At 33.9% G+C, this 84,886-nt stretch carries 77 protein-coding genes and 3 tRNA genes; 46 read left to right on the forward strand and 34 right to left on the reverse strand.

The annotated features are described in order from the left end of the window. Nucleotides 1-47 precede the first annotated feature (47 nt). Complete coding sequence (gene pcaF, locus ACSSV5_RS07535) at nucleotides 48-1,250, reverse strand: 3-oxoadipyl-CoA thiolase (protein WP_454245403.1); 1,203 nt, start codon at nucleotides 1,248-1,250, stop codon at nucleotides 48-50. 320 nt (nucleotides 1,251-1,570) lie between these two features. Between pcaF and ACSSV5_RS07540 the strand changes: the two genes are divergently transcribed. After that, a complete protein-coding gene (locus ACSSV5_RS07540; RefSeq protein ID WP_454245459.1) occupies nucleotides 1,571-3,445 on the forward strand; it encodes a DNA topoisomerase IV subunit B in 1,875 nt (624 codons plus the stop codon). Between the two features lie 69 nt (nucleotides 3,446-3,514). Here the strand turns inward: ACSSV5_RS07540 and ACSSV5_RS07545 are convergent, their stop codons facing one another. Beyond that, nucleotides 3,515-3,904, reverse strand: coding sequence for an acyl-CoA thioesterase (locus ACSSV5_RS07545; protein WP_211065290.1), 390 nt, complete (start codon nucleotides 3,902-3,904; stop codon nucleotides 3,515-3,517). Between the two features lie 174 nt (nucleotides 3,905-4,078). Here ACSSV5_RS07545 and dnaA point away from each other — a divergent pair, with 174 nt between their 5' ends. The 4 genes from dnaA (at nucleotide 4,079) to feoB (ending at nucleotide 8,548) form a co-directional block, all read left to right on the forward strand. Further along, nucleotides 4,079-5,506 carry a chromosomal replication initiator protein DnaA gene (dnaA, locus tag ACSSV5_RS07550; RefSeq protein WP_454245404.1) on the forward strand — a complete coding sequence of 476 codons (1,428 nt, stop codon included), beginning with the start codon at nucleotides 4,079-4,081 and terminating at the stop codon, nucleotides 5,504-5,506. 4 nt (nucleotides 5,507-5,510) lie between these two features. Continuing rightward, nucleotides 5,511-5,966 (forward strand): low molecular weight protein-tyrosine-phosphatase, encoded by a 456-nt coding sequence (locus ACSSV5_RS07555; RefSeq protein WP_454245405.1) that lies wholly within the window; start codon nucleotides 5,511-5,513, stop codon nucleotides 5,964-5,966. A gap of 243 nt (nucleotides 5,967-6,209) precedes the next feature. Further along, the gene (locus tag ACSSV5_RS07560; RefSeq protein ID WP_247653519.1) at nucleotides 6,210-6,440 is read left to right on the forward strand and encodes a FeoA family protein; all 231 of its coding nucleotides are present in this window, start codon (nucleotides 6,210-6,212) and stop codon (nucleotides 6,438-6,440) included. After that, on the forward strand, nucleotides 6,440-8,548 hold the full coding sequence (gene feoB / locus ACSSV5_RS07565) for a ferrous iron transport protein B (protein WP_454245460.1): 2,109 nt from the start codon (nucleotides 6,440-6,442) through the stop codon (nucleotides 8,546-8,548). Before ACSSV5_RS07560 ends, feoB begins: the two co-directional genes overlap by 1 nt. 129 nt (nucleotides 8,549-8,677) lie before the next feature. Here the strand turns inward: feoB and ACSSV5_RS07570 are convergent, their stop codons facing one another. The 18 genes from ACSSV5_RS07570 to ACSSV5_RS07655 all read right to left on the reverse strand — a co-directional run bounded on the left by ACSSV5_RS07570 (nucleotide 8,678) and on the right by ACSSV5_RS07655 (nucleotide 26,688). Further along, nucleotides 8,678-9,457, reverse strand: a complete 780-nt coding sequence (locus ACSSV5_RS07570; RefSeq protein WP_454245406.1) for a 2-keto-4-pentenoate hydratase — start codon at nucleotides 9,455-9,457, stop codon at nucleotides 8,678-8,680. Between the two features lie 72 nt (nucleotides 9,458-9,529). Continuing rightward, nucleotides 9,530-9,769 (reverse strand): hypothetical protein, encoded by a 240-nt coding sequence (locus ACSSV5_RS07575; RefSeq protein WP_454245407.1) that lies wholly within the window; start codon nucleotides 9,767-9,769, stop codon nucleotides 9,530-9,532. Between the two features lie 32 nt (nucleotides 9,770-9,801). After that, on the reverse strand, nucleotides 9,802-11,580 hold the full coding sequence (locus ACSSV5_RS07580) for a chloride channel protein (protein WP_454245408.1): 1,779 nt from the start codon (nucleotides 11,578-11,580) through the stop codon (nucleotides 9,802-9,804). 304 nt (nucleotides 11,581-11,884) lie between these two features. Beyond that, complete coding sequence (gene yihA / locus ACSSV5_RS07585) at nucleotides 11,885-12,484, reverse strand: ribosome biogenesis GTP-binding protein YihA/YsxC (protein WP_454245409.1); 600 nt, start codon at nucleotides 12,482-12,484, stop codon at nucleotides 11,885-11,887. A 3-nt stretch (nucleotides 12,485-12,487) separates the two neighbouring features. Beyond that, nucleotides 12,488-13,252 (reverse strand): alpha/beta fold hydrolase, encoded by a 765-nt coding sequence (locus tag ACSSV5_RS07590; RefSeq protein ID WP_454245410.1) that lies wholly within the window; start codon nucleotides 13,250-13,252, stop codon nucleotides 12,488-12,490. 211 nt (nucleotides 13,253-13,463) lie between these two features. Continuing rightward, on the reverse strand, nucleotides 13,464-14,036 hold the full coding sequence (locus tag ACSSV5_RS07595) for an adenylate kinase (RefSeq protein WP_211065282.1): 573 nt from the start codon (nucleotides 14,034-14,036) through the stop codon (nucleotides 13,464-13,466). Between the two features lie 3 nt (nucleotides 14,037-14,039). Further along, complete coding sequence (gene hpt, locus ACSSV5_RS07600) at nucleotides 14,040-14,567, reverse strand: hypoxanthine phosphoribosyltransferase (protein ID WP_454245411.1); 528 nt, start codon at nucleotides 14,565-14,567, stop codon at nucleotides 14,040-14,042. 379 nt (nucleotides 14,568-14,946) lie between these two features. After that, on the reverse strand, nucleotides 14,947-15,567 hold the full coding sequence (locus ACSSV5_RS07605; protein WP_371815910.1) for a carbonic anhydrase family protein: 621 nt from the start codon (nucleotides 15,565-15,567) through the stop codon (nucleotides 14,947-14,949). A 10-nt stretch (nucleotides 15,568-15,577) separates the two neighbouring features. After that, nucleotides 15,578-17,158 (reverse strand): SulP family inorganic anion transporter, encoded by a 1,581-nt coding sequence (locus ACSSV5_RS07610; protein WP_211065280.1) that lies wholly within the window; start codon nucleotides 17,156-17,158, stop codon nucleotides 15,578-15,580. Between the two features lie 71 nt (nucleotides 17,159-17,229). Next, nucleotides 17,230-17,526, reverse strand: coding sequence for a hypothetical protein (locus ACSSV5_RS07615; protein ID WP_211065279.1), 297 nt, complete (start codon nucleotides 17,524-17,526; stop codon nucleotides 17,230-17,232). Between the two features lie 67 nt (nucleotides 17,527-17,593). Continuing rightward, complete coding sequence (locus ACSSV5_RS07620; RefSeq protein WP_211065278.1) at nucleotides 17,594-18,343, reverse strand: SH3 domain-containing protein; 750 nt, start codon at nucleotides 18,341-18,343, stop codon at nucleotides 17,594-17,596. Then, nucleotides 18,340-20,106, reverse strand: a complete 1,767-nt coding sequence (locus ACSSV5_RS07625; protein ID WP_454245412.1) for a BatD family protein — start codon at nucleotides 20,104-20,106, stop codon at nucleotides 18,340-18,342. The genes ACSSV5_RS07620 and ACSSV5_RS07625 overlap by 4 nt, the downstream gene beginning before the upstream one ends. Continuing rightward, nucleotides 20,107-20,922, reverse strand: a complete 816-nt coding sequence (locus ACSSV5_RS07630) for a tetratricopeptide repeat protein (protein ID WP_247653517.1) — start codon at nucleotides 20,920-20,922, stop codon at nucleotides 20,107-20,109. It abuts the gene before it with no gap. Next, nucleotides 20,912-21,961 (reverse strand): vWA domain-containing protein, encoded by a 1,050-nt coding sequence (locus ACSSV5_RS07635; RefSeq protein WP_454245413.1) that lies wholly within the window; start codon nucleotides 21,959-21,961, stop codon nucleotides 20,912-20,914. Before ACSSV5_RS07635 ends, ACSSV5_RS07630 begins: the two co-directional genes overlap by 11 nt. Next, nucleotides 21,962-22,963: a vWA domain-containing protein gene (locus ACSSV5_RS07640; protein WP_454245414.1), complete on the reverse strand. Its 1,002-nt coding sequence runs from the start codon at nucleotides 22,961-22,963 to the stop codon at nucleotides 21,962-21,964. Between the two features lie 2 nt (nucleotides 22,964-22,965). Next, a complete protein-coding gene (locus ACSSV5_RS07645; RefSeq protein ID WP_454245415.1) occupies nucleotides 22,966-24,594 on the reverse strand; it encodes a hypothetical protein in 1,629 nt (542 codons plus the stop codon). Nucleotides 24,595-24,601: 7 nt separating this feature from the next. Further along, nucleotides 24,602-25,465 carry a DUF58 domain-containing protein gene (locus tag ACSSV5_RS07650; protein WP_454245416.1) on the reverse strand — a complete coding sequence of 288 codons (864 nt, stop codon included), beginning with the start codon at nucleotides 25,463-25,465 and terminating at the stop codon, nucleotides 24,602-24,604. Nucleotides 25,466-25,683: 218 nt separating this feature from the next. Continuing rightward, complete coding sequence (locus ACSSV5_RS07655; protein ID WP_211065272.1) at nucleotides 25,684-26,688, reverse strand: AAA family ATPase; 1,005 nt, start codon at nucleotides 26,686-26,688, stop codon at nucleotides 25,684-25,686. A 240-nt stretch (nucleotides 26,689-26,928) separates the two neighbouring features. On the opposite strand from ACSSV5_RS07655, the gene ACSSV5_RS07660 reads away from it, so the two are divergent. After that, nucleotides 26,929-27,837: a TIGR01777 family oxidoreductase gene (locus ACSSV5_RS07660; protein ID WP_454245417.1), complete on the forward strand. Its 909-nt coding sequence runs from the start codon at nucleotides 26,929-26,931 to the stop codon at nucleotides 27,835-27,837. 175 nt (nucleotides 27,838-28,012) lie between these two features. On the opposite strand, the gene ACSSV5_RS07665 is transcribed toward ACSSV5_RS07660, so the two are convergent. From ACSSV5_RS07665 to ACSSV5_RS07675, 3 genes are all read right to left on the reverse strand, one after another. Continuing rightward, nucleotides 28,013-28,087 (reverse strand) — tRNA-Val (locus tag ACSSV5_RS07665). Between the two features lie 33 nt (nucleotides 28,088-28,120). Continuing rightward, a tRNA-Val gene (locus ACSSV5_RS07670) sits at nucleotides 28,121-28,195 on the reverse strand. 62 nt (nucleotides 28,196-28,257) lie between these two features. Then, nucleotides 28,258-30,522, reverse strand: coding sequence for an anion permease (locus ACSSV5_RS07675; RefSeq protein WP_454245418.1), 2,265 nt, complete (start codon nucleotides 30,520-30,522; stop codon nucleotides 28,258-28,260). A 145-nt stretch (nucleotides 30,523-30,667) separates the two neighbouring features. On the opposite strand from ACSSV5_RS07675, the gene ACSSV5_RS07680 reads away from it, so the two are divergent. Then, nucleotides 30,668-31,057, forward strand: a complete 390-nt coding sequence (locus tag ACSSV5_RS07680; RefSeq protein WP_211065270.1) for a DUF2721 domain-containing protein — start codon at nucleotides 30,668-30,670, stop codon at nucleotides 31,055-31,057. 6 nt (nucleotides 31,058-31,063) lie between these two features. Next, nucleotides 31,064-31,966: an SMP-30/gluconolactonase/LRE family protein gene (locus tag ACSSV5_RS07685; protein WP_454245419.1), complete on the forward strand. Its 903-nt coding sequence runs from the start codon at nucleotides 31,064-31,066 to the stop codon at nucleotides 31,964-31,966. Between the two features lie 39 nt (nucleotides 31,967-32,005). Here ACSSV5_RS07685 and fbp read toward each other — a convergent pair whose 3' ends face one another. After that, nucleotides 32,006-33,013 carry a class 1 fructose-bisphosphatase gene (gene fbp, locus ACSSV5_RS07690; protein WP_454245420.1) on the reverse strand — a complete coding sequence of 336 codons (1,008 nt, stop codon included), beginning with the start codon at nucleotides 33,011-33,013 and terminating at the stop codon, nucleotides 32,006-32,008. 106 nt (nucleotides 33,014-33,119) lie between these two features. Between fbp and ACSSV5_RS07695 the strand changes: the two genes are divergently transcribed. The 4 genes from ACSSV5_RS07695 to ACSSV5_RS07710 are packed head-to-tail and all read left to right on the forward strand — an operon-like array spanning nucleotide 33,120 to nucleotide 37,111. Next, the gene (locus ACSSV5_RS07695) at nucleotides 33,120-33,590 is read left to right on the forward strand and encodes a GNAT family N-acetyltransferase (protein WP_211065268.1); all 471 of its coding nucleotides are present in this window, start codon (nucleotides 33,120-33,122) and stop codon (nucleotides 33,588-33,590) included. 9 nt (nucleotides 33,591-33,599) lie between these two features. Continuing rightward, nucleotides 33,600-34,859, forward strand: a complete 1,260-nt coding sequence (locus tag ACSSV5_RS07700) for an aspartate kinase (RefSeq protein WP_454245461.1) — start codon at nucleotides 33,600-33,602, stop codon at nucleotides 34,857-34,859. Between the two features lie 40 nt (nucleotides 34,860-34,899). Continuing rightward, nucleotides 34,900-36,708 carry a GNAT family N-acyltransferase gene (locus tag ACSSV5_RS07705; RefSeq protein ID WP_211065267.1) on the forward strand — a complete coding sequence of 603 codons (1,809 nt, stop codon included), beginning with the start codon at nucleotides 34,900-34,902 and terminating at the stop codon, nucleotides 36,706-36,708. Between the two features lie 4 nt (nucleotides 36,709-36,712). Then, nucleotides 36,713-37,111 carry an HIT family protein gene (locus tag ACSSV5_RS07710; protein ID WP_454245421.1) on the forward strand — a complete coding sequence of 133 codons (399 nt, stop codon included), beginning with the start codon at nucleotides 36,713-36,715 and terminating at the stop codon, nucleotides 37,109-37,111. A gap of 745 nt (nucleotides 37,112-37,856) precedes the next feature. Here the strand turns inward: ACSSV5_RS07710 and ACSSV5_RS07715 are convergent. Next, on the reverse strand, nucleotides 37,857-39,302 hold the full coding sequence (locus ACSSV5_RS07715; RefSeq protein WP_454245422.1) for a glyceraldehyde-3-phosphate dehydrogenase: 1,446 nt from the start codon (nucleotides 39,300-39,302) through the stop codon (nucleotides 37,857-37,859). Between the two features lie 377 nt (nucleotides 39,303-39,679). Here ACSSV5_RS07715 and rfbD point away from each other — a divergent pair, with 377 nt between their 5' ends. From rfbD to ACSSV5_RS07805, 18 genes are all read left to right on the forward strand, one after another. After that, nucleotides 39,680-40,522: a dTDP-4-dehydrorhamnose reductase gene (gene rfbD, locus ACSSV5_RS07720; RefSeq protein WP_454245423.1), complete on the forward strand. Its 843-nt coding sequence runs from the start codon at nucleotides 39,680-39,682 to the stop codon at nucleotides 40,520-40,522. Nucleotides 40,523-40,629: 107 nt separating this feature from the next. Continuing rightward, nucleotides 40,630-41,145, forward strand: a complete 516-nt coding sequence (locus ACSSV5_RS07725) for a transcription termination/antitermination NusG family protein (RefSeq protein WP_211065264.1) — start codon at nucleotides 40,630-40,632, stop codon at nucleotides 41,143-41,145. Between the two features lie 246 nt (nucleotides 41,146-41,391). After that, the gene (rfbC, locus tag ACSSV5_RS07730) at nucleotides 41,392-41,931 is read left to right on the forward strand and encodes a dTDP-4-dehydrorhamnose 3,5-epimerase (RefSeq protein WP_454245424.1); all 540 of its coding nucleotides are present in this window, start codon (nucleotides 41,392-41,394) and stop codon (nucleotides 41,929-41,931) included. Nucleotides 41,932-41,956: 25 nt separating this feature from the next. Next, nucleotides 41,957-43,045 carry a non-hydrolyzing UDP-N-acetylglucosamine 2-epimerase gene (wecB, locus tag ACSSV5_RS07735; protein ID WP_454245425.1) on the forward strand — a complete coding sequence of 363 codons (1,089 nt, stop codon included), beginning with the start codon at nucleotides 41,957-41,959 and terminating at the stop codon, nucleotides 43,043-43,045. A 15-nt stretch (nucleotides 43,046-43,060) separates the two neighbouring features. Next, nucleotides 43,061-44,518, forward strand: coding sequence for a lipopolysaccharide biosynthesis protein (locus ACSSV5_RS07740; protein WP_454245426.1), 1,458 nt, complete (start codon nucleotides 43,061-43,063; stop codon nucleotides 44,516-44,518). 427 nt (nucleotides 44,519-44,945) lie between these two features. After that, the gene (locus tag ACSSV5_RS07745; protein WP_454245427.1) at nucleotides 44,946-45,806 is read left to right on the forward strand and encodes a formyltransferase family protein; all 861 of its coding nucleotides are present in this window, start codon (nucleotides 44,946-44,948) and stop codon (nucleotides 45,804-45,806) included. Continuing rightward, nucleotides 45,803-46,954, forward strand: a complete 1,152-nt coding sequence (gene rffA / locus ACSSV5_RS07750; protein WP_454245428.1) for a dTDP-4-amino-4,6-dideoxygalactose transaminase — start codon at nucleotides 45,803-45,805, stop codon at nucleotides 46,952-46,954. Before ACSSV5_RS07745 ends, rffA begins: the two co-directional genes overlap by 4 nt. 122 nt (nucleotides 46,955-47,076) lie before the next feature. Next, nucleotides 47,077-48,225: a TDP-N-acetylfucosamine:lipid II N-acetylfucosaminyltransferase gene (locus tag ACSSV5_RS07755; protein WP_454245429.1), complete on the forward strand. Its 1,149-nt coding sequence runs from the start codon at nucleotides 47,077-47,079 to the stop codon at nucleotides 48,223-48,225. A gap of 83 nt (nucleotides 48,226-48,308) precedes the next feature. Continuing rightward, the gene (locus ACSSV5_RS07760) at nucleotides 48,309-49,544 is read left to right on the forward strand and encodes an EpsG family protein (RefSeq protein ID WP_454245430.1); all 1,236 of its coding nucleotides are present in this window, start codon (nucleotides 48,309-48,311) and stop codon (nucleotides 49,542-49,544) included. Continuing rightward, entirely contained in the window at nucleotides 49,541-50,638 is a 1,098-nt protein-coding gene (locus tag ACSSV5_RS07765) for a hypothetical protein (RefSeq protein ID WP_454245431.1), read from the forward strand. The genes ACSSV5_RS07760 and ACSSV5_RS07765 overlap by 4 nt, the downstream gene beginning before the upstream one ends. A 161-nt stretch (nucleotides 50,639-50,799) precedes the next feature. Then, nucleotides 50,800-51,168, forward strand: a complete 369-nt coding sequence (locus tag ACSSV5_RS07770; RefSeq protein ID WP_454245432.1) for an acyltransferase — start codon at nucleotides 50,800-50,802, stop codon at nucleotides 51,166-51,168. Continuing rightward, nucleotides 51,165-52,334, forward strand: a complete 1,170-nt coding sequence (locus tag ACSSV5_RS07775) for a glycosyltransferase (protein ID WP_454245433.1) — start codon at nucleotides 51,165-51,167, stop codon at nucleotides 52,332-52,334. Before ACSSV5_RS07770 ends, ACSSV5_RS07775 begins: the two co-directional genes overlap by 4 nt. A gap of 33 nt (nucleotides 52,335-52,367) precedes the next feature. Beyond that, nucleotides 52,368-53,447 (forward strand): hypothetical protein, encoded by a 1,080-nt coding sequence (locus ACSSV5_RS07780; protein ID WP_454245434.1) that lies wholly within the window; start codon nucleotides 52,368-52,370, stop codon nucleotides 53,445-53,447. Continuing rightward, entirely contained in the window at nucleotides 53,432-54,199 is a 768-nt protein-coding gene (locus ACSSV5_RS07785) for a hypothetical protein (protein ID WP_454245435.1), read from the forward strand. Before ACSSV5_RS07780 ends, ACSSV5_RS07785 begins: the two co-directional genes overlap by 16 nt. Before the next feature lie 22 nt (nucleotides 54,200-54,221). Further along, on the forward strand, nucleotides 54,222-55,394 hold the full coding sequence (locus tag ACSSV5_RS07790; protein WP_454245436.1) for a glycosyltransferase family 4 protein: 1,173 nt from the start codon (nucleotides 54,222-54,224) through the stop codon (nucleotides 55,392-55,394). Further along, entirely contained in the window at nucleotides 55,387-55,995 is a 609-nt protein-coding gene (locus tag ACSSV5_RS07795; RefSeq protein ID WP_454245437.1) for a sugar transferase, read from the forward strand. Before ACSSV5_RS07790 ends, ACSSV5_RS07795 begins: the two co-directional genes overlap by 8 nt. Nucleotides 55,996-55,997: 2 nt before the next feature. After that, the gene (locus ACSSV5_RS07800) at nucleotides 55,998-56,600 is read left to right on the forward strand and encodes an acetyltransferase (RefSeq protein WP_454245438.1); all 603 of its coding nucleotides are present in this window, start codon (nucleotides 55,998-56,000) and stop codon (nucleotides 56,598-56,600) included. 6 nt (nucleotides 56,601-56,606) lie between these two features. Then, nucleotides 56,607-57,209: a sugar transferase gene (locus ACSSV5_RS07805; protein WP_454245439.1), complete on the forward strand. Its 603-nt coding sequence runs from the start codon at nucleotides 56,607-56,609 to the stop codon at nucleotides 57,207-57,209. Nucleotides 57,210-58,171: 962 nt separating this feature from the next. On the opposite strand, the gene ACSSV5_RS07810 is transcribed toward ACSSV5_RS07805, so the two are convergent. Further along, a tRNA-Ala gene (locus ACSSV5_RS07810) sits at nucleotides 58,172-58,245 on the reverse strand. Nucleotides 58,246-58,330: 85 nt separating this feature from the next. Here ACSSV5_RS07810 and ACSSV5_RS07815 point away from each other — a divergent pair. From ACSSV5_RS07815 to ACSSV5_RS07825, 3 genes are all read left to right on the forward strand, one after another. Continuing rightward, nucleotides 58,331-58,918 carry a HupE/UreJ family protein gene (locus ACSSV5_RS07815; protein WP_454245440.1) on the forward strand — a complete coding sequence of 196 codons (588 nt, stop codon included), beginning with the start codon at nucleotides 58,331-58,333 and terminating at the stop codon, nucleotides 58,916-58,918. A 91-nt stretch (nucleotides 58,919-59,009) separates the two neighbouring features. Next, nucleotides 59,010-59,441: a deoxycytidylate deaminase gene (locus ACSSV5_RS07820; RefSeq protein ID WP_211065251.1), complete on the forward strand. Its 432-nt coding sequence runs from the start codon at nucleotides 59,010-59,012 to the stop codon at nucleotides 59,439-59,441. 2 nt (nucleotides 59,442-59,443) lie between these two features. Further along, nucleotides 59,444-61,048 (forward strand): S41 family peptidase, encoded by a 1,605-nt coding sequence (locus tag ACSSV5_RS07825; RefSeq protein ID WP_454245441.1) that lies wholly within the window; start codon nucleotides 59,444-59,446, stop codon nucleotides 61,046-61,048. On the opposite strand, the gene rsmI is transcribed toward ACSSV5_RS07825, so the two are convergent. Together rsmI and ACSSV5_RS07835 are read right to left on the reverse strand one after the other, a co-directional pair. Continuing rightward, nucleotides 61,032-61,697 carry a 16S rRNA (cytidine(1402)-2'-O)-methyltransferase gene (gene rsmI, locus ACSSV5_RS07830; RefSeq protein ID WP_454245442.1) on the reverse strand — a complete coding sequence of 222 codons (666 nt, stop codon included), beginning with the start codon at nucleotides 61,695-61,697 and terminating at the stop codon, nucleotides 61,032-61,034. The two genes, ACSSV5_RS07825 and rsmI, sit on opposite strands and share 17 nt — an antisense overlap. 2 nt (nucleotides 61,698-61,699) lie before the next feature. Beyond that, entirely contained in the window at nucleotides 61,700-62,551 is an 852-nt protein-coding gene (locus ACSSV5_RS07835; RefSeq protein ID WP_211065248.1) for a hypothetical protein, read from the reverse strand. A gap of 99 nt (nucleotides 62,552-62,650) precedes the next feature. Here ACSSV5_RS07835 and ACSSV5_RS07840 point away from each other — a divergent pair, with 99 nt between their 5' ends. From ACSSV5_RS07840 to ACSSV5_RS07855, 4 genes are all read left to right on the forward strand, one after another. Beyond that, entirely contained in the window at nucleotides 62,651-63,286 is a 636-nt protein-coding gene (locus ACSSV5_RS07840; protein ID WP_454245443.1) for a thymidine kinase, read from the forward strand. Then, nucleotides 63,283-64,398, forward strand: coding sequence for an alanine racemase (alr, locus tag ACSSV5_RS07845; RefSeq protein WP_454245444.1), 1,116 nt, complete (start codon nucleotides 63,283-63,285; stop codon nucleotides 64,396-64,398). Before ACSSV5_RS07840 ends, alr begins: the two co-directional genes overlap by 4 nt. Before the next feature lie 471 nt (nucleotides 64,399-64,869). Next, complete coding sequence (locus ACSSV5_RS07850; RefSeq protein ID WP_454245445.1) at nucleotides 64,870-66,657, forward strand: tetratricopeptide repeat protein; 1,788 nt, start codon at nucleotides 64,870-64,872, stop codon at nucleotides 66,655-66,657. Further along, on the forward strand, nucleotides 66,658-66,972 hold the full coding sequence (locus tag ACSSV5_RS07855; RefSeq protein ID WP_211065244.1) for a DUF4286 family protein: 315 nt from the start codon (nucleotides 66,658-66,660) through the stop codon (nucleotides 66,970-66,972). Between the two features lie 157 nt (nucleotides 66,973-67,129). On the opposite strand, the gene ACSSV5_RS07860 is transcribed toward ACSSV5_RS07855, so the two are convergent. Beyond that, nucleotides 67,130-68,395 (reverse strand): T9SS type A sorting domain-containing protein, encoded by a 1,266-nt coding sequence (locus tag ACSSV5_RS07860; RefSeq protein WP_454245446.1) that lies wholly within the window; start codon nucleotides 68,393-68,395, stop codon nucleotides 67,130-67,132. 479 nt (nucleotides 68,396-68,874) lie between these two features. Here ACSSV5_RS07860 and ACSSV5_RS07865 point away from each other — a divergent pair, with 479 nt between their 5' ends. The 8 genes from ACSSV5_RS07865 (at nucleotide 68,875) to ACSSV5_RS07900 (ending at nucleotide 77,921) form a co-directional block, all read left to right on the forward strand. Continuing rightward, entirely contained in the window at nucleotides 68,875-69,357 is a 483-nt protein-coding gene (locus ACSSV5_RS07865) for a TspO/MBR family protein (protein WP_454245447.1), read from the forward strand. 108 nt (nucleotides 69,358-69,465) lie between these two features. Next, nucleotides 69,466-71,640 carry a S9 family peptidase gene (locus tag ACSSV5_RS07870; protein WP_454245448.1) on the forward strand — a complete coding sequence of 725 codons (2,175 nt, stop codon included), beginning with the start codon at nucleotides 69,466-69,468 and terminating at the stop codon, nucleotides 71,638-71,640. An 8-nt stretch (nucleotides 71,641-71,648) separates the two neighbouring features. Continuing rightward, a complete protein-coding gene (locus tag ACSSV5_RS07875) occupies nucleotides 71,649-71,864 on the forward strand; it encodes a hypothetical protein (protein ID WP_454245449.1) in 216 nt (71 codons plus the stop codon). A 64-nt stretch (nucleotides 71,865-71,928) separates the two neighbouring features. Then, nucleotides 71,929-72,825 carry an IS1595 family transposase gene (locus tag ACSSV5_RS07880; protein WP_454245450.1) on the forward strand — a complete coding sequence of 299 codons (897 nt, stop codon included), beginning with the start codon at nucleotides 71,929-71,931 and terminating at the stop codon, nucleotides 72,823-72,825. A 20-nt stretch (nucleotides 72,826-72,845) separates the two neighbouring features. Beyond that, entirely contained in the window at nucleotides 72,846-73,295 is a 450-nt protein-coding gene (locus ACSSV5_RS07885) for a nucleotidyl transferase AbiEii/AbiGii toxin family protein (protein ID WP_454245462.1), read from the forward strand. A gap of 2 nt (nucleotides 73,296-73,297) precedes the next feature. After that, nucleotides 73,298-75,178: a peptide MFS transporter gene (locus tag ACSSV5_RS07890; protein WP_454245451.1), complete on the forward strand. Its 1,881-nt coding sequence runs from the start codon at nucleotides 73,298-73,300 to the stop codon at nucleotides 75,176-75,178. 14 nt (nucleotides 75,179-75,192) lie between these two features. Continuing rightward, entirely contained in the window at nucleotides 75,193-77,301 is a 2,109-nt protein-coding gene (locus ACSSV5_RS07895; RefSeq protein WP_454245452.1) for a peptide MFS transporter, read from the forward strand. 74 nt (nucleotides 77,302-77,375) lie between these two features. Next, nucleotides 77,376-77,921 (forward strand): thioredoxin family protein, encoded by a 546-nt coding sequence (locus ACSSV5_RS07900; protein ID WP_211065238.1) that lies wholly within the window; start codon nucleotides 77,376-77,378, stop codon nucleotides 77,919-77,921. Nucleotides 77,922-78,307: 386 nt separating this feature from the next. Here the strand turns inward: ACSSV5_RS07900 and ACSSV5_RS07905 are convergent, their stop codons facing one another. The 5 genes from ACSSV5_RS07905 to ACSSV5_RS07925 all read right to left on the reverse strand — a co-directional run bounded on the left by ACSSV5_RS07905 (nucleotide 78,308) and on the right by ACSSV5_RS07925 (nucleotide 84,349). Then, a complete protein-coding gene (locus tag ACSSV5_RS07905) occupies nucleotides 78,308-79,354 on the reverse strand; it encodes a glycosyltransferase family 9 protein (protein ID WP_454245453.1) in 1,047 nt (348 codons plus the stop codon). Then, nucleotides 79,355-79,963 (reverse strand): DUF4254 domain-containing protein, encoded by a 609-nt coding sequence (locus ACSSV5_RS07910; protein ID WP_454245454.1) that lies wholly within the window; start codon nucleotides 79,961-79,963, stop codon nucleotides 79,355-79,357. It abuts the gene before it with no gap. Between the two features lie 189 nt (nucleotides 79,964-80,152). Beyond that, nucleotides 80,153-82,396, reverse strand: a complete 2,244-nt coding sequence (locus ACSSV5_RS07915; protein ID WP_454245455.1) for a sodium-translocating pyrophosphatase — start codon at nucleotides 82,394-82,396, stop codon at nucleotides 80,153-80,155. 84 nt (nucleotides 82,397-82,480) lie between these two features. Further along, nucleotides 82,481-82,987, reverse strand: coding sequence for an inorganic diphosphatase (locus ACSSV5_RS07920; protein ID WP_454245456.1), 507 nt, complete (start codon nucleotides 82,985-82,987; stop codon nucleotides 82,481-82,483). Nucleotides 82,988-83,665: 678 nt separating this feature from the next. Then, entirely contained in the window at nucleotides 83,666-84,349 is a 684-nt protein-coding gene (locus ACSSV5_RS07925; RefSeq protein WP_454245457.1) for a hypothetical protein, read from the reverse strand. Between the two features lie 92 nt (nucleotides 84,350-84,441). Between ACSSV5_RS07925 and ACSSV5_RS07930 the strand changes: the two genes are divergently transcribed. Continuing rightward, nucleotides 84,442-84,831: a hypothetical protein gene (locus tag ACSSV5_RS07930; protein ID WP_454245458.1), complete on the forward strand. Its 390-nt coding sequence runs from the start codon at nucleotides 84,442-84,444 to the stop codon at nucleotides 84,829-84,831. The last annotated feature ends 55 nt before the right edge of the window (nucleotides 84,832-84,886 follow it).

Raw genomic sequence — 84,886 nt, forward strand, 5'->3', positions numbered from 1 at the left:
GACACCGACACATCCCGAATCGCTTCGCTCTCGGGACTTCGCTACGCTCAGCATCTCTCAATTACACAGGCGTAGCCTTGTCCGACACCGACACACATAGTGATTAGGGCGTATTTTTTTTGGGTTTGTTCTAATTCTAAGGCGGCGGTATAGGCGAGTCTTGCCCCTGTGACGCCAAGTGGGTGACCGATGGCTATGGCACCACCATTGGGATTGATACGTGAGTCGTTGTCTTTTAGACCCCAAGCACGTATGCAAGCCAAAGATTGTGCTGCAAAGGCTTCGTTAAGCTCAATAATGTCCATATCTGTTAGACTCAAACCTGCTTTTTTTAAAGCTTTGTTTGAAGCTTCAACGGGTCCAATGCCCATAATTCTGGGTTCAACACCGACTACGGCTGAACTTAATATTTTGGCTTTGGGTTTTAAACCGTATTGTTTTACGGCTTTGTCTGAAGCTATAATTGTTGCCGCTGCTCCATCATTTAAACCTGAGGAATTGCCAGCGGTAACACTTCCGTTTTTACGAAAAGCTGGTCTTAACTTGGCTAAAATTTCAGGTTTGGTCTGTGGTTTTATAAACTCGTCGTCTTTAAAAATGATTGGGTCTTTTTTACGCTGAGGGATTTTGACTTCAATAATTTCTTTTGCTAATCGACCATTTTGTTGAGCTTTTGTAGCTTTCATTTGACTGTTATAAGCAAACTCGTCTTGGTCTTCACGAGATATTTTATGAATATCAACAAGGTTTTCAGCGGTCATGCCCATACCGTCGGTGCCATACATTTCTTGCATTTTTGGGTTGACAAATCGCCAGCCAAAACTGGTATCGTAGAGTTTAGCGTCATTTCCGTAAGCCGAAGAGGTTTTGGATATAGCAAATGGACCACGCGTCATGTGTTCTACGCCACCTGAAATAAACAAATCTCCATCGCCTGTTTTTATGGCACGATGGGCATGAATAATTGCTGATAAACCACTACTACACAAGCGGTTAACCGTTTCACCTGGGACTGAATACGGCAAGCCTGCTAACAATAAACACATTCGTGCTACATTTCGATTGTCTTCGCCAGCTTGATTGGCACAACCTAAAATGACATCATCAAAAGCATGTTTTGGTATGTTATTATTTCGATTGACTATTTCGTTGATAACTAAAGCCCCTAAATCGTCGGTACGAACGGGTGAAAGTGTGCCTTTGTAATTTCCAATAGGTGTTCTGATACCGTCAATAATATATGAATTCATAGAATGTAATATCTTTAAATTGAAGTCTAAAAATAAGGGTTTTTATAGAATTCTGTAAAGTTATTGGCAAATTATTGATATTTCTTTAAAATATAATTTTTTGTGTTAGTTAACAAAGTGACAATAACAACCGTCCATTCTATGTTGGTCTGGCTTAGGGATTGAGGCATTGTTGGAGCTCTTGCCACGCCATAAGCGTGGCAAAGCGACTGCCGAAAGCCCGCCGATGCGACTTTGGAGCAGCGGAAGCCCCAAATTATATATTTTGAAATTTCGTGATTTTAAAAACATGTCTTATCTTGGCATTAAAATTTGATTTGATGGTTAAAGAAACGGCTTACACGGAAGATAATATTAAATCGCTGGACTGGAAAGAGCACATCCGCATGCGTCCTGGAATGTATATCGGCAAACTTGGCGACGGCTCGAGTGCGGATGATGGCATTTATATTTTGCTGAAAGAAGTTTTGGACAACTCGATTGATGAATATGTGATGGGCGTGGGCAAAACCATTGAGGTGTCTATTCAAAATAATCGTGTGATTGTGCGAGATTACGGTCGTGGCATTCCGTTGGGCAAAGTGGTTGATGTGGTGTCTAAAATGAATACGGGCGGAAAATATGACACCAAGGCTTTTAAAAAATCGGTGGGGCTGAATGGTGTTGGAACAAAGGCGGTGAATGCGTTGTCTGAATATTTTAGAGTAGAGTCTAATCGGGATAATAAATCGGTAGCAGCCGAGTTTGAATTGGGCGAGCTTAAAAACAAAGAAGACTTAGACGAAACCTCTCGCCGACGCGGTACGAAAGTAACTTTTGTGCCTGATACTGAAATTTTTAAGAAATACAATTACCGCAGTGAATATGTGGAAAAAATGCTTAAAAATTATGTGTATCTGAATCCTGGATTGACCATAGTTTTTAATGGACAGAAGTTTTATTCTGAAGATGGTTTAAAGGATTTGTTGAGTGACAATATTAGAACTGAAGATCGACTATTTCCAATCATACATTTGCGAGGTGAAGATATTGAGGTGGCGATGACCTTTAGCAAAGCCCAATATAGCGAGGAATATCATTCGTTTGTGAATGGTCAACACACCACTCAAGGTGGCACGCACTTGACCGCTTTTAAAGAAGCTATCGTAAAAACCATTCGAGATTTTTACGGCAAACAATACGACCCTGGCGACATTAGAAAATCTATTGCAGCAGCGGTAAGCATTAAAGTGATGGAACCCGTTTTTGAAAGTCAAACAAAAACCAAACTTGGCTCAACCGATATGGGTGGCGAATTGCCAACGGTAAGAACTTATATTTTGGATTTTGTCAAGCGAAAATTAGACAATCACTTGCACAAAAATCCAGAAACAGCAGAAAAACTTCAACGCAAAATTCTTCAAGCCGAAAAAGAACGAAAAGACTTATCTGGCATCAGAAAATTGGCAAAAGAACGAGCTAAAAAAGCGAGTTTGCACAATAAGAAATTAAGAGATTGTCGCATTCATTTGGGCGATACTTCAAAAGCAGGAAACTTAGAAACCACATTGTTTATCACTGAGGGCGATTCGGCGAGTGGGAGCATTACCAAATCTCGTGATGTGAATACTCAAGCGGTGTTTAGCTTGAAAGGAAAGCCTTTGAATAGTTATGGTTTAAGCAAAAAAATTGTTTACGAAAATGAAGAATTCAACTTGCTTCAAGCCGCTTTAAACATTGAAGATTCGCTTGAAGATTTGCGCTACAACAATATTGTGATTGCCACCGATGCCGATGTAGATGGCATGCATATTCGCTTGTTGATCATCACGTTCTTTTTGCAGTTTTTTCCAGAAGTGATTCGCGAAGGGCATTTGTATATTTTGCAGACACCTTTATTTAGAGTTAGAAATAAAAAGGAAACCATTTATTGCTACTCTGAAGATGAGCGAAGAGAAGCGATAAAAAAACTCGGCAAAAACCCAGAAATCACACGTTTCAAAGGTCTGGGTGAAATTTCGCCTGATGAGTTTAAAAACTTTATCGGTGACGATATCCGTCTTGATCCAATTATGCTTGACAAAAACAAAAGCATCGAAGAGATTTTAAAATTTTATATGGGCAAAAACACACCTGACCGTCAAGAGTTTATCATTGACAATCTTAGGTTAGAAATTGATTTGGTGGAAGATCTTGAAGAGGAAATTGAAGCTTAAACATTCTCCACTACAATGTTTAGGCTATAAAATTATAATAGCATTTAATCGACTCGTCCTAAAATTGGCTTAAGTTGTCAAAATTTCAAATAAGTATTTTGGACATCTTATAGGTCTGCGAGTTTGTGCGGATATAAAAACTAAAATCACTTTTGCCGTCGCAACAATTTCATCAGCGTCATTTAATAATTTATAGTCAAATCCAATCTTGACATCGGGAGTTTTTGAGCATTCAACTTGAACCTTAACGCTACCGCCAAACACCAAAGGTTTTTTATAATCTATTTCAATTTTATAAACAGGTAGCATTATGCCATCTTGTTCTAAATTGGAGTATTTTACACCCTTTTTTTCGAGCCATTCAATCCTTGCTTGTTCTAAGTATAGCAAGTAATTGGCATGATGAACCACACCCATTTGGTCGGTTTCTGCATAGCGGATTTTATATAAATATTCCATGTTTTATAACGTTAATAACTTTTATTTTTCTATTTTTATAAAAGTTTTGTATAGGCAAAAAAAACTTAAAATTCAACAGCAATTTTATTTTTTTATGAAATGATTTGTTCACATATTTGCCATATCAAAACGGGGTAATTTTCACCTCCAAAAATTGTAAATTTAAGATTAATTATGAATAAAACTGCGGAATCAGTTTGGGAAAATTGTTTGTCTTTTATAGAAGATAACATCACACCACAAGCATACAAAACATGGTTTGAGCCCATAAAAGCTGTTAAGCTATCTGATAACGCATTAAGTATTCAAGTGCCTTCTAAATTTTTTTATGAATGGCTTGAAGAACACTACGTCAAATTGCTTCGCGTAGCACTTAATAAAACTTTAGGCGATCATGCTAAGCTTATTTATGTGATAAGAATGGAAAATGCAAGGGGCAAAAAGCCAGCTTTTACAGAAAAAATACCAAGTTCACAGCGAAGCAAAGTCAATTCTCAAGACGTTAATATGGCACTTAACACAAAAAATCCCGAGTTAAAAAATCCTTTTGTCATACCAGGTATTAGAAATTTAAAAATTGATTCACAACTCAATTCTAATTATAATTTTGATAATTTTCTTGAAGGCGATTCTAACCGTTTAGCTCGTTCTGCAGCAAAAGCAGTTTCGGCAAAACCTGGTGGCACGTCTTTTAATCCACTACTTGTTTTTGGTGGTGTAGGTTTGGGCAAAACACATTTGGCTCACGCTATTGGTGTTGATGTTAAAGACAAACACCCCAACAAAACTGTGCTTTACATTTCGGCTGAAAAATTTACTCAACAATATATAGAATCGGTAAGGAAAAACACCAGAAACGACTTTATCCATTTCTATCAAGTCATTGATGTACTTATTGTGGATGACATTCAATTGCTGTCGGGCAAAAAAGGCACACAAGATGTTTTTTTCCATATTTTTAATCATTTACATCAAAATGGCAAGCAAGTCATTTTAACCAGTGATAAAGCACCAGTTGATATGCAAGAAATAGAAAAACGCTTGCTATCACGTTTTAAATGGGGCTTATCAGCAGAATTGCTCAAACCTGATTACGAAACCCGTAAGAAAATCATTAGCAACAAACTCTATCGCGATGGTGTAGAAATAGGTGAAGACATTATAGATTTTGTTGCCCAAAACATCAAGAGTAATATCAGAGAACTTGAAGGTGCTATTATCTCCTTAATCGCTCATTCTTCATTTAATAAAGAAGAGGTGGATTTGATTTTGGCAAAAAAAATCGTAGATAATTATGTCCACAATTCTAAAAAAGAAATTTCTATAGACCACATTCAAAAAGTGGTAAGCAGTTATTTTCAAATGGATACGTACACATTACAATCTAAAACCCGTAAGCGACACATCGTTCAAGCCAGACAAATAGCAATGTATTTTGCCAAAAAAATGACCAAAGCTTCGCTGGCTAGCATTGGTAAACAAATTGGCGATAGAGATCACGCTACCGTTCTGCACGCTTGTAAAACCGTTAGCAATTTAACTTCAACGGACAAGCAATTCAAAAAATTTGTTGAAGACCTTGACAAACGCTTAGTAGAGTAAATTTATGAACACTAAAATTCTTATGGTGTGCCTTGGAAATATTTGTCGCTCGCCACTCGCCGAAGGCATTTTAAAAACCAAAGTCAACACCAACAAAGTTTTTATAGACTCCGCAGGTACTGATGACTATCACGTAGGTCAAAAACCTGACGAACGCTCTATAAAAATTGCTAAAGAACACCATATAGATATCACTGACCAACGATGCAGACAATTTAAAGTTTCAGATTTTGACCGATTTGATCTCATTTATGTGATGGATAATTCAAATTACGAAGACGTCTTGAGTTTGGCAAGAAACGATGACGACCGCAACAAAGTTCATCTGATATTAAATGAAGTTTTGCCTGGTGAAAACTGCGACGTTCCAGATCCTTACACTGGTGGCATTGATGGTTTTAAACGGGTTTATGAAATGCTTGATCGGGCTTGTGATAAGATTGCTGAGAAGTTGGGGTGATCTACTTTAACCTTTAGCTTAAACTTGATAGTCCTTCCAATACGCATTATAAAAATCTAACCTAAAAAATCAACTGGAAACGATCTGATGAAATCAAGACATTATACTTATTTGCAGATTAAAAACACCAAAAACTGACCAAAATCAAGTTCGGGCGTTAACTTTAAATTAAAATCACAACTTTAAAGTCCACTTCAATTAGATTTTTTAAATTTGCACTGTTTCAACTTAATCTAAATAAAAATGATGAGCATTGCCGATTTAAAAAGCGGACAAAAGGCAACCATTACTGATATTTCTTCTGAGACTATTCCTTTAAAACTTCTCGAAATGGGCTGTTTGCCAGGTAATGCAGTTGAAGTAATCAAAATTGCTAAAATAAAAGATCCTTTATATCTTAATATCAACGATACTTTTTTAGCCATCAGACTTGAAACGGCAAGAGATATTTTAGTAAAACTCATAGAAGAATAATCATGAGGCAAATCAATGTAGCACTTGTCGGCAATCCTAACACAGGGAAAACCTCTGTCTTTAACAACTTAACAGGATTAAATCAAAAAGTTGGTAACTATCCTGGCATAACGGTTGAAAAAAAAGAAGGCGTCGCTAAGCTCAATCGGGTTCTAAAAGCCCATATCATTGATTTACCTGGTACTTACAGTCTAAACGCTTCTTCTTTAGACGAAAATATAGTCATTGAGCTTTTGCTTAACAAAAATGATAAAGACTATCCCGACGTTGTTGTAGTTGTCAGTGATGTTGAAAACTTGAAACGTAATCTATTACTTTTCACTCAGATTAAAGACCTTGGAATTCCTACAATTTTAGCCATCAATATGGCTGATAGAATGGAACGAAAAGGTATTAGCCTTGATGTTCCAAAGCTTGAAAAACAACTCAAAACCAAAATTGCACTGATTAGTGCAAGAAAAAAAACGGGTTTTGACAAACTTAAAACTCTCATTACAAATTATAAACAACTTTCTACAGAAGCCTGTTGCAACGCATCGAGAGTGGATACCGAATATTTTGGTAATCTCAAAAAAACATTCCCGAATCAAAACACTTATAAGCTTTGGTTAGTCATTACTCAAGATGTCAATTTTGGCAATTTAGATCGCAATCAGATCAAAAACAAAGCCAAAAGTTTTGAACCCAAAAGCGATTCTGAACTCAAGCGTTTACAGCAAAAAGAAATTATTGCCCGATATACTTTCATCAACGACACTTTAAAATCAACGATGACCAAAGACATCAATATGGCAAAAGGTTTAAGGGCGAGTTTAGACCGATTGTTGATGCATCGCATCTGGGGTTATCTTATTTTTGCAGTGATTTTGCTTTTAATTTTTCAAGTGATTTATGATTGGGCTGCCTATCCGATGGATTTTATCGATGAAAGTTTTGCACATTTCAGTGAATGGACAAGAAACACACTACCTGAAGGGCAGTTCACAAAACTTATTGCCGAAGGTATTATACCAGGAATTGGTGGTATTGTGATTTTTATCCCACAAATCGCATTTTTGTTTTTCTTTATTAGCATTCTTGAAGAAAGTGGCTATATGAGTCGTGTCGTATTTCTCACTGATAAAATTATGAAGAAATTTGGGTTGAGTGGAAAAAGCATTGTGCCTTTAGTTTCAGGAACGGCTTGTGCTATTCCCGCCGTGATGGCGTCTAGAAACATCGAAAATTGGAAAGAACGACTCATCACCATTTTAGTCATCCCGTTCACGACTTGTTCTGCCAGATTGCCTGTTTATTTAATCATTATCGCCTTAGTTATTCCAGATAAAAGCTTTCTTGGGGTAAATTACCAAGGTTTAGTTTTGCTGTTGCTGTATTTTATAGGATTTGGCATGGCAGTGTTTTCAGCATGGCTTTTGCACAAAGTGATGAAAACTTCACATAAAACTTATTTTGTAGTTGAAATGCCAAACTACAAAATGCCTATTGCTAAAAATGTATTGATTACGGTTCTTGACAAAACCAAATCATTTGTATTTGGTGCTGGAAAAATTATTTTGGCTATTTCTATTATTTTATGGGTTTTAGCAAGTTATGGGCCTAATGAAAAATTTAAAAACGCAGAAAACATCGTCAAAACCGAAGTTAAAACTGAAAATTTAGTTTTAACACCTGAAGAATTAGATACCAAAATTTCATCCTATAAATTAAGACATTCCTATATTGGTTATATGGGCAAAGGCATTGAACCTGTAGTTCAACCCTTGGGTTATGACTGGAAAATCGGGATAGCTGTTATCAGCTCTTTTGCAGCACGAGAAGTTTTTGTAGGAACACTCGCCACCATCTATAGTGTTGGTAATGAAAATGAAGAAACCATCAAAAAACGAATGTCTAAAGAAGTAAATCCTGTGTTTGGTGGTAAACTATTTAACTTGGCAAGCGGTATTAGTTTATTACTGTTTTACGCTTTTGCAATGCAATGCATGAGCACACTTGCCGTAGTCAGACGCGAAACCAATACTTGGAAATGGCCTATCTTACAACTTGTTTTTATGACAAGTTTTGCTTATATTGTGTCTTTAATTGCTTATCAAATCTTAAAATAAATTATGTCAGTACAAGAAATACTCGTTTGGATAACATTTATAACTGCCGTTGGCTTTTTAATTAAAAAATTTTTCTTCAAGAAAAAAACAAAAAAAGCTTGTGGTCAAAGTGATTGTGGGTGCTAAAAACTAAACGACTTGAAATTCAACCGAATCAAAATCATCAATACTTGCACTAAGTCTATCACCTTTTTCAATTACAGTCATCGGACCTAAAGCACCCGACAAAATAATTTCACCTGCTTGTAATGGTTGATGGTGTTTTTGCATAGTTTGAGCCAACCATAAAACAGCCTTGAGCGGATTGCCCATACAAGCTTGACCATTTCCTTCAGAAACGATGTTGCTATTTTTAAACATTTTCATTTCACAATTGACCATATCAATTTTAGACCATTCAATTTTTTTTGAACCTAAAACAAAATGACTTGCCGAAGCATTATCAGCTATGGTATCAGTGATTTTGATGTTCCAATTTTTAATACGGCTACCTACAATTTCAATAGCTACAACAGCATAATCAATGGCATTTTTGACATCGATTAGTGTTATATTTTCAACATCTAAATTGTGTTTTAAAACAAACGCCCATTCGGCTTCGGCTTTGGGTTGCATTAAGTTTTCAGAAGATAGTTTAGCGTGATTTTTAATTTGCATTTCATCGGTTAAAACGCCAAAGTCGGGTTCGTCAACACCGAGTTGTTTTTGCACGGCAAAGGAAGTTAAACCAATTTTTTTACCTACTGATTTAGCTCCTTCGGCTAATTTTTTTTGAGTAACAAGTTGCTGAATTTGATAAGCAGCATCAATATCTCTTTCGTTAGGGAATGCTGTTCTAATGGGTTGTATTGGTTTGTTTTGAATTTCAGCTGTATAAAGTTGTTCAGCTATTTTCTCCAATGGATTCATATTTTAAGTTTAAGCATTTCAGTGTGAGTATAAAATCTTTGTGCCTTGGTGTCTTTTCGTGATTTATAAAAATTACAAATCTTTCTCCCGCATTTCGTCTAGCTTTTTTTTATCAAGCACATAATCTTTGATATCTTTGCCTTTCCAACGGTGATATAGAAATAAAGGCATAAAAATAAAAGAGGTAAATAGCACAGAAAGACCAATAATTTTATCGCCTATTTCAGGATTGGTTTCCACAATTTTAATATAAAATCCCGTGCCGAAACCACCGATCATAATGACAAAACAAATCCATATTATTATTTTCATGATTGTTTATTTTTTTGAATTCACTTCATATTTTAAACTGTCAGCTCAATAAGTTTTTCTCTGTAAGCTGTTAAAAGTTTTGATTTTGATATAAATCCAATATAACGATTGTTTTGGATAACTGGCAAATTCCAAGCCTGAGTTTTTTGAAATTTTTGAATTGCTTTTCTTACATTATCAGTATCTATATCAATAAAATCAGGAGGTTGATGCATAAAATATTTAACCTTTAGGTTGTTTTGAGAATCTTCATCAAACATAAATTCTCTGATATCATCTAAGGTAATTACACCCACAAGTTTGTTTTCTTGATCTAAAACAGGAAAAAGATTTCTATGAGATTTTGAAACCGCTTTAAGCAACATTTCTTTAAAGGTCATTTCGGGGTTGACCGCTATAAAATGAGTTTCAATTAGTGATTTTAGATTTAATAACATCAAAACTGTTTGATCTTTGTTGTGGGTAATCAACTGATTATTTTTTTTGAGTTGACGAGTATAAATATTGTGATCGACATATTTTTTTGAAATCCAAAAAGAAATTGATACCGTCAGCATTAACGGAATGATGATTCCATAGCCACCTGTAATTTCAGCAATTAAAAAAATAGCTGTAAGTGGTGCTTGAAGTATGCCAGCCAACAAGCCTGCCATACCTAACATTGCAAAATTACTAACGGGTAAATAAACATCAAATAAATTTAGAAATTTGGTGTAAAAATTACCTGCTAAAACGCCTAAAAACAATGTTGGTGCAAAAATACCACCAACTCCGCCACCGTTTAAAGTTAGAGATGTTGCAATAGGTTTAACAAGAATTAAGAAAAGGATAAAGACTAAAAAAATCCAAGAGTTATCAAAATATTGAAATAAAATAAAATCATCTTTAAATTCTATCGTATTGTTTTGAATGAGTTGGTTCATAAATTCAAAGCCTTCTCCGTAAATAGGATATGCTATAAAAACCAAAACACCAACACCAACACCAGCTATCACTGCTTTTTTATATTCATTTTTAATTATTTTTAGTCTTTCTTCTATAAAAACATAGGATTTTGTAAAATACAAAGACAATATTCCTGTCAAAATTCCAAAGGCAATAAAGTATAAAATATTGTTTATATTAAAATTGTCAAGATTATGAAAGTCTAAAATATATTGCTCTCCTAGAAATAATATTCTTGTAAAAACAGCAGAAATTGAAGCAAAAAGTAGAGGAAGTAAAGATGCTAAAGTAAGATCTAAACTAAAAACTTCAATAGCAAATAGAATAGCGGCAATGGGAGCTTTAAAAATTGCGGAAAGCGAAGCTGCAGCACCACAGACTAAAATTAGTTTTCTGGTTTTAGCTTTAAGTCTAAAAAAACTTGACACATTTGAAGCTATTGAAGCTCCCGTTGCTACTGATGGTCCTTCTAAACCTACAGAACCTCCAAAACTAACTGTGATTGGTGCGGTAATGATAGAACTAAATATATTTTGAACTTTCATTCTTCCATCGTGCTTTGATAAAGAAGCTAAAGCCATAGGGATACCGTGACCGACTTTTGATTTTAAAATATATTTTGAAATTAAGACAACTAATAAAAATCCGATGACTGGTGTGAAAAAATAAAACTCCCTAAAGTAAATGCTGATAAATTCATTTTTAAACAACAAACTCAATACATAAGTAACGTTTTTGATAACTACAGCTCCTAATCCAGCCAAAAGTCCTATAAAAGCACTAAGAATATATAAAAACGTTTCGTCGCTGATGTTTTTATATCTCCAAATTAAAAAATTCTTGACTATTTTATTTTTTTGTGGCATTTAATAATTTTAATTTCTGCCTAAGAAAATCAGAAAATAAATTGCAAAGTTACTTTTAATTTATATAGAAGCAACCTCTTGGTAAAAGCATTTTTAAATAAACTTCATTAACTTTTTAATTGCTTTGAGGTGTTTTATTCCTTTAAGGTGTTTTGTGTTTTTATTAGAAAGCAACAATAAATGTCAATAAGAATTTTCATGACTTCTTAATGGTTGGCATTTATTTTTGAACCATTAAGAAATGAAGGTCATTAAGGAAGTCAGTAAGTCTTAATCTGTCTTAACTTCTTAATGGTTAGATTTTTTAGTTCAAACTTTGATTGATGTTATGAATATAAGCTAAAATATCATCTTTACCTGTTTTATCTTTGGATGATGACAAAAAAATGGGCATCAATTCTTCCCAATATTCCATTAATACAGATTTGTAGTGTAAAATGTTTTTGTCTAAGGCTTGAGGTTTTAACTTATCGGTTTTAGTGAAAATAATTGAAAACGCAATAGCATTGGCACCAAGCCATTGCATAAATTCAAGGTCAATGTTTTGCGGTTCGTGACGAGAATCAATTAATACAAAGGCATTGACGAGTTGTTTTCGTTTTTTGAAATAATCAGTGATAAATTTTTGAAAGACTTTTTTTTCTTTTTTACTGACTTTAGCATAACCATAACCAGGTAAATCAACCAAATGCCAAGTATCATTGATCAGAAAATGATTTATCAATCGGGTTTTACCAGGTTTTCCTGAGACTTTGGCTAAGTTTTTTTTACCCGTTAACATATTGATGAGTGAAGATTTACCAACATTACTTCGCCCTATAAAAGCGTATTCGGGCAATTGAGAGTTGGGGCAATCTTCAACTTTAGAATTACTGATAACAAATCTGGATTGGGTGATATCCATAATTTATAATTCACGTTTCTGTAACCAACTGTGCAAAATACTATTAAATTGCTCGGGATGTTCCATCATTGCAGCATGACCGCATTTATCTATCCAAAACAAATCTGAGTTGGGGAGTTTTTCGTGAAATTCTTCTGCAACATTTGGTGGTGTAACATTATCTTGTTTTCCCCAAATTATACATGTTGGTTGATGTATATTGGGTAAATCTTTAGACATATTATGTCTTATAGCACTTTTGGCTATAGCCAATGTTCTGATGAGTTTACTTCTGTCATTTACGACTTTATAAACGTCGTCAACGATTTCTTTGGTAGCAATTTTAGGATCGTAAAAAACATTTTCTGCTTTCTTTTTGATATAATTATAATTACTACGTTTGGGATAACTCTCGCCCATAGCACTTTCGTAAAGTCCAGAGCTGCCAGTAATGATAAGTGCTTTTGCAGATTCTGGATATAATTTTGTTGTTAATAATCCGATATGACCACCGAGAGAGTTGCCTAACAAAATGACATCTTTGTATTGTTTGTAGTCTATAAATTCTTTGATGTAGGTAGAAATATTTTTGATATTGGTTTTTAAAATCGGCAAAGTGTAAATGGGTAATTCTGGGATGACGACTTTGTAACCTTGTTTTGGAAAAAAGTCAACGACGCCATCAAAGTTGCTGAGACCACCCATTAAACCATGTAGAATAATTATGGGTGTTCCTTCACCTATTTCAATAAATTTAAATTTTCCATCGTGTTCTAATTTGTATTCCATCAAATGTATTTGTTTCTAGTATTCAAATATAATTAACTTTTTTAATTCGTGGTAGATGTATAATAAAAATGGTGAATTGAAAGCCGTACTTAGCTTATGGATTCCCAAAAAATATTGAATAAAAATATATATATATTCGGACAAGATATGTGGCAAATCCCGTCTAATACGAGAATTTAGCGAATAGACCATATAAAGCTAAAATAATTCATTAAATTTTATCTATAATTTTGCTGATTCGTGCTGTGATTTCTTCAATGCTACCGACACCATCTACGCCATAATATTTGTTAGCTTTTTGGTAATAGGTTTTTAAAATAGCAGTTTCGTCATAATAGACTTTGATGCGTTTTCTAATGACATCTTCGTTGGCGTCGTCGGGTCTGCCTGAGGTTTTGCCACGTTCGAGTAAACGCTCAATCAAAACTTTGTTATCGACTTCTAAGGCAATCATAGCGTTGATTTGAGTTGATTTTTGGGTCATCAATTGGTCGAGGCTTTGGGCTTGGGCTTCTGTGCGTGGAAAACCGTCAAAGAGAAAGCCATTACACGGTAAATGCTTGTCCACTTCAGCATTGAGCATTTTGATAGTAACTTTGTCTGGAACTAATTTGCCTTTGTCGGTATATGATTGGGCGAGTTGACCTAAGTCGGTTTTGTTTTTGATGTGGTATCTAAACATATCACCCGTTGAGAGGTGAATGAGGTTATACTTGTCTTTTAGAATGTCGGCTTGTGTGCCTTTGCCAGCTCCTGGTGGACCAAATAAAACAATGTTTGTCATAATTTATGAAGTTTTGAGTTGATAGATATCTGGTAAATTTCGACCTAAACCGTTGTAATCTAATCCATAACCTACAATAAACTTATCTGGTATTTTGAAACCAATATAGTCTATAGAATAGGGCTTTTTGTAGGCATCGGGTTTGTAAAACAGACTTGCAATGCTATATGATTTAAGATTTTTGGTCTTGAGGTTTTGGATGATGTATTCAATAGAATTGCCTGTATCGACAATATCTTCTACAATAATGATATCTTGGTTGTCGAGCTGTTCAGCTTCTAAATAGGTGCTGATATTGCCAGTGGAACGTGTGCCACGATATGAAGATAGACGCATAAAACATATACGACATTCGCCTTGGTAATGCTTGATTAAATCTGAAGCAAACATAAATGCTCCATTTAAAATGATTAAGAACGTTGGGGTTTTGCCTTTGTAATCTTTTTGTATGGATTTAGCCAACTCTTCAACACGTTTGTTTATATCGTCTTGTGTGATAAAAAGTTCAAATTGTAAGTTTTGGATGATCATAATTCAGCAAAAAACAAAGATAAGTAAAGTCTCGTAATGCGAAGTTATATGGGCTTTGATTTTCGATTAATTTAAATCAAAATAAATAAGCATTGCAAAAAAGCTTTTTTTGAGTTAATGTTGAAGTAGTAATTTTACAGATGATTTTGGGTCAAGCAAAAAAGTTGGGAGATTAAAAATTTACCTTACTCCACAAACTTTTTGCTTGATTCCACTTGATTTTGGTAATGCATAATTCGGATTTGATATCCTGAAAATCAATATATTAAACGATTAAAATCACATAATATTAAAATATGATTTCCGAGGCTAAAATCCATACATATTTGGTGGCAGAGTGGTTCTTCAAAACAGAATCACACCAATGCCACCAAATTGATTACAGCATCTTAATTTCACCTGTTTTTAAAGAATAGACTCCTCCTACAATTTTTATTTGACCCGAATCTTCAAGGTCTTTTAAAATAGGACTTTCTTTTCTAATACGTTCAATATTGAGCATCACATTTTTTTCTACTACGGCTTGAACGTATTCAGCGTTTTTAGAGTTGCGTTCTCCTTTGGTTTTTGTCTGTTCAATTGCGGGTTCAATGTTTTTTAACATAGCGGTAATATGCCCTAATTTAACATGATCACAAGCTGAACTTACGGCTCCGCATTTTTCGTGACCAAGTACAAAAACCAATTTGCTTCCAGCTACTTTACAAGCAAACTCCATACTGCCAAGAATATCAATGTTGACAAAATTGCCAGCTACACGAGACACAAAAATATCGCCAATACTTTGATCAAACACGGTCTCTACAGGCACACGACTGTCCACACAAGATAAGACGATGGCTTTGGGATATTGACCATCAGAGGTGCTTGTTTTTAACAAGTTATAATCGCGATGCTCTAAGTTGTTTTTTACAAATCGCTGATTGCCTTCTAGTAAATCTTTGAGCACACTTTCTGGTGTCATAGATACTTGTTCTTGTTTAGAAATGATTTTATCCATAATGTTTATTTTATTTATCTGTTAATGCAATTTTATCAAAATACTCTTTAAAACTATCTGGGTTTTTAACTTCTCCTTTTTTATGAATCAATTTTATATCAATATTTCTGTTTTTGGCTTTAAAGGCGTAATCGTCCAGAATTTCTAAAATATCATAATCTAAAAACTTTGTTTTTCGTATATCGATTTCTACAAAAGAATCATTTTCAATATTTTTTAATTCTCTCATAATTGCCCCTTTATTGAAAAAAGTAACTTCTTCGGCTAAAGTCATATTGATGTGTTTTTTATTGCCATTTTGTCCTTTTATGTGTAAAAAGTGTGAGTTTTTATAGCTGTTGTAAAGTACTGTTAAAAGTCCAGAACCCAAGCCTAAACCAATACCAATCAATAAATCAGTGAATACAATTCCTAAGACAGTGATAATAAAAGGTAAAAACTGAGATTTGCCGAGAAAATACATCTGTTTAAATAAACTTGGCTTAGCTAACTTATAGCCAACAACAAATAAAACAGCAGCCAAAACACCAAGCGGAATAAGGTTGAGCAACTTAGGAATAACGATGATTGAAATCAACAATAAAAAACCGTGAACAATTGCCGATAACTTAGTTTTGTTTCCTGATGTGACATTAGCTGTACTTCTTACAATTACTTGTGTAATTGGTAATCCACCAATAAGACCAGAGAGTATATTGCCCGTACCTTGAGCAAACAGTTCTCTATTGGTTGGTGTTATGCGTTTTTCTGGGTCAAGTTTATCAGTTGCTTCAACACTAAGCAAAGTTTCTAAACTGGCTACAATGGCAATGGTAATTCCCGTAATCCAAACGTTTGGATTAGTAATCACTGAAAAATTAGGAAATGTAAACTGACCTATAAAGTCAGATGTATTTTCTGGTACTGGAACATTCACAAGGTTGTGTGTTGAAATAGCTAAAACCGAACCTTCTGGTATTAAAACATAATATAAAACCCCGACAATAACTGCTACGACTGGTCCTGGGAAAATTTTAAAAAATTTAGATCTTTTTTCAAGAACATTAGACCATAAAATGATAATACCAAGACTGATAAAGGTAATAAAAATTACTCCTATAGAAATATTATCTAATAGGGTTTGAAAGTATTCTGCAAAAGCCACGTGATCATCTGTGACATATTCTGAAAACTCTACATTATCGCTCAAGCCAAGTGCAAATGGAATTTGCTTAATAAAAATAATAATTCCTATACCAGCCAACATACCTTTAATCACTGAAGTTGGAAAATAATAACCTATAACTCCTGCTTTGGCTATACCCAACAATATCTGAATAGCACCGCCAATAATTACTGCTACAAGAAAGTTCTCAAAACTGCCAAGACTAGCAATAGCACTCAGCACAATAACTGCCAATCCAGCTGCTGGTCCACTTACACCAACCTGTGAGCCACTTAGCGACCCAACTACTATGCCACCAATGATACCAGCAATTAATCCAGAAAATAAAGGTGCGCCAGATGCTAATGCTATTCCTAAACATAATGGCAGAGCTACAAAAAAAACAACGACACTTGCAGGAAGGTCTTTTTTTAAATATTTAAACATAAAATAAGATTTAATGCCCTTTCAGGCAGGATAAAAAATGAAATTAAAAAGAAATGAAATGCTTTTAAAGTCTATGCTAAAGCATCAGGTGGTGGTGAAGGAATTCGGATATGGTTAGACTTTATTGCAAATTGATAGTTGTCAAAAACTAAAGCATCTTTAGTTTCATGCACACTTAAAGCTTCAAAGTCTTGTTTATTGATATCAAAATCAAAAAAAGAACTTACAGGGTTTTCAGATCTTTCCTCTTCTGCAAGGTTGTAAACTATGCTTACATCTGCATTTTCATCTATAAGCTTAACAACAGTAGGTGTTGCCAAAAAAGCTATAAATAAAAATAACAAATATGTAGCATAAATTCTTTTCATGTTTCAAAGATATAATAATTATGTGAATTTGAAACTTTGTTTTTGGTAATAGGTGAGGAATTGAGATTTATATTTTCTTAACATTTTCTGTCGTCATCCAACCCATTGTACCGTCAGGCAGTTCAACTTTGTAGAAAGAACGAAACTGATCAAGAATTTTAATTTTTGTGCCTTCGTGCAGTTGAAATAAAGTATTGCTTTTGGGATTGGGTTCTTCTAATAAAGCTTTTTCTTCTTGAAAAATAATGCCGTAAACCGAAGATTTAACCCGCTGAAGTTGTAGTTGTGCCATTGCAAATGAACCACCTGATAAAAGCAAAAAAGCTATACAAATTCCAAAAGCTAATCGTTTAACAAACGTGCGTTTAAACAACAAAAAGACACCAAAACACAAGGCCGAAATACATAGAAATACAATTCCGATAATAGACCAAGTATCTATTGAAAAAGTGGTGATAAAATCGTCTAAAGTTTTATCAACTTCGGAGTCTGGTAAACGTTTAAATTGATCTAAACGCATTCGCTCTGCAAAGGCTAAATTGTTTTGAATACTTTTATCTTTGGGGTTGAGCTTTAACGCTTTTTCATAATAATAAATGCTGTTGGCGAGATCTTCAAGTTTGTAATACGTATTCCCTAAATTAAAATACAGCTCGCTTGATGCTTGACCATTTTTTAAAATATTTTGGTAAAGCCTTTGAGCCTCTTTGTAGTTACCATCAGCATAAGCATCGTTGGCTTGACTGAAAATAGAATCGTTTTGAGCCGTAACAGAAAGGCTTAAGGCAAAACACAATATGGAAACAATTATTTTCATAAACTTCTATCGAGTTGTGCTAATGTTGTTTTGGCTTGTTGATAATCTTGATCGATTTCGGATTGGGTTAACGGCGAATATCTTGCCATTTCGCAATTTTTGAGCAATTCTAAAAAGGCATGGACATCATCTGATTTTGCACCTTTTTTTAATAATAATTCTTCTATTTTTTCTTTGCTCATTTCACTTGTGGTAATACGCAACTTGGCTTTTAGATAATTGTGAAGCGCTCTTTCTAAAGACAAATAAAAAGCTTTTGAATCATTTTGGTGAGATTTAGCTTCCGACAAAAACTTCTTAGCCAACTTGTTTGCCTTTTTACGATTTCTTTCAGATTCTGACAAACCTTCACGGTTTTGAACTTTTCTAAAAACAATGAAGAAAGGAAATAATGCCAAAGCAGAAAAAGAAATCACCCAAAAGGCTGTGCTTTTAAAAAAGCGTTTTTTCTCTATTGGAGCTAAATTAGTATCAAGCTTGATAAAACTGAATTGTGCATCAGGTGGTTTTATAAATGAATAATTGTTTCCCGTAGTATCCGAATTTGAAATGATATTGGTCAAACTTGTATTGGGTTCAACTTCAATTGAAATATTACTTGAATTTAAAGTCACGTATTTTTTTTGGGACGGGTCAAAATAAGAAAACTCTAAACTTGGCAACACCTGTTTTCCTGCTTGTTGTGGAACTAAAGTGTAAATATTTCGCTTTGTTCCCACCATTCCTTTAGTGGTTGTGCGGATATTATCTTGTTTTTCAGGCTCAAATATTTCTGTATTATTTGGAGCTTTTAAAGCTGGCAACTCAAATAAACTCAAATTGCCTTCACCACTTATTTTGACTTCAGCCTGAAGTGATTCCATTGCTTTGAGTTTGTTTTTGTCAACACTCACATCAAAATCAAACTTTCCTACAGCACCAGTAAAACTGGCGGGTTTATTTTCTTGTGGCAATGGTTTGACATCAATTGTTCTTGTTTGAGCAGAATAGGTTTTATCAACTGTTTCATAAAGTCTTCTGCCAAAAAGGTCTCTGCGGTTCGTTGGCACTTCAACACCAATAGAAAGGGTAAGCGGTTCAATTTTGAGCTTTCCTGTTTTTTGCGGATACAAAATGGTTTTTCGCAACTCTACATAGCGGTAGGGTTTGCCAGCAAATTCTCCATTTTTAACTTCAAGCTGTTTCACGTCAATGCTTTGACTCCAAAAGTTTTCATATTTAGGATTATCAAGTGCCCGCCAATTTCTAATATCTGTTGATGGACTGACATACAGCTTATAGACCACATAAATTCCTTCGTTGAGGTAAGGGCTTGTATCTGAAACTTCAGCAACCAAATGAATGCCATCCAAAGCTTTAGACTCTGGTGAAGCATCAGCGGTTTCACTTGGGTTATCTACAGCTGCTGTAACTTCAATAGTTTGAGGTGAGGTTTTATAAACTTGACCGTCAATGGTCACTTCGGCTTGACCAATGGTGAGTTTACCGCGTTTTAAAGGTTGCAAGAAAAAGGTATATGATTTTTGAAAACTGCTTTTGCCATTTATCCAACTTTGACTCACAGATTGATTTGGTCCTGCAATTTTTTTAAAGCCTTCAAAAGATGGTGGTATAAAGTTGTCGCCATCTTTATTCATGCTAAATTCAACGCGCAAGCGTTCATTAATTCCAAGCTTTTCACGGCTGACTTCAGCAGTAAACTTAACTTGAGCTTGACTCCAAGCACAACTTATAAAAATCAATATGTAAATTAATTTTTTCATTTACCAGTCTTTCTCTGTTTTGATTTTTACACCCTTTACTTTTTGGGCATTGAGTTTTTCTTGTGTATCTTTTTCTTTATTTTGAATGGCCTGCAACAGGTTTTTAATTTGTTGCTCGCTCATTTTTCCTTTTTGAGGTTTTGGTTGAGACGGTTGCTTTTGCTTTTTGCTATCACCTTCTTTTGGGTCTTTTCTAGCATCGTCTTGTCTTTGCTTGTTTTCCTTTTTTTCTTCGCCGTCTTTACGGTTTTGTTGGTCTTGTTTTTTCTCGTCTTTATCGCCTTCGCCACCTTTATCTTGTTCTTTTTTCTTGTTCTTTTTTTGTTGATCTTTGTTTTTGTCTTTACCGCCACCTTCGTTTTTTTGTTTTTCTCTTTTTTGCTTGGCTAAGGCTAAATTATATCGTGTTTCTTCATCCGTAGGATTGTTTCTCAAGGCATTTTTATAAGCTTCAACGGCTTTGGCGTATTGTTTTTCTTTCATCATCAAGTTGCCGAGGTTGTGATAATTCCTGTGTTTTACGGTTTTATCTTCAGAAGATTTTGCGGATTCTAAATACCGCAAAGCCGATTGTTTGTTTTTTTGGTTTTCAAAATATAAGTTTCCAAAGTTATAAGCGGCTTTATCGCCTTCAGGGTTTTTGTCTAAAGCTTTTCTATACAAGGCTTCTGCTTGAGCAAAATCGCCGTTTTGAATTTCTTCTGCGGCCAATGCAGAATATTTTTGATATTGTTTTTGTGTTTTTTTGATGTTTTTGTCTTGAGCGTTGACCGAAACAAACAAAAACATTAAAACACCTAATAAACTAAATTTCATCATCATAGTCTTTTTCATTAAACAAGTTAAGTCGTCGCAACCATTGGGTTTTTCTTTCTAAAATCAATATATCTAATAGTATAAAAAGCATGCCAAAACCAACAAACCATTGATATTGGGTCTTAAAATCTGAAAATTGTTTGGTTTCGAACTCCGATTTTTCAATTTTTTGTAAATTTTCTAATAAAGTTTTAACAATTTCGTCGGTTCTCATTTCATCAATAAATACACCATTGCCTTTTTCGGCGATATTTTTTAAAGTCATTTTGTCAGCCCGAGTAATTACCGTTTGACCTTGATTGTCTTTTTTATAAGTTATACCGCGATTTTGTTTGATAGGAATTGGACCACCTTTTGAAGTGCCAACGGCAATGGTAAAAATTCTGATATTATTTTCTACAGCACGCTCAATGGCTGCATCAGCTTTATTGCCGTGGTCTTCGCCATCACCGACTATAATCAAAACCCGATTGGTAGTCTCATCGCGGTCGTAATAAGTGGCAGCCAAATCAATAGCATCGGCAACGGCTGTGCCTTGGCTGGATACCATATCGGTATTCATTGCTTGTAGAAACGTCTTGGCGGCTCCGTAATCAGTTGTTATGGGTAATTGCGGAAAAGCACTACCAGCATAGCCAATAATGCCCACACGGTCAGATACTAAGGCGTTTAGTGTTTGAGAAATTATTTGTTTGGCTTTTTCTAAACGGTTGGGTGCAATATCTTCGGCTAACATACTTTTTGACACGTCAAGTGCAAACACGATGTCAACGCCTTGGCGTTTTACCGTTTCCATTTTTGTGCCCATTTTAGGATTAGCTAAAGCAATTATGAAACAGGACAAAGCCAAAATAAAGAAGATAAATTTTATCCAAAGCTTAAAAACCGAGCGTTGCGGTGCTAAAAACTTAAACAATTTTGGGTCGGCAAAACGTTTTTGTGCACGGATTTGCCAAAGTCTATAAAAAATAAACAATAAAACAATCACACCGACAAGGGCGAAATACCAAAAGTAATATGGGTGTTCAAACTGTATCATTTATACTAAACTTCTCATTATGGTATATTTCATCAAAGCAACCAATGCCATTAATAAACCTGCAATAATGACGAAAATGGGATATTTTTCATCATAATTATAGTATTTGGTCTCTTTGATTTCTGTTTTTTCTAATTTGTTGATTTCTTCATAAATTGATTTCAACTTATCTTCATTGGTCGCTCTGAAATATTGTCCACCAGTTTTAGTAGAAATATCTTGGAGAAGTGCTTCATCAATTTCAACTTTAGTATTGCGGTATTGAAATTGTCCATTTCTATCAATCGCAACAGGCGAAAGTGCAGTGCCCATACTACCAACGCCAATGGCATAAACTTTTATGTCGTATTCTAAAGCTAAATCGGCTGCGGTATTTGGCTCAATAAAACCAGAATTATTGACCCCATCAGTCAACAAAATAATGACTTTGCTTTTGGCTTTGCTGTCTTTAAGTCGGTTAACAGCTGTAGCCAGTCCCATTCCAATGGCAGTGCCACCTTCTATTTGACTGGAATATGAAATGTCTTTAAGGGTGTTCAGAACAATACTTTTGTCTGATGTTACAGGGGTTTTGGTATAGCTTTCGCCAGAAAACACCACCAAACCCACACGGTCGTTTGGACGATTTTTAACAAATTCTGAAGCCACTTCTTTGACGACTTCCATCCGATTAGGCTCAAAATCTTTAGCCAACATACTGGCAGAAATATCAATAGACATCACAATATCAATACCGCGTGTTTTTTTGATATCTGTAGTCACGTCAACGGTTCTTGGTCTTGCCATTGCAATAGTTAAAAACACCCAAGCCAAAATTTTAAAGGCAAACATCGTATGTTTAATGTAGCCCCAAAATGATGAGCCTGAAAAAGCCTGCGTTGAAGTGAATTTGACTGGCACTTGACTTTCCTTACGCTTGATTAAATACCAAACCACAAACAATGGAATGGCTAACAAAAGCCAAAACCAAGCGGGATTTTCAAAAGTCAAGTTGTTGAACATACTTAGTTGTTTTCCAATTTAAATTCTACTGTATTTATAATTCTATTGGCTATTTCGTCTGCAAACTTATCTTTTTCATTATGAACAATAGTGATTTGTTGATAATTGCCACCTACGCCAAAATTTAAAATATGATAAGATTTGTCGATTTCATTGCCAGTAATTGGGTTTTTAATTTTGAAACTTCCATAGACTTTGATGCCTTTGGTGCCATCTAAAGTTTCAATTTCTTCGTCTTTACTCAAAATATTAATAGCACCTTTTTGTTCTAAATTTTTATAAATGCCGTCAATGGCTTGATTGAGATCAAATTTGGTTTCTTTTTTAAATTCTACGGTGCTCAACACCACATAAAGGTTTGAAAATAATGAACCGTCAACAAAAGTTTCGGTATCGAGAACCATATCATTTTGTTTGATGTTTTGATTGAGGCTATCAATGGGCTTTCTCACGAGAACTTCAGGTGTAGAAATTTGAACTGGCGGATAGCCGTAAGTGCTGGTGATCCAATCTTGTTCTAAGAGCTCTTTTGAAGCATTGCCGAAATAAGCATCTTTGACATAGTCGTAACCTTTGGTGGCGACTAAAGCAACGGTAGAAATTGTCACAATGGCCAATACAGCCAAAATAGCAAAAGCGATTTTTCGACGTTGACGTCGCTTTTTCAAAATGGCTTGATAGGCTTCATCGCGTTTTTTCTCTTCGTCGGTTGGCTCAGGAATTGCCGTTTGCATACTGTTGGTGAATGTTTCAACGTTTTTACGATCCGTTTTTGCCGTCAAAACATCAGGTGCAGATTTGGCAAACTTAGCAAGGTCAGCCCGCTGCAAAACTTTTTTAAAGTCTTCAATCAGGTCTTGACTGATGTTGAGTTTTTGATTTTGGCGTCTGTTTTCAAGCTCATCTACCAACTCATTACTGGTATATTCTAAAGCCTTGATTTCAACTTTTTCTTCAAGATATCTTCGGCTGATGTCGGTGAGTTGAGAATAATATTCTTTTAAATTTCTATCGTCAATCAATTTAGAATTGTCTAATTCTTGCAAAGATTGAATGGCGCGTTGATACGGCGGAATGCGTTTTTTCTTCTCGTCTTTTTTCTTTTTAAATTTAAAAATGAGAAAAATTAAACATAAGACCACAACAATAGCCAACAAAGTCCACCAAATCCAGGATTGAATTTCGAAAGGCTTCTCAAAATCGATATAAGTTTTAATGGGGTAAAGTTTTTGCTTAGTCGTATCAACCACCACATCGTTGACACGAACTTTGATACTGTCGGTTTCAATAAAACTGTCGTTGAGCTTTAAGGTTTGTTTCCCAATGGTATAACTTCCTGAATCAAATTGAGTTAGAGCATAAGTTTTAGATAAAATTTTAAGTGGTTCGAGCTGTGTGGTGTCAATTTTGTAAGCTTCTACCATTTCTAATGGCGTAAAAGTTTGTCCTTCAGGAAAAACAATAACATCTTCAGGTTGAACCTTTGCTGTAATTTTATATTTAATTTGTTCGCCAATTTTAATAGTATCGCGGTCTATTTCTGCCGAGACTTCTTGTGCATTAATTTCAAAATTAGATATCAGTAGAACTAGTGTTAAAATTAATTGATATGTAAGTTGATCTAATCTCATTAATGGCTTATCTGGCTTTAAAATAACTTAATAATTTTTTGACGTAACTTTCTTCTACTTGAGTAGAAATGCGACCAGCACCGCTCAGTTTAAAAGTTTTATCAAAATATTCTACACGGTCTAAATACTGTTTTCTATAGGCTTGTCTTGTGCTTTTTAAAGCAGAATTGAGCCATACCAACTTCCCACTTTCGGCATCTTGAGCTTGGATAAGCCCGACATTGGGCAATTCGGTTTCGCGTTTATCATAAATTCTAATCCCAGTCACATCGTGGCGTTGTGCTACAATTTTTAAACTTCGCTCATAATCATCGTCCATAAAATCTGACATCACAAAGGCAATTGCTCTTTTTTTAATCATATTGCTTAAAGATTTTAGTGCCAAAGAAATATCAGTTTTTTTGTTTTGAGGTTTAAATTCAATGAGTTCACGAATAATTCTCAAGACGTGCATACGTCCTTTTTTAGGAGGAATGTAAAGTTCAATTTGGTCTGTAAAGAGCATCAAACCCACTTTATCATTATTTTGAATAGCAGAAAAGGCAAGAGTTGCTGCAATTTCTACCAAAATATTTCGCTTATAGGTGGTTTGTGTGCCAAAAGTTTCTGAAGCCGAAATATCTATTAAAAGCATCATAGTCAGTTCGCGTTCTTCTTCAAAAACCTTGACAAACGGCTCGTTGTAACGTGCCGTAACATTCCAATCAATTGCACGCACATCATCGCCAAATTGATAACTGCGAACTTCGCTAAACGTCATTCCACGTCCTTTAAAAGCCGAATGATACTCGCCACCAAACACGTGATTGCTCAAACGACGGGTTTTGATTTCGATTTTTCTAACTTTTTTAAGAAGTTCTTTGGTATCCATAGTAGCCCATCCTAAATCCTTCCCAGAGGGAAGGACTTTAATTTTGATTATTTTTTAAATGTTTTTATCATTAAAAAACTATAAATTACTTGTCCTAAATCCTTCATTTCGAATTCGCTCAATGCGACGCCAAGTGGAAGGACTTTAATTTTTAACTTGTTAAAAATTGGTTTATGTTCATACTAAATTTGTTTTTTGATAAAGTAAAAAGTGATTGGTTATGGCACTTCGACTTCGTTGACAATTTTGGCGATGATGTCTTCTGAGGTTACATTTTCGGCTTCGGCTTCGTAGGTAATGCCAACACGGTGTCTTAATACATCCATCACAACAGCTCTGACATCTTCAGGAATCACATAACCACGGCGTTTGATAAAGGCGTAGCATTTGGCACAAATTGCCAAGTTGATGCTACCACGTGGAGAAGCTCCAAAACTTATGAGGGGTTTGATTTCACTGAGTTTGTATTGGTCTGGATATCGGGTTGCAAAAATCAAATCTAAAATGTATTTCTCAATTTTTTCGTCCATATAAACATGCTTAACAGCTTCTTGTGCTTTTAGGATTTGATCGATAGAAACAACGGATTTGACCTTGTTGTAATCGCCAGCCAAATTAGCTCTAACCACTTGTTGTTCTTCTTCTATTTTTGGATAGTCAATTACGGTTTTAAGCATAAAACGATCTACTTGCGCTTCAGGAAGTGGGTAAGTTCCTTCTTGTTCAACGGGGTTTTGAGTCGCCATTACTAAGAAAGGTTTATCTAAAATAAAGGTTTCATCGCCAATAGTAACTTGCTTTTCTTGCATAGCTTCCAGCAATGCGGATTGCACTTTAGCAGGTGCACGGTTGATCTCATCTGCCAAGACAAAGTTGGCGAAAATCGGTCCTTTTTTAATGCTAAAATCATTGACTTTCATATTGTAAATCATCGTCCCTACAACATCTGCTGGTAATAAGTCTGGCGTGAATTGAATACGACTAAAAGACCCGTCAACAGCGTTTGACAAGGTGTTGATGGCAAGGGTTTTGGCCAAACCAGGAACTCCTTCAAGCAAAATATGACCGCGACCGATGAGTCCGATAAGCAAACGTTCAAGCATTTGTTTTTGCCCGATAATGACTTTGTTCATTTCTTGGGTGAGAATTTCGACAAAGGCACTTTCTTTTTCAATTTTTTCATTGATTTGTGCAATATCAACATTGGTATTTTGAGCATCCATAGGCGATGTGTTTACTATTTTATTTAGCAACGCAAATTGATAAAATATTTGTATTGAGCTTGTTAAGGTCTGGTTAAAAGTTAAAAATAGTTTTTCTTGACTTTAACTTGTTAAAAATCAATTGAAAATTAGTCTGTTGCCTATGATTTTAAAGCGTTTAATCCTTCGTGTTTAAAAAACTTTAATCATTCCTTAGGAAAGTGCCAAAGAAATATGCTTTACATTTAGATAAAAAAGAAAATGAAGGTATTGATAACAGGGGCAACAGGATTGGTGGGGAAAGCCTTGACCACACAACTCTTAGAACGCGGTGATGAAGTGAATTACCTTACAACACGAGAATCAAAAGTCGAAAATAAGGATAATTTAAAAGGTTTTCAATGGAATCCTCATAAACAAAAGATTGATAAAGCCTGTTTTGAAGACGTAGATTGTATTGTCAATTTAGCTGGTGCAAGTGTCGCAAAACGTTGGACAAAGGAGCACAAAAAAGCCATTTTAGATAGTAGGATTGATACATTAAATCTTTTACATAAAAGCCTATCAGAAATTAAGCACAATATCAAGCATTTAGTTTCAGCGAGTGCTGTTGGGGTTTATCCCAGTTCATTAACCAAGCTTTACGATGAAACTGAGACAGAGTTAAGTGATGATTTTTTAGGTCAAGTGGTTCAAGAATGGGAAAAAGCTTCAAACCAATTTGAAGACTTAAATATAAATGTAGCTCAACTTCGCATTGGTGTTGTGCTTTCTGGTGATGGTGGTACTTTAGAACAAATGGTTAAACCGATAAAAAATTATGTTGGTGCAGTTTTAGGTTCTGGCAAACAATGGCAATCTTGGATACATATTAAAGATTTGGCGTCTATGTTTTGTTACGTTATGGATGAAGAATTAACGGGCGTTTACAATGCCGTTGCACCCAATCCAGTGAACAATAAAAAATTAACCCAAGCTATTGCTAAAGTTTTGGATCAACCCATACTACTTCCACCCGTGCCAAAATTTGCTTTAAAGCTGTTGCTTGGTGAAATGGCTCAAATTGTGCTCGGCAGTCAATTGGTCAGTGCTCAAAAAATTCAAGATCATGGATTTGTATTTGAATTTGTTCATGTTGAGCAAGCTTTGGGAGATATTTTAAGGGAATAATTTTTCTTTTAGTATCAATAGCTTATTTTAATCCCACAACTTTTTTGCTTGATTTGTGGTTTTGCTGAAGACAAATACAGAAAGGTCTTGTTAAAAGGTTTAAAGCTATGTTTTGAGCCTTGCGTTGATTAAATTAAAAATCCCAACACCGACGATGTTGAGATTCTGCTTGCCGTGGGTCATACTGGATTCGAACCAGTGACTTCTACCCTGTCAAGGTAACACTCTAAACCAACTGAGTTAATGACCCGAGATAAAAAAACCCAAACTAAGTTTGGGCTTGTGGGTGCGAAGGGATTCGAACCCCTGACCTTCTGGGTGTAAACCAGATGCTCTAAACCAACTGAGCTACGCACCCCAAAATGCGGATGCAAATATAAACTAATTTTAAATTATCAAAAACTTTATGTTGAGATTAATTTAAAATTCTTCTTTGGCTTCTGAGTAATAATCGTAAAAAAGGCTGAGAATATTAATTCCAGCTGTAATCATATCTTTAGTTTCTAAAAGCAACCCGAAATAAAATTTGGTATTTTGTTGACCCATATCAGTGGTTCGTATGCGTTCAATTTGTTTTTGTATCAAATCTGATACTTTTTCTTGGAGTTCTTTTTTCTGTTCTATCAAAAACTCGATATCATCAAACTCGTTTTTATTAAAAACCGATTTGATATGAGCAAAAACAGCTGACAAATCACGGCTGATGCCTTTCAGTTCTCGTATTTGATTAAATTTTAAATTCCTATGGGTATTATTCACATATTTGAAACTTGTCCGTATCATATAAGCCATAGATTGGACCATCTCTTGTAAGTAATCTAAAGTAAGAATGTAAAACTTGCTTGATTCAACGGTATCATCTTCAAGAGATTTGATATAGTAAAACACGTTATCCTTTAAATCGTCAATTTCGGTTTCAAGTTCGGGTAAATCTTTAAGTATTTTTTTGAGTTTAGATAAGTCATGATAACCTAAGCCATTCACCATTTCAGTATATCTCGCGTCTATGCCTTCTATAACAGAAACAATGTTTTGAGAAGATTCTGCTGTAATATCATTAATGGTTATAATATCACTTCTTTTAAAACGCTTATTTTGTTTTTGAGATTTTATGCGTTTTGAATGTTTAATTCCGCTTCTTATTAAAGAAAATACAACAAAGGCCGTTAAAAAAACCATAGCATAAATCTCACCATAATAAATAATAAGAGCCATCACTGCAGCTAGACTAAAAGCAATTATAGCCGTAATCATCCAAGACCCTATCACGTTAAGCACTCCAGAAACACGATAGACCGCACTTTCTCTTCCCCAAGCTTTGTCGCCAAATGATGTTCCCATAGCAACCATAAATGTGATGTAAGTTGTTGATAACGGTAAAGTAAAATTAGTTGCGATAGAAATTAAAATACTGGCTAACACCAAGTTAATTGATGCCCGAAGCATATCAAAAGATGGTTTTGTAATACCTTGGTTTAGCTTTTGAGTTTGCCCCTTTTCAAATCTTGCCTTGGCAAATTCATTAAAAGATTTTGGTATGATAGATTTTACACCTACACCAACATGATAAAATAGTCTAACAACTTTTCGAGATAATGTGTTGGCTTTAAAACGCTCTTCGCCTTCTCCCTGACGACTCAAGTTTACCCCAGTTTGAACCACATATTGTGCTTTACTTGAAAACCAAAGCGTAAAAACCATCACTAAACCTGCAATAATTAAAATATATTCAGGGGTTTCTACTTCGCCAGAGAGAGCTTTCATGCTAAAATCTGATGGCAAAACACCTGTAAGTTGATAAGCTTCACTCCATAATTCAAAAGATTGCCAAGCAGCAACACTCACGCCAATAAAATTGACCATATCATTACCCGCAAAAGCCAATGCTAATGCAAATGTGCCAAACACAATAATAAATTTAAAAAGATTGATTTTTAAAATTTGTTCAACAATCCAAGACAATATTGTCCATATCAACAAGCTAAACAAAATGATAACCCTAGCATTGCTTTTAACAATATTTACAAAATCATCATCTATAAATTGTATGGTATTAATCCCTTTGATGAGTATAAAATAGGTGATAGCACTAAACGAAACGCCACCAAATAAAGCTTTTAGCCAAATGGGCTTCTGTTTAAACTCAAAAGTAAAAATCAATCTGCTTATATATTGTATAATAGCTCCAACAACAAAAGCCAAAACTACTGATAACAAAATACCTAAGGTAATGTCTGTGGCCTTACCAACATTGATGTATTCACTCAACACCTTATCGACTTCAGATCGACTATTAATTTTTAATAAAGCTAAACATACCGATGCTCCTAATAACTCAAATACAACTAAAACCGTTGTAGATATCGGAATCCCATACGAGTTAAAAACATCAAGAAGTAAAATATCGGTGACCAATACCGCTAAAAAAATTATTATAATTTCATCAAAAAAATAAAGCTCAGGCATAAAAATACCTTTTCTAGCTACTTCCATTAAACCGCTAGAAAACACAGCACCAACCAAAACACCTATACCTGCAACCGTCAATATGGTTCGCATTGGAATTGCCTTTGACCCTATAGCAGAGTTTAAAAAATTAACCGCATCATTACTTACACCAACTATTAAATCTGCTATGGCCAGACCAAAAATCAGTATAATAATAATGCTGTAAAATGTTTCCATATCAATTTTGACAAAATAATCTGCAAAAGTCAAATAATCTTTGTTGATAACTTTCTAAAACTTATTATTAAATTGTTAAGACTTATTTTAAAACTTGATGCCTTATTTGTAATCATAATATCTTAAATTTACAAAAATTTGATTAATGAATATTTCATTAACTACACCAGCACTACTTTTCCCTGCCATATCTCTCTTGCTTTTAGCTTATACCAATAGGTTTTTGACTATCGCTGGACTGATAAGAAATCTATACAATGGCTATAAATCTGACCCTAAAGACAGTATTAGAGCTCAAATCTCAAATTTAAAAAAACGGGTGGTTTTGATTAAAAATATGCAAATTTTTGGTATTCTTTCCCTATTTTTATGCGTCTTAAGTATGTTTTTGATTTTTGAAGAAGTAAGCCTTTATGGAAACTTAGTTTTTGGGCTATCTCTTGTTTTGCTCATGGTTTCCCTAGCTTTGTCTATTATTGAAATTCAAATCAGCGTCAAAGCTCTCAATATTCAATTATCCGATATGGAAAAATAAAATCTTATGAAACAAATAGCTTTATTTTTAATACTATCGCTAATAGCTTGCAAAAAGCAATCTAAAAACCAAAATAAATCCAAAGAGCTAAATGTAAAAATAGAGATGGTCAAACCTGTTAAAAAATTGGTTTCAGGCTTTAAATTTACAGAAGGTCCAGCTGTTGATGCCAAAGGCAATGTTTATTTTTCTGATATTCCAAACTCTAAAATTTGGATCTGGACTACTGCCGATAGCCTTAAACTTTATCGAGAAAACAGTCATGGCTCAAATGGTTTGTTTTTTGATAACAACCAAAATCTTTTAGCCTGTGAAGGTCTAAAGGCTCGTATTACTTCTACCAACCCTGTTGGAGATTATAAAACTTTAGCATCACAATATCAAGGCAAGCCCTTTAACCAAACCAACGACCTCTGGTCTGACAAAAAAGGTGGCGTTTATTTTACAGACCCAAAATATGATGGTAATATAAATATTTTACCTCAAGGTGGAATGCACGTGTTTTATATCACTCCATATGGCAAAGTCATTAAAGTTTGTGAAGACTTAACCCGACCTAATGGAATAATTGGCACCCCTGACGGAAAAACCCTTTTTGTCTCTGACCGTGGTGCTGGCAAAACTTATCAATATCACATAAAAAAAGACGGCTCACTAATCAATAAAACCCTTTTTGTCAATTTGGGTAGTGATGGCATGACTATAGATCAAGCTAATCATATTTATATCACAACTAAAGATAAGTCTCAAATTGATATTTTTTCTAAAAACGGACAACATCTTAAAACTTTAAAAATCCCTGAAGTACCTACAAATGTTTGCTTTGGCGGAAAAAATAGGAATAAACTTTTTATTACCGCTCAAACTTCATTGTACAGTATAGAGCTAAATATGAAAGGTGTAAAATAGAAATACTCTATCCAAATTTTATAAAATCCACAGAAAAGATTAAACCTCTTTAGCCATAAACGCTTCAGCCTTTTCCACCATTTTTTTGCTCCCACAAAAAAACGGCACACGCTGATGAAGTTCAGTAGGTTGGATATCCATAATGCGTTGTTTGCCATCGCTGGCTTTTCCGCCAGCTTGTTCAACTATAAATGCCATTGGATTGCACTCATATAACAGGCGCAATTTACCATCAGTTACCTTTGAACTTTTAGGATAAATATAAATGCCTCCTTTTATCATATTTCTATGAATATCAGACACTAATGAGCCGATATATCGAGAAGTGTAAGGTCTGTTGTCTTTTTCTTCTTGACAGTATTTAATGTAATCTTTAACGCCTTGTGGAAAATGCACATAATTTCCTTCGTTAATTGAATAAATCTGTCCAGTTTCAGGAAATTTCATATTAGGATGAGACAAATAATAAGTTCCGATAGCCGGATTAAGTGTAAACCCATTCACACCATAACCTGTGGTGTAAACCAACATTGTCGAAGTGCCGTAAATGATATAACCCGCAGCCACTTGTTGATGACCAGGCTGAAGAAAATCTCGCATCTCAACAGGTTGTCCGATTGGTGTAACGCGTCTATAAATTGAAAAAATTGTTCCAACAGATACATTAACATCAATATTTGAACTGCCATCTAACGGATCCATTAGCACCACATACTTGTTGTCATGAGCTTTGTTATGACCTTGAACGGTTATAAAACTGTCTTCTTCTTCAGAAGCAATCCCACAAACAATTTCACGATTGGTCAAGGTTTCTATAAATAAATTGTTGGCATAAACATCCAGTTTTTGTTGTTCTTCACCTTGTATATTGGTTTCTCCATGTTGACCAAGAATATCGACCAAACCTGCTTTATTGACTTCGTGATTAACAACTTTAGCCGCCAAGCGAATGGAGTTGATCAATCTTGAAAGCTCGCCTGAGGAATACTTAAAAGATTTTTGATGCTCAATGATAAATTCACCTAGCGTTTGATGTGGTTGAGTCATAACGAAAACGTTGTAGTTTGTGCAAAAATATAAAATCATTTCATTAACAACTTATTGAAGTTGGTTTTTTAAATACATTTGTTTTTTAAATAATATTGTGTTAACTATGAATTTTAAAATCCGATTTGCAAAACCCGAAGATGTCAAAAGTGTTATGCAACTTATACACGAATTGGCAGTCTATGAAAACGAACCTGATGCTGTAGAAATAGACGAGAATTATGTTTTGAAATACGGGTTTGGCAAACACAAAGCTTTTGATTGCTTAGTCGCTGAAAGTGAAGATGATGAAATTTTAGGTATGGCTTTGTTTTACAATCGATTTTCAACTTGGAAAGGACTTAGCATTCATCTTGAAGACTTGATAGTAAAGCAAAAACACAGAAAAAAAGGCATTGGCAAGGCACTTTTTGAAGCTTTAATCAAACACGCCAAAACAGAAAATATCAACCGATTAGAATGGGTGGTTTTAGATTGGAATATTGATGCCATTAAATTCTATGAATCTTATGGTGCTAAAGTGTTTCAAGAATGGCGAACGGTTCAAATGGATAAAGAGACTATTCAAAATTTTTAAAATAAAATGATACAAGTGTTTAAATTTGGTGGTGCATCGGTAAAGGATGCCAAAGGCGTACGAAATGTAGCGAAAGTTATTGAGCTTACAGGCAAAACTCATAAGGTGGTTGTGGTTTCAGCTATGGGTAAAACCACAAATGCACTTGAACACATCATCGATCTGTATTTTTCTCAAAATAAAGCCTTAAAATCTGAAATTGAGAAATTAAAACAATATCATCATAACATTTTAGATGATTTATTTGAAACCAACCAACATCCAGCTTACACCAAAACCAATTACTTTTTTGACGAATTAGAGATTTTTTTAAGTCGAAATAAATCGCCGAATTACGACTTTGTTTATGACCAAGTCGTGGCGTTTGGCGAGTTGATCAGCACGAGCATTGTCAGTCAATTTTTAAACCATAAAGGCATTGATAATGCTTGGCACGATTGCAGAAATCTTATCGACACCAACAGCACACATCGTGATGCCGAAGTGAATTGGGAGCAAACCCAAACCAAAATTAAAGCACATATCAATCCTGAAGAGCTCAGCATCACCCAAGGTTTTATCGGCTCAGATGAAAACAATTTCACAACCACTTTAGGTCGAGAAGGTAGTGACTATACAGCAGGTATTATTGCCTATTGCCTTAACGCCGAAAGCGTAACTATTTGGAAAGACGTCCCTGGGGTTTTAAACGGCGATCCAAATATATTCAACAATACACAATTGCTCAATCAAATTTCTTACGAAGAAGCTATTGAATTGGCATTTTATGGTGCTTCTGTCATTCATCCTAAAACTTTGCAACCATTACAACAAAAGGAAATTCCTTTGTTTGTCAAATCTTTTTACAACCCCAAATCGCCTGGAACTTGTGTCTCTAAAGGTAAAGCTATTGAACCAAAAGTGCCGTGTTATATTGTCAAAAACAATTTGATCATGTTGTCGCTGTCAACTTTAGATTTTTCGTTTTTTGTGGAAGATAATATCAGTGAAATTTTTGCCTTGTTCCATAAATATCAAATTAAAGTAGATTTGATCCAAAATTCAGCAATAAGCTTTTCGGTTTGTATTGATAATAAATTTAAAAATGCCGAGAAATTGATTGAGCATCTCAAAGCTAAATTTAAGGTTAAATATGAAAAAGATGTAACTTTACTCACTATTCGTCATTATACAGACAAAACATTAAAAGAGATGACTAAACAAAAGAAAATCTTACTCAAACAATATACACAACAAACGGTTCAGCTTGTGGTAAAGTCTTCTCAATAAAGTTGTTTATATTTACACTAACAAAAAAAACAAACCAACGATGCCAATTGTAACTGCAACAGAAGTGTCTAAAGGCTTAAATTTAAATAAATTTGGTGCTTTTGGTGTTTTTTTTGGTCATATTTTCCTAAGACTTTCTAAGTTAAACAAACTCAATACCGTCTATGATCGTTATAAGCATTTAGATGCTGTAGATTTTATAGATGCGGTGTTGATTGAGTTAGGTGTTGCTTTTGAAATTCCTGAAAAAGATTTAAAACGTATCCCTAAAAATGGAGCCTTTATCAGTATTTCAAATCATCCACTTGGTGGCATTGATGGCTTGATTTTGCTCAAACTTATGCTTGAAGCACGTGAAGATTACAAAATTATTGCCAATTTCTTATTGCAACGTTTAAAGCCTATCGAAGATAAAGTCATGCCGGTTAATCCGTTTGAAACACGACAAGAAGTCAAATCAAGTGTTATAGGTCTCAAGCAAGCTCTACAACATCTTAAAAACGGATATCCCTTAGGTATTTTTCCTGCTGGTGAAGTCTCAACTTACAAAGTAGATAATGATATTGTTGATAAACCTTGGACTGATGAAGCCATAAAATTGATTAAAAAAGCAGAAGTTCCTGTTTTGCCTGTATATTTTCACGCTAAAAACAGCTTGGCGTTTTACAACTTAGCTAAAATTAGTGATAGCTTAAGAACAGCCAAACTACCAAGTGAAATGCTTACTCAAAGCCACAGAAATATAAAAGTCAGAATAGGTTATCCTATAAATCTCAATGATCAAAACCAATTTGAGAACTTACAAGATTACAAGGCTTTTTTACGAAAGAAAACTTATATGATGTCAAGCAGTTTTGAAAAAACAAGTTTAATCAAAAGCTTTCCAAGACAAATCAAATTTCCAATTCAAAACAAAGTTAAAAAAATTGTTTCAGAAGGTTCTCAACAGCTTATTTTAAAAGAAATTGAAGTGTGCAGAACGCAGAAAAAATGTTTGCTAAAAAGTAAAAATTACGAAGTTTTTTTTGCAAAGCGAGCATTAATTCCTAATGTGGTCAGAGAAATAGGGCGGTTAAGAGAAATCACATTTAGATCGATTGGCGAAGGAACAAACAAACCTATAGATTTAGATGATTACGACAACTATTACCACCATATGTTTTTATGGGATCACGATGCCCAAAAAATTGTGGGTTCATATCGTATGGGTTTGGGTAAAGAAATCTATAAACAATACGGTATAGAAGGATTTTATCTCAGCGAACTCTTTAGGTTTGAACCCGAATCTCATCGCTTGATGAGTGAAGCTATTGAAATGGGTCGAGCATTTATCATACAAGAATATCAACAAAAACCCATGCCGTTGTTTTTGCTATGGAAAGGTATTGTGCACTGCACGTTGAGATTTCCAGAGCATAAATATTTAATCGGTGGTGTGAGCATTAGCAATAAGTTTTCGAATTTCTCTAAATCGATTATGATTGAATTTATGAAATCTAATTACTACGACCCGTATTTAGCACAATATGTTCATCCAAAAAAAGAATTTAAAGTCAAACTCAAAGATGTGGATAAAGATTTTGTATTTGATGCCACTCAAGCCGATTTAAATAAATTTGACAAACTCATTGACGAATTAGAATCTGACAACTTGCGTTTACCTGTTTTGATAAAAAAATACATCAAACAAAACGCTAAAGTTGTGGCTTTCAACGTTGATCCTTTATTTAACAACTCGGTTGATGGTTTGATGTATATCCGAATTAAAGATTTGCCCGAAAGCACCGTCAAACCTGTTTTAGAAGAATTTCAAGCCGAACTTGAAGCTCAACAACAACAAAAAGAATAAAATTATGGCTACAATTTTCACAAAAATTATCAATGGCGAAATCCCGTCCTACAAAGTTGCTGAAAATGAAGAATTCATTGCATTTTTAGACATTAACCCTAATGCCAAAGGCCATACGCTTTGCGTGCCAAAAAAAGAAGTCAATAAACTATTTGATTTAGATGAAGTGACTTACATCAAATTGATGTCCTTTTCAAGACAAGTGGCTTTGGCTTTACGACAAGTTGTTGACTGCAAGCGAATTGGTATGTCAGTTGTAGGATTAGAAGTGCCACACGTACACGTGCACCTGATTCCCATCAATGCTATGAAAGATATGACGTTTCAGCACAAAGTCAAAATGTCTGATGATGAGTTTAAGGCTTTGGCTGAAAAGGTTGCTAAGGTTTTTAATAAGATGTAATTCCGTCTTAATTGTAACTTTAATTATATAAATACCGTCAAATATCTGACGGTATTTTGTTAAATTATAAATCAGGGTAATTTTAGTCAATGGTTAAAGGTTAAGTAACGTGAGTTCGATTTATTGAAAGCTGTAAATCAGATGATAACATCTTTTTGTTAGCAAATTTTGTCATTTCGAACGAAGAATGAGGAGAAATCTCATCCTACTGAGATGTCTCATCGCTCGTGCTTCGCTCTATCGACTTGACAAATGATTAAATATCTATATTTTATTGGAATTTATATCGAACTCACCTTAAATAGGGAATCCTCATTCTTCTATAAACCACTAAATTTCAGTTATTAAACTTGAAGAATTTGGTGATCTTTGCCAAATGAATTTAAGTCAAAATAATAGATGGATAAAATTAGCCTGTCATTTTCCTTGGGATGAATGTGTTAAAATTTATTCGAATGACTTACAGGGAAGAAATTGAAATCATAGAAAATGGATAAATCCATTCACCATCGAATATTTGCAATCCATAGCCCACGGTTTAAACCGTGGGCTATGGAAAATGCACAATCCTTAGCGTTTCAACGGTTTTTAATAGTTATTTTTTGTGGGCGTGGCGTGGCGACCAACGGAAGCCACGAAACGCGCAGACAAAAAAACAAAAGACAAACAACTATAGCCGAAAGCGGGAACTGACCTTAGCAAACAAGACTAAAGTTTTTCTGCTTCTAAAAAATTTTGTTTATCATTAATAATACGTAAACCGCCTGACTTTCGCTATGTGTTTTGCCAGACGGATAACTTGATGGCTGTAGCCGTATTCATTATCATACCAAACATAAAGTATGCAGTTTTTTGGATGTTCTGATATTGTTGCATTGCTGTCAAAAATGGCTGGTGCGGCGTTGCCAATAATATCGCTTGACACCATTTCATTGTTGATGGCATATTTAATTTGTTCAACCAATTCGCCTTCAAGTGCATAAGTTTTGATACACTTGTTTATGTTTTCAAGGCTCACTTCAGATTTTAGGTTGAGATTTAAAATTGCCAAAGAGCCATTTGGCACAGGAACCCGAATAGCATTAGAAGTTAATTTGCCTTCTAATTGAGGAAGTGCTTTGGCAACCGCTTTGCCCGCACCTGTTTCGGTAATCACCATATTGATGGCAGCAGCACGACCACGTCTGTATTTTTTATGCATATTATCAACCAAGTTTTGGTCGTTGGTATAGGCATGAATGGTTTCAAGATGACCGTTTTCGATGCCAAATGTATCTTCAATGGCTTTTAAAATAGGCGTAATAGCATTGGTTGTGCAAGAGGCTGCCGAAAAGATATCGTGTTGGTCTAAATCAAATTGGTTTTGGTTGACACCGTGAACGATATTAGGCACGCCTTTGCCGGGTGCGGTAAGCAAAACTTTTGACACGCCTTTGGCTTTGAGATGTCGGCTCAAAGCTTCTTTATCTCGAAATGCTCCGGTATTGTCTAAAACCAAGGCATCTTGAATGCTATATTGTGTATAATCGATATTTTCTGGCGAATTTGAGGTGATCAAATAAACTGTAGTACCGTTTATAACCAAAGCTTGATTTTCATAATCTGCAACCACATTGCCGTGAAATTCGCCGTGAATGGAGTCGTTTTTTAACAAAGACAAGCGTTTGTCAATAATCTCATCGGTGATATTTCCTCGAGTTACAATGGCTCTTAACCTAAGTTGGTTGCCACTTCCCGTTTTGGTCATGAGTTCACGAGCTAAAAGCCGACCAATTCTTCCAAAACCATAGAGAATAACATCTTTTGGTGTGATATCAGAATGGTATTCAATGCCTATAAGTTTAGAGACTAAAAAATCGTTGACATCTTCGTAGTCTTGACTTTCATGTTGAAATTCGTGGGTAAGTTTGCCCAAATCTATTTTAGCTGGTGGCGTTTCCATTTCAAGCAGTGCTTCAGCTATGTTTAAAGATTCAAAGACACTGATGGGTTTTTCTACAAATGCACGTGTGTAATGGTGCAAATCTAAAACCTCAGCAACACTTTTGTTGATAAGTGAATTTCTAAAAAGAACGAGTTCAACCGCTCGGTCAAACCATAAATCTTGCACAATTTTGATGAGTTGAGCAGCTGTTTTGCTCATTTTGGCTTGCTCTGACAATTGAATATCGATGTGTTGTAATGTAGGCATAATAGATTTTTTTTTGCAAAAGTATCAAACTATATCGTTTTCGTTTATATAATTATTCAATATTTTTCTCTTTTGCCACTAATGCATTAAAAATCTTGTAGTCATTAATGAATTAGTGGCTTAAAAAAAATTCTTATAAACGTGAGTTTGACAAACAACATATAATGACTTTTTAACATATAAGATAAAGAATATTTTCATCATAAAGCATAGTTTCGATAATTCTGACAAATTTCGGGATTCTTTGTTTTACTTCGAAAAATCACTCAATTTGACGGTTTTATAAAATTGCGATATAGCTTTAACCATAAAAAAAATTACTATTCGATAAACATCATTTATTTTTAAAAATCATTAAATTCGCAAAAACTTAAGCATTGAATATACTTGTTACAGGCTCAAAAGGTCAATTGGGTTCAGAATTCAAATGTCTTGAGGAAGATAGTGAACATCATTTTCAATTTACAGATTCCAAAACTTTAGATATTACAGATATCGAGGCATTAAATTTTTATTTTAACAAAAATCATATTGATTTGATTATCAATTGTGCAGCATATACCGCTGTAGATCAAGCAGAAGACGATGTTGAAAAGGCATTGAGTATCAATCGCGATGCTATATATAACTTGGTTAATATTTGTGAAAAACATCAAATAGCCTTAATCCATTTTTCAACAGATTATGTGTTTGATGGTCAAAATTACAAACCCTACACAGAAGATGATGCGGTTAGCCCTCTTGGTGTTTACGGACAATCTAAACGTGCAGGTGAAGAGGCTATTTTAAATTCAAAAGCGAGCAGTTTAATTGTTCGTACTTCTTGGTTGTATTCAAAATATGGTCATAATTTTATGAAATCAATGTTGCGTTTGGGGCAAGAGCGTGATCAGCTTCAAATCGTTTATGATCAAATCGGCACGCCAACACATGCACGAGATTTGGCAAAAGCCATGATGACTTGTGTAAGCCAATATATGATTTGGCAAAATAAACAAAGTATTTATCACTATGCCAACGAAGGCGTTGCCTCATGGTATGATTTTGCTAAAGCTATTTTTGATAAGGAAGCTATTGACTGTAAATTAATTCCTATATTGTCAAAAGATTATCCAACAAAAGCTAAACGTCCTCACTATTCGGTTATGGATAAAAATAAATTCAAAACGGTTTTTGGGATAGAAATTTTACACTGGCAAGACTCCCTCAAAAGCCTTTAATATTAAAATATTAAAGTTTAAAGTTTATTTAATTTTTATTAATTTTGCACTAACTAATCCAATCCTTTTGAAGTTCAATATTAATCTTAGTATCAATTATTATTTATATGGCTCAATCTAAGCCACAGTATATAAAGGCAAACCCAAAAGTATCATCTTCAAAACATTGGTTTGTGATTTATTGCAAACCCAATACAGAGAAAAAAACCGCTCAGCACCTATCGGAAATAGGCATAAAAAACTATTGCCCTACCCAAACTGTTGTAAGACAATGGAGCGATAGAAAAAAGAAGATAAACATCCCGGTCTTGCCTTCTATGGTTTTGGTTTACATCAATGAAAAAGAGAGAAACAGTGTGTTTCAAGTCACAACAGTGATGCGATATTTATTTTGGTTGAACCAACCCGCAAAAGTAACAGAAACCGAAATTGATAATCTTAAAAAAGCCTTGTCAAGCAATTACAAAGGCATTGATATAAAACAGATTAGTCCTAATAGCTCTGAAGTCAAATTAAAAGGATTTGGGATAGAAGAGAAAGATGGACAAATAAAATACAAAACCAAGTCGCATTATTATATATATTTAAATCGGCTTGGTTATTTGATTAAGGTCAAACGGTAGCATCTTAATCATCTTATAATCAAAATTTTAGCGATTTCAAATGGGACTCGCTTTGGCGAAGCCGTGCCAAGTAGCGAGATAAAATGTTAGCCTGTTTTAAAAAGTATGATTTTACTTAAAAAATTAAAAACACACTGTCGTAGTGCAAAATTTTAAATAAATTACACAATAATTTTGTAATCAGAAATATTTGAGCCTTGCCAAATACTGGTGAAATAGAGAAAACATAAATCATTTTATTTAACAATGCATATTACTAAAACCAACTTGAACAATTGCCTAATTATTCAGCCCGATATTTTTAAAGATGAAAGGGGCTATTTTTTTGAAAGTTTCAATCAGCAAAGGTTTGAAGAAGCTACAGGCATATCACCTCATTTTGTTCAAGACAACGAATCTCAATCGCAATACGGCACCATAAGAGGCTTACACATGCAAACTGGCAAGTGGTCTCAAGCCAAACTCATCAGAGTCATCAAAGGGAAAGTTAAAGATGTGGTGATAGATATGAGAAAAGATTCACCGACGTTTAAACAAAAATTTGAAATTGAATTGTCTGAAGACAACAAAACACAACTCTACGTGCCAAAAGGCTTTTTGCATGGCTTTTCTGTGTTAAGTGAAACAGCCATATTTTCTTATAAATGCGATAACTATTATCACAAAGCTGCCGAAACAGGCGTCAATCCTTTAGATAAAACCTTAAACATCAATTGGGGTGTTTCAGCAGAGGAAGCTATTATTTCGGGTAAAGATAAGGAAGCAAGAGGGTTTGAGATTTTTTAGATTAACATCTAGTTTATAAAAAATTATGAAAATTACAATTATAGCTGGTGCAAGACCCAACTTTATGAAAATCGCACCGATTATTCATGCGTTTAAAAAAGCTAAAAGTCAAGACAAAAATATCAACTACAGGCTTGTACACACAGGTCAGCACTACGATGAAAAAATGAGTGAAACTTTTTTTAGGCAACTCAATATACCCAAACCTGATATCAATTTAGCTTGTGGTGGCGGGAGTCAAGCTCAACAAACGGCAGCGATTATGTTAGCTTTTGAAAAAGAGCTTTTGACCCATCACAGTGATTTAGTAATGGTTGTTGGCGATGTTACTTCAACAATGGCTTGTAGCATTGTGGCTAAAAAACTTAATATTAAAGTTGCCCATGTGGAAGGAGGAATCCGTTCTTGGGATCGTAGCATGCCAGAAGAGATTAACCGAATGCTTACTGATAGTATTACCGATTTGTTTTTTACCACATCGACCTTAGCTGGAAAAAATTTAATTAATGAAGGTCATCAAGCTGATCAAATACATTTTGTAGGTAACGTGATGATTGATACACTGCGTGCCAATGAGAAGCGTTTTAAGCAACCTGAAGTTTGGGACATTCTAAGCCTAAAAGCTAAAAACTATTTAGTGATGACTATGCATAGACCTGCCAATGTAGATGAAGAAGACAAGTTAAAGGCCTTTATCAAAAGTATTGACCAAAATACCAATGGTATGGCTGTCGTTTTTCCCATTCATCCACGGACCAAAACAATTTTGGAAAAGGCTGGTATTCAAATGAAACATATACACTTAATAGAACCTTTAGGCTATTTAGAATTTAATTATTTGGTAAAACATGCCAAAGGTGTTTTGACTGATTCAGGTGGGATTACCGAAGAAACTACAGTCATGAATGTGCCATGTATAACCCTTAGGGACAATACAGAACGACCTGAAACTGTAGATATAGGCACCAATGAATTGGTTGGTACGAACCCTCAAAAAATAAAACCTGCCCTTGAAAAACTTTTAAATGGGGATTGGAAAACAGGACAAATACCAGAAAAATGGGATGGGAAAGCGGCGGAGAGGATTGTGGATATAATTAGTAAATTATACTAAAAGATATTAATACTATTGATTGATAAACTAAAGCATAAAAAACAAACCATATCAGGTCTGAGGTGGACAGTTTTAAATCAAGTCATTACACAAGCAGTATCATTTGGTTTAGGTATATTTTTAATGACCTTACTACCACCAACATCTTTTGGTTTATTAGGTATGGTAACAGTATTTAGTGGGTTTTTATCTGTATTCAAAGACTTTGGATTAGGTTCATCAATAATTCAACGAAAAAACATAACCAATCAAGACTTAGATACAGTGTTTTGGGTAACTGTTGCACTTGGAGTTTTTTTAACAATCCTCTTGATGGGATTATCTCCAATCATTGCAACCTACTACAAAGAACCTAAACTTGTTAATATATCAATAGGGCTTTCTTTTTTGTTTATTATTCAATCACTTTCAAGCATTCATTTAAGCTTGCTCAAAAAGAAAATGCGTTTTAAATTTTTATTTAAAATCAATGTTACTGCAACACTTTTAGCAGGGATTACTGCCTTAGTGATGGCTTATTTAGATTATGGAGTCTGGGCTCTCGTAGCACAGCAGTTAATAAATGCTACTCTACTTACAATATTACTTTTCGCCTATAGCAACTATACTCCTAAAATTCAATTCCACAAAAAAATATTGAATTCTCATATGAAATTTAGTGTTCCATTAGTAGGTCGTGGTTCAGTAAATTATTGGGCCAGGAATGCAGATAATTTTTTAATAGGCAAATTCCTAGGTGCTGAACTTCTTGGAATATATACGAGGTCTTATTCAATCATGATGCTACCAGTCTCAAGAATTAGTGGTGTAATTTCATCTGTGATGTTTCCATCACTTTCTATAATTCAAGATGATAAAGAAAGGGTTAATACCATTTTTTTAAAAATAACTAGAACTATAGCATTTATCACATTTCCTTTAATGGCTATGTTAGCTCTTTCAGTAGAAAATTTCGTAAAGTTATTTTTTACAAAAGAATGGTATCAAATGATACCTATTTTACAAATATTAGCTAGCGTTGGAGCCATACAATCATTAGGCACATTGAATGGCAATATTTTTTTATTGAAAGCTAAAACCAGTTTAGACTTTAAACTTACCTTATTTAATAGCATAGTTTATGTAATCGTTTTTATTATTACTAGTCAATATAATTTAATGCTTTTGGTTTCTGCTTATTTAATAGCTAGCGTAACTTTAATTGTAATCAATTGGATTTTTGTAGCAAGAATAATGAATTTAAGCTTTTATCAAATTGTCATTAATATTTTACCTCACATAATTTTTTACTCATTGATAGTGATAAGTGGGCTAGTTTTTATTGATTTACAATTTTTTAATACTAATTTGTTAAATTTAATTTTAATTTTAATTTATGTTGCAATAATTTGGACACTAATGTTTTTTTTGTTTCAAAGAAAAGAATTGTTTGGTATAATAAAAATCGTCAAAAGTTTTATTTTAAAGAATTGAGAATTATACACCTAACAACGAACGAAAAGTTTATCGATGAAGCAATGTTTATATATAATAAAGCATTTTCAGATCAAAATCAACTTTTGTTTTTAAAACCACTCGCCAATCCACCAACAAAATACATTAGTCAATCTGAAATTTATAAAGAACTTGTAAAAAATAGACATCCCCTGACTCAAGTTATGGTATTAACAAAAAATGCTGATTGGATAATTGTATATAAACTTAATGAAACTGAGGAAAATTTATACACTCATGGGACACAAGTAAAATTTTATATGTGGTTTGGGATGTTATGTTTTTTCGACAAAGGAAATAACCAATAATATTAAATTAAAAAACTTAGAACCGCAAATAAAAAACAATATTTACTTAAAAATAGTTTATCTTCATCAATATTAATAAAAATTCTTAAAAATAAGATATGGTAAATTTATACTTATTAGGAAAAAAAGGTTTTATCGCATTAGAAAAACTAAATAAAACACATCTGAATTTAATAAGTTATGTTATTGTTGGATACGATAAGAGTGTTGTAAATGATTATTCTGATGATATCATAAGAAAATGCAATGAGCTTAATTTAAGTTATGGTCTGCAAAACAAAACTTATACTAATCCAGCTATGTATAGTATAGCTATTGGGTGGAGATGGCTGATAAACGACAATTCGAATTTAATTGTTTTTCACGATTCAATCCTACCTAAATATAGAGGCTTTAATCCATTAGTTACAGCTTTAATTAATGGAGACAATGAGATTGGTGTTACTGCATTAGAAGGGGCGAATGATTATGATAGTGGTAATATCATAAAGCAAGAAAAAATTTCAATTGATTACCCAATTAAAATAAAAAAAGCTATTGATTTAATATCTTTATGCTATGCGAAACTACTTAATTCTATATTAGAAAAAATTACATTAAAGGAAATTAAAACTTACCCCCAAGATGAATCATTAGTCTCTTTTAGTCTTTGGAGAGATGAAGAAAACTATAAAATAGATTGGTCACTTGATGCGAAAGTAATAAAAAGATTTATTGATGCTATCGGTTTCCCTTACAAAGGGGCGTATTCAATAGTTAATAATCAGAAAATTATTATAAGAGACGCTCAAGTTGTTGAAGACGTTAAAATTCCGATAAGAGAAATGGGCAAAGTTATTTTTAAAGATAAAAAATCATACACTATTGTTTGTGGCAAAGGTTTATTAAAGGTGATGAAGTTTTTCGATGAAAACGGTAGTGAAGTTAATTTAAAAAAATTTAGAATAAGATTTAAGTGAAGAATTATATCGTACCTTTTAACAAACCCTACCTATCAGGTAAAGAAACTGCTTATGTTGAGGATGCTGTAGCATCGGGCAAAATATCAGGAAACGGCAAATATACCCAAAAATGCCAAAAGTTTTTTGAAACAAAGTATGGGTTTCAAAAAGCCTTACTTACCACATCTTGTACTGATGCATTAGAAATGGCGGCTATTTTGATAGACATAAAATTTGGCGATGAGGTCATAATGCCATCTTATACTTTTGTAAGCACTGCCAATGCTTTTGTCTTACGAGGTGCAAAAATAGTGTTTGCCGACTCACGTGCTGATCACCCAGGAATAGATGAGTCTAAAATTGAAGATTTAATTACTCCAAAAACCAAAGCCATTGTTCTTGTACATTATGCAGGTGTTGCGTGTGATATGGATGTTATCATGCAAATTGCCAATAAACATAATATCTACGTCATAGAAGATGCCGCTCAAGCTATAGATAGTTATTATACCAGTAAAGATGGTGTTAAGCGTGCATTGGGTAGTATTGGTCATTTAGCAGCCTTTTCCTTTCATGAAACGAAAAACATCATTTCTGGTGAAGGAGGCCTACTAGCTATAAATGATGAGCAATTTATAAATCGAGCAGAAATTATTTGGGAAAAAGGCACCAATCGTTCTGCCTTTTTTAGAGGGGAAGTTGATAAATATGGATGGGTAGATATTGGGAGTTCATTTCTTCCTTCTGAAATTATTGCAGCTTTTCTTTGGGCACAGCTTGAAAATATAGAAGACATTCAAAATCGCAGAAAAGAAATATGGGAAGATTACTATCAAAATTTAAGTAAGTGGGCTAAAGAAGAAAACGTAATGTTACCTTATATACCAAAATATGCTACCAATAATGCACATATGTTTTACATGGTTTTTGATAAAACTGCAAATCGCTCAAGATTTATTAGTCATATGAAAAAGAATAACATACTATGCGTTTTTCATTATTTAAGCTTACATAATAGTCAATTTTATAAGCATAAACACGACGGCAGAAAATTAGTCTTATCAGATTATTATTCAGAAACTTTAGTAAGATTACCTATGTTTTATGAATTAGATGAAGAAAAAGTAATCAACTCAATAGTCAAGAATACCAAAAAAAACACTTAACCTTTCGCATTTGCTTTATCTAAAAATCACATACTTATTAAATCAGCCAAGTTAGTCGAACTTATTTTTTTATCAAAAACTAATAAACATAAGAACCTTTAATTAAGTATAATCAATTATAAATGAAAATTGTTCACTTTACAGTCGATGAAAAATTTATAAATGGGGCAATGTCAACATTTGAGCTAGCTTTTCCTAATCAAAATGAATTGTATTTGCTTAAGCCAAAGTCAAACCCAGTTACAAAATACATTAATGCTAAATATATTACTAAAGAATTTGTTTATACCAATAAAATTTTAAAAAAATATCAGTCTTTAGCAAAAAAAGCTGATTGGGTTGTGATACACGGTATGAATCAAACATGGGCTAATTTGATGTTGACTATTGGGACAAAAAAATTTATAAATGTAGTATGGGGAGCTGAAGTCTATGACAATCCTTTTTTATATAAAAAAGAGACTTTAGGTAGTGAAACGATGAGACTTAAAAATTCAAATTCTAATGTAGATTTAAGAGAGGGCATCAAAAATATTTTAAATTCAATAGGTTACAAAAAATATAAGTCCAAAAAAAACATTCAAAAACTTATAAAAAAAGCATATGGAGAAACGCAAAATCTTGCTATGCTTTACGAGGAGGAATTTAAAATATATGTTGATAATAATATTTTATTAAAATCAGTCAATTTTTTAAAATTTGGATATTATCCAATTGAATATTTTGCCAAGAACCTCAATATAAATGCAACATTAGGTGATAATATTTTAGTAGGTAACTCTAGCTCTTACACAAACAATCATTTAGAAATTTTTAAAAAGTTAAGTCATCTATCAATAGGTGACAAAAAATTAATTGTCCCTTTAAGTTATGGTGATCCAATTTTAAGACAACAATTGATAGAAAAAGGAAATAAAGTATTTAATACTAATTTTTTTCCCATATTAAAATTTTTGCCGTTAGGAGAATACAACAAATTAATACAGTCTTGTAATATTGTAATTATGAATCATTACAGACAGCAAGCTGTTGGTAATATAATTAGTGCGGTTTACATAGGAGCAAAAGTTTTTTTAAACACAGAAAATTCAGCTTATTTATACTTAAAAAATCTAGGTTGTCATATATACAATATTGAAAAAGACCTTAACAACGATGAAGGTTTAAAAGGTTTGTCTCAAAAGCAAATTGAGCATAATCGTTTTTTGTTAGAAAAAGACATTAATCAAAAACAATTAGCTGATAATCTAATTTCATTTTTGAAAAATTAAATTAAAAATTAGTTTTTAAATTCAAAATAATAATCCTCCTAAATCTATATTTTTAAAGATCAAAAGAAAACCTAAACAGTTCAATGCAGCATTGGAATAAAGAAATAAAAACAGATAAGGCAGCAAAAGCTATTTTATTTATTCTAAACCCCATACTTGGTGTTCTGTATTCTTTCAAAAGAATTAACACAAAATCATCTTATTTGGTTTTTTTTTTATTTGCTATTGTTTTTGGGCTTTCCTTTACAGTACAATCTGGAAAAACAGTAGCAAATCAATTTGATGGTGCATCTTACAGAGAAAAATTTGAAAGATATATTGCTTATGGAGAGGTATTATATTTTACAAGGCTAAAAGAGTATTTAGAATTTGAAGATGGAGATAAAGATTTCTATTTTGACACGTTTGCCTTTTTTATATCTAAATTAACACATAATTATCATGCCTTATTCTTTGTCCTTGCAATAGTTTTTGCATATTTCGCTTTAAAATCATTCCGTTTTTTAACAGCTGAACCTAACTTTACTTCATCGCTAAGTTGTTTTATTTTAGCTTATTTATTTATGATTAATCAGATATTCAACATTAATGGAGTGAGATTCTGGACAGCTGCTTGGATAGGCATTTATTGCGTATTTCAAGTCTTTAAAAATGGTAACAAAAGATATTTATGGCTATCTATACTGACTCCTTTTGTTCATGGTGCCTTTTGGATATTTGTAGTTCTTTTAGTTTTTGGTTTTTTTTTTAAAAAACTTAACCATAGATTATGGGTTTTTTTATTTTTAATAAGTTTCCTTGCTTCTAATCTTTCAGTAGAACTAATTAAAGTTGTTGTTGATTATTTGCCACAATTTTTATCTAAAACAGCTGAAGCTTATATTGATAAAGATTACATACAAGAACGTGAAAATGTGGGGTCGGGTTTTATATGGGTAGCAGAGTTTTTTAAATTTTTAGTTAGATTTTATATGAATATATTAGTTTGGTTATTTATAAAAAATTCTAAGATGATTTTATCAAATCCAAAAACTAGTAGATTATATCCATTCTTATTAATCTGGATGGTGTTTGTTAACTTTACTATGCCTGTTCCGTCTTTAGGCGGAAGGTTTATGATGCTAGCTTATCCGATGATAGCTTATATTTGGTTAGTAAATTTTAAAGGGATTAAATATCAACGTATTTTATTAGCTATGCCTTTAGTTTTTATCTTTTCATTTTATACACAATTTATTTTGTACTCTAAGGTTTTAGAACCTAAATTTTACATTTCAAGTCCTTTCTATTTAATTTATAAATATTTGATTGCAGTATGAAATCACTAAAAATAGTTATAATTTCAAAAAACTGCTATCCTGCATTAGGGCCTAGAGCACACAGAACAACAGAACTTGCAAAAGAACTAGTGAGAAGAGAACATCAGGTAATTGTTTACGCGTTACTTGGAAATTATGATTATTCCCAATATAGCAAAGAAACTGGGGTAACTTTTAAGAATTTAGGGGTTTCTAAGTTGGGCGTAACAGACAATACTGGATACTATAACAAAACAATATGGGCAAAAGGATTAAGAAAGCTTTTTTCTAAATGGTTAGAAGTGCCTAATATTGAGTTGATACCAATGGTGAAAAAAGCTTTAAAAAAAGAAAATAATATCGATTATTTAATAACAATTGCACACCCTCATACTATCCATTGGGGGGCAGCGAGTTATATTAAAAGGCATAATAAAATAAATTTTTGGGTAGCAGACTGTGGCGATCCTTATATGAAAGACCCATATAATTTTAGACCTAAATACTTTTCTTATTTTGAAAAAAGTTGGGGTAAGTTATGTGATTATATTACTGTGCCTCTTGAAGAGGCAAAAAATGGTTACTATCAAGAATTTTATGAAAAAATAAAAGTTATACCCCAAGGTTTTCAATTTAATGATTTAAAATTGACAAATTACACCAAGAATAAAGTACCAACTTTTGCTTTTTCGGGTAAAGTTTATCCTGGGTTAAGGGATCCAAGTAATTTTTTGAGTTATTTAATTACCCTTAAAACAGATTTCCGTTTTATTTTATATTCCAAACACAACCATATTTTTGAACCCTACATAAGTAAGTTAGGGGAAAAACTTGAAATTCGTAATTATGTTCCAAGGGAAGAATTATTATTTGAGCTGTCTAAAATGGACTTTTTGATCAATATCAAAAATGTATCAGCAGTACAACAGCCGAGTAAACTCATAGATTATGCACTTACAAAACGACCTATTTTGGAAATTACTTCAGAATTTAAAGAAATTGAAAGCTTCAATCAATTTATAAAAGGAAACTATACAAATCAATTAGTTTTTAAAAACATAGATCGTTATAATATTAAAAATGTAACATGCCAATTTTTGAATCTATATAATTAAGGATTATGAAAAGGAAACTTTGTCTTATTTTATATTATGGTTTCGCTCGATACTTACCAAAAAGCAACTCCCCTTTTGGTGGTAAATTATTTAAGAAGTTTCGTTACATATTATGCAAAAATATTTTTGAATATTGTGGAAAAAACGTAAATATACAACGAATGGCTTTTTTTGGTACGGGGCAACATATTAGAATCGGTAACCATTCTGGTTTAGGTATCAATTGTAGAGTACATAATAACACAATTATTGGTAATAATGTAATGATGGGGCCAAACTGTTATATGATGGCAAATACACATCTTTTTGATCGCACAGATATACCGATGAGAAAACAAGGTCGTAAACCAACTCAAGACCAAGTTATCTTTGGTGATGATGTTTGGATAGGTCGAGATGTGATGATTATTGGCTCTAAAAACATTAAAAAAGGAAGTATTGTAGGTGCAAGATGTGTGTTGACTAAAAACTTTCCTGAGTATTCTATTGTTGGTGGCAACCCTAGTAAACTTATCAGAAGTAGGAAATGAAAATAGCCAGAATATTTATGGGAGATATTTACAATCGAAAAGGCAAGTTTAATAATGTCATAGAACGTATTAAACATTTACAACAAGTAAACGAAGTTAAATCTGATATCTATATCATACAATATAAATATACATGGTCATTTAGGTGGTTTCAAAGTGTACCTAAAAAAAATGAAGATAAAAGTGCAACTATAGATGGTATAAAACTAAATATTTTATGGGTTAAATTTTCTTTATTTGAATACCTACTCACTTATAAATTGAGATTAAAAGATATTGCTTGTAAAAAACAAATGAATAAGTACGTTGATGTATTTAAAAATTACAACATACTGGCTACTCACGATTTACTAAGCTCATTCTTGGCATCATCGGTAAAGAAAAAATATAAAACTCCTTTTGTAGTGACTTGGCACGGCTCTGATATCAACAAGTACCCTTTTAGAAGTAAAGTAACATTCAATACAATTAAATTCTTATTAGGTTACGCTGATTACAACTTTTTTGTAAGCAAAGCCTTAATGAAAAATTCAGATAAAATCACAAAAATTGATAAAAAAAGCCATCTCTATTCTGGTCCTGCTGACAACTTCTTCAGAAAACCTAATGAAGAAATTGACTGGCTCAATAAAAAGTCACAAATCACATCTAAGAATGTAGTAGGCTTTATAGGTAACCTAGAATCTATAAAAAATGTACTTACATTACCCAAAATATTTAAAAGTATTCAAAACAAGGTCGAAGATATAACATTTGTCATTATTGGTGATGGTCGGCAAAAACAACAGCTTAGAGAATCTATAAAATCTCAAGGCATATCAAATATTATTTTTACAGGAAAAGTAGAACCTGAAAAAATACCAAATTACTTGAACACATTTGATGTCTTACTATTACCCAGCTTAAATGAAGGAATGCCAATGGTCATTCTTGAGGCCCAGGCCTGTGGGGTGCACGTTGTAGGCTCAGATGTAGGTGGGATTCCAGAAGCAATTGGGAAAGAAAATTGTTTTTCTTTGAATCAGGATTTTGAAAAGAGTGTAGCAGAAAGAACCATAGATTTGTTGACTCAAAATATAACTCCAAGAAAGCTACCTGATGAGTTTTCTTGGAATAAGACGTTAGAAAAAGAGATGGAAGTTTATCGTAACGTTTTAAAGGATTAGTCATCATATTTATAAAAAATACTTATTGATAAAATGAAAAATGAACAAATTTTATATGTACCAGAAATCGATATTTCGATTGATGATGGTTCAGGTATTAATGAAAGAAATTTTGTTCGAGCTTTGCTTGAAAAGAAGATTAATGTACTTATTCCAAAACCTAAAAATAGAGAAGTTATAAATAATTTATTTAGTTATGATAGCTTAAAGACCACATATCACTTAAATAGAAGAAATCCTTTTGATTATTTATACTTTATTTTTAAGAAAAACTATGATATTTATAAAATCAATAAGCATAAAAACATTGGTGTAGTTTCTTTTAGAATGGGTCTTATTCCCTTAGATATATACTTAACAAAAAAGATACTGAAGAGAAAAGTATATTTAAAGCATCTAACATTTATGACTTCTTCACAAACAAACAATATTTTTCTAAACATTGCTGGAAAAATACGATTGAGGTTTGTAAATAAAAATTACATTGATGGGTGCGACACCCCTTCATATATGACAAAACAAATAATTGAGAAAGAGTATGGGGTTAGCAATGTTTTTATTGCAAGAAATGGAACATCCAAAGTAGCATTTATTAATAAGGAAGTAAAAAGAGAAAAAGATTACATTTATATTGGTAGATTAAGTAAAGGTAGGAATACAGATAAATTACTTGAAGCATTTGCAAAGAGTAATAAAAACATAGATATTTATGGTTTTGGGGAAATGGAAAGTTTAGTGAGAGGATTTTCGAAAAAATGTTCAAATATTAATTTTTATGGAAAAGTTCCCTATACACAATTAACGAAAATACTATACCAATACAAGTATGGTATAGATTTAACTTACGTTGATACGGAATTTGGTAAAGCCTCGTATTCTCAAAAAATAGCACAATATCTGTCATTTGGATTAAACGTTTTGGCGATTGACTGCGTTGATAATGAATACATAAAAGAAAATAATTGTGGAGTACTATATAACGTGGATTCAAATTCGCTTATTGAAATTGTTAATTCTTATGAATACAGAAAAATTGATTTATTAAAAATTGAAGATGCAATATATAGTGATAAAATCGTCAATCAATTAATAGAGTTTTGGAAACAAAAATAATATACATTGCAGGTTACGGTAGAAGCGGTTCTACAATTCTTGATATAGTATTATCGAATTCAGGTAATGGGATAACAGTTGGGGAAATTAGCAATGTTTTCGATGAGTTAAATAACACAACAAATAAGTATTACGCCGATAAATTAGTCTCTACTGTTAAAGAATTAAATCTATCAAATGAAGAAATATACAATATTAGAGAAGCAGACAAAAACTTTAATAAGATTAGCCCAAACTATACTGCTTTTTGGTTACTTTTTTTTCAGAAGATAAAAGAGTATCAAGATATCCATTTTTTTGTTGATTCTTCAAAAACAACTTGGCGTACATTATTTCGTCCAAACAACTTAAATAAATCTGGGTTTGATGTTTATATTATTTTTTTAAAAGCTTCCTATCTCAAGGTTTGGAAATCTGCACTTAAAGGTTCGAATAAAGCCCTTCAACATTCAGATAAAAAAAATAAAAAGCATTATCTGTTTGCAGTAAAGTCAGTTTTCTCAAAATTTTTAATAGATTTATTTACAGAAATATTTTATTCAAACAAGAAATATAATCTATTGAAGATTAACTATAGCGACTTCATAAATAACACACTAAAAACTTCGAATAAAATTTCAAATCATTTCAAAATTGATTTCATCGGTTTAGATGATAAGATAATTCGAAACGAGTTTTTAGTTAAAGGAGGCTATTTGGGTAATAGATTGAGGAAAGAGAATTCAATTATTAAGATAAAAAAGAATGATTAATTTTTTTTAGGAATTTTATTTTATGCCTAATCCCAAACTCCTCCGCCTCACCACAGTACCACTGTCGCTACAGTATTTAATCAAAGGGCAGTTGAGGTTCATGAGTCAGCATTTTAAAGTCTTGGCCATGTCGTCTGGTCCAAAAGAAGAGTTAGGAAAAGTTGCCACTCACGAAAATGTAGAGGTCAGGGAAGTCCATATGACACGGCAGATTACGCCTTTTCAAGATATAATTTCATTACTTCAACTCATCCAGGTTTTCCGTAAAGAAAAACCAACAATAGTTCACACGCATACACCCAAAGCGGGAATTTTAGGAATGCTAGCCGCAAATATCGCTGGTGTGCCCTTACGTTTGCATACGGTGGCGGGTTTGCCACTTATGGAGGCAAGTGGTATAAAACGTAAAATTTTAGACGCTGTAGAAAAGCTAACTTATACCTGTGCCACACGGGTTTATCCCAATAGCAAAGGCTTAGAACAGTTTATACTTCAGCATAAATACGCACCAATTAATAAACTAAAACTCATCGCCAATGGCAGTTCCAACGGCATCGACACTACCTATTTCAGTCCAGCCCATTTTTCAGAACAACAAAGCCAAGACTTAAGACAGCAATTAGGCATTCAAAAAGAAGATTTTGTTTTCATTTTCGTCGGTCGTTTAGTCAGCGATAAAGGCATTAATGAATTAGTCAGTGCGTTTAAGTCCCTTTCCTTTGGAGAGGGATTTAGGGAGAGGCTCCTACTGGTTGGTCCCCTAGAATCCGAACTCGACCCGTTATTACCCGAAACGCTTAAAGAAATAGAAGTTAATCCCAACATCATCACCACAGGCTTTCAAGACGATGTCCGTCCTTATTTTGCGATGAGTGACGCCTTAGCATTTCCAAGTTACCGCGAAGGTTTTCCCAATGTCGTGATGCAAGCCGGCGCGATGGGTTTGCCGAGTATCGTCAGTGATATTAATGGCTGTAATGAAATTATAGAAGAGGGAAAAAATGGTTTAATTATTCCCGCTAAAGACACAAAAGCTTTACAGCGTGCTATGATAAAATTAATAAAAGACCAAAATCTATATGAAAAGCTTAAAAGCAATTCCAGGGAGATGATTACCTTACGCTATGAACAAAGGTTGGTTTGGGAGGCAATATTAGAAGAGTATAATCAATTAGTCAAAAACAAAAATGTATAGATCAGCTCTAAAACCCATATTCGATTTCTTTTTCGCTCTTACCAGTTTACTAATACTCAGCCCGATTTTCCTTATCGTTACAATCGCCCTGTTATTTGCTAACCAAGGGCAAGCTTTCTTCCTTCAAAAACGACCAGGGAAAAACGAACGCATCTTCAGCATCATCAAATTCAAAACCATGAATGATAAAACAGATAAAAACGGGAATTTATTACCTGATGCAGAACGTTTGACTGCTGTAGGAAAGTTGGTTAGAACAACGTCTCTTGACGAAATACCGCAACTGATCAATATACTCAAAGGTGATATGAGCTTAATCGGGCCTCGACCCTTACTGCCAGAATATTTACCCTTATACAATAATAAACAAAAAAAACGCCACCAAGTCAGACCAGGTATTACTGGTTGGGCACAAGTTAATGGTAGAAACACTGTTAGTTGGCAAGATAAATTTGAGTTAGATGTGTATTATGTCAATCATTTAAGCTTTAAATTAGATTTAAAAATTATACTTTTGACCTTCAAGAAGGTTTTTAAAAGAGAAGGCATTAGTCAGACCGGAGAAGCTACTGCAGAAAAATTTAAAGGAAACCCATCATGAGTATGATTCAAATATACGGTGCCAGTGGTCACGCTAAGGTGGTTTTAGACTGTCTTTTAAGTCAAGGTGTTTCAGAATTTTATATCATTGATGATGATCCTAGGATAAAGTCAATTCTAAATTTTGAAGTTCATCAAACTCATAAAGCTAAACCTATACAAAGCATAATCGCGATTGGGAATAATTATACCAGACAAAAAATCAGTCAGACTTTAGATTTTAATTACACAAAAGCCATACACAAAACGGCTTTAGTCTCTAATTTTTCATCTATAGATAAAGGTAGTGTTGTTTTTGCTTATGCTGTGGTCAATGCTAATTCAAAAATTGGACAACACTGTATCATCAACACCTCTGCTGTTGTAGAACACGATTGTATTGTCAATGACTATGTGCATATTTCACCTAATGCCACGCTTTGTGGTGGTGTTAGTGTGGGTGAGTTAAGTCAAGTTGGTGCTGGTGCTGTTGTCAATCCTGGAGTTTCAATAGGCAAAAACACTATTATTGGAGCAGGTGCTGTTGTGACTAAAGACGTTCCTGATAATGTGGTGGTGGTTGGCAACCCTGCAAAAGTTATTAAGACCATAAACAAAAAAATATAATGATTTGTGAGCCTTAATAGTAAACAGAAATTTATTAAAAGAGCAATAGACCTAGGGCTTTCAGTTTTAGGTTTAATTGTTTTATGGCCTTTTTTTTTAGTATTGTTTATTTTCACAAGTCTAGACACAAACTCTTTTGGATTAATTGCACAGACGCGCATCGGTAAGGGAGCTAAACCTTTTAAATTACTTAAATTTAAAACCATGCGAGACACTGATCAACCGCAAAACTATATCACAACCCTAAACGACCCGCGCATCACAAAATTCGGTCGCTTTTTACGCAAAACCAAACTCGATGAAATCCCTCAACTTTGGAATGTACTCATTGGCGATATGAGTTTAGTCGGTCCACGACCCGATGTGCCAGGTTATGCTGATCAACTTCAAGGTCAAGATAGAATAATTCTTTCCGTAAGGCCAGGTATCACAGGCCCAGCATCTCTAACTTTTAGAAATGAAGAAGAAATTTTAGCCCAACAAAAACATCCAAAACAATACAACGACGAAGTCATTTGGCCCAAAAAGGTAAAAATCAATAAAGCTTATGTTGAAAACTATAGCTTTTTAAACGACATAAAAATCATCGTCAAAACTATTTTTGGATAAAAAATGAAGTAAAACACTACTATTACAAAAGCCACGAATGCACAAATGAGATTTGAAATATGAAGAATCCCTCAGTAAACCCAAAACCCTCTTGTCATTCCGAGGTAAACGCAGTGACGAGGAATCTCCCAGTGAACCAAAAACCCTCTTGTCATTCTAAACGGAGCCTGCGGAGTGAAGAATCTCTCAGTGAAATGAAAACCAATACGTGAGAAAGATTCCTCCTGCCGTCGGAATGACATTCCCTTGTCATTCTAAACGGAGCCTGCCGACCCCTTGTCATTCTGAACGGAGCTTGCGAAGTGAAGAATCTCTCAGTGAAATGAAAACCAATACGTGAGAAAGATTCCTCCTGCCGTCGGAATGACATTCTACTTGTCATTCTGAACGGAGCTAGCGAAGTGAAGAATCTCTCAGTGAAATGAAAACCAATACGTGAGAAAGATTCCTCCTGCCGTCGGAATGACAACCTACTTGTCATTCTGAACGGAGCCTGCCAACCCCTTGTCATTCTGAACGGAGCCTGCCAACCCCTTGTCATTCTGAACGGAGCTTGCGGAGTGAAGAATCTTTTCGTGAACCGAACCTCAATACGTGAGAAAGATTCCTCCTGCCGTCGGAATGACATTCTACTTGTCATTCCGAACGGAGCTTGCGGAGTGAAGAATCTCTCAGTGAAATAAAAACCAATACGTGAGAAAGATTCCTCCTGCCGTCGGAATGACATTCCCTTGTCATTCTGAACGGAGCCTGCGAAGTGAAGAATCTCTCAGTGAACCGAACCCCAATACGTGAGAGAGATTCCTCCTACCGTCGGAATGACAACCTACCGTCGGAACGACAACCTACCGTCGCAATGACAAACCCACTGTCATTGGTAGTGAATTTTTCGATTGCAATAAAAAAAATTTGTATCGAGATGCTTTGGTTTCGAAATATACACCTCATCATCCATTAAAAAGTGGAGAATATCGGGTTCGAACCGATGACCTCCACGCTGCCAGCGTGGCGCTCTAGCCAACTGAGCTAATTCCCCATTAAAGACAGCAAATTTACTATTATTTTTATTTTTAAGTCAAAATTATATGATATTTTGCATCTTAAAATTAAATTAACATTCTATGTTTTCAGATTTTTGGTTTAATCTCAAACTTGGTCTTTTTCATGTTTTAGATTGGAATGCTTATGACCATATTTTATTTCTTATTGCCTTAGTGGCTGCTTACACTTTCAGCCATGCCAAACGCGTGTTTTGGTTGGTCAGTATTTTTACTTTAGGTCATACATTATCGCTTATTTTGGCAGCTTACAAAGTTATTGAAATCAACAATATTTGGATTGAATTTTTGATTCCAGTTAGCATTTTGTTTACAGCACTTTACAATATCATTTTTGCTAAAAGCAATATTGCAAACCAAAAAATAAATGCCCTTTATGGGTTCACTTTGTTTTTTGGATTAATTCACGGTTTTGGGTTTTCTTATTATTTCAATATGATTTCAAAAGGCACAGAAAGCAAGCTACTTATGCTTATTGAGTTTGCTTTAGGTGTAGAATTTTCTCAGGTTTTAGTGGTTATTCCAGTTTTATTTATAGGCTACATTGCTCAAAATATTTTTAGATTTTCAAAAAATGATTGGATACTCATCTCATCTTCTATTGTCATCGGACTTTGTATTCCTATTCTGAGAGAAACTTGGATTTGGTAAGTAATCTTTAAGAAAAGATAAAGACACCAACACGCATAAATGTTATACATTTGAACATTGAGTCGCTGTTAAAATTTTTGATGATTGGATAATGGATCTGAAAAAACAAAAAAAATTTGATAAAGCCTATCTCCGAATGGCTGTTGAATGGGGAAAGTTGTCTCGGTGTAAACGCAAACAAGTCGGGGCAATCATTGTTAAGGATAGAATGATTATTTCCGATGGCTATAATGGCACGCCAAGTGGATTTGACAATAATTGTGAAGACGAAGAAGGCCTTACCAAGTGGTATGTGTTGCATGCAGAAGCCAATGCTATTCTAAAAGTCGCTTCTTCAACGCAATCTTGTAAAGGTGCTACGCTTTATATCACACTTTCGCCATGTAGAGAATGTAGCAAACTCATTCATCAAGCTGGAATAGTAAGAGTGGTATATAAAATTACTTATAAAGATGATTCTGGACTGAAATTCTTAAAAAAAGCTGGGGTTAAATTGGAGCATTTAGACTGTATTAAAGCATAAAAATGAAACGTGTAAAAATTATATACATCCCTTTATTACTGAGTATTGCCTGTGTAATAGGCATTTACATCGGTAGTTTGTCTAGTGTTAAGTCCTCATTCCACTCAAGCAAATTATTTAGCCAAAAACATAAGCTGAACACCCTTATCCAATTAATTGAAAACAAATATGTAGATGATGTTAACACCGATAGCATTGTGAATGTTACCATCAACAAGATAATAAAAGATCTTGATCCACATACAGCTTACCTTCCTAAAGCTCAACTGGATTCAGAAAACCAAAGTATGAATGGTGGCTTTGTTGGTATAGGAATAAGTTTTTACAAAAAAAATGATACCCTTACGGTGATTAGAACAATACCCAATAGCCCTGGACAAAAAGCGGGGATAAAAGCAGGTGATAAAATTTTGTACGCTGATGGCATTGAACTATCCAAACCCGAAATTAGCTCAGACTCTTTAGTGAAATTGCTAAAAGGCGAAAAGAACACAAAAGTACACCTAAAAGTAAAACGCAATTTTGAAAGTGAATTACTCAATTTTGAAATTATCCGAAATCAAGTTCCTCTCAAAAGTGTTGTTGCGGGCTTCATGATAAACGACAAAACAGGATACATTAAAATTAAGCGTTTTGCTAAAACAACTTTTGAAGAGTTTATGCAATTTGCTTCTAACCTAAAAAAACAACAACCACAAAGCATCATTATTGACTTGAGAGACAACGGTGGTGGATATCTGAAAGAAGCCGTTGATGTTGCTAATCAATTCTTAACAAAAAACACTCCTATCCTTTACACTAAGGATAAGTCTAAAAATATCAGCGAAACCTTAGCCACATCAGATGGTTTGTTTCTAGACGAAAAAGTTTTTATTTTAATCAATGAAACCTCAGCTTCGGCCAGTGAAATTATAGCTGGTGCTATACAAGATAACGACCGCGGTATCATAGTTGGTCGGCGTTCATTTGGTAAAGGCTTAGTGCAACGCATCATGCCTCTTGGCGATGGAAGTGCCGTAAGAATGACCGTGGCAAGATATTTTACTCCAACAGGCAGATCTATTCAACGATCCTACAAAAATGGCCGTGAAAGCTATTTTAATGACTATTTGAATCGGTATAAAAACGGCGAACTACAACATGCTGACAGCATTGATGTGATTGACTCTTTAGCTTATAAAACCCCTATGGGAAGAACAGTTTACGGTGGTGGTGGTATTATTCCTGATGTGTTTGTGCCTCAAAACAAAAATTCAACCTATACTGTTTTTAGGAATATGTTTGAAAATGGTATTTTAGACCGATTTATTTTTGATGAATTAAGCAAAAATAATTCATACTACAATGATATAAATGAAACAGATTTTTTAAAATACTACCAAATCAGTCAGTCTGTGTTAGTAGATTTTAAAAACTTTTTAGAAAGTTTTGATATTGATTACAAAAACGATTCTATCTTCAAACCTTTGGCTCAAAATTATTTGAAAGCAACTATTGCTAGACAATTGTTTGATGAAAATTTAGCCCATAAAATAATGGTTTCTCAAGATAAAATGATCGATAAAACTCTTGAATTAAATTATCGATCTTTTAATCTAAACCTTTAACAGTTATGACAAACTCTCCTTTTGGTTTGCGTTCGGCGTAATATTCCAAAATATCTTCTACTGTTCCATGACGAATTTCTTCAAACATTTTACTTATTTCTCTTGATAAGCTTATCGGTCTATCCTTGCCAAAAGTAGTTTTAAAGTCGTTTAAAGTTTTAATGAGTTTATGAGGAGATTCATAAAACACCATTGTCCTTGTTTCATTGTTTAAAAACTGAAGGCGTTTCTGTCTCCCTTTTTTTGGTGGTAAAAATCCTTCAAAAACAAACTTATCGGTTGGTAAACCACTACAAACTAAGGCAGGAACAAAAGCCGTTGGTCCTGGCAAACAAGTTACACTAAGTTTAAGTTCGGCACATTTTCTTGCTAATAAAAATCCAGGATCAGAAATTAAGGGAGTTCCTGCATCTGATATGACAGCTATGTCCTCTCCATTTTTTAATTTTTCTTCAATTGACTTTGTGATTTGATGCTCGTTGTGTTGATGATAAGCTCGCATTGGCGTTTCAATATCATAATGCTTGAGCAACTTGCCACTTACTCTTGTGTCTTCACATAATATAAGACTTACAGCTTTTAAAACATCAACGCCTCGGTAAGTCATATCTGCTAAATTACCGATTGGAGTTGGCACAAAATACAACATAATCAACTAAATTTTTTATTGATGATGTGCATTAAGCGTTTAAAAGTCTCCTCTTTATCTTTCCAAAAACTATATTCACCGCTTAATAGTTGTTCTATATACGATTTTACAGATTCAATACTTTCAAAACTATTGATGTTTTTAATAAATCTCTCATAAGCTTTTGTTTCTCCTTTAAAGAGTTGGTTTACAAAAGTAAGCCTATCGTTAAGCCCTATTTTAAGTGTTTTATTTAAGCTATCGTTGAGTGATTTTTTATTTTGAGAAAACAAGTCTATTGTTCGTTCTTCTTTTTTAGAATCATCATTGTTGTTTTTGTTTTGATTTTCATCATTGTCTTGATCATTGGGTTCTGTTGATTTTTTGTCATCTTCTTGAGTGGTATCGTCTGTCTCTTTTTGTTCTGGTGCAGGCTCAAAATCTGGTAAATCGTCAAAATGGACACCAAAGTCTTGCACGTTGTCTTCAGTTTGTGGTTGATTTTTAGAATTATCTTCGGTATTTTCTTTAAACATTTCGTCAACCTGTTCAGACTCATATGGCATTTGAGACACGATGTCTTTTATCTTCTCAGTATTGTGCTCGTAGATTTGATCTTCGCTGTATTCTGTACCGTCTGGATGCTTAAAATCTTGATGCTCATCAGAGTAATCTGCTTCAATAGCTTTTTCTACGTCGTGTTTTTTTATGGTTGGCTTGAAACCTTCAAAATGTTTTTCAGTAAAAGAAAGCACAGAAAGTTTTTCGTAAAGTACAGCCGCTTGTTCTTTTAGCTCATGAATTTCAGCTCTATTTCTTAATTTTAATATTCTATGAGCCAGACTCATTAACTCGTCTTCTAAGACTTTTTTCATTTTTTGTTTTTCTTTGTCGGTTTATTAAAGCTTTTTTTTTCTAATTTTAACGACCGAAATTTAATGAAATTGTTTTGTTATACATCATAAAATTAAAAAATGTTTCTTGAAAACACCGTAAATCACAAAGAGCAATTTGGTTGGATAGAAGTGATATGTGGAAGTATGTTTTCGGGTAAAACTGAAGAACTTATACGTCGGCTAAAACGAGCTCAATTTGCTAAACAAAAAGTGGAGATTTTTAAGCCACAAATCGATACCCGATACAACGAAGAACACGTGGTTTCTCATGATGAAAACCAAATTCGCTCTACTCCTGTTCCTGCTGCTGGCAACATCCCTTTGATGGCAGACAACTGCGATGTTGTTGGCATAGACGAAGCTCAGTTTTTTGATGACGAAATCGTCAATGTTTGTAATAATTTAGCCAATACTGGCATCAGGGTTATTGTTGCTGGTTTAGATATGGACTTTAAGGGCAAACCTTTTGGTCCGATGCCTAACCTTATGGCAACCGCCGAATACGTTACTAAAGTTCACGCTGTTTGCACAAGAACAGGTAATTTAGCTCAATATAGTTATAGAAAATCTCCTGATGATAGATTAGTCCTTTTAGGCGAAACCGATGAATACGAACCCCTAAGTCGTGCTGCTTATTTTAAAGCTATGCAACATGAAAAAATCAAGCAAATAAATATAAAGGACGCCGAAGAAGTAAATCCTAAAAAAGGATGAAAGCAGCATTAGAAACGCGTTTAGAAATAGATTTAAATGCTTTAAAACACAATTTTGAAGTCATTCAAAATCAACTTAAACCCCAAACAAAAATTATGGGAGTCGTCAAAGCATTTGCTTATGGATCTGATTCTGTAGTAATTAGCAAAACGCTTCAGGATTTTGGCGTATCTTATTTAGCCGTTGCTTATATTGAAGAAGGCGTACGCTTGCGTAAAGCCAATATTTCTTGCCCTATTTTGATTTTTTATCCTCAATTAGAAGAAATCTCTGAACTCATACAATTTAATTTAACGCCAAGTGTTTATAGTTTTCATTTTTTAAAATCTCTACACCAATTTTTAAAGTTTAAAAATATAAAAAACTTTCCGATTCATCTTAAAATTAATACAGGTATGAATCGCTTAGGCTTTGATAAAAACCAGTTTGATGAAGTCAAGACTTGTTTGTCTGATAGACATACCTTAAAATTGACTGGTATTTTTTCTCATCTTGCTGCCTCGGGTATGCCAGAAGAAAAAGATTTTACATGGCAACAAATCCAAGATTTTAAGACTGCTGTTAAAACTTTTGAAACTTATGCCCACCAAGATTTATTAACTCACTTGTGCAATTCTAGTGGTATTCTCAATTATGCTGAAGCTGAAATGGATATGGTCAGGGCTGGCATAGCTCTGTATGGATATGGCAATCATCCTAAAGAGCATAAAATGCTCCAGCCTGTTTCTTCACTAAAAACACCTATCGCTCAACTGCGTTGGATTCAAAAAGGAGAAAGTGTTGGCTATGATAGAAAATATATCGCTCCAGAAAAAAGGCATATCGCTACACTTCCTTTAGGTTATGCCGATGGCATTTCTAGACTATATGGAAATGGCAATGCCGTGGTGAAAATTCATGAAAAACTAGCCCCAATTGTTGGCAATGTATGCATGGATACAATGATGGTTGATGTTACAAACATGAGCTGTAGAGAAGGAGACGAAGTCTTAATTTTTGGAAAAAACCATTCTGCCATAGACTTTGATTTTAAGCATTTAAGCATCCCTTACGAGTTGATAACTCGAGTTTCTCAAAGGGTAAGCCGGGTTGTAATTCCTTTAAATAAATAACAACATATTGTTTTATCACAAGTTCAAATTAAATTCAAAATTTTAACCCCTTAGGAATTAATTTTTAATCTTGGCATTTATATCGGTGTAAATACTGCCAACATTTGACCGAATATAATATAGCAAGATTCTCCGTGTAGGTTTAGAGATTTTACAATAAGTAACAATAGCTATGTTCAATTCTATTTTGACTTTGGTCAGCTAAAAAACTTTTATCAAATGATAAAATTGATTTTGTTTCACGTTTTAATGTTAAGATAATCAGTATGTTGTGTTTTTGTTAGTTGAACTCATGTTAAATACTAAACTTTGTAAAGCTTATTTTTGTTATTTTGTTGTCATTGTTTTATAAACATATTTCGTTTATATATTTCTATCAAAACAATTAAATTTTATATGATTTTCAGAAAGGAGATGAATTTTTAAGTTACTCGCTTTCAGATAATTAAATTTTTAACACCGATAAAAATGATGAAGTATTTATTAAGTATTTTATTGCTTACAGCAGTTTTAGCAAATATATCAGCCCAAAATATAAGCCTAGCGATGAATTATGCTGAACAAGGCGAATATGAAAAGGCAAAAAGTATTTATCAAAAACTATATGAACAAAACCCTAACAATCAAGATTATCTGTTAGGTTTAGCTGATACTTATATACAGCTTAACGAATTTAAAAAGGCTGAAAAGTTGTTATACAACTACATCAAAAAGTCAACTAAATCACCTAACATTATGGTAGAATTAGGCTATGTTTTTCAAATTCAAAAAGACTCTGTCAATGCTAATATTTGGTATGAAAAAGCCATTGATATCGTAAAAACAAGAAATGTCTATGCCTACACTACTGGTCAAGCTTTTCAAAAACACAACCTCCTTGAGCGTGCTATTCAAACTTATGAAATCGCTAATGAAAAAGAGCCGAGAATAAATTATAGCATACAATTGGCAAGGCTTTACGGCGAGAAAGGCAACCAAAAGAAAATGTTTGAAAACTACATTAAATTAATTGAAGAAAATGAAAAATACATTGAAGTTATACAGCGTAATTTTAATGCTTATATCAACGACAATCCGCAAAATGAGAGTAACATAATTCTCAAGCGTCTATTGATTCAAAAGCTTCAAAATTCTCCTAATATACTTTACAATCAAATTTTGAGTTGGTTGTTTGTACAAGAGCAAGATTTCAACAAAGCCTTTGCTCAAGAAAAAGCTATATTTAAAAGAAATACGACGCCTGACTTTAGCCGATTAATGGATTTAGCTCAAATCGCTTTTGAAAACAAAAAATACAACTCTGCATTTGATATTAATGATTTTGTGATCAATCAAAGTCAAGATATTTCAATTCAAATCAAAGCCATTGAAAATCAAATGCAAATAAAATTGATACAAAATAATAATCCCAAAGATATAGAAAAGTCGTTTTTGTCTCATTTTAATACTTACGGTTATGGCTTAGAAACCTTAAATTTACAACTGTTGTATGCCAAGTTTTTAGCCTTTGATCAAAATCAACCTGACAAAGCACTTTCAAATTTAGAAGTTGTGTCTAAAAAAAACCTCAACAAATTTCAACAAGCCAAAATACAAATGCTTATGGCTGATATTCTTGTTGCTCAACAACAATATAACCAAGCATTAATCAAATACAGTTTGATCAGTAAAATGGTAAAAAACACTCCATTAGCCCAAAAATCTCGCTATAAAAGTGCTCAAACAAGCTACTATAAAGGTGATTTTAGTTGGGCTTTAACTCAATTTAACATATTAAAAAAAGCCACAACCCAAACCATTGCCAACGATGCATTAGAAATGAGTAGATTTATCAAACAAGGTAAATCAGAAACAGACTCAACTCAACAAGCTTTAAAAGCTTTGGCCAAAACAGATTTATTAATTTATCAAAACAAACCTAAACTGGCTTTAAATCAATTAGATAGTATTTTGGTTAGTAACGAAAGTTACCATATTAAAGACCAAGCATTGTTTAAAAAAGCTGAAATTTTAAACCAGCTCCATCGCTACCAAGAAGCAGTCAAGTATTATCAACAGCTTATAGATGAACATCCTAAAAGTATTGTAACAGACAATGCTTTGTTTCAAATTTCAAAAATTCAATTTGAAAAACTTAATCAGCCCGAAGAAGCTATGAAAAATCTTGAAACACTAATATTTAATCATCAAGATAGTATATTTTTTGTTGAAGCGAGAACACTATATCGAAAATTAAGAGGTGACCAAAACATTCAATAAATGTATATTTACAACACTACATTTAATATTGAAACAAATATTGTGGAACAATGCTTAAATGAAATTGAGTTCCAACTTATCCCTAAACTTATAGAAACTGGCTTGTTTGAAAAAGTTTTATTGACAGAAATTTTAAACCAAACTCAGCTTTCTGCACAAACATTTAGCCTGCAATCGTATTGCACAACCAAAACCCACCTGAGGCAATTTCAAAATTTTCATAACTATATTATAGAAAATTGGGTAAAAAAATATAACTCTCAAGTTGTGTTTTTTCAAACCTCTATGCGAGTTATCAATCAAAACAATTTATGATTTTATAACTGCCAAACCAACACCATAGGAGTTTTGATGATTTTCTAACTAACTTGTTATCTGGACTGATAGCATCAAAAAACCTGGACTGAACCTGGACTAAATTGTCAGCTTAAACCCGAATTCTTTGCTCGATTCCGCTACACTTTTTCCTGTATCACTTTTTCAGTATAATTTTTCTGTACAATATTGTTTTTTTGTCGTCAGTTACTTTTAGAAAAAAGATGCCATTAACGCTATTTCCGATGTCTAACAAGTATTGACTGTTATTTATGTTTTCTTTTCTGAATATTGTTTGTCCTGACTCATTTATCATTTCTACTTCTTTGATAAAATTGTTTTTTAGTGTTATTGTAAAAATGTTCTGTGAAGGATTTGGAAATATAATTAGGTTATTCTCAACATCACTTATTTCTTCTACTCCAAGTATAGGCGAGCAAACAGCATTAGAAAGCAATGTGTCGAATGAGCCATTAGTTATGTCGTTATTCCAAATTTCCCAATAACAAATATTATTTGAAATTGCCAAACTTAATGCCGTTGGCATTCCTCCTGTACCAAAAGAACTCGGGCTTGTTATTCCACTATGAGCCATTTGAATTCCTGTAAACAAGTTTGTGGTTGTCGAGTTTTGTAAAATTGCAAATTGTGATGGATATACTGATGTGTTATTTTGTGTCCACCACCATCCATTGGCACCATATCTACTACCGATATTTTGTTTTGCATAAGCATAAATTGAGTCTGCAACTATGTTACTTTGATTAACTGGATGAAAATCGTTTGTCAGATAATGATTTGGAAATGAACTATTAAATGCATCTATCACTTCTTTCCAAGAATCTATCACTTTTTGGTCTGTGTATGCAATCGAAGTATAAGAAGGTGTTGGGTCAAACGGCAATTGCATTTCAAAGCCATTTGTAGATGAATTTGTAATATAAACTAACTGAATTGTATTATCGTTGGCATATCTATTCCCAAGTTCAGCAATAAACTCTGTCCATTTTGCTAAAAATGTTGTATCCCAAGGAATAGGTATTGTACCATTAAAAGGTACTGTAAAGGAAATAGATTGAACACCCAAAGAATAAAGCCAACTTGGTGAATTTAAACCACCACCAACTGCAAGAGATATTTTCTTTCCATAAGATTGAGCAGCCGTTATTTGATTGTCAATGAGCGACCAATTATATACATTGTCAGAAGTTTCTATATCCTTCCAAACAACTCTAACTAATATTCCTTTCACATACGGTTTAGACGCTACTGCTGGGTCAACTGAACCGCTCCCCGCACCTGTTGTTGGTGGACAGCTACACCAAACGCCTGTCGGTGCAGGATAATTTGGTTGAGCAAATGCTAAATTTGTCAAGCAAAAAATTAATGTTCCAAGAATTATTTTTTCTGTTTTCTGTATCATATTTATTTTCTTTATTTCTGTTCATCAATCTGTATTATACTGATATTGGTTGACTGTTTCTTAGTTATTATTTACACCTTCAAAAGATTTTTTAAGTCATTTAGAAAACAAAAATATTTTGAACTCCAGTTGTTTTTATTTTTAAGTCTTGGTAAATCTACAGAATTTTTTCTATACGATTTATATTTAATGTTTGGGTTTGAATGGACATCTCTGGCTTTCTTAAATCCAGACTAAAACGTGTCCTTAAATTGCTATAAATATATATCGCTTGATTGGTCATTTTTTGAGTTTGTCAATTGAATACTGTTAATTTAAATATTGAAAATAAATTAGTTGTTATAATCAGATTTTGTTAGTTTATATCACACACAATTTATCTCAATATAACATAGATTTAGCCAATTTTTTTAGAAAATTTAACAAAATATGGTCATTTATGCATTTAAAAATTAATTTTTATTTAATTTGGTCGCATTATGAAAACAAATACATTAATTAAAATTATAATCAGCATTATCATCTGCTTGGGAGTTGGTTTTGTTGCAAGTATTGCCACCCAAACAGGTGTTGACACTTGGTATGAAACCATTAAAAAACCCAGTTTTACACCACCAAATGCCGTTTTCGCCCCAGTTTGGGCTATATTGTATATCCTTATGGGCTTATCTGCGGGCATAGTTTGGAGTCGAGGACTTTACCATGTTTGGGTAAAAACAGCTTTGTATCATTTTGTATTTCAACTACTTTTAAATGCAATTTGGTCACTGGTATTTTTTAATTTACAGCAACCCCTTTGGGCATTGTTTGTCATTATCACTTTATTTATTTTGATCTTGCTCACTATAAAATGGTTTAAAATTGTAATCCCATTAGCTGCTTACCTACTCATTCCCTACGCTATTTGGGTTGCTTTTGCATTAATTTTAAATTTTGAGATATGGCGCTTAAATGCCCACTAAAATTTGAGCTTACTCCAAATTTCAAACCTTTATTAAACTTTAATGTCAAAAGCACCTATGCCGTTTGATGTTTTTTTAGTAAAATTGAAGTCTCAAATTTTGCCTTATATGAAAACCCTCAAGATTTTTAGTATTTGTTTTATTATTTTCTCAAACGTTTTAGCTCAAGATAAACCTATTACGCTCGAAGAAATCTGGTCTGGTGCTTTTTCTCAAGAACGCTTACAATCGCTTCAATCCTTAAATAGCGGACAGTCGTACATCGTTCAAGATTACAACCGTGCAAAAGGAGAAATGCACGTAGATATTTTTGACTATAAATCGGGTAAAAAAACAGGTGAACTTCTCAATAGCAACAAAATAGATGGATTGAATTATTTCCAAACCTTTAGCTTGAGCAATGATGAAACCAAAGCCATTTTAGGACTTCAAATCGAATCGATTTATAGACACTCGGTCAAAGGTCAATATTATGTTTTTGATATTGAAAATAAAAAATTAACTCAAATCGATAACGATAAAATACAAGAACCACATTTTTCGCCAAACAATACTCAAGTGGCTTTTGTAAAAAACAACAATTTATTTATAAAAAATTTAAACAAAAATTCTACTACACAAGTTACCAATGACGGTGAAAAAAACAAAATCATCAATGGTCTTACCGATTGGGTTTACGAAGAAGAATTTGCCTTTGTCAAAGCCTTTGAATGGAGCTCTGACGGGCAATACCTTGCCTATTTAAAATTTGACGAATCTGAAGTTCCAGAATTTTCCATGGACATTTATGGCACTTATGGCAACAACTTATATCCACAACAAGAAGTGTTTAAATATCCCAAAGCTGGCGAAAACAATGCAAAAGTGTCATTGTGGATTTACGATATTGACAAACAACAATCTACTGAAATTGATTTAGGCAATTATCACTACATCCCAAGATTAAAATGGAGTCAAAAAAACCATTTACTATCGGTTCAAACCACCAATAGACATCAAAATGAACTGAAATTACATCTTGTCAACACCGATGATTTTTCAGTAAAAACCATTCTCACCGCAACTGACAAAGCTTATGTGGCAGTTGATGACGATTTAACCTTTCTCGAAGACAACTCATTTATTTGGACCAGTGAGCAAGATGGCTGGAACCACATTTACCACTACTCAGAAAGTGGTCAACTCATCAACCAAGTAACCAACGGCAATTGGGAAGTGACCAATTACTATGGATACAATTCCAATACAAAACGTATTTATTATCAAAGCACAGAAACAGGTAGCGTTAACCGAGCGGTATATAGCATAAAAATCAACGGAAAATCAAAAAAAGCATTAGCTGATGACTATGGAACTAATTCTGCCGACTTTAGTGCCGATTTTAGTTATTTTATTAATACGTTTAGCAGTGTAGAAACTCCACGACGGTTTACACTTCACGATGCAAAAAATGGTAAATTACTTAGAAAAATCAAAGACAATCAGTCACTTTTAAATAAATTAGACGCTTATAATCTATCCAAAAAAGAACTCAGCACTATTGAAATTAATGGCAATGAGCTCAATATGTGGATGATTAAACCTAAAGATTTTGACCCTTCAAAAACCTATCCGTTGTTGATGTATCAATATTCTGGACCTGGCTCACAATCGGTGTCCAATAGTTTTTTTGGCACTAATGATTACTGGTATCAAATGCTTGCCGAAAAAGGTTATATCATAGCTTGCGTTGATGGTCGTGGCACAGGGTTTAAAGGTCGAGATTTTAAAAAAGTAACCCAACTTCAACTCGGCAAATACGAACTCGAAGACCAAGTCGCTGCCGCTATAAAATTAGGACAAAAACCTTATATCGACGCCGATAGAATTGGGATTTGGGGATGGAGTTTTGGTGGCTTTATGTCGTCAAACGCTATCTTTCAAGCCAATGATGTTTTTAGTTTTGCTATAGCCGTCGCACCAGTAACCAGCTGGCGATTTTACGACACCATTTATACCGAACGCTACATGACAACACCACAAGAAAACGCGTCGGGTTACGATGATAATTCGCCCATTACACATGTTGGTGAATTTGAAAAAGGCGATTATCTTCTCGTCCATGGAAGTGCTGATGATAATGTGCATGTACAAAATACCATGCAACTGATTGAAGCTTTAGTCCAAGCCAATAAATCTTTCGATTGGCGGATTTATCCCGATAAAAACCACGGCATTTATGGTGGCAACACCAGATTGCATTTATATAATTTGATGACGGATTTTATTTTGAAAAAACTTTAAATTAAAAAATGGAAGTCAAATTTCAAACCAAAGCCGAAAGCAAGCGTCAACAGCAGGAAGATTTTTTAAAACTTTCTGGAGGAGAACGCTTTTTAAAATTCTTGGAATTATCAAGACGGATTAACAAGCTGTTTCCACCAAAGAATCAATTGAGTTTTGAAGAGCGATATAAAGGCAATTTTCTTTTAATACATAAGAATATACAAGATGATGAAATGGGGTGAAAACATTGAAAAATTTTTGAGGTGTAAAGATAATTACTTATATTTAAAGCATAAAATTTAATTTATGGATAAGTTTAAAGGAGAAAGTATTATTGATTTTTTTGAAAAGTACAAAACTGACTTAGATTGTCTTGAATATCTATCTATGATAAAATGGAAAGATGGATATAAATGTTCAAAATGTAATCATGATAAGTTTACTGTAAGGAAAGCTAATTTTGCCAGGGACTGTAATCGTTGTCATCACATTGAAAGTCCTACTGCAAATACATTATTTCACAAAGTAAAGTTTGGTGTTAGAAAAGCTTTTGGGATTGCTTTTGAGATGAGTGCAACCACTAAAAGTATATCTGCATCACAAATTGCAAAGCGATATTCAGTAAGTCGTCCCACCGCATGGCTTTTTATGCATAAAGTGCGTAAAGCTATGAAGAGCAGTGAATCACACCCTATGGAAGGAACAGTCTATGTGGATGAATTTGTGTATGGTGGAAAAGAAGATTTAAAGCAAGGAAGGAGCAATGACAGTAATAAAAAGAAGATTGTAATTGCACTTGAACTTGATGACAACAGAGGTGTAAAAAGAGCTTATTTTAAAAAAATTGAGGACTATTCTTCAACAGAATTGAATAAAGTATTTGAAAGCCATATATCAAAGCAAGCAAAGGTAAAAACTGATAAATGGACTGGGTATATTCCTTTAAAAAATCAGTACACCATAAAGCAATTAAAAAGCAACACTGTAGATTTTTTTGAAATAAACACCATCGTACATCAAGTAAAATCTTGGTTAAGAAGTACTTTTTCATGGATGCATGAAGCCCATATTGAAAAATATTTGGATGAATACAGCTATCGTTTGAATAGGTCAATACATAAGCAAACTATATTTGACAATCTAATTAACAGAATGGTGAGAAGTCAACATATTGATTATCAGCAAATAAAAATAAGTAACTAAGTTAACACCTCTAAAAATTTATTAAACTAGCCAATAAACACCGAGTAAAGATGATCATGATTGGCGGTGGAGCAGTAAACTTTCACGGCTATCAAAGACATTCAGCAGATGTTGATTTTTGGATAGACGTCACTCAAGCTAATATGGATAATTTAAAAGATGTTTTTAATGAAATGGGATATAAAATTGAACAATTCCCAGAAGAAGTGATAGCTAAAATGCAAAATATTTCTATAAAATTTTCACCTTATGATTTAGATTTAGAATTAATCACAAAGTTTTCTATCAATAAAACATTTGATGAAGCTTATCTTGAAAGCGAAGAAGAAAATATTAAAGGTGAAGAATTATTAAGATGGAAAGTTTTAAGTTTTGAAGACTTGATCACTAGCAAGATTAAATCATCGCGACCTAAGGATCTTTTAGATATTCAACAGTTAAAATTAAAAAACAACAACAATAAAAAATAAACATGACAACAAAACCAGCACATCAAAAAGAACTTTTTGGCCATCCAGCAGGGCTTTATATTTTGTTTTTTACAGAACTTTGGGAACGGTTTTCATATTATGGTATGCGTGCCATTCTTACGCTTTACATGCTTGCCAAAGTCAGTGATGAAAATCCAGGCTTAGGTTGGGATGAAGGTAAAGCACTTGCTCTTTATGGTTGGTACACTATGCTGGTATATGTGGCTTCTATCCCTGGCGGAATTATCGCTGATAAAATTCTAGGTCAACGCAAGTCTGTAATGATTGGTGGTTGGCTTCTTGTCGCTGGTCATGGTGTATTATCTATTGAACAAGATTGGGCGTTTTATACAGGTTTATTGTTAATCATATTAGGTGTAGGAATGCTTAAACCTAATATTTCAACTATGGTTGGCGGTCTATACAAAGAAGGGGATCCCAGACGCGATAAAGGCTTTTCAATATTTTATATCGGTATAAATTTTGGTGCAGCAATAGCCAGTATAGTTGTCGGTTGGGTTGCTGCTGAATATGGCTGGCATTACGGTTTTGGTCTTGCCGCTATAGGTATGATTCTTGGGCAGTTGGTTTATGTTTACGGAACGCGGTTTTTAACCCATGTCGGTAACAAACCAACAAAAGCCACAGCAAGCGAACACGATGTATCGCTTAATCAAATTTTCAGCCAAATGTTTAGCACTAAAAACACACTGATTGCTATTGTTATTTTAGCTGCAATATCTGTATTTGTGCCTCTTAATTTTATGAAAACCGAAGTTTCTGCTTATGTTATATTCTTCTTGTTTTTAACTTTGGTCGTTGGTTTTATGATGACTATTTATCAAGATTTAGAATCCAAAATACAAAAGGACAGATATATCGTTCTTTTACTATCATTTTTGATAGTTATTGTCTTTTGGGGTGCGTTTGAACAAGCTGGCGGATTGCTCAATATTTATGCTCAACAAAAAACGGATAGAACCATCGGTGGTTGGGAAATTCCAGCTGCATTTTTTCAATCTTTGAACCCCACATATATTATCATCTTTGGTTTACCTGTTGCTATTTTTTGGCAGTGGATTAAAAACAAAGGCAAAGAAGCCTCATCCATTTTTAAAATGGCTGTTGGTGTAATTATTATGGGACTTGGATTTGTGTTTATGGTCTTTGCAACTAAACAGTATGCCGCTGAAGGCTCTTCGGCCATTTATTGGTTGTTTTTTGCATATTTACTCCATACCATTGGTGAATTATCTGCCTCACCAGTGGCTCTGTCTTTTATTACCAAATTATCCCCAATCAAATACGGCTCTTTGATGATGGGTGTATATTTTGCAGCAACTGGCCTCGGAAATAAGGTCGCTGGAATTATCGGAGAATCTTCTCAGGCTGAACCGATACAAATTGAATTATCTGCTACTGCTGAACAAGTTAAACCCCTTTTGACTAAAAATGAAAAAGATGACATTTTTTCTAAAAACAAAGCTTTTACCATTGAAGACCAAGCCTATATCAGTAATGGAAATTTTGTATTTGAAGATGATAAAATTTCAAATGTTTTCAAATTTGAAAAAGCTAAATACCGAGAAGAATTTATCAGCCGTTTAAATAAATATAAAGCTACCTCAAGCCAACCTTTAAAAGTGCTTCTCAACTTTGATTACAAAAATGGCAAATACGTTGGTCAATTAGTGGTTGACCAATTTCAAACTGACCTTGAGTTTAGAACTTTTGCAGGGATAACCATATTCTGTGTTATTTTTGGAATCTTAGTCATCTTGCTTTTAAAACCGCTCAAGCGTCTGACACACGGTGCTGAAGATAAAGAAATAGAAGGCTTAGAGCAAGAAGGTTTTGAACTGGCCGATGATGAAGTTAAATAAAACCAAATAGAATTATGACACCAACTACCAACCGACCGGAATTTTTTGATTCAAAAGTTTTAGGGCATCCCGCAGGTCTTTTTGTTTTATTTTTTACCGAAATGTGGGAACGCTTTTCTTTTTATGGAATGCGTGTGCTTTTGGTCAACTTTTTAACTATGGCTGTTATCAGTTATAACCCTGGATGGGAATGGGTGCCAGAAAACGCTACTGCACTTTTTGGAACCTATGCTATGTTGCTTTACATCACACCAATTCTTGGCGGAATCATTGCTGATAAACTTACGGGCTACAATTGGGCTGTGGTGATTGGCTCTATTTTGATGACGGCAGGTCACGCCAGTATGGCTGTCGAAACTGAAACTTCACTTTATCTCGGTCTAGGATTGATTATAACTGGCACAGGATTTTTTAAACCTAACATCACATCTATCATTTCAGAAATGTATAAGTTTTTGCCAGAAAAAAAAGACGGAGCTTACACCATTTTTTATATGGGTGTAAACGCTGGAGCATTTTTTGGAATGCTACTTTGTGGCTATTTGGCAGAAAAGTTAGGTTGGGCTTATGGCTTTGGCTTGGCTGGTGTTTTTATGCTTTTAGGAACGCTTCAATTCTGGTTGGCGAAACCACTTTTTGGAAACATAGGCGACATCCCTAAAAATAGAGATGCAGAAATAATAGAAGTCAAACAAGAAGAATTATCACAAGACGAAAAAGATCAAATTAAACCCAATCCATTTACGACTTTAGATAAAATTTTAATAGCCTTATCTGCCATTATTGGTTTGAGCTATGCCATTAACGACCCTTTATCTAAAATAGCTGATTTTGATATGTTTGCTTGGGCAGAAACATCAAGCTGGTCAGGACAATATGTTGTCGTGCTGATTGGCTTAGGTTTGTTTTTATTTTTAGTGATCAGTAGGATTTTACGATACGCAGGTGTGGTTCGTGATCGGATGATTGCTTTTATCATTTTTGCGTTTTTCACGGTGTTTTTTTGGATGTCTTTTGAACAAGGTGCTTCATCCTTAATTATTTTTGCCAGAGACTTTGTGGACAGAACTCTCAGTGGCGATGCGGCTATTGCTTATAATGTCATTAATACAGCTTTAACAATTATACCGCTTATTATTATTACCTACGTTTTGTATATGCTGTCAAAACGTTCTTTTTCTAAAATTCCTGGCTCCAATATTGTTTTGGCGATTACTTTTATCGGAATATGGAGTTTAACGCTATGGATGCTCAATAGAGATTGGAATACCAATGCTTATGAAGTCTCTTATCAAGCGGTTGAAAAACAAGTTGTAGAAGACGGCAAACCTAAGCTGAATGATGAAGGCAAACCTATTTATGAATATATTCCAATTTCCGAAAATTATCAAGTCCAATCTGATGATAAAATTGTAGAAAAAACCGTGCGTCTCGCAGAAACCCATGAGTTGAAAGTTGGTCAAGAAATTCCTATGATTACCAAAGACAATGTGAATTCCACTTTTGGTTATCTTACGCCAGAAAAACTGAAAGACACAAGACTTAAAGCCAAACAACTCAATACCGATAATAAAGTGATACAAGCAGAAGTTGTAGAAGTTTTAGACAATGAGATTGAAATTCCTGTGTCTTGGTTCAGTATTTTGAACTCGTTTTTTATCATTGCTTTTGCGTCATTTTTCTCCAAATGGTTTGACAGCAAATACAATCCATCTGCTACTATGAAATACGGACTTGGTTTGATTGTTATGGCCGTTGGTTTTGGTGTTTTAGCTTGGGGTTCATATGGCATTCAAGAAGGCATGAAAGTAGGTATGGTTTGGTTGGTTTTAGCTTATTTGTTTCACACCTTAGGCGAGCTTTGCTCTTCTCCAATTGGCTTGTCTTATGTCAGTAAATTAGTGCCAGCACGCATGATTGCTTTGATGTTTGGAATGTGGTATTTGGCCATTGCTATTGGTAATAAACTGGCAGCAGTGTTTGGCGGTGAAATCGAAAACATCACCGAAGAATATTCACTATCAACCTTCTTTTTGATTTTCACTGTTGTTCCAACACTTGCTGGACTATTAGTAATGTCACTTGGAAAAGTGGTCAATAAATTAATGCATGGGGTAAAGTAAAATATCACACGATTTGAGTTTTAATGATAATACAATCAAAAGCAAAAAAATACGTTATAACTCTAAAATATTTTATGTTTAAATCTATAATCTTTAGCATTTTTATGATGCTAAGCTTCGGGTTATCCGCTCAACAAATTGAATGGATGAGCATGAATGAAGCTTTAAAGCAACAAGAAAATAGACCTAAAAAAATCATGCTGTTTGTCTATGCCGAATGGTGTAAAAATTGCCATAAAATGAATAAAAAAACTTTTGTCAATAAGGATTTGGCAAAATACGTCAACGACCATTTTTACGCAGTAAATTTTAATGGAGAAGGTACAGAAAAGGTAAATTACAAGGGCTTTGAATATACCAACCCCAATTATGACCCGAGTCGAAAAGGTCGAAATTATCAGCATTTCTTTGCAGATGCACTCAAAGTTACGGCTTATCCAACTATCGTGTTTTTTGATGAAAACGGCGAAGTCATTTCACCTGTTATGGGTTACAAATCTGCCGAAGATCTCGAAATTTATTTAAAAATGGTAGCGACTGATGATTATAAATCTGTTACCACCGCCAAAGCCTGGCAGGACTATCAAAAAGATTTTAAACCGCAATTTGATACAAATTAAAGTCAACAAACTGTTTCTTATGAAATACCGAATATTGTTTTAAATGTCTCCCATACGTGCGAAATACTCAAGCTACACATTGGTATTAGTCTTTCTTCTTTTTTTTAACTACATTATGCATTCAAATATTGTATTAATCTCTAATATATAGAGTTTTACATCAATTTATAAACTTCAAATCAAATAACCCAACTCAACGTGAGTTCGATTTATTGAAATCTGTAAATCAGATAATTACATCTTTTTATGAGCAAATTTTGTCATTTCGAACGAAGAATGAGGAGACATCTCATCCTGCTGAGATGTCTCATCGCTCATGCTTCGCTCTATCGACATGACAAATGATTAAATATCAGTATTTTATTGAAATTTATATCGAACTTACGTTAACTTAATAAATATTTTGATACTTTAGTAATTACCTCTTGTGGTTCTATACTTCGCATCACGTTTTGATAGCCCTCGATTTTTTTATTACCATAAATTGAAGTTGGTAATAATGGAAACTGAGTTCTGTCGGGTAGTATTTGTTCATTTTGTGTTTGACCTATAGGTGCAAACCCTGCATAAGGATGTGTTTGACCCCAAATGGTAAAAACCTTCACGCCAAACATAGCGGCAAGGTGAGCGTTTCCGCTGTCCATTGAGAGCATAGCATCAAGGTTGGAAATTAAGCAAAGCTCGGTTTTGAAATTGTATCGCCCAGCTATAGAATATACATTGTTGTAGGGTTTTGCCCATTGTTGTAAACGAGATGTTTCTAATTTACCACCGCCAAACAAATAAATATTTAAAGATGTATTTTGAGCCAAGTTTTTGATGACTTCTTCCATCAAATCTGAAGGATAAACTTTTCCGTTATGTGTTGCAAAAGGAGCAATTCCGAGTTGTTTTTTTGATGGATTAAAGTCTAAATCTTCTCTTATTGAAGCGTCTAAATCTTGTTGTTTTAAAAGCTCTAAATGGTTAGTATCAATGTTGTAACCAAGTTTTTTATAAACATCAGCATAACGTTCTACTGAGGTTTTGAGAGGTTTATATATTTTTCGTTTTGGTCTGACTAAGGCTTTTTTTTCTGCTCGTCCTTTGTTGATTTTCTTAATTTTAAGTCCTTGAAAAAATAAAAATAAGTCTAATATTTTAGAACGTAAAACATCATGTAAATCTGCGACTTCTGATAAGTTGAGCGATTTTAATTCTCGGCTTAACCTGTAAAGTCCGTTCAAGCCTTTGTGCTTGGTTTTTACTTCGGCACAAACCACATTGACACGTGGTATAAAATCAAATAAAACTTTGAACTGCGGTTTGGTAAGCACCGTAAGTTTTAAATCTTTATGTGTTTTGAGTAGAGTATTAATCACAGGAACAGTCATTGCAACATCACCCATGGCAGAAAGTCTGATGGTAAGGATATGCTTGCTGTGACTGGACATTTATTTGCGGTTTCTCAAAACAGGATTCATCTCATCGTCGTTATACATTTTCATCTGTTTATAGACTTTCATGTATTTATCTCCGTTAGCAATATCTTCGAGCAATTGGTCGATAGCTGTAGATAAGTCTCGGCGTTGTTCAAGTAAAACATCGAGTTTGTCTTGGCTTTTTTGACGATAATCCATACTGGCGTCTTGACGCTCGGCTTCTTCACGCATGTGGTAGATTTTTAAAGATAGAATAGACAAGCGGTCAATGCCCCAAGCTGGACTTTCGGTGTTGATTTTAGCATTATCTTTAACTCTAACGGATTTGTATTTTTCAAGAAAATAGCTATCAATGTATTCCACGGTATCGGTTCGGTCTTGATTTGATGCGTCGATTTTTCTTTTGATGACTAAAGCGTCTTTGGGTGTGATTTCAGGATCGCGAATGATGTCTTCGTAATGCCACTGTACAGTATCTATCCAACATTTTCTATAAAGCAAGTGAGACAACAAATCTTTGTCCGCATCATAAGGGTTTTGAAAATCTTGATCAACATCGTCTTTGATGTGATATTTTTGAATTACTGCTTTGAATATTGAGTTGGCTTTTTCTGAAATCATAAACATTATTTTTGACAAAGATAATATTAACTGTGCAAATGGTATTTCTTCAACCTTTAAATTGAAATATGTTGTTGTGATATGGCTTAGGGATTGAGGCATTGTTGGAGTCCCCGCATTGAGCGGGACGACTGCCGAAAGCCCGCCGATGCGACTTTGGAGCAGCGGAAGCCCCAAATGAAATATATATTACTTGAGAATGATTTCGGCTGTGGCTTCTTCTTTGGTTAACACCACTTCTTTTTTATCTTTCTGGTCGTCATTTCCAAGAGTGTCAACGTGTTTTTGCTCGGTTAAAAGTGGTGCCATGACTAAACCGATGAGACAAGTGAGTTTGATGAGGATGTTCATTGATGGGCCTGAAGTATCTTTGAATGGGTCTCCAACCGTATCGCCAGTAACCGCAGCTTTGTGGGCGTCGCTACCTTTGTAAGTCATTTTTCCGTCGATTTCTACACCGGCTTCAAAAGATTTTTTAGCATTGTCCCAAGCACCACCAGCATTGTTTTGGAAAATAGCCCACATCACACCTGATACACAAACGCCAGCCATATAGCCTCCGAGCGGTTCAGCACCGAACAGAAAACCGATGATGATTGGCGAAATGATGGTTAATAAGCCTGGCAAGACCATTTCTTTTAAGGCTGCTTTGGTTGAAATATCAACACATTTGGCATATTCTGGTTTGGCTTTGCCTTCCATAATGCCTGGAATTTCTTTAAATTGACGTCGAACTTCTTTTACCATTTCCATAGCAGCTTTACCAACCGATTTCATAGCGAGAGCAGAAAACACAACAGGTACCATTCCACCGACAAACAACATGGCAAGGACATCGGCTTTAAAAATATTGATACCGTCAATGCCTGTAAAAGTGACATAGGCTGCAAATAAGGCTAAGGCTGTTAAAGCAGCAGATGCAATAGCAAAGCCTTTTCCAACAGCGGCGGTTGTATTTCCCACAGAGTCTAAAATATCTGTGCGTTCACGAACGATATCATCAAGTTCGCTCATTTCGGCAACCCCACCAGCATTATCGGCAATAGGACCGAAAGCATCAATGGCCAGTTGCATAGCGGTTGTGGCCATCATAGCTGAAGCGGCAAGTGCCACACCGTAGAATCCTGCAAGTGCATAAGAACCGTAAATAGCTGCTGCAAAAAGCAAAACAGACCAAAAGGTAGATTTCATTCCAACGGCTAAACCTGCAATGATATTGGTTGCAGCACCTGTTGATGAATTTTTGACAATATCTAAAACGGGTTTTTTACCCAAGCTTGTGTAGTGTGCCGTAACAAAAGAAATTAAAGCACCAACGGCTAAACCAATCATACAAGCATAAAACACATGTCGAGATGGTATTGCTTTTGAGCCTTCGCCAAAGAAATTCATATCGATGGTCTCTGGCAACATCCATTGGATCAAGAACCAACTGGCTACTAACGTGAGACCAATAGCAAACCAGTTGCCAATATCGAGCGAGCGTTGAACTTGTTTTTCACGTGCATCATTACTGCTAATTCTCACAAAGAATGTTCCTATGATAGAAGCCAAAACGCCAACACCAGCAATAACCAATGGCAATAAAATTGGGCCCATATTATTAAACAAATCTGCAAACTGCGTGACAGAAGACATGTCTTTGATGATGTAGTTTCCGAGTACCATTGCTGCGAGAACCGTGGCGACATAACTTCCAAAAAGGTCAGCACCCATGCCTGCAACATCACCAACGTTGTCGCCTACATTATCTGCAATGGTCGCTGGGTTACGTGGATCGTCTTCAGGAATACCTGCTTCAACTTTACCGACTAAATCAGCACCAACATCGGCAGCTTTGGTATAAATACCACCACCAACTCTTGCAAATAGAGCGATAGACTCTGCTCCAAGTGAGAAACCTGCTAAGGTTTCTAATACAATCGTCATTTGTGTATAAAAATCACCGCTTTCGGACATAAATTGACCTAAGAAAAATGAAAAAATCAAACTTAAACCTAACACGGCTAATCCCGCTACACCAAGTCCCATAACTGTTCCTCCTGAAAAGGAAACTTTTAAGGCTTTGGGCAAACTGGTTTTGGCAGCTTCTGCAGTTCGGGCGTTAGCGTCAGTTGCAATACGCATCCCTATATTTCCTGCGAGTGCAGAAAAAATAGCTCCAATAATAAAAGCAGGAACAATCATCCAGCTTGTTGTTTCTACGTTTAAAGAAATGACATACAGGGCAATTCCCGCTATAACTACAAAACCTGCAAGTAAGCGATATTCGGCATTGAGAAAAGCCAAAGCACCTTCTTTGATACTTTTTGACAGGTCTTGCATACGATCACTGCCAGGATTTTGTTTTTTGACCCAAAACATTTTAATGAGCATAAAAATAAGCCCGACTAGGGCTAAGATAATAGGAATGTATATCACGTTAGATTCCATAAGGTTTTAATTTTTTAAAATTTGCTAAAAATACTTAAAATATTTAACATAAGTAAGCTAAAAATCTATTCTGAAAAACAAGTTTTACAATGACACTTCTTCTGATGGCACATCACTTTTTTTGTAACGTTCTTCGCATAGTTTTACAATTTGTATGGCTTTATTGACATCGCCCCAACCACCTACATCAACTTTCTTTTTTTCTAAATCTTTATAGACTTGAAAGAAGTGTTCTATTTCTTGAATAAGATGCGGATTGAGTTCTTTAAGGTCGTTGACTTTTGAAGAAATAGGATCGCTCACTGGCACGCAAATAATTTTTTCGTCAGGCCCTTTTTCGTCCGTCATGTGAAAGACACCAATGGGTTTAACTTCCATAACGCAGCCAGGAAACGTAGGTTCAGTAACCAAAACCAAAACATCTAAAGGGTCGCCGTCTAAAGCTAAAGTTTGAGGCACAAAACCGTAATCGGCTGGATACATCATCGAAGAAAATATCATGCGATCGTAACGGATTTTTTTGAGTTTGAAGTCGTATTCGTATTTATTACGACTGCCTTTGGGAATTTCTATAAGAACATCAAATGTCATTTTGTATAGGTTTTTAAAAAGATTGCAAAGTTAATAAACTCGTTGATATAATTGAAAGAGGTTGTTTTTTAATTTTTTAGAAGCCACGAATGCACTAATGACTCTTTTTATTATACCACGAATGCACTAATGGCTTTCTTTTTTTTGCCACGAATGCATTAATGTTTTATGAACATAATTGTATTTGATGTTTTGCCACGAATGCACTAATGTTTTATGAACATAATTGTATTTGATGTTTTGCCACGAATGCACTAATGACTCTTTTTATTATACCACGAACGCATTAATGGCTTTCTTTTTTTTGCCACGAATGCACTAATGATTTTGTATTGAAAGGCTTTAGTGTGAATATAAAAAACTGCAGCCCAAATAAATTTGAACTGCAGTTGCTAGGATTAGTAAAAGCGGTGCTAGAGTCTTTTAATTACTTACCTACTTCAACATCTCAAAGGGCAATTAAAACAGTACTAACACTACTTTAATTTGTTGTAAAACTACAACCCAAATCAATACAATTTATTTAATTTGCCATAACAAGACACTAAACGTCCTGTTGTGAGCGAGTATTTAAAAAGATTACATGATATTAGGATTTGGCTTACGGCTAAATTATCTGGTTTTAGAAACTTTAAAAACAACAAAAGTTAAAATGGAGATTTAACTTTTGAACTTAAATCAAACTATATTTTTAAAATATTTAGTATACCAATCTATTCTAAATGCATCAATTGATTTACCTTTGTTCTGTTTTAAGTTAATCCATTCTCTGTATGGTTCAGAATTTGGTATCCCTCTTCTAGCAGCAGGAGAAGGTGAGTATAACATTACAGTTCTAATCTTTTTACCATTAATTTTAATATATTCTTTATTTCCATTTTGAATAATATCTCTACCTTTTCTAATGCTCAAATTATAGTTTAATTTATACCACTTTTTAAATAATGCATAAGCACTTTTACCCTCAGAAAAACTGGTAAAAAAAATTGTTTCAATATTTCCTTGCTCCAGCCACTCCTTTAAAGATTGATTATATTGTTGGTTGAAGTCTTTAATCACAATATCTTGGTCTTTACTAAACTTATTATCAGTAACTGTATATTGTAACATATCTGTAATGCCAATCTGCTTTTTGTTAAGCCAACTCTGAATGCGATTAATATTTGGCACACCATTTTCAAAAAACAAAGATTGAGCATATGTTTTTTCTAATATATCCCAAAATTGGTTCATATTACCATAAAAAAATGACATACATCCTCTATATGGCATTGGCGGGTGTGTACCAATAATTAAATGTTTATGGTTTTTAGTAATTGGATATTTCTGAATCCAAGGATGCTCTTTAAAATTACGTACCATTATCAATTATTTTTGAATTTTGATTACAAACTTAACATCAAAATCAATACAATTTATTTAATTTGCCATAACAAGACATTAAACGTCCTAACATGAGCAAATATTTAAAAAGATCACACGACATTCGAACTTGGCTTATGGCTGAGCCTCTTGGGATTAGTGATATTCTAAAGCGTTTAGAAGATCAGGATTTGAAGGTTTCCAGGCGACAACTCAATCGAGACTTTAGTGCTATTCAGTCTATGCTGGAGGATAAAGAAAGGCTAACGCATTTTTTTAAAGCGGGTCAAAAATATTTTTATATCCATATTGCAACTCCATTTAAATCTGAAAGGATTGCAATAGAAACCACGGAAATTTACCACACCAATTTCTACAACCAAATCCTAACTGATGAAATTCAGTTTAATTTAGAGTTGATACAAACTGCCATTAAAGAACAAAAAAGGTTAAAAATAAAATTGATAAAAAAAACGGCTTGATTGATCAACCAAGCCGTTTTAGAAATTACACGATTAAAACAATTATTGTTTTGCC

The organism is Psychroflexus sp. MBR-150 (assembly GCF_053628795.1).

Coding starts and splice junctions, on each gene's coding strand:
- ACSSV5_RS07860 (WP_454245446.1), bottom strand. CDS start 68,395: ATGATACAGAAAACAGAAAAAATAATTCTTGGAACATTAATTTTTTGC.
- ACSSV5_RS07765 (WP_454245431.1), top strand. CDS start 49,541: ATGAAATCACTAAAAATAGTTATAATTTCAAAAAACTGCTATCCTGCA.
- hpt (WP_454245411.1), bottom strand. CDS start 14,567: ATGATCATCCAAAACTTACAATTTGAACTTTTTATCACACAAGACGAT.
- ACSSV5_RS07710 (WP_454245421.1), top strand. CDS start 36,713: ATGGCTACAATTTTCACAAAAATTATCAATGGCGAAATCCCGTCCTAC.
- ACSSV5_RS07910 (WP_454245454.1), bottom strand. CDS start 79,963: ATGATTTCAGAAAAAGCCAACTCAATATTCAAAGCAGTAATTCAAAAA.
- rsmI (WP_454245442.1), bottom strand. CDS start 61,697: ATGTTGTATTTTGTGCCAACTCCAATCGGTAATTTAGCAGATATGACT.
- rfbC (WP_454245424.1), top strand. CDS start 41,392: ATGCATATTACTAAAACCAACTTGAACAATTGCCTAATTATTCAGCCC.
- ACSSV5_RS07610 (WP_211065280.1), bottom strand. CDS start 17,158: ATGTTTAAATATTTAAAAAAAGACCTTCCTGCAAGTGTCGTTGTTTTT.
- ACSSV5_RS07555 (WP_454245405.1), top strand. CDS start 5,511: ATGAACACTAAAATTCTTATGGTGTGCCTTGGAAATATTTGTCGCTCG.
- ACSSV5_RS07820 (WP_211065251.1), top strand. CDS start 59,010: ATGGATCTGAAAAAACAAAAAAAATTTGATAAAGCCTATCTCCGAATG.
- yihA (WP_454245409.1), bottom strand. CDS start 12,484: ATGGATATCACCCAATCCAGATTTGTTATCAGTAATTCTAAAGTTGAA.
- ACSSV5_RS07620 (WP_211065278.1), bottom strand. CDS start 18,343: ATGAAAATAATTGTTTCCATATTGTGTTTTGCCTTAAGCCTTTCTGTT.
- ACSSV5_RS07930 (WP_454245458.1), top strand. CDS start 84,442: ATGAGCAAATATTTAAAAAGATCACACGACATTCGAACTTGGCTTATG.
- ACSSV5_RS07770 (WP_454245432.1), top strand. CDS start 50,800: ATGGCTTTTTTTGGTACGGGGCAACATATTAGAATCGGTAACCATTCT.
- ACSSV5_RS07815 (WP_454245440.1), top strand. CDS start 58,331: ATGTTTTCAGATTTTTGGTTTAATCTCAAACTTGGTCTTTTTCATGTT.
- ACSSV5_RS07895 (WP_454245452.1), top strand. CDS start 75,193: ATGACACCAACTACCAACCGACCGGAATTTTTTGATTCAAAAGTTTTA.
- ACSSV5_RS07825 (WP_454245441.1), top strand. CDS start 59,444: ATGAAACGTGTAAAAATTATATACATCCCTTTATTACTGAGTATTGCC.
- ACSSV5_RS07855 (WP_211065244.1), top strand. CDS start 66,658: ATGTATATTTACAACACTACATTTAATATTGAAACAAATATTGTGGAA.
- ACSSV5_RS07800 (WP_454245438.1), top strand. CDS start 55,998: ATGATTCAAATATACGGTGCCAGTGGTCACGCTAAGGTGGTTTTAGAC.
- ACSSV5_RS07570 (WP_454245406.1), bottom strand. CDS start 9,457: ATGAATCCATTGGAGAAAATAGCTGAACAACTTTATACAGCTGAAATT.
- ACSSV5_RS07775 (WP_454245433.1), top strand. CDS start 51,165: ATGAAAATAGCCAGAATATTTATGGGAGATATTTACAATCGAAAAGGC.
- ACSSV5_RS07840 (WP_454245443.1), top strand. CDS start 62,651: ATGTTTCTTGAAAACACCGTAAATCACAAAGAGCAATTTGGTTGGATA.
- ACSSV5_RS07835 (WP_211065248.1), bottom strand. CDS start 62,551: ATGAAAAAAGTCTTAGAAGACGAGTTAATGAGTCTGGCTCATAGAATA.
- ACSSV5_RS07660 (WP_454245417.1), top strand. CDS start 26,929: ATGAAGGTATTGATAACAGGGGCAACAGGATTGGTGGGGAAAGCCTTG.
- ACSSV5_RS07745 (WP_454245427.1), top strand. CDS start 44,946: ATGGTAAATTTATACTTATTAGGAAAAAAAGGTTTTATCGCATTAGAA.
- ACSSV5_RS07540 (WP_454245459.1), top strand. CDS start 1,571: ATGGTTAAAGAAACGGCTTACACGGAAGATAATATTAAATCGCTGGAC.
- ACSSV5_RS07925 (WP_454245457.1), bottom strand. CDS start 84,349: ATGGTACGTAATTTTAAAGAGCATCCTTGGATTCAGAAATATCCAATT.
- ACSSV5_RS07635 (WP_454245413.1), bottom strand. CDS start 21,961: ATGATACAGTTTGAACACCCATATTACTTTTGGTATTTCGCCCTTGTC.
- alr (WP_454245444.1), top strand. CDS start 63,283: ATGAAAGCAGCATTAGAAACGCGTTTAGAAATAGATTTAAATGCTTTA.
- ACSSV5_RS07790 (WP_454245436.1), top strand. CDS start 54,222: ATGCCTAATCCCAAACTCCTCCGCCTCACCACAGTACCACTGTCGCTA.
- ACSSV5_RS07755 (WP_454245429.1), top strand. CDS start 47,077: ATGAAAATTGTTCACTTTACAGTCGATGAAAAATTTATAAATGGGGCA.
- ACSSV5_RS07705 (WP_211065267.1), top strand. CDS start 34,900: ATGCCAATTGTAACTGCAACAGAAGTGTCTAAAGGCTTAAATTTAAAT.
- fbp (WP_454245420.1), bottom strand. CDS start 33,013: ATGACTCAACCACATCAAACGCTAGGTGAATTTATCATTGAGCATCAA.
- ACSSV5_RS07715 (WP_454245422.1), bottom strand. CDS start 39,302: ATGCCTACATTACAACACATCGATATTCAATTGTCAGAGCAAGCCAAA.
- wecB (WP_454245425.1), top strand. CDS start 41,957: ATGAAAATTACAATTATAGCTGGTGCAAGACCCAACTTTATGAAAATC.
- ACSSV5_RS07725 (WP_211065264.1), top strand. CDS start 40,630: ATGGCTCAATCTAAGCCACAGTATATAAAGGCAAACCCAAAAGTATCA.
- ACSSV5_RS07880 (WP_454245450.1), top strand. CDS start 71,929: ATGGATAAGTTTAAAGGAGAAAGTATTATTGATTTTTTTGAAAAGTAC.
- ACSSV5_RS07850 (WP_454245445.1), top strand. CDS start 64,870: ATGAAGTATTTATTAAGTATTTTATTGCTTACAGCAGTTTTAGCAAAT.
- ACSSV5_RS07760 (WP_454245430.1), top strand. CDS start 48,309: ATGCAGCATTGGAATAAAGAAATAAAAACAGATAAGGCAGCAAAAGCT.
- ACSSV5_RS07795 (WP_454245437.1), top strand. CDS start 55,387: ATGTATAGATCAGCTCTAAAACCCATATTCGATTTCTTTTTCGCTCTT.
- ACSSV5_RS07695 (WP_211065268.1), top strand. CDS start 33,120: ATGAATTTTAAAATCCGATTTGCAAAACCCGAAGATGTCAAAAGTGTT.
- ACSSV5_RS07780 (WP_454245434.1), top strand. CDS start 52,368: ATGAAAAATGAACAAATTTTATATGTACCAGAAATCGATATTTCGATT.
- ACSSV5_RS07580 (WP_454245408.1), bottom strand. CDS start 11,580: ATGCCACAAAAAAATAAAATAGTCAAGAATTTTTTAATTTGGAGATAT.
- ACSSV5_RS07545 (WP_211065290.1), bottom strand. CDS start 3,904: ATGGAATATTTATATAAAATCCGCTATGCAGAAACCGACCAAATGGGT.
- ACSSV5_RS07605 (WP_371815910.1), bottom strand. CDS start 15,567: ATGGATAAAATCATTTCTAAACAAGAACAAGTATCTATGACACCAGAA.
- ACSSV5_RS07685 (WP_454245419.1), top strand. CDS start 31,064: ATGAAACAAATAGCTTTATTTTTAATACTATCGCTAATAGCTTGCAAA.
- ACSSV5_RS07575 (WP_454245407.1), bottom strand. CDS start 9,769: ATGAAAATAATAATATGGATTTGTTTTGTCATTATGATCGGTGGTTTC.
- ACSSV5_RS07560 (WP_247653519.1), top strand. CDS start 6,210: ATGATGAGCATTGCCGATTTAAAAAGCGGACAAAAGGCAACCATTACT.
- ACSSV5_RS07875 (WP_454245449.1), top strand. CDS start 71,649: ATGGAAGTCAAATTTCAAACCAAAGCCGAAAGCAAGCGTCAACAGCAG.
- ACSSV5_RS07675 (WP_454245418.1), bottom strand. CDS start 30,522: ATGGAAACATTTTACAGCATTATTATTATACTGATTTTTGGTCTGGCC.
- ACSSV5_RS07625 (WP_454245412.1), bottom strand. CDS start 20,106: ATGAAAAAATTAATTTACATATTGATTTTTATAAGTTGTGCTTGGAGT.
- ACSSV5_RS07680 (WP_211065270.1), top strand. CDS start 30,668: ATGAATATTTCATTAACTACACCAGCACTACTTTTCCCTGCCATATCT.
- ACSSV5_RS07915 (WP_454245455.1), bottom strand. CDS start 82,396: ATGGAATCTAACGTGATATACATTCCTATTATCTTAGCCCTAGTCGGG.
- dnaA (WP_454245404.1), top strand. CDS start 4,079: ATGAATAAAACTGCGGAATCAGTTTGGGAAAATTGTTTGTCTTTTATA.
- ACSSV5_RS07645 (WP_454245415.1), bottom strand. CDS start 24,594: ATGAGATTAGATCAACTTACATATCAATTAATTTTAACACTAGTTCTA.
- ACSSV5_RS07900 (WP_211065238.1), top strand. CDS start 77,376: ATGTTTAAATCTATAATCTTTAGCATTTTTATGATGCTAAGCTTCGGG.
- ACSSV5_RS07650 (WP_454245416.1), bottom strand. CDS start 25,465: ATGGATACCAAAGAACTTCTTAAAAAAGTTAGAAAAATCGAAATCAAA.
- ACSSV5_RS07655 (WP_211065272.1), bottom strand. CDS start 26,688: ATGGATGCTCAAAATACCAATGTTGATATTGCACAAATCAATGAAAAA.
- ACSSV5_RS07905 (WP_454245453.1), bottom strand. CDS start 79,354: ATGTCCAGTCACAGCAAGCATATCCTTACCATCAGACTTTCTGCCATG.
- ACSSV5_RS07920 (WP_454245456.1), bottom strand. CDS start 82,987: ATGACATTTGATGTTCTTATAGAAATTCCCAAAGGCAGTCGTAATAAA.
- ACSSV5_RS07890 (WP_454245451.1), top strand. CDS start 73,298: ATGACAACAAAACCAGCACATCAAAAAGAACTTTTTGGCCATCCAGCA.
- ACSSV5_RS07865 (WP_454245447.1), top strand. CDS start 68,875: ATGAAAACAAATACATTAATTAAAATTATAATCAGCATTATCATCTGC.
- ACSSV5_RS07640 (WP_454245414.1), bottom strand. CDS start 22,963: ATGTTCAACAACTTGACTTTTGAAAATCCCGCTTGGTTTTGGCTTTTG.
- ACSSV5_RS07615 (WP_211065279.1), bottom strand. CDS start 17,526: ATGAAAAGAATTTATGCTACATATTTGTTATTTTTATTTATAGCTTTT.
- ACSSV5_RS07870 (WP_454245448.1), top strand. CDS start 69,466: ATGAAAACCCTCAAGATTTTTAGTATTTGTTTTATTATTTTCTCAAAC.
- ACSSV5_RS07590 (WP_454245410.1), bottom strand. CDS start 13,252: ATGGAATACAAATTAGAACACGATGGAAAATTTAAATTTATTGAAATA.
- ACSSV5_RS07595 (WP_211065282.1), bottom strand. CDS start 14,036: ATGACAAACATTGTTTTATTTGGTCCACCAGGAGCTGGCAAAGGCACA.
- ACSSV5_RS07630 (WP_247653517.1), bottom strand. CDS start 20,922: ATGAAATTTAGTTTATTAGGTGTTTTAATGTTTTTGTTTGTTTCGGTC.
- pcaF (WP_454245403.1), bottom strand. CDS start 1,250: ATGAATTCATATATTATTGACGGTATCAGAACACCTATTGGAAATTAC.